Consider the following 115,343-nt stretch of genomic DNA (forward strand, 5'->3'; position numbering starts at 1 on the left):
TCTGGTATGGTGAAAAAGAACAGGAACCGCGAAAGCTCATCAAAATTGATGCGAATCGTGATTAAGAAGGGCACATCATGTATTGAAAGTTGAATAAGTCATTACTAGGTTAAGTGAATACTTTTGATGGTCATAGTCCTGTCATGTAGACAGGACACAGGACTGTCAGACAACATTGAAGCTGCGACGGTTTCCCAGTAGTACTGGGGAACGGTCGTTTATTTATTATCCATTCTGAAACTTTTACTTTGGGAAGAATGTACTCCGGATGAATCAGCAATGCTAAAATAAAGAGGTATAGCCAATTTAACCGTGTAGAATGAGCTGAAATTAGAGTCATTACCCGCCCGGTAAGAGTCACGGAGGATCAGAAAATGAACAACTCGGAATGGGCAGAGTCCTATTTTCCAATATATACAGCAGACAGCATTCAATCATTGTACAGCACATCAACGATGCCGATACATCAAATCCATGAAAATCTGACGGTTCTGATGGCCGTTGCCAGTGGGAAAGGTACACTTCGTATTAACGATGAACTTTACGAACTTGTCGAAGGCATGGTCATTCTTATTCCGGCCAAGAGGGATGCTGTCATACAGACCGATCTGACGCATCCTCTTCATCTGTATACACTCTCCATCAGCACGCAGGAACAGACCAGGTCATTGCCTACGGGAACGATGGGACGGCCAAGTGTGTTAGCGGCAGAACCCTCTGTTCAGATCTTTCCGTCTGAACCAGCAATGGCTGCACAGCTTGAAGAGCTGTATATTCATCGTTTACCTGGTAACGAAGTCAGGCATATGCGCAACCAGATTCTTTTTCATCAGGTGCTTATGAGTTTGTTGGAGCGAATGGAACTAAGATATGCAGCCAGTGAGCAGCCGTCCATGGAACGCAGTATTACATATATGGAGCACCATTATAATGAGAAAATAACAACCGATAGACTTTCCGAAATTGCGGGGGTCAGTCGTTCTCACTATTCCATTCTATTTAAGCAGCTAACCGGATTCACCCCCAATGAATACCTTTCACGCTTGCGTGTTCACCGGGCCAAAGAATTATTAATTAGCGGGACCGCTTCCCTTCGTGAGATTGCGCTGAAGGTCGGATACAAGGATGAATTCTATCTTAGCCGCCGCTTCAAGCAGCAGACGGGAGAGAGCCCTTCAGGTTACATGCGCCGCAGGCCATATCAACGTGTGGCTGTGTGGTGTGCACCTTATGCAAGCCATATGATGTTACTTGGCCTGGAACCAACGATTATCATCTCGGAAAGCAGCGAATATGTGAGTATAGAGGGGATGCCTCCACCTCAAACGATACGTTTTATCCATTCTGACAGCTCACCTGAGCTAGTAAAATCCGTATTGCTGGACAATGATATTGAACTCATTATCGCAGCAAATCTTCATCTATCCCTGAATGGATTAAGCGCTGACCGCCTTCGATCTGTCGCTCCCATTGCCGAAATTGCATGGATGGAGCTCGGTTGGAAAGAGCATCTGCGTTTCATTGCACAAGCGGTCCAGAGAAGTGAGAGGGCAGAGCAATGGCTGGCAGATTTTGAAAAGGAGGAACAGCAGGCACGCGAAGCAATACTGCAGACTGAGCTTGTGAATCAGACGCTGACCATTCTCGTTATCAAACCGGATACCCTGCAGATTTATGGAATCCGGAATGTCGGATATGTGATGTATCAATCACTCGGATTACGTCCTCCGGCCAGGATTGCCCAGGAAATACAGAGGTATGGCGATCAATTTCATTCGGTTTCTATCCAGCTGTCTGAGCTTCAGGATTACGAAGGCACGCGTATGCTCGTCATTGTTTTTCCAGATGAAAAAGGCTCAAAGGCACATTCAGAAAGTATATTTAGCTCGGAATATTGGAATGGACTTGAGGCTGTTCAACAAAATCGGGTCGTTCATCTGGAACAGGAAGAGTGGATACCCTACAATCCGGTTTCCATTCGGCTACAGCTTGGGCGGGCGTTAACCCTATGGACAGGCATCCAATAATCCAAAGGTTTTCTCAAACAAAAAGGCATGGTTAGGTTCTTCCTGCATGCCTATAATTAGCTATTGTAATGAGAATGATTTTCATATTCAAAGAAAAAAGGGAGAGAGTCATCTGATGAGAAAGCTATTTGTTCCATTTATATTGGTTCTGGTTTTATTGCTTAGCGCTTGTGGAAGCAATTCAGCCAAAGATACAACGGAGAATGCAGCTGCATCCAACGAATCCACTTCTTCGAACACGGATGCAGCAGGTTCTTCATCCGAGTCAGATTCGGGCACGTTTACTTATCAATCGGAGACAGGTCCTGTGGAAGTTCCTTCCCACCCGCAACGTGTGGTTGTGCTGACCCGATTCCTGACAGGAAATGTGATGGCACTGGATGTGCCGCTGGTTGGTGTGGATGAAATGTCCAAGGAGAACCCGAATTTCAAAGAAAAACTGGCGAATACAGAGGCCGTTACCGACGAAAGTCTGGAGAAAATTATTGAGTTGAACCCGGATCTGATTATTGGACTGTCTGATATCAAGAATATCGATAAGTTGAAGCAAATTGCTCCAACAGTCACCTATACATATGGTAAGGTGGACTTCCTTAAGCAACAACTGGAGATCGGAAAGCTTGTGAACAAAGAAAAGGAAGCACAGGCCTGGGTGGACGATTTTGATGCCCGAAGTAAAAAAGTAGGGGAAGAAATCAAAGCCAAAATTGGCGCCAATGCAACCGTATCCGTTATTGAAACGTTCAATAAACAACTTTATGTTTATGGTGAAAAATTCGGGCGTGGCACGGAAATACTGTATGATCAATTCGGTTTAGGTATGCCAGATAAGGTCAAGGAAGCTACCAAGAAAGACGGATTCTTTGCTGTATCAAACGAAGTGCTGAAAGACTACATGGGAGACTATGTCATTTTTAGTAAAAATGCCGATGAAGACAACTCGTTCCAGAATACCGAAACATACAAGAACATTGAGGCGGTAAAAAATAATCGGGTATTTGAAGCCGATGCCAAAGCTTTCTACTTCAATGATCCACTGAGCATGGAATACCAGCTGGAATTCTTTATCCAACATTTTCTTGGCAAGTAAACATGGAATACGATGAAAAATAGACGACTTCCTTTTCGGTTTGCAACCAAGCTGCTGGGTAGTGTACTCGTACTTATCGTGTGCTTTATCACCGCTATGATGTTTGGCGCAGAAGAAACGACATTCCGCAATCTGTGGCTGACCCTGACCTCTGCGACCAAGAGCGATAATATTCTTATCCTGCGAGAGATCAGACTTCCGCGGGAACTGGCTGCCATGCTGATCGGTGCAGCTCTTGCCGTCTCCGGAGGCATCATGCAGGGAATTACTCGCAATCCACTGGCCGATCCTGGACTGCTGGGCTTGACTTCAGGCGCAAATATGGCACTAGCCCTGGCGTTTGTATTCATGCCATCGCTCGGATATTTTGGGATTATGGTCGCTTGTTTTGTTGGTGCCGCACTTGGTGCAGTATTGGTTATTGTGCTCGGCTCGATGCGGAGAGGCAGCTTGTCTCCCATCCGTGTGGTGTTGGCGGGGGCTGCGGTATCTGCTTTTATGTATGCCATCTCGGATGGCATCAGTATCTTTTTCAAAATTTCCAAGGATGTGTCCATGTGGACTTCGGGAGGACTCATCGGGACGACATGGGGCCAGATTCAAGCCATAGGGCCTGTCATACTGATTGGTTTAGCCGTAGTTCCGTTCCTCTCCAACCAAATCAATATTCTAAGTCTGAGCGATGAAGTGGCGACTGGATTGGGACAAAGGCTTGTACTCGTTAAAACCGTCCTGTTCCTACTGGTCATCGTGCTTACGGGAGCGTCGGTTGCTTTGATCGGTAATATGGCCTTTGTCGGATTAATGATTCCCCATATTGTCCGCAAAATCGTTGGCACGGACTATCGATATATTATCCCCGTATCCATTTTTGCCGGAGCATCGTTTATGCTGCTTGCCGAAACGCTGGGACGAACGATTAATGCACCTTACGAAACACCAGTGGTCGCTATTGCTGCGATGCTTGGTTTACCGTTCTTCCTGCTCGTAGTGCGTAGAGGGGGCAAAGTGTTCTCATGACGATGTCTGCACGAATTCGCAAGCAACGACTGATTCTTCTGATCTGTTTGTTGCTGATTTCCATTACGGCTGTGGTAGGTATGAGCTGGGGATATTCTTCATTATCCTTCAAAAGGGTCATTCCGGTGTTATTTGGTCAAGGTACATTCAAAGAAGATTTTGTTCTGTTTTCTGTCCGATTGCCCCGCATTTTTATTACGTTATTGTCCGGCATGGCGCTTGCGCTGTCAGGCTCCATTTTGCAGAGTGTTACGCGTAATGACTTGGCCGATCCAGGCATCATCGGGATCAATTCCGGTGCAGGTGTTGCCGTTGCGATCTTCTTTCTGTATTTCCCGATTGAACCTGGTACGTTCGTTTATATGTTGCCGTTAGCTGCTTTTATAGGTGCATTGCTGACTGCGGCGCTGATCTATGTGTTCTCCTATAGCCGATCAAAGGGACTTGATCCCATAAAAATGGTGCTGGTCGGGGTTGGATTTTCGATGGCGCTGTCAGGCATCATGATTGTCATCATATCTTCAGCTGAACGCTCCAAAGTTGATTTTATTGCCAAATGGATATCCGGTAACATATGGGGGGCGGACTGGCCGTTCATATGGGCTTTGCTGCCTTGGCTGATTATCTTGATCCCGCTTACCTTGTTTAGAACCAGACGGCTTGATTTGCTGGGGCTAAATGAAGAAACGGCAATCGGAGTGGGGTTAAAGCTGGAGCGGGAACGTCTGGTACTTATTGTGATTGCTGTTGCCGCCGCTGCTTCTGCTGTATCGGTTACAGGTGGAATCGCCTTTATCGGTCTAATGGCTCCGCATATCGCCAAAGCGCTGGTCGGTCCACGCAACTCGTTATTTATTCCTGTTGCGGTTCTGCTTGGGGGCTGGCTTCTGTTAATCGCCGATACCGTGGGGCGTAATCTGGTTGATCCTGACGGGATTGCCGCAGGAATAATGGTTTCCCTGATCGGTGTGCCTTATTTTGTATATTTGTTATTGAAAAAGTAATCCCAAAAAACGTTAGACTATTTGAATACTTAGCTTATCAGGTTATCTTTTGTCGTTAAGACGAGGGATAGCCTTTTTATTTGAGTTTTGACGGGGTGCTACCTAAACGTACTTATAGATCCATTCTAGTTTACTAACGTGAAGCTCAAACTAACCGGTATGACTTGATTCCTGTGATAAGATAAACTAAGCCCAACTTAAACTGATGCCAAAAGAGAGCAGGTGGAATGTTGATCACAGATGTGGATCATTTAGCTTTAATATTTGCAGAGAACTCTTTGAAAATAGATGGAATCAATCGATTAGTTTTGCAGCCCAATAGCATATTGCGTGAATTCAGAACGTTAAATTATGGATTTCTTTTTGTGATACGGGGAGAAGCCAGCATGTCAGTGAATGGAACGATATACGAGCTACAGCCCGGGTCTGTTTTTCATGCAGCACCAGGCATGCAGTTGGACTCACAAGTAAATGGCCATTCGGAGTATGAATACTATTTGCTGTTTTATAGTTTTGTTCAATTGGAAAAGGTCGACGGTGTGCCAGAATGCAACTCTCATTTCAAATTGGACTCTGGGGCCAATCCAAGGGTGGTAGAATTACTGGTTATGCTGCAAGAACAACTGCACTCGGAAAGGGGGATTGGCAAACTTCGAGTCAAGGAATTATTTATAAGCATCATGGTTTTGGTTTTTACAGGCTGCATTCAACGGAAAAGTATAACTTCGCCGAGTGAAAAGGTGATTGAGCAAGCCATCTCATATATTCATGGACATTACATGAATTTGCTGACACTCGATGAGTTAGCAGAGCTGCATGGTATGAGTTCCAAGCGTTTCTCCTACTTTTTCCATAAATACACGGGGTTCCGTCCCATCGACTATGTCATTCATTATCGCATGGAGAGGGCAGGTGAATTGCTGAAATCAGGTAATTACCTGATTCGAGATGTAGCAATCAGTGTTGGTTATACCAATCCGCTCTATTTCAGTAGAGTCTTTAAAAAGAAATTTGGTATTTCTCCTTCGGAATATGCACACAGTGATAAAGCTTTCATTAGACAATAATACATCTCAAATTGGTGAATTGTGCATTTGCATTTCTAATGATCCTTGCTATAGTAATGAATGATAATGAGAATCATTATTATAAAGGTTTGGAAGGTTAATAGAGGTGAACACATAAAAGATCCATATTCTCTCGAAGTATCCTCGGCCGTTCCAACCATGTAGCAATAAATTGGACAAGATTGTTGGACAAAACCAATTCGGAAATGAGGGTATACCAGTCAGCGAGACATCCGTACCCGGCATTTTTGCTGCGGGAGATATTTTGCACCATGAAGGAAAGCTTCATTTGATCGCAGGAGCGTTCCAGGACGCTGCCAATGCTGTGAACAAAGCCAAATTGTACGTGGCACCCGAAGCCAATACACACGGGATGGTTTCCTTGCACAATGACTTGTTTACACAGAAAAGCCGTGAGCTGATGAAACATCTATACACCAAATAAAATAAACAAACTTCAATGGTCGTCATAAAGTTTTTGATTCAACGATCAAAAAAACCGCTCACCCGTCAATATGACGAGGAGCGGTTTCTAATTCACAAGCCGCCGATTTTTTCGGCCTGCTTAATTAATTGTAAGATTCGTATTTTAGTGTTTGACCGCTTCGCCAGCGAATACTTCCACGTTCATTGGAGCGGCCATGAATGCTGCTGCTTGTTGAACGAAAGCCTGGAAATGGGCGCTTGCATTATGGGAAGCTGTAGCTGCTTCGTCTTTCCACAGCTCAATCATCGTGTACTTTTGTTCTTGTTCAGTACTTTTCGCAAGCTCGTAGCTGATGTTGCCCTCTTCATTGCGTGTTGCTGCAATCAGTTCTTTGGCTGCTGCCAAAAAAGCTTGTTCCTGGTCTGGTTTAACTTGCAAGTGAGCGTGAATGATAATCATAATATTAAAACCTCCATTAGTGTAATTAGAATGTTGTTATTGGTTCTAAACGTATAAGGTGTTTGCACAAGTAAAACTTTGCCTGATATTATGCCCAAGTCGTAATTTTCTCAACAGGCAGACGGTAGGAAGGGTGACCTTCTTTGGCCGATTTACCGATCGAGATTAGCATTACTGGTTGATAACGGTCTTTATCCATACCGAAAGTCTCAGCGATTTGATCTTTCTCATAACCACCGATCGGGTTAGTATCATAGCCATGAGCACGTGCAGCGAGCATCAATTGCATAGAAGCCAAACCTGCGTCAATCAGATTGACATCGCGAAGAGCGGAAGCGGGCATATTATCGTAGTATGGTTTAACAGCTTGCATTTGCATATCTTTGACTTCTTGTGGCATGTAACCAAGCTCAACAGCTTTGCTGAAGATTTCGTCCATGTGTTCCGCATTGTTCATGTCAATGAACACACCAATAACAGCGGCAGAAGTCAGTACTTGATTCTGATTGAATTTGGCAAGAGGAGCAAGCTTTTCTTTCCCTTCAGCCGTATCTACAACCAGAAAACGCCATGGTTGCATATTAACCGAAGAAGGTGCGCGCGAAGCTTCAGCCAAAATTTCGGTCATTTCTTCACGGCTGATTTTGACTTCAGGATCGTATAGTTTTACAGACCGACGGCCGTAAGTAATTTCGTTATAATCATTTATCTTTTGAAAAGTGCTTTGGAATGTACTCATGTATGGTTCTCTCCTCTATATGGGTTTAGAAATTGTTTTGCATACGTTCCAGGAAATTAGCAAGAAGATGAACTTCTTCTTCACTAAAATCCTGTAAAATCTGATGTATAAAATTGGTTTTCTCAATTTTATACCCTTCAATTTGCTTCCTTCCTTCATCCGTAAGGCGAACAAAGGTAACTCGGTTGTCTTCCGGATTTTTACGTCTGGTGACCATCGAATCGGCTTCAAGCTGCTTCAGATGGCGAGTAATCGCCGCACTGTCGATATTAATGATTTTTTGCAACATGGATTGATTAATCTCGTCAACCTGATCCAGCTCATGCAAAATTTCAAAGCGTGATGAGCTGATGCCCGTACAGCGTTCGAACTTGGGACTAATTTTGTTGCCGAGTGCATTCAACAGGTTGATAATTTGCTCTTCCTTGGAAACAATTCGTGTCATGACTAGACCTCCCGGGTGAATCTGGACATGAACAACGGCTTAGGTAATACCATTAGAATGTTGCCTTTGTATAATGCCATTGCTGCATAAAATTGTTGGATACCTCAATCATTGATACCTCAATCATTGATGGCTCAAATAATATATCATGCCTTTTTTGATTTTGCAACCCGAACTTATATGTAAAATCATGCGTTTGAATTCAGAATTATATAGAACTCTAGATAAGTTAATATGCCCGGAGGTGGGGGAGAATATCGAGTCTTATTGTGATTGAGATTTGGTGAACGAACTGAGGGAATCGCTATCCGGAAAAAAGTACGATGATTATTTTATTTTGGCAGACGGCATGTTGTGTAATATGTCTACTGCATTGGATATGTCTTAGCTTAAGGAGAGATAGAAAATAAATTGTACCCCTGTATAGGAAATTTTAAGAGGGATTGCCCTTTTTTTATTTTAGTTATTGATCAATCACTAAATATGCGTTATAGTGATTTCAATAAGTAATTGATCAATAACTAATTGAAAGAGGTTGATAAGAAATGAAAAGAGCAATCGTGGTTGGAGCAACAGGCGGAACAGGTGCAGCAATTACAGAGGAATTGATTCAACGTGGCATTCCTACAATTATATTTGGCCGCTCACGTCAAAAACTGGAGCAGCTTGCTGTGCGGCTGGGATCTCCACATCATCTGCAGATCGCTGTCGGCGATGCGTTTCAATCTGAGGATATTATAGCTGCTTCCCAAGATGTAGACGTGATGTTTCACTGCGCGAACGTCCCGTATAACGAGATGGAAAGCAGATTGATTCCATTGGGGGAATCCGTTATGGAGGCGGCGGAACATTTAGGCTTGAAGGTGGTTGTCATAGATGGAATTTATCCATATGGCAGAAGACAAATGAGAGAAGTAACTGAAGAACATCCGAAGCAGCCGCATACACGAAAAGGAAAGACTCGACTTGCTTATGAACATATGTTGTTTAGCAGCAAATGGCGCACTGCTCAAGTGATGATTGTTCGCTTACCTGATTATTATGGCCCTTCTGGCAATCAGGCTTCTTACCTTGGATCAACGCTTGAAGCAATTGCAGAAGGGAAAATGGCTTTTTTTATTGGGAATATGAAAACGCCGCGAGAATATATCTATTTACCTGATGCAGCGGTCATGATTGTGGAGCTGGCGAGTCGGGATGATGCTTATCGGCAAAACTGGAATATCCCTGGTGCTGGCGTAATATCGGGCAAGGAAATCGTACGTATTGCACAACAGGCGGCAGGTACTGCGAAACCGGTAATAGCACTTGGCAAAACAGGACTTTCGTTGCTTGGATTGGCCGTACCGGTAATGAAAGAAATTGTTGAAATGTTATATTTGACAGAAGAACCTCTGCTTTTGAGTAAGAAGAAATACGAGACCAACATAGGGCCGGTGAAAATGACTTCTTTTGAAGAAGGGATTGCACAGACGATGGGAGAGCTGCAAAAGAAGTAAGTATTTTATGCGGTTGTTTATGATTGATCAATCAATAATAAAGGAGAGAATTAAGGGGGATGATCTAAATCCAAATGGTGAATGTTGACACTTCAATAATGGGCGGTGCGCAAAACCTGTCCCAGACATAGAGTGTAGTACTGCAAAGCGGAAAATAGATACGTTGTACAAGGAGGGGGATTTTCTTGTGAGCTATATATCCAAAAAGGAGCGCAAAATTTCCTCAATCAGTACAGCCAGACGTAAATTAAAGAAAACAGGCACTCGCGTTTCTAAAACATTAGAAGTCAAACGTAAATCCAAAAAGAAGCTTGCCGATAAAAAGAAAAGAGCTGTCAAATCCAGATGTCTTGTGCTTCGTGGACCGAGGGGATTAAGAGGGTTTCGGGGAAAATCAGGAGCAATCGGTGCTACGGGAACCCCAGGGGCTATGGGAATAACAGGCAAGATGGGTAACACGGGAGCTACTGGCTCGATAGGATTAACCGGATCAACCGGAATACAAGGACTCATTGGAGTAACAGGTACAACAGGTTCGACGGGAATTACTGGAGATCCAGGAATGACGGGGGTGACTGGGGCAACAGGAGCCACTGGAGCTACGGGCTCAGCTGGAGTAACAGGAACCACAGGTACGACAGGGATAACCGGGGCCTCGGGAGTAACAGGTGCAACCGGCATTGGAATTACTGGAGTAACAGGAACCACAGGTAGCACTGGAGTGACTGGCACTACAGGTATAACTGGTGCCACGGGTGATCCAGGGGTAACAGGTGCAACCGGAACAACCGGTCCAACAGGTGTGACAGGAACTTCAGGAATCACAGGCAGTACGGGCTCGACAGGGATAACTGGAGCAACCGGTGCGACAGGATCAACGGGAACAGGAACAACAGGAGCTACTGGTGTTACAGGATCTACGGGTTCTACTGGGGTAACTGGTGTGACCGGCTCAACGGGAACCACTGGAGCTACTGGTGGAACGGGATCTACTGGGGTAACCGGTGAGACAGGCGCAACCGGAACAGGAAGCGCAGGGGCCACTGGTTCCACGGGCTCAACGGGTGCAACCGGAGCCACAGGAGAAACAGGCGTAACAGGCGTAACAGGAACAACAGGAGCAACTGGTGCCACCGGCGCGACAGGGACAACTGGGATAACGGGAGTAACAGGTGCCACAGGAATAACCGGAGCCATGGGAGAAACAGGAGTAACAGGTGCAACGGGTATTGGAACCACGGGGTCCACTGGCGTTGCAGGATCTACGGGTGAAACTGGAGTGACAGGAGCAACTGGACCTACTGGTGCAACTGGGGGAACTGGGGGAGTCGGTGCGACAGGTGCCACAGGAACGGGAACAACCGGAGACACTGGAGCTACAGGTTTAACCGGTACAACAGGCGCAACGGGAATTACCGGAGCCACGGGAGTAACAGGAACAACTGGGGCCACCAGCGCGACGGGTTCAACAGGTGTAACTGGTGCAACAGGCGCAACGGGAATAGGAACAACCGGAGCCACGGGTGCAACGGGTTCAACGGGTACGACAGGAGCAACCGGTGCGACAGGTGCCACGGGAACGGGAACAACTGGTGCCACCGGAGCAACGGGGCTTACTGGGATAACCGGTCCGACAGGAGCAACTGGGGTCACTGGAGTAACCGGTCCGACAGGAGCAACCGGAACTACTGGAGCAACGGGGATTAGTGGTGTGACAGGTGCAACGGGATCTACGGGTTTAACTGGCGCAACAGGGCTTACTGGAGTAACTGGCGTAACAGGGGCAACGGGAATAGGAGCTACGGGGGCCACAGGGTCGACGGGATTTACTGGAGTAACCGGCACAACCGGAGCAACCGGAGCTACTGGTGCAACAGGGTTTACTGGAGTAACTGGCGCAACAGGCGTAACGGGAATAGGAGTTACGGGGGCCACAGGGTCGACAGGATTTACTGGAGTAACCGGCACAACCGGAGCAACTGGTGCCACCGGCGTGACAGGAACAACTGGGATAACGGGTGTAACAGGTGCCACAGGAACAACTGGGGTCACTGGTGCTACAGGATCTACGGGTGTAACCGGAGTGACAGGAGCAACCGGAACGGGAACAACTGGAGCCACTGGTGCAACAGGGTCTACTGGAGCAACGGGAATTAGTGGTGTGACAGGTGCAACGGGTATAACAGGTGCCACAGGAACGGGTATTACCGGAGCCACGGGAGTAACAGGAACAACTGGAGTAACAGGCGCAACAGGCGCCACTGGTGCGACAGGATCGACTGGGGTCACTGGAGCTACAGGATCTACGGGTGTAACCGGAGTGACAGGAGCAACCGGAACGGGAACAACTGGAGCCACAGGCTCAACGGGTGTAACTGGAGTAACCGGTCCGACAGGTGCAACGGGGACGGGAACAACTGGTGCCACCGGCGCGACGGGTTCAACTGGAGTAACGGGTGGAACGGGAACAACCGGAGCTACTGGAGCAACGGGGATTAGTGGTGTGACAGGTGCAACGGGAATAGGAACAACTGGGGCCACCGGTGCGACGGGTTCAACGGGTGTAACGGGTACGACAGGCGCAACCGGAACCGGCACAACAGGAGCTACCGGTGTAACAGGAGTAACAGGGGGAACCGGTGCGACAGGTGCAACGGGAACGGGAACAACTGGGGTCACTGGAGTAACCGGTCCGACAGGAGCAACCGGAACTACTGGAGCAACGGGTATAACTGGTGCGACAGGCGTAACTGGAGTAATCGGTCCAACAGGTGCAACGGGGATTAGTGGTGTGACAGGTGCAACGGGAACAACTGGTGCCACTGGTTCGACGGGCTCAACGGGTGTAACTGGCGCAACGGGAATAGGAGCTACCGGAGCCACTGGTGCAACAGGATTTACGGGTGTAACCGGAGTGACAGGCGCAACCGGAACAGGAACAACTGGGGCTACTGGTGCAACAGGGTCTACTGGAGTAACCGGTGTGACAGGAGCAACGGGAACGGGAACAACTGGGGTCACTGGAGCCACAGGCTCAACTGGGGTCACTGGAGCTATAGGCTCAACGGGTGTAACTGGAGTAACCGGTCCGACAGGTGCAACGGGGACGGGAACAACTGGGGCCACCGGCGTGACGGGTTCAACGGGTACGACAGGTGCAACGGCAACAGGAGCCACCGGTGCTACGGGATCTACGGGTGTGACAGGTGCGACCGGTGCGACAGGTGCCACGGGAGCGGGAACAACTGGGGTTACTGGAGCCACAGGCTCAACTGGAGTAACTGGTCCGACAGGTGCAACCGGAACAGGAGCCACTGGAGCCACCGGCGCGACGGGTTCAACGGGTGTAACGGGTGCGACAGGCGCAACCGGAACAGGAACAACCGGGGTCACTGGAGCTACAGGCTCAACTGGAGTAACCGGTGCGACAGGTGCAACGGGAACGGGAATAACTGGGGCCACCGGCGCCACAGGATCTACGGGTGTAACCGGAGTGACAGGCGCAACCGGCACAGGAACAACTGGGGCTACTGGTGCAACAGGGTCTACTGGAGTAACCGGTGTGACCGGTGCAACGGGAACGGGTACAACTGGGGCCACCGGCGCGACGGGATTTACTGGAGTAACCGGTACAACAGGAGCTACTGGTGCAACAGGAGTAACAGGGGTAACCGGTGCGACAGGTGCCACGGGAGCGGGAACAACTGGGGTCACTGGAGCCACAGGCTCAACTGGAGTAACCGGTCCGACAGGTGCGACAGGTGCAACGGGTATAACAGGTGCCACAGGAACGGGTATTACCGGAGCCACGGGAGTAACAGGCGCAACAGGCGCCACCGGCACAGGAACAACTGGAGCCACTGGTGCGACAGGGTCTACTGGGGTCACTGGAGTGACCGGAGCTACTGGAGCAACGGGGATTAGTGGTGTGACAGGTGCAACGGGATCTACGGGTTTAACCGGTGCGATAGGTGCAACGGGAACAGGAACAACTGGGGCCACTGGCGCGACGGGAATAGGAACAACCGGCGCCACGGGTGCAACGGGTGTAACTGGTACCACCGGCGCGACAGGATTAACTGGGGTAACGGGTGTAACAGGTGCGACAGGCGCAACCGGGATCACTGGAGCTACAGGCTCAACGGGTTTAACAGGTACGACAGGCGCAACCGGCACAGGAACAACTGGGGCCACTGGTTCGACGGGCTCAACGGGTGTAACTGGCGCAACGGGAATAGGAGCTACCGGAGCCACTGGTGCAACAGGATTTACGGGTGTAATCGGAGTGACAGGCGCAACCGGCACAGGAACAACTGGGGCCACCGGTGTGACGGGTTCAACGGGTACGACAGGTGGAACGGGAACAACTGGGGCCACTGGTTCGACGGGCTCAACGGGTGTAACTGGTGCAACAGGGTCTACTGGAGTAACCGGTCCGACAGGCGCAACCGGAACGGGAACAACTGGAGCAACGGGTGTAACTGGTGCGACAGGAGCAACTGGTGCGACAGGAGCAACTGGGGTCACTGGAGCTATAGGCTCAACGGGTGTAACGGGTGCGACCGGAACAGGAACAACTGGAGCCACGGGAACGGGAGCAACAGGCGCAACTGGGGCTACCGGTGCGACAGGAGTTACTGGATCCACGGGAGCCACAGGGGTAACAGGAGCATCAGGGCCCATTCTAGCTACACAAGGATTTTCTGCATTTTTGGCTAACCTATCAACAGCAGCCAGTACTCAGTTAACGAACTGGAGCACAGCAACTCCTTACTATGGCAATGCAAATTTTAATGCAACAACTGGCAATTACACGGTGCCCAACACCGGGACCTACTCGATTGTGGCAACAATCAACTTTTCTACAACTGCTGCAATTGCGATTTCGTTGGGAGCTGGGGTTAATCCAGCGTTTCTGGTGCAAAGAACATCCCCCACTACCACGACATTGGTCAATGGACTATTGCCAATCCTGAATATCAGTGTAACGCTGCTCACGTTGCGGGCAGTACTTGGTAGTGGAGAGGTAACGTTAGCTGCGCAGGTTGAGTTGAACGCAGGCGATGTGATTGGGTTGTTCTACGCGGCGAATGGGTTAACCATTACTCTGAACCTGGGGATCGGAACAACAAACGGTATTGTATGGTCGGTACACGAATTGACGTGAGGCATTAATTCTCCAGCACTCCACTTATTTGAAATAAAACAACACGAAGACAGATCCGGGTTGGATCGACCGTAATATCCAACCTGATCTGTCTTTTTTACATACAGGACAACGTCGTTAAAATTTGGTTTCGTTATAGTTAACAAGCATGTTAGTTATTTTTAGGTGTGGTGACAATAAATCTGCCGTGACCTTCAAAAAAATAACCTCAACTCATATAATAACGCTAATCCTATTGAAAATGATGTGAGGAATTGAGACGGAATCGTCGTCCATATCTATATAGCAAAGGAATTAAGCTACTTTCAACTTACGGTTTATCGATTAATTAAATAAATACTCACATAAAACTTACATTGAATAATAAAACCGTATTCTTATATTTACAGTAGACGTTGAAAGGATTGAGGGATGATGAGCCTTGAAGCATTAAACCAACGAGTACAAGATGATCTGGCTTATCTCGCGTATGGAGGTTCGGATTGGATTCACCCGCGAGAACATGACGAAGGTCATATCTATGATGTTGTGATCGTAGGTGGTGGACAGAGCGGCTTGGGTGCCGCTTTTGGATTCCTGCGTGAGCGTATATCGAACATTCTGGTTATTGACGAAAATGCCGCAGGGTTGGAGGGACCATGGGAGACTTACGCCCGTATGGTCACTTTACGTACACCGAAACATCTGACCTCCATTGATCTCGGTATCCCTTCGCTGACTTTTCGAGCATGGTGGGAGGCGCAAGCAGGCCCCTCCGGATGGGAAGAGTTGGATAAAATTCCGCGCAGCGAATGGATGAATTATCTGCGCTGGTACAGACAAGTGCTTCATCTGCCGGTCGTGAATGAAGTGAAGCTTACGCTGATTGAACCTATAGATGGAGGCGTTCACAGACTGCACATCGCAGGCGCAGGGGCTCCAGCCAATATATTGCTGGCACGCAAGGTTGTTTTGGCTACTGGTATCCAGGGAGGTGGGGAGTGGCATGTACCACCCTTGATCGCTGAGCAAGTACCTAAACATCTGTACGCACATACGTCAGAAACGATTGATTTTGAACGGTTACAAGGAAAAAGGATCGCCATACTTGGCGGCGGGGCTTCTGCCTTTGATAATGCCAACTTTGCACTTGCCGCAGGCGTGGCTGAGGCACACGTATTTGTGCGGCGGGAACAATTGCCAAGCATTAACCCGATTCGTCAAATGGAACAATCCGGGATGATCGAACGGTTTCATGTTCTGTCGGACGAGGATAAGTATGCGGCTATTTCCCATTTTTTTAACTATAATCAACCACCAACCAACGATACCTTCAACCGGGCTGCTTCATGGCCAGGCTTTCAATTACATCTTCATGCGCCTTGGCTGGATGTACAGATGAAGGATGGGCAAGCGGTAGTGACTACACCACAGGGCCTGCACAGCTTTGATTTTCTGGTCATAAGTACGGGCATGGTCAGCGATCCGGCACTGCGTCCCGAGCTCAGACTGGTGGAGGCACACATTGCACGCTGGGCAGACCGTTTTCAAGCTCCGAACGCACAAAGGAATGCGCTGCTTGATGCACATCCCTACCTTAGCCCGGGGTTTGCGATGACCAGCAGAGATGAGGAGGGAGAGGATAAGCTGCGTGGACTGTTTGTCTTTAACTATTCTGCACTAGCAAGTTGCGGCCTTTCTGCCTCGGCCATATCGGGGACTCGTAATGCTGTGCCGAAATTGGTTTCAGCTGTAGCAGACCAGCTTTTCCTGGATGACCGTGAACAGATTATGGAGCAATTTTTCAAGTATAATGAACAGGAATTTACTGCTAGTTGGGTGAAAAGTGAAATTGGAATCTGACTATACAAAATGACCGTACAGCAGGGTAAGAGGCTGTGCGGTTTTTGTTTTCCGAAAGTTACATTTACGGGTGCTTATATAATGCTGTAAAATATCGAATTATACAGCGTTAAGGCAGGCGATAGATTATTGTGAGAATCATGGATTATGAGGGGTTCAGAACCCATTTGAAGAAAGTGTCACGCAAACGAAACGAACCCTTGATCAAAATTGTGGCATTTCAGGAAAAGTATATGAAGATTGATGAGATTCAATATTATGATGTAGAGCAGAACTATATGAGTGTCCAGGCGTGTAATACGCTGTGGATGAACTTGAAAGATAAATCTTTCCACAATTTGGTGTCCCATAATCTGAAATTTTTCCAAACCATGGACAATCTCGGGCGTCATTCATTGGAGAATCTAATCAAAGAACTATACGACATGGCTGTTCCAATCCTGCTCGATTACGATCCGGGTGATTATTATAGTTTGCAGCAGTTGTCCGAAATTTTGGTGCTGGATGAGACGAAGCTAATAGAGAAATTGGAGATGGGGCGTTTCAAGGGGGCATTTATTAATGAAGAGGGAAATTGGATCAAACCCAAACCGGACAGGGCTGAGCTATTCCTCTAAATGAAAAAGAGATTCTCGTGTCCATTCCATAATGACCGAATATCCATTCTGCAATGGTACGCCGAATAAGGCACATTGCAGTTTTTTTCATTAACGACTCTGTCAACGATGAAGGCTCAGTCGTTTCGTTTCACGACGAAAGAGTCTCCTCGCGGCCCTGGTGCTGCTCCTGGAATCGAAACAATCTGTTTTTGCTGGATCATGATGCCTTTCTCTTTGGTGACTAGGCCGGGGGAGCAACCGTTCAGGCGACAACATTTGAAGGTGACAGGCGAAATCCTTGCCATCCGGGAGATGGAGCTTCCCACAGATGGTGCTTCGACAATCCACTCCGCTGAAGATTGCTGGCCTGTATATTGCTGGACGGTACGGAAAGTCCAGCTTTGAGTCAGGTTATGAAGCGTGATACACCATCGAGTACGATTGATTCTATAAATGGTAGCCCTGATCCGATCTCCTGGAGAAACAGGAAAAGGGATGACCGTCTCAACGTCCGGAAGGATTTCCCACCAGGCATAATAACTGGCTTTGCCATTAACCCAATCATGGCCTGTTCCAGTCTGAATGAGATTGGAATTCTCGTATCCATCGATTCCGATCCAGGCTGAGGAGTATGAGGACTTGGATGAGGGTAAAACAAAGGGCACGTTCCATTCGGCCGAGATACGTTTGAATTCACCTTTGTAACCCGCCCGTGCATAACCGCTCCAATTGGAGGAAATCCACCCGAAGCTTAGCGGAGAATTTGTTTTGCCTGTATGAGGAATACAGGGTTTACGGCGTTTGTTGCGATTATTCAGCATAAGTCCACCTCCCATGTGAAATACAATACGAAATGATTCGTTCGATATTATCAAATGCATGGAAGAAGAAAGAGGACATGGACAATCTGAAAAGAAATATATATTGAATGAATTTGAACGATTTATAATGCTTTAGAAGCATTGAACGGGATATTTGGAAGCTGAAAAAGTCGAATTTTGATGGTTTTTGAATGTTTTTAAAATATTATGAACGAAAATGATTGTTTTTTACGGATTTTATGTTACTATAAAAGCAGTTGGAGGAATGAATATGCTAACTGAAGAACGATATGCTGTAATTATAGAGCGCTTACAAGAAAGAGGAATTGTGAAACTGCAAGAGCTCGTCGATGTGCTCGGTGCTTCTGAATCAACGATTCGGCGTGATTTAATTGACCTGGAGAGCCGACAGATGCTGAAACGCATACATGGTGGTGCTGCTCTGGTGAATGAAAAGACGCCAGAACCAGGTATGGAAGAAAAAACGTTCAAAAACATCCAACAAAAAACAACCATTGCTCGTTTAGCTGCCCAGGAGATCAATAATGGCGAATGCATCTACCTGGATGCGGGGACAACGACATTAGCCATGATTCCCTATATTGAAGCCAGGGACGTTACGGTAGTAACGAATGGACTTTCTCATGTAGAGGCGCTGGTAAGTAAACGTATCCGCAGCTATCTGCTTGGCGGAATGATGAAAATTCACACGAAAGCCGTGATTGGCAGTATCGCATTACAGAACATGGACAACTTCCGTTTTGACAAATGTTTTATCGGAACCAACGGAGTGGACGCCGAAATGGGGTATACAACTCCTGATCCGGAGGAAGCCTTGATAAAAAGACGCGCACATCAATTGTCCGGGAAATCTTACGTGCTGGCTGATTCCAGCAAACTTGGGGAAATTACGTTTGCCAAACTGTTTGACCTGGAGGAGGCAGACTTGATTACGGAACGGATGCCGGAACACTGGCGTTCTGTAATCGCCCAGAAAACTAAAATAATTGAGGGATAACCATGATATATACCGTAACACTTAATCCTTCCATTGATTACATCGTGGAAGTGGATGATCTGAAGCTTGGTGAATTAAATCGTATGAACCGTGACCTGAAACTTCCAGGGGGTAAAGGCATTAACGTATCGCGAGTGCTTAATCAACTGGGAGCCGAGAACACCGCACTGGGATTTCTGGGGGGGTTCACGGGTCGTTTCATTAATGACAAATTGCAGGATGATAAGATCCGGACGGACTTTGTTACCATTGAGGATGATACCCGGATTAACATCAAGCTGAAACATGGAGACGAGACAGAGATTAACGGACAGGGACCAGCCATTCGTCCAGAGGAAGCAGAGCGTTTACTTAACAAGCTGTCTGCATTGCAAAAAGGAGATATTGTCATTCTTTCCGGAAGTATACCACCTTCTCTGGGAGCTGATTTCTACAATCGTCTGATTAACGTATGCAAGCTCACGAGTGCTGAATTTGTAATCGATACGACGGGACCTGCATTAATGGAAGCTCTGGTACATGAGCCGCTGCTGGTGAAGCCGAATCATCATGAGCTTGCTGAACTCTTCGGAGTAACCATCGACACTCAGGAGGAACTGGTGACGTATGGTCGCAAGCTTTTGGAAGCAGGTGCCAAGCATGTGTTGATCTCCATGGCAGGAGAAGGCGCGCTGTTGATTACCAAAACAGATGTCTATCACGCGAGCGTACCAAAAGGTGTCGTGAAGAACTCGGTTGGTGCTGGAGATTCCATGATTGGTGGATTCGTAGGGACATTTGGATTAAACGAAGACCTGCTTGAAGCATTCCGAACGGGGGTTGCTTCGGGTAGTGCAACAGCTTTCTCGGATGACCTGGCAACTCGGGAATTCATCGAAGAGCTGCGTACCCAAGTCAACATAACCAAAATATAGTTTCGTGCAAATGGATTGAAGAAAGCCCCTTTTTGGAATAGGGGATGAATTGGATCGCGGATAACAGCGTAACTAGCATAATTATAATCCGGTCTGCATCACGCAGGCCGACTGAACTTAAGGGAGTGTACCAAAATGAGAATAACAGACCTGATGATCCAGGAAACGATGATCATGGACCTGCAAGCCACGACGAAAGAAGAGGCTATCGATGAACTCATTGCAAGTTTAAACCGGAGCGGACGTATTAATGACCCGTTACTTTTCAAGGAAATGATTTATAAACGTGAAGCCGAATCCAGCACGGGGATTGGTGGCGGTATTGCCATGCCTCATGCTAAGACAACAGCAGTGAATGAACCTACAGTTGTATTCGCCAAGAGCCGAAAAGGACTTGATTTTGAAGCGCTTGATGACGAGCCGGCTCATATATTCTTCATGATTGCAGCTCCAGAAGGAGCGGCCAATACCCATCTTCGTACGCTCGCGGCTCTTTCCAGGCTGTTGATTGATAGCGATTTCATCTCGCAGCTAATGAGCACGGATACGCCAGCAGAAGTTACTGCATTATTCGATGCCAAACAGGCGGAGGAGGCGGAGAAGAAGGCTGCCAAAGAAAAAGCCGAAGCGGAGAAAGCAGCAAATGCTGCAAATGGAACAAACGTTGTATCCAGCTCGGGCCATACAAAGGGTCAGAAGCAGAGCACATCTGGTGTTATTGTTGGCAATTCGGCATCTGAAGATTTTGTCGTAGCGGTTACCGCTTGCCCAACAGGTATTGCTCATACGTTCATGGCTGAAGACGCTCTCAAAAAGAAAGCGCAGGAAATGGGCATTAATATCCGAGTGGAGACTAATGGTTCCGAAGGAGCACAGAATGTACTGACAGCTGATGAAATCGCTCGTGCTAAAGGGGTAATCATTGCTGCGGATAAAAATGTGGAAATGGCCCGTTTTGATGGCAAACCGGTACTGCAAAGACCAGTGAGTGATGGTATTCGCAAATCCGAAGAGCTGATTCGTAAGGCAGTTAACGGGGACGCTCCGATCTACAGAAGCCAGGGCGGCAGTGCTGACAGGGCTGAAGGAGAAAGCCAAGGCAAAGTGAGCGTGGGCAGCAAGATTTATAAAGATTTGATGAACGGAATCTCGCATATGCTTCCATTTGTCGTGGGTGGCGGTATTCTACTCGCTATATCCTTCTTGTTTGAACAAATTGCCAGTCCGGAAAATCCTATCGTGCAGCTGTTGCAGACGATTGGGGGCGGAACCGGTGCGTTCCATTTCCTGATTCCTGTCCTTGCCGGATTTATCGCGATGAGTATTGGTGATCGTCCGGCCCTCATGCCCGGTATGGTCGGCGGATTGATGGCGGTTAATTCAAACGCCGGTTTCCTTGGTGGTCTGGCTGCCGGTTTCCTGGCAGGTTACGTAGTTATTGGTCTGCGCAAACTATTTAAAGGATTGCCTAAAGCCATTGATGGTTTGAAGCCGATCCTGCTGTATCCCGTGTTCGGATTACTTATCGTAGGTGCCATAAGTTTCTATGTCTTTGATCCAATTTTTGGTTCCCTTAACACATGGCTTGTCGATGCACTTGGCAATTTGGGTACCGGAAATGCCGTATTGCTTGGCCTGCTGCTTGGCGGCATGATGTCCATCGATATGGGTGGACCGTTTAACAAAGCGGCTTATACGTTTGCTATCGGTGTATTCACATCCAGCGGCAATACAGATGGTGCCTGGATGGCCGCTGTTATGGCGGGCGGGATGGTACCACCGCTGGCGATTGCACTAGCTACAACGTTCTTCAAATCCAAGTTTACGGAGCAAGAACGCAAATCAGGTTTGACGAACTATGTGCTCGGATTTTCCTTCATCACGGAAGGTGCCATTCCATTTGCTGCAGCTGACCCGCTGCGTGTCCTGACATCTTGTATTCTCGGTTCTGCTGTTGCAGGTGGACTGACTCAACTGTGGAGCATTAACGTACCTGCTCCGCATGGCGGAATCTTCGTTGCGGCACTGGCGAATCACGCATTACTCTTCCTGCTTGCCGTAGCGATCGGTTCAGTGATCTCCGGTCTGATCCTCGGACTGTGGAAGAAATCGCCGACCGTTCTGAAATAAAGCAAAGCGAAGTTTTTATCCAAGGAAATAAACAAGCTCCATCCCATAACTTTGTAAAAAAGCATCTTCTGAGTGAAATCACTGGGAAGATGCTTTTTTATTTCGCTGCAGGTCATTCTGTGATAAAATAAAGCATATCATTTTAATGAAACTTGGTTTCATACAGCGAAACAAAAAGGAGGATACAGAATGTCTGATGATCAGATTAAAGGGCAGGTACGCAAACAATTTGCTAAAAATGCGGTTAAATATGTGACCAGTGTCGGCCATGCCAAAGGGGACGATCTGGCGTTACTTGTAGCGTCATCTCAAGCGAGTCCTGATATGAAGGTGCTGGATATCGCTACTGGAGGAGGACATGTTGCCAATGCATTAGCTCCACTAGTGGAGCAGGTTATTGCATTGGATTTAACGGAAGAGATGTTACAGGTGGCTGAACGTTTTATCCGAGGAAATGGACACCAGAATGTGGATTTTGTAGCAGGTGATGCTGAACACCTCCCTTTTAAGGATGATTTCTTTGACCTGGTAACCTGTCGGATTGCTGCGCACCATTTTCCAGATGTACCTTCCTTTGTTTCTGAGGCGTTGCGAGTAGTGAAACCTGGTGGAAGGCTGTTATTGATTGATAATGTGGCACCTGAACACGATGAGAATGATCAATTTTACAATGAAATCGAGAAGTGGCGTGATGCAAGTCATGTTCGGGCATGGCGGAAGACAGAATGGGTTCGGATGCTGGAGCTTGCCGGATTCCGTATGGAAACGATGGTTACCTTTGAGAAGCGTTTCATTTTTGAAGACTGGTGTAACCGGGCTGGACTTCCAGAGGGGGAGAGCAGAGAGCTTGAAGCAAGCATGCTGAGTGCCCCATCTGTGATTAAGAAGTATTTCAAGTTTGAAGAGACGGAACAGGGCAGACTCGTCAGCTTCGAGGGAGAAAGTGTATATATTCAGGCGGTAAAAGCAAAATAAATATTGGCTATAGTTAATTGTTTCGTTGGAGTTGGAAATTAAAAAAAGGCAGAGGTCCCCTCAGAGGGACAACTGCCTTTTTGGATTCGTTACACATTTCCATAATTAAGGTTTCAATATAACTTTGGTACATTTGTCTTCATGATCGTGGAAAATCCGGTAAGCCTCTTTTGCATTCTCCAGGGGGATGCGGTGGGAGATGATTTCGGTAGGGTCGAATTCGCCCGCCGTGATTTTGCGGAACAATTCAGGCATATAGTGAATGACAGGGGCTTGTCCCATTTTAAGGTTAATATTACGTTCAAACAGATTGCCGAGGGGGAACAGGTTATAAGATGAACCATATACACCCGTCAGCTGCATCGTTCCGAATTTGCGCACTGCCTTGATGCCAATTTCAATCGCACTTAACGTACCACCTTGTATCTTCAGCTTCTGCCCGATCTCCTCCAGCGTGGATTTCTTGCCATCCATGCCTACGCAGTCGATTACAACATCTGCTCCACCTTGGGTTATTTCACGAATGTGTTCGCCCATATCATCGTAGTCTTCAAAATTAAATACCTCGGAATCATTCATGCGTTTGGCTTTTTCCAGTCGATAGGGAAGGCGATCCACAGCAATGACTCGTTTGGCCCCTTTCATCCAGGCGAATTTCTGTGCCATCAAACCGATGGGGCCACTTCCTAGTACCGTTACGGTATCCCCTGGTTTAACTCTGGCATGCACCACGCTCCAGTAGGCTGTTGGAAGCACATCAGACAGGAAGAGCAGCGCTTCGTCTTCGAGCTCACAGGATTCGGGAATCACAAATTACCGTAAGGAACGCGCAAAAATTCAGCTTGGCCGCATACCCATGGGCTCATGACCAATGACATAATCCTTCTGGGCAGGCAGAGCCCCTTGATATATATGAAGATCTGATCCACATATGGCTGTGGACGTAATACGCACAATAATGTCATCTTTTTGTTGTAGTCTCGGATCTTCCGATGCATAGTATTTCCATTAAACGACAGGCCATTTTTCTTTACGCAATGCATGAAGCAGCTCAGAGGAAGCGTTCAGGTTATCGCGTACAAGCTCTTCGGGGGTTAATGCCATCCATTGATTCAGCGAAATATCCTCAAAGTGGTCACTTCTGAATATCTCCAAAAACCATAACGTGTCATCGCCCGTATTTTGAATATAATGCCCCATAGCTACAGGGACATATCCGACATCCCCAGCGCGATAATCAAATGTGCGTGCGATGCCATTCCCTCCAAACACCGTCATTCTCCCTTGTCCAGTCAAATAGTATTGCCATTCATCCGCATTGGGATGCCAGTGAAGCTCGCGCATGCCTCCAGGCTTGATCTCGACGAGTGCTGCGGCAACCGTTGTGGAGATCGGGAAGTTGGTGGAATCAACGATGCGCACACTCCCTCCCGGTGTAATAATCGGTTTCTGGGCTAATAGTCGGTGCGTAAAGGAGAGAGGGACCGTACCATAAGGGGACTGTACTTCCTGGCTTACGAGGGAACCCGGAACCTGATCCTGAAAAATATAAACCTGTTCCGTTGGCATGGATTGGAATGCAGATTCGGGCACACCAAAATTGACGGACAATACTTCCGGTGGCGTATGTGCAAACCAATCGGAGATGGATAACGTATTCAGATCGGAGAAGGACCCATCATCAAATACAAGTAAGAACTCACACCCATCAGCCAGTCCCTGAATGGAATGGGGCAGACCTTTAGGAAAAAACCACAGATCTCCTGGTCCAACATCCGCGATAAAGTTACGACCCTTCTGATCCACGGACGTAATCCGTGCTGTGCCCCAGATCATATATGCCCATTCAGACTGCTGATGCCAGTGCAGCTCCCGCACACCTCCAGATGTAAGACTCATATTCACACCAGCTAGTGTCGTGGCAATGGGGAGATCCCGTACCGTAATTTCACGGGACCATCCCCCATGATTCAATTGCATATGCGTATCGGAAAAAGACATTCTCAGGTTGGGTAATAACCCATTGTCGGTCACCGGAGGCACCAGCATATCCGGATTTTGTAGATCTCTCATCACATCCCGAGGTCCCAGATCGGGTCCTCCCGCACCGTCTTTTCGCATCGGCTGCGGTATAATTAACGGCTTGCTATAGTTGTTGCTTTGATTTTTCATATGTAGATTCCTCCCAATTTGTAATTTCAAGCCATGGCTGTCGCAGGTATAGTGAAGAGTATGAACCAGAGCCTGGCTATTATGAGGGACGGGAATAATGGGTGTTGACAAAGTGGAAAATAACTTGGATTTCATGGTAAGCAGCAATGCACGGAAGGTCATGAATTCAAGGTAACAGCAAAAAGACGTGACCGAAGATACACTTGGCCGCGTCTTTATTGGATAGGTCGTATTACAAGGGATTCAACTTTTTTATGCTTGTCGGGTCGATCCTGGTATCAGTTGCAAGTATTGCTGCTCATAAATTTCATGGACTCTGTTCAGAATTGCCGAGCCATGCTCCGTAAAACGAAGATTGGTGGGTTTGTTTTTCATCAGGAATGTACCGGATGTAAATCTGGTTTGCGCAAGAGCAGCGTTATAAAGCAGAGAAGCCCCGTGGCTTGGATGTGGGAAGAAGAGCTTCATGATTGGCTTTATATAAAAGGGCAGTCCGGATGTTTTATTGCCTCTAAGTGTATTGTTGCCTCCAGGGTCCACGCTCAGTAACCGAATTCCTTTAGCCGCAGGGGTAAAAGCAGCCTCGCGTGTCCATAAAGATAGTGCGAGCTTCGAAGTCGCATAAGGACCGAACAGTTTTTTGAACTCGGCTGGGTGTTCCAGGATATCCAGGTTAAACTGTTTGACCATATTGAACGCACTGGTGGATGTATTGATTACTGTTTTCATAGTGCTTTTGTGCAGAAGGTCTTGTAGTTCCATGTAAATGATATACGGCACCACGGTCTGTAATTCAAAGTGCATTTCATGCCCCTGATCCGACAGCCGAAGATCGTAACCGCTGCCTCCGGCATTATTAAATAGCACATCGATGGTATCCGTTTCGGATTTAATCTGATTCAGCGCTTTTCTCAGACTGTCGTACTGGGTAAGATTAGCCTGGACCCAACGGAGCTGGCCGGAGCGCAATCCATCCTGAATGTCGTTGTCCTCCTTGGGAAAAGAGGAACGGTTAAGTCCGATGACTTGCCATCCTTCGGCTAACAAGGTGCGGGTCAGTTCAAGACCGATTCCCGAAGTTGAACCTGTAATTAAGGCTGTACGAAGTGTTTGATTAGAATTCATTTAAATACCTCCTGTGTGAATGGGATGACAGAGCCGATCTGTCTAATGCGCTCATTCTATAATTTGGAGTCGACTCCAAGTCAAGCGTATAGTTGGATTAAATTTTATTTTTAGAGGATGCAGCAATCTGTGGATTAATTGCAGTCTTGACTTGGAGCTGACTCCAAATTGTAAGATAGAGATCAATGAAGGCGGAGGAGGTCAATTATGATGAATGATACTGAAGTGTTCTCCATTAAAGAGACATCAGAACAGGCCGGATTATCTGAAGATACCATTCGTTATTATGAGAAGATTGGACTTCTTCCCCGGGCTGAACGCAAGGCCAATCGCCATCGGGTGTACCGTCCAGAGGACATTCAGACGATGAAGCTCATCACATGTCTAAAAAAGACAGGCATGTCATTGGAGGAGATGAAGCCTTACCTGCAGATGTCGAAGGATTCAGATCTGGAAGATTTCCCGGATGAACGTGAAATGTTGTTAAATCATCGGAAGAAGATCGAAGCGCAGATTACGTCCCTGCAGCAAATCGTCGATTTTATTGACGAGAAGATGGAGAAGCGAAGCATGTTTCCGGATGAGTGCCCGATTATCGGGGAGAACCAGATGTCTGTATTTGAAAAAAAGAACATCTTTCCCTGAGCGGTGTGTGCTCAGTCGGGAGATTGAGGAAATAGCGTTTCTGCGATTCGTTAAACCATAGCCTTGTGGAAATTGAAGCGAAATATCACTTTTATACGTTCGTTAGACAGCAATAACGTTAAGAAGGGATGTCCCCGTCATGTTCATGACTTATGGGACATCCCTATTTTGCTTATATTTAGCAATCCATATGAAGTGTTTGGCGAAGGCGTTTGATATCACTTTTGGGAGGAAGGCCATACATACGGGCATACTCCCGACTGAATTGGGAAGGACTCTCGTAACCAACCTGGAATGCAGCATCGGCTGCATCGGTTGACCCTGCAAGCAGCATTCGCCGGGCCTCCTGTAGTCGAATCTGTTTTTGATATTGTAGTGGGCTTATGGCAGTAATGGCTTTGAAATGATGATGCAATGAGGACGTACTCATGTTGATCATGGAGGCCAATTGCTCGATTCGCAGTGGAAGCGCATATTCGGATTGGATCATTTCAATAACCTGGGCGATGTGCTGGGCATGACTGTTCTGCACTGCAAACTGCTTGATGGAATGTCCGTGTTCGTCCTGAATCAGGCGATATAGAATCTCGCGGATCATAAGCGGTGCAAGTACGGGAATGTCTTCAGGTGTATCCAGCAGTCGAACCAATCGGATTACGGATTCCAGAAGCGGGGGCTTGGTTGAGCTTACAAACAGTCCACGGCTTGATGAATTGTCGGGTTTGGTTTGTGAGGCGGGAGAATCCTGAATAAGATTGAAAATCTGCCCTGAGTCAAAATTAAGTCGCAGACAGAGATAGGGATGATCTGGTGTAGCCTGTACAACCTGCCCTGAAATAGGCAGGTTTATGGAAGCGACAAAATACTGTGAATGGTCATAGGTGTAGCTCTCCCGTCCGAGAATAACCAGCTTGGACCCTTGGGCCACAATGCAAAGGGCGGGTTCATGCACGGTATGGATAGGCTCAGAAACCTGGGAAGCACGGATCAAAGCAAGGGAAGGAATGTCTGTTAGATGAATCCCGTCTTCGTGGGTAAAACGTCCGATCAAGCTGGCCAATTCCTGCTGCTGCTGAATAATAGCTGTGTCTGGTTCCATTTTTGAAAGCATGAATTACAGGCCTCCTTTTCTCGTACTTGTGTAACTATTTTAGAATGTGCTGGACGAATAGGCAAGAATACTGTGGGATTCTTCTATCGTACTGAGACGGATCCCTTACATAATGAAAATAAGCAATTGAATCTGTTGGACAACAGAAAGGAGTGTCGTGGAAATATGGTAGACAATACATCAGGAAGCAGACAAGAAGTGGAACACCCGTATGTTGGGATGTGGGTGACGAAGGATGGGTACATCAGGCATGAGCTTCTTCCTGGCGGTCGCTATGATGAAGCGCGGGGGAATAGGCAAAGTGCATATCAAGGTCGCTATGTAGTCGATGGAGATCATATTGAATATGTTGATGATACGGGCTTTACCGCGGATGGGGACTTTAAGGACGGTGTGCTTTACCATGCGGGCATGGTTTTGTGCAGAGAAAAGGCACAATAAAATATTATTAAAAGGGAGAGAAATCAATATGTCCAATGTAAAAGGGAAAGTGGTTGTGATTACCGGTGCAAGCAGCGGAATCGGGGAGGCAACGGCGCGTGTGTTGGCAGAGCAGGGGGCTCATGTTGTCATTGGTGCAAGACGGGAGGATCGGCTAAAGGCGCTGGCGTCGTCTATTCGATCAGAAGGTGGATCGGTGGAGTATCATACACTTGAGGTTACACAGCTGGAAGAAATGCAAACGATCGTTGAGTTGGCGCTCACTCGGTTTGGACGCTTGGATGTGATTATAAATAATGCCGGGGTCATGCCGCTTTCGCCACTAGAAGCATTAAAAGTGGACGAGTGGAACCGGATGATTGATGTTAACATTCGCGGTGTTCTGCACGGCATTGCAGCTGGTCTGCCAGTTATGAGAAAACAGGGCTCCGGTCAGTTTATTAATATCGCCTCTATCGGAGCTTATGCTGTGACACCAACGGCCTCGGTATATTGTGCAACAAAGTATGCAGTCCGTGCGATCTCGGAAGGTCTGCGACTGGAAGTAGGCGGAGATATCCGCGTGACCCTTGTATCGCCGGGTGTGACTGAATCCGAACTTGCCGAATCGATCTCTGATGATGAAGCACGCGAGTTTATGAAGGAATATCGGCGCATTTCCATCCCGGCCACGGCTATTGCTCAGAGCATACTGTATGCGATCAGCCAGCCAGCTGAGGTGGATGTGAATGAAATTGTGGTGAGACCCACAGCAAGCATGTCTTAAACGTCGCTGACGGACTTGAGAGATGTTCCCAACCGTGTATACGGATTGGGGACGTCTTTTTGTGCTCTGAAAGAGAGCTCGTCTGGATTGCAATATGGTATAGTAATGATCAAAGTAACGCACCACAGAGAGGGGAATAATGCATTGACGCTGCAACAGCTAAAATATGTGATTGAAGTCGCCACGCGTGGCTCGATGAATGAAGCCGCCAAGCGGCTGTTTATTTCCCAGCCCAGCCTGTCGAATGCCATTCGGGATCTGGAGCAGGAGCTGCGAATTACTATTTTTGAACGTACAAATAAAGGGATTACCTTGTCCAAAGAAGGCGTGGAATTTCTAAGCTATGCACGTCAGGTGGTAGAGCAGGCCGAATTGCTGGAGAATCGTTATTTGAATGCTAAGCCGTCTCCGCAACATTTCTCCGTCTCCACACAGCACTATGCTTTTGCGGTGAATGCATTCGTGAAGCTGGTACAGCAATATGGGCAGGATGAATATGAACTGGCTCTGCGGGAAACGAAAACGTATGAGATCATCCAGGATGTCAAGAGTTTGCGCAGCGAGATCGGCATTCTTTATCTGAATGAATTCAATTCAAAGGTTATTAACAAGCTGCTCAAGGATGCGGGTCTGGTATTCAACAGTCTGTTTGTTGCCAAGCCGCATATCTTTATCAGTGTACAAAATCCGCTCGCGAAACAGGAGTCGGTTGCCATTGAACAGCTTCAGGATTATCCATACCTGTCCTTTGACCAGGGGGAGTATAACTCCTTCCATTTTTCAGAGGAGATCCTAAGCACACTTTCTCATCCCAAAAGTATACAGGTTAACGACCGGGCCACGCTGTTTAATCTACTAATTGGTTTGAATGGATATACCATCTCGACAGGTGTGCTAAGTGCCGATCTGAATGGGAACGAGATCATCCCTGTCCCGCTGGAGTGTGAAGAGACCATCAATGTCGGTTGGATCAGCCACAAAAATGCTTCGCTTTCCAATCTGGGCATGGAGTATGTTCAGGCTCTGCATGAGGCGATTCAATCCTGAATAGTCAGGAGCAAACCGTTTCCGTTCCATCGGAGCCGGTTTTTTTATTGTTTTTATATCATTCAGGTCTAGGGTACAGTATTATCTTCCCGTATAATATAGGAATATGCTTATTATCATTGCGTAAAGGTACGAAGGGAGAACGGTCAGTGCGAGTTTTATACCGAAATAAGAGTGAACAGCATGAGTTGACGATATATGATACTTCCAGGCTTTATGGGGAAAAGGGCCGGTTTCGTGTGCTGGAGTTCTCAAACGCAGCTGTTCAGGGCGCCATGGATCTGGACGAACCATCCCGAATGGTGCTGGAGTATCCGAGAGCGATGGCTCACCTGATGGAACGAAATAATCCTGATTATGAATCGGTTTTTGTGGTGGGACACGGCATTGGAACCTTATCAACCTACCTGTCTAAGCGTCAGGTAAAAGTTGCCGAACTCGATGCGGAAGTCGTTGAACTCAGCAAAACCTTCTTTGGATATAGTGGAGTTGATGTGCTGGTTGGTGACGGTCGTGAACTATTGGAGCGGGAAGCCTCGGGCTCCTACAATTATATTATTGTGGATGCGTTTACGGCTACAGGAACTCCTGCACAGTTCACTTCAAGCTCATTTTTCACGATGTTAAAAGACAAATTGCATTCGGGTGGTATCGTACTGCTGAATGTATTCGGACGTGCGGGCAATGACAGGTTGGTGAATGCAATTCATACCACGTTACAGGAACACTTCGCTTATACGCGCTCATTTGCATTGCCAGCTGAAACAACTGATGAAGTCCAAAACCGCATCTTGGTGGGTTGTGACGAACCCATCTCATTTCAATCGCGTCATATGGCTGGGTTTGTAGAACAACAGCCTGGAGAGGGATATGTTATTGTAGATTGATATAATCTTAATCTCGAATACAGTCCAGTATGATTGCGAAGAAAGTACGATCATGCTATCCATTTTATGTACTCAATTGTCATTAAATTGTCAATCTTCCTATGTATTTATTCGAATTTCATAAACTATTTATTTCTTCTTAACAACTTTCGTATAAAATAGAGGGAATATGCCTTTTCATGAAAAACCGGGGGAAGCAATAATGATCGCAGAGAATAAAACACCCAGATTAAGAAGAAGAGTAAGGGAGTTCAAAAAAATAAGCCTTACCGCTCTGTTGAGTGGGTTGGTCACCATTGCCGTTTTGATGACATTGACCATTATGTTTATTTCATCTTATACATCCCAGAAGCAGTCGCTGATTAATAATACACTCTCACTGAATTATTCAAGTGCCGTGCAAATGAGCCAAACACTGGACTCGTTGTTTCAATCCATGCAGGGCAGTTTGAAGTATTCAGCCAATTATTTTCCGGAAATGGATTATGCAGACGCCAATAGACTGGATTCCACACTGGATTTGATTCGAAACAGCAGTAATTATTTCAATTCGGTTTCTCTGGTAGATGAATCGGGAATCATTCGGGGTTCATCTCCCTATTTGGAAAAAAGCCTCGGACAGCCTATTACTTCGGATGCAGCCAAAAAAGCGTTCAAATCCAGAGCTTCCTATATCTCTGAAGCGTACCGCGCGCCTTATTCGGAACGAAGAACCGTTTTTGTGAGTGAACCGATCTTCAGTCCATCAGGTGAATTTAAAGGTTTGATTAGCGGGAGCATCTATCTGCAGGAAAACAATATCTTGAACCTGTCATTTGGCAGCCAGCTCAAGACTAGTAATGGTTCTTATTTTTTTATTGTTGATGCCAAAGGAACATTGCTATTTCACCCCGATACGGAAAGAATCGGTGAAAATCTAAGCGAAAATCAAGTTGTGCAGAAATTGCTAAACGGACAGAATGGTAAAGAACAATACAAGAATCTGGCTGGTGTGGATTCACTCGCAGGTTATTATAAGGTGCCGACAACCGATTGGGGAGTTGTTGTTGTATCTCCAACCCAGATGGTATACGATCAGCTGAATCAACATATTCGCATGCTGCTCTTGTACACCTCAGTGCCATTCATCATTCTGACGCTTATCGTTATTCGTGTAGCACGCAAGCTGGCCAGTCCATTTGTATACCTTGCCGATCTGGTTAACCAAGTGGATCAGGGCAAAGTAGATTTGCCTGTAATGAAGCCGCATTGGAACAGGGAAGCTGATCTGTTAACGCGCACCGTGCTGAGTACATTGGCGAATTTTCGAAAGCAGAAGGATCAGCTTACGTATGATGCCAGAACGGATGTATTAACTGGAATGACCAATCGCAGAACATTTGAAGAAGTTATTCAGCACTGGATTGATGAAGAAGTTCCTTTCTCCATTGTGGTCCTGGATATTGACCGCTTCAAATCCATAAACGATACGTATGGGCATCATGCGGGGGATCAGGTTCTGAAGCATATTGCGAATATCATTAAATTGTCTGTTCGGACGCAGGATGTATGTTCCCGGTTTGGCGGCGAGGAGTTTGTTGTGTTATTACGACATACCGAATCCAAAACAGCGTATCAGATTGCCGAGAATATTCGAGTATCCGTGGAACAGATCGTACTGCCTATTGATCGTTCTGTAACGATTTCGGCAGGTATTGCCGAATATCCGTTGCATTCTACAACAGCCACAGAGTTGTTCCATTTGGCGGACAATGCGTTATATCAAGCCAAAGAAGAGGGGCGTAATCGTACCATTACAATCCAAACGGTCATCAAATAAGGTTACGGTTCCTCATATCAAAATAAAAGAAGCTAATCCCATCTGAGAAAGGGATAGCTTCTTTTGTCTTTTGTTTAGACTTCTTGAGATCTGGCCAGGACTTCATTCGTATACTGTTCTCCCCAGTCTCGCATGCTGTAAATAATCGGCTGGAGCGTTTCTCCAAACGGTGTAAGCGAATATTCCACTTTGGGCGGAACTTGAGGATAGATTTCCCTGTGAACAATTCCGCTGCTTTCCAACTCTCTTAACTGGAGAGTTAGCATCCTTTGGGTGATATCTGGAAATAATTTTCGGATCTCGTTGAATCTTAACGAACCAGAGAATAGGTGATATAGAATCGCACCTTTCCATTTGCCTCCGATGACACTAAGCGTGACTTCGACGGCACAGCCATAAGGAGTGGGACACTCATCAATGGTTTTCTTTTTCATTATAATTGCACCTCCATCGTGGTGGTTATTTATGGTATCTATTGGAGTACTACATCACATAAATGTACGTATCATTCATCTATGAGCATATCACTTCTCTCTTGGATTATAAACCCCATGGCTCAGCATGATGTCCAGACAACAAAGAACCCTGGCTTCGTGCTAGCGAAACCAGGGTTAGGGGATGAAAGGCTGATTATATCAAATGGTCCAGGGAGTATGCCCCTGCACCCGCAAGTGCAACACCGATCAACGATCCGAGTATAACCAGATTGTATTCGAATCCTCCGTTCAGATTCCAAAGTCCCTTACCTGCATGAACTTTCGCTATGGCAACAACCATAGGAATCATGAGCAAAATGGCAGCAACACCAGTCCAGAGACCTGCTCCAAACAGAAATCCCCCGATTAATTCAATGAGTCCTCCAAAGACCGCCATAACTCTCGCAGGCTTCAGACCCATCGCTCCGAAAAATTCGGCAGTTCCTGATATGCCCTCTCCACCAAACCAACCAAACAGTTTCTTGCATGCATGACCCATCATAATGAAACCAATAACAAGTCGAATAATAAGTAATCCGGTGTCTAACATGTACTTTTTCCTCTTCTCTGGTCATATAAAACGGATTCGTCTTGTATCGTATAAACGTCAGATAAGTGACGCCAGAATGGTATCACATAACGCCATGGTTTCAATATTATCCTTGCCACTGGAATGTGGAACAGACTTGTTCTGACAGCATTCCATGAAATGAGCCATCTCACCTACAAATCCTCGTAAGTAGAGGTCGCGATAAGCCCCTGACATGGGTGAGCCGGAAGGGGTGAAAACAGTATCCTGCTCCTCAAGGGATTTCCAGGGAAGGTTTTTTCCTGTACGGGATGGATGAACCGTGAGTGTGTTAATTTCATCTGCTAACGCAAATCCGTCGTCAAAGGTGACGAGTACACTTTCGCTCTCGCGTGACCATGCACTCATGCCTGCAAAGTAGACACTGCCCACCACACCCTGATCAAATTTAAGGGAAATGCTCTGGTTAATATGTTCTCCGTCCTTAACCGTCGTGCCTGTAACCTGAACGGCTTCCCCGAACAGAAAACGCATCAGATCAACCATATGAATGGCAGCGAGTTTCATAAATTGTTCCTCATCCTTGCAGAATGGTGTGCTGTCTACAGCGAACTTCATATGGAAAGAACGTGCTCTGCCCAATGATCCGCCATCAATCAGTTCCTTAAGTTTTATGTAGACCGGAGCATAACGTTTCATAAATCCAACCATGACAACCACACCTGCCTTTTGGGCTGCCTCAGCCACAGCAGCGGCCTCCGCAGCGTTCCATCCGAGAGGCTTATCCACATATACATTTTTGCCAGCCCGGATGCATTCAAGGGCAAGAGCTGTCTGATCCTCTGGTTGCGCCACAACTACAACGCCATCACAGTCTTCATTCTGCAACATCAGCTGAGTATTGTCATAAGCTTTCCCGTTGCTCCCAAAACGAAGGAGTGCTGCCTTGGAACGTTCAATACTGCGCGTAGCAATGGCCTGAATCTCTGCTCCTGCTTCAACAGCAGAAGGATATATATTTGTGGATGCATGAAAACCTGCACCGATAAAACAAAGCTTTGCTTTTTTCATATGGGATCTCTCCTTTAAATTCATATCACCATTCACCATGATTAGATCTTGTAGTTTAAATGCTTCAGCATCTGACCGGCGATGGTATGGTTAACGCTGTGAGGAACCGGCTGTGTTCCGAGGATGAGATGTTGGCGTTGCTGTACAAGATATGGCGAAAGGCTGATCTTTGGCAAACTGCCATTTTAATTCGCCGAGCAGGGGCATAAGCATTTTGGTCCAGTGAATGCTGCGTTGTCCTTCTTCAATACTTCGATGCGTTGTGTTCTTGAGATTCGTGCCAACTCCCCTTTTCTGAGCAAGGTATAGCGTGCCCTGCGGGACACCTGATCTGCTAATATCTACGATAGGGAGTTTGCATATGTTAAAAAAGGACATATGTCCTATTTGTTGAAGCTTGGAAAAAAGATGTTGCAAACTTATTTTAAAGTATGTATACTCTTAATTACGGTAAAACAAGCTATTGCTTGACCGGAATGCTTTTCATCCATGATGAGAAGATACATATTATGCGGTCGTGGCGGAATTGGCAGACGCGCACGGTTCAGGTCCGTGTGGGCTAACCCCCGTGGAGGTTCGAGTCCTCTCGACCGCATCAAAGAAAAAACTCGCGAAATTGCTCTAGGCAATTCGCGAGTTTTTTTATTTATTGAATTTCAATTGTTGCACATATAGTCCTGCGATCGCTCCAGCAATACCGAAGAGCGCAACACTGGCCATGACTTCATACGCTTGAAAGCGAAACAGAAAAGCGATGCCGCTGCCAAATGTCGTTCCGGCGAGAAATCCGAGAGAAATCCCTATTTCTTTGGTTAATTTCATAGGTTCACCTGCTTGGGAATGTGAGTTTAGGATTTGCAAATTTTTAAAACAGGAAGTAAAGTGTGATCAGGAAAATACTCACATTTTATTTCCTTTTTTCATTTTGTGGTTTTATCCGTGTGATTATGCATGATATTTCTTAAGGGAGGTAAGAGCGAATGAATATGAACGAGCGAATTGCAGCATGGAACGAAGAAGCGCAGAATTGTACTTGTGGGCATTATCACCGCCTGGTGCAAATGCAGGTTTATTTGGAGCATGGAGCGATCCGGCAATTACCTGGCTATTTATCCGAGCAAGGGTACAGACATGTGACCGTTGTTTATGATCGATATACGGGACCGGCAGCAGGATACCAAGTGCTAAAGAACATTCAAGAAGCGGGCGTTCATGTGGATGAGATATGCATGCCAGAGAACAGATCAGGGGACGTGATCGCCGACGAGGCGGGAATTGTGCAGGTATTGCTGGGTGTGAAAAAGGGAAGTCAGGCGATCATTGCTGTTGGTTCAGGGACCATTCATGATCTGGTACGATTTGTTTGTTCCAAAATGAACAAGCCCTTTCTGTCCGTACCGACAGCAGCTTCGGTTGACGGATTTACCTCGGCAGGTGCACCTCTTATTGTAAGCGGCGTCAAACAGACTTTCCAGACCGTGCCGCCTGAAGCTATATTCGCGGACATCGATATTTTGGAGCAGGCTCCGCAAGAGATGAATGCCGCCGGATTCGGGGATATGCTTGGAAAGTATACATCACTGGCGGACTGGGTGGTTTCCAGGGATCTGGGTGGGGAGCCATTCTGTCCAGTAGCTTATCGCATGACAGAAGAGGCACTAATGACCTGTGTGGAGCATGTACAAGGTATCGCCGAAGGGCGGGCCGATGGTGTGACTGTATTAATGGATGCGCTGATTGCTTCCGGCATTTCCATGCTGATCATTGATCATTCCCGTCCTGCATCTGGTGGTGAACATCACGTGTCCCATCGGTGGGAGATGGATCTGATGGATGCAGGGCACAGGCCTGTTTTGCATGGTGCCAAGGTGGGTGTCGCCTGTGCCCTGCTTGCGGTAAAATACAAAGATCTTGCACAACAATCCGACGAGCCGGTTTTCCGTGTATACAATAATCTGCCTGATTCATCCCAGCTTACTGCTTGGCTAGAGCAGGTGGGCGGCCCTACAACAACTGAACAACTGGGGATATCCATGGAGATGGTGGAACATGCGTTCACCACAGCTCATTTGCTTCGGGATCGTTATACAGGCCTGAAATATATCAACGAGATTCTTAACGTGGGTACGAAATAAGGTTGGAGAGATATAACCAGTGTTGTTTTGCGTTATTAGTTGTACGTACAAATATAGAATAAAAAATGTAATGTATGAGACAAAATAGTGTTGATGTTTATAATAAAGGTAATTATGTTTGATTCGAAAGCAACATATCCTAATGAGTTACTGAGAAAGCTTGGTCAGTCAAGGGATTAAGGAGGTGGAACAAACGTTATACAAGCCGGATTCATGTATGAATTATAGCCTATCTCCTTTGGGGAACAGGCTTTTTTTACTTTTTATAACAACGCTAAAATTAATGTGTTCGTACAAATATAACGTGAATGTAAAGCCGGCCATGAAGTTCTATTCTTTTAAATACGCCATGTTTTAATGGAGTGGTTTGTAAGTGCCTCTAAAGTATACATAGGGAGATGTAGCCGTTCTTGAAGAGATAGAGTTTTGCCTCGTTCAGAGAGCGAGCTGTATGGGCGCAGGGAAGGGAGTGACGAGGGGGCGGAGGATGATGCAACCAAAGGTGGTTAAAGGGCAGGAGGGCCACTTATCGACCTGGAGAGATGATGCTGAGTGCACATGACTAGAGAAATGGTGATCTAATATCACATGTACGATGAAACTTATACCTTAAAAAGGCTCTGTCTTTCCCATGAGGGAGGACAGAGCCTTTTGGTTGTTCGCTAATTTAGTTATTGTGGCGATCTTTCAAGATGACATCTGCGAACAAAATAGTTTTCGGGATGCGGAAAAACTGTTCCGCTTGTTCCTGAAACGCAGCAGAAGGCAGCGTTCCCTGATGCAGCCATTTGCGGAAAGTGCCGGGGTGAACCCCGATCCAGTGGCTGACATCTGTCACCGACAAATCATGGACCATACACAAGCCTGTCAGAATACGGTTGCTAACCGGAGAACGGGTCACCGTACGCTTCATGAAACGGGAAGGCTCGGGCTGACAAATGACAGGGCTTTTGCGTACCACTTCTTCATTAAAAAGAATGTGACGCGGGTAGCCGAGCAATTGACATGCCTTGTCCAAATTGGTACTGCCGGGTATCCGTCCTTCATACACCCACGCGCTGACGCTGCGTGAAGAGATGGATAGATCTTCGGCGAGCTGGGACAACTTGATATCATTGGCCATCAGCACGGCAAGAAGAACACGGTTGCGGATTTGACAGCGTGTCGGTTTTCGGAATCGTTTAACACGGACGCCTTTTCCCAAATATTTACGGTTGATCAGAGACCACGCCTGGATGGAATGTTGTTCTGGTTGATTAGGCATATTTCCTCCGATTTTTTTAACCAAATACTACAATAAGTATGGGGGTACTTTCAAGTGCCGGGTGCACCTGTTTCAAATGAGCGGATGCGTGAATCCGCTCCAAAGGAGGAATTATGAACTAGAACAGACGTAATTCACATCCTAGTATATTCCTAGATTACAATGTTTCACTAAATTTAAGGGCTCAAATAGATAATCAATAAAAATAAAATGAGTCTAATTACCTATTAGTGTGACTATAGTACTTTTATCTATTTTTTGTTGATATGATGCGGTTTATTTCCCTGATTTACCCATAAATATTCGATTTCCGTTAAAGGAACCCATTTCCAATGTGCACAAATCTGAAATTAGAAATCCGCTTGTTCAGCCAGGCGTGTGGCCTGTCAAAATCTCTTACTCTTACATATCTTGTATAGAGATCAAATGAGAGGGAGAGGTGAGAAACGTGAATCCATCCGTAAGTACCTTTGCTGCCATTTCAGGGGCGTTCATGACGTTTGCTTTTGGTGGATGGGATCAGCTGCTTAGCTTGCTGGCGGTTGCAATGGCTGTGGATTATATTACGGGTCTCGCTGCGGCAGTCAGAACGGGTAAAGGATTGAATAGTAATGTTGGATTTTGGGGGCTCGCGCGCAAAGGCCTTATGTTGACGGTTATTCTGCTGGCCCACCGAATTGACATGCTCATGGGAACTGACATTATAAAAGGGGGAGCCATCTACTTTTATCTCGTGAATGAGCTGATATCCATTACCGAAAATTATGCCCGCATCGGGCTTCCGCTGCCTGACAAACTCAGACAAGCTATAGCAGTGCTCAAAAAGCAGGAGAGTTTGTCTGACCGGGAATGGCCCCTACCGCAGCCGAACTTGGAGGATCAGGAGACAAAAGATCAAGCGACGGAAGTTGTCCCCGACAAACAGACAAACCCGAGTGAACAGACAGATAATACACCTCAGGAGAAATCAAAGGCGAATGAAAGCAGCCCCGATTAGATTGTCTTTGAAGAGAACGTTTCCAAGTATCCTTTCGTAATAGAGGACGTTATGATATATTTTGGATACAAGAAAATTCATTCATACCAATTATTATACTCAAATGAGGTGCTTGTCTGATGATTAAACATATTGTTCTGTTTAAAATGAAGGATCGTTCTCCTGAAAGTATTGAAGCGGCTGCTACTGTTCTCCGCAATCTGCAAGGGAAAATTGATGTTCTGGTTTCGCTTGAAGTAGGTGTTGACGTGCTTCGTTCGGACAGATCTTTTGACATCTCACTTACAGCAGAGTTTGCATCACTGGAAGATCTTCAGGCATATCAGGTGCATCCATTGCATCAGGAAGTCATCAAGTATATGAACGAGGTCAGAGAGCAGTCGATTGCAGTAGACTACGAAATCTAATCTGTAATTCATTCTACTTTGGATAAAGGGGACTCTGCATGAGCGATTTAAGAGACGTTATGGAATTTTTATATATTTTTGTCGTGTTTCTGATCGCTTGTCCTGTGATGTTATTTTGGCTGAAGCGAAGAGGAAAAAGGAACCGATAATTCACTGAACGGGAAGTGAACATATTGTATTATGTCAACAGGGAACAGATTGCGCGCAGGCTTGCTGCCGTACCGGAGGTGGCTGAAGGTCTCCGCCGCGCATCACAGGCTTGGGATGGCAGTCTAATGCTGGGTTTGGTACAGGAACGTTGTCTTCATCTGGCCATTGAGATCGTTACGGATGTGGGGAGTTACCTCATTGACGGCTTCATCATGCGTGATGCGAGCAGCTATGACGACATTATTCAGATTAACCACGAAGAGAAGGTTTTTGATCATGCAACCTATGAGGTGCTTAGTCGCCTCGTATCGTTGCGCAAGCCGCTCGTTCAGGACTATTACAGCTGGGAGCGGTCTGAACTGCATCCGCTGAGCAGTGACTTGCCGGGCGTGCTTGAACATTTTTCCCATCAGGTCCATACCTATGTGGAAAAAGAACTTGGACCTTTCCAGACTGTACAGGCCGAGGGACAGAGCAAGGAATGAGGGGAAGCAGCATGACGAACGAATGGAAAGATGATCAAGAAGGAAATCATGAAACGAATGATATACCATCCGGATTTCATCCGGTATATATGATTGAGCTGTTATTTCAGGAACGTCCTGTTATCGATCAGGGGCGTTTGCAGGATGCCATGAGCCGTCATACCGGACAAGTCCGGCTTGACGTGAAGCAGGGCAATGCAGAACATAATCCCGAGATGCTGGTTTTCTACCATCTGGACCATAAGGTTTCTTTTCAGGAAGGTAACATTCCGGCACAGACTTGTGTGCTCCCTGTTACTGAAATTGTAGATCGTGCCCGCTTTGGAGGGGCTTTACAGCAAGCCTGGCACTGGCCAGAAGCAGGACAAGCTATGGAAACGATCCAATATTCCATCCGTCTTCACGATATGTTCACTGCTGCCATGCCGCGCAAACAGCGACTTGAATTGTTCCAAAAGACGATTCAGGCAGTCATGGAAGTGTTGCCTTGCGACGCATTGTACTGGTACGGCAGTGACAAATTGGTTGAACCGGAAGCTTATATGCTGTCACAGGAGCGTGAGGAACATCTATACGCTGCGATGAATGTGCGCATGTATCAGGCTGGAGGTACGGAGGAACAGCGTCAGCTGGTAATGGACACGGTAGGATTGTCGGCACTTGGTGTGCCTGATGTACAGTGTCATTTCATTGGACTAGATCCAGATACGGTAGCCCAGACATTACTGGGTGCCGCCTATTACATATTTGATCAGGGAGATGTTCTGCAAGATGGACAGACGCTGGGATCTTCCGGCGGACGACGCTGGCGTTGTGAGCATCAGGCGGCGATGATTGCACCGGGACGATATGTAATTGATCTGGACCCGGGGGATGAACATGCGGCTGCTCCGCTTGAGCCGGCCCGGCAGACCTGAGGCGTATTACTATAACGTCAGCAGGTGCGGGGACGGTATCCAAAATTTTTTTGGTATCCGAGTGTCAGGTCAAGCCCTTGCTGCTTATACTGCATCAACAGAGTAGGCATTCGCCCGGATTGACGAGCAACAGTCCGTTGCTTGGTTATTCGGTACTTCATTTAAGGTAAAGGGAGAGATGCGACGTGAAGGATTCTAACAAAAGTTTGTTGTGGGGAGCATTAATCGGCTCGGTTGTAGGTTCGGTGACAGCTCTGCTGCTGGCGCCAAAATCAGGACGCGAACTGCGTCAAGATATTTCGGAAGGTGCACGTCAGGTGAGTGAGAAGGGTCAGGAATTGGCTAGCAAGGTAGGCGAACAAAGCGCACAGATCGTATCCAAAGTAAAAGAGACGGCGGATGTCGTAATCCAGGATATTCAATCCTGGCGCAATTGCGCTGAAGGTAAAGAAGTGCGCGTATCCGCAGTTATTACGGATTCCGATTCTTCCATTGATTCAGCTGCGGACAATGCAGTGAATGAGTCGGGTATTGAAGTCATCGCGAAGCTTCCTGCTGATGATTCCAAAGACAACATCTAAAGCTAAGCTTGAACGTGAGCAGGCTTTCCTCCATCTGGAGGGGAGCCTGTTTTGTTGTGCGTGGTCGTGCAGAACCTGTACAATACGGCATTTTGTTTGAACCCTGCGATGAAATCGGGTAAGATGTAGGTACCTTTTTGCCTGAAAATTCATACGGTAGGAAGAAAGCTCTGGGAACCAATTTGTTAACAGAACCAATTCAATGAAGAAGGAAGCGGTGTGTTCGTGCAGCAAGCAATCGCTATATTAGACTCCGGTGTAGGGGGATTGACTGTCGCCAAGGAAGTGATGCGTCAGCTCCCACGGGAAAAGATCATATATTTTGGAGATACCGCCCGAACACCGTACGGACCCCGTTCGTCCGAACAAGTTAAACAATTCACGGAACAAATCGTTGATTTCTTGATCCAGTTCGATCCGAAGGTTATCGTTATCGCCTGCAATACGGCTACGGCAGCAGCGCTCGAATATATTCGAGCCAAGGTGAATGTGCCTGTTATCGGTGTCATTCATCCAGGAGCACGAGCAGCCATCACAGCCACACGCACAGGACGCATCGGTGTCATTGGCACTGTAGGAACGATTGGAAGTGGTGCATATACCTCTGCACTTAAACAATTGTCTCCATACATTGATGTGGTCAGTCAGGCATGTCCGGCACTTGTGCCACTGGTGGAGCAAGGCGAATTCCGTTCCGAGCAAACGACAAGTACGGTGGAGCAATCTTTGGGCCAGATCAAACAACAGCCTATTGATTGTCTTATTCTGGGTTGTACGCACTATCCTTTTCTCATGGAAACCATTCAGGAGGTTATGGGACAGGAAGTGAAGCTGATCAGTTCGGCAGATGAAACGGCGAGGGAAATCAGTACGATTTTGTATGATAAACGAAAGCTGGCCAGTGGGGATGAGACGCCGGTACATCAGTTTTTTTGCACAGGGGACCCACGTATGTTCCAGAATATTACCCGCCAATGGTTGGGAGAGCAAATCTCCAAAACACCAGTTGTGTGGCAGGTTACGCAATTATCATAGCGATTTTTTTTGATTTCTATGGCTTTTAAGAATCCCGGAACCTAAGCGTTCCGGGATTTTTATGTTCGGATAGAAAAGTAGAAGAGCTTCGGAAGATCAGCACGTTTTTCTTATGTTGGCGGGATTTGCGCGATTCATGTCACATGACGGACAACCAGCTCCGCATACATATTACATACAGTATGGAACAGACGAGAAAAGAACAGGAGATTACAACGTTTCCTAAGGGAAAGGAGATCAACATGGAGCTGCAATGGATCATTGTTCATCAGGGAGATACCTTATCGCGTATTGCGGCAGCAAATCATATGACCAAGGAGCTGCTGGCCTCTCTTAACCCGGAAGCAGCTTCCCAGCCCTATTTGCTGACAGGACAGATGCTGCGCATTACGCCGGGAACAGGACGCAGATATGCAGTGCAGCCGGGGGAGAAGGTAGGCGTGATTGCATTACGTTTTGGACTGAATGAAGAAGAATTGCGAAAGGCCAATCCAGAAATAGCGAACATTCCGGACTGGTGCGGACGATGTATTCATATTCCCGATTCAAATGGAAAAACTATCGTAAAGTTGCAGGGAGAGTATGGTTACCGTGAAATGAACCGTGATATCGGTTTGTTGGAAAAGAAGTATCCATTTATCAAAAGTGGCTCGATTGGCAGCAGTGTCATGGGCAAGGCTTTGCCTTATCTGCGTTTGGGTCAAGGACCCAGACATATTCATGTCAACGCCTCTGTTCATGCGAATGAGTGGCTGACAACGGCGGTTCTGATGCGGTTCATTGAAGAATATGCGAAAGCCTACAGCACGAATACGCCATGGCATCAATTTCAGACGGAGCGATGGATGCAGGAAACCACGCTGTGGGCTGTACCCATGGTCAATCCGGATGGAGTTGAATTGGTACAAGAGGGCGTAGTTAATGACCATCCTCATGCAGAAGAATTGCTGGAATGGAATGCCGGTCGCTCCCATTTTACGCATTGGAAGTCCAATATCAGGGGGGTTGACCTTAACGATCAATTCCCGGCTTATTGGGAGGAAGAGGCAGCTAGAAGAGGGATAACGTCCCCAGGGCCAAGAGATTATGCGGGAGTCGCTCCCTTATCGGAACCGGAGGCGTTGGCACTTGCACAGTGGACCGAGCAGCATCCATTCGATGCTGTCGTTTCACTGCACAGTCAGGGGCAGGAAATTTATTGGAACTACCGAGATTTGGAGCCGAAGGAGAGTGCTCCACTTTCACGAAGACTGGCTAGGGCTTCAGGATACAAGGCAGTCAAACTGGGTGGGAGCGATGCAGGATACAAAGACTGGTTCATTCAGAGGTTTCGGAAGCCTGGTTTCACGGTAGAAGTGGGTCTGGGGGTAAACCCGCTCCCCATGGATCAATTTGATGATATCTGCGTGGAGGTTGGTATGCTGTTGGCTGAATTATTATCAGATCGAGAGCACTAACGGGAAAGAGCGAGAATCTATATAACCTGACTTCACATAATTTGGATGGGAAGACATGAAACTTACGGGTTGTCCACTCGTATAACAGGAACGGGCGCTGCTACCGGCGTTCGTTTTTTTATCTGTAAGTTGCATCATTCGTTCCGAATCGTTCTGAGCGGGTAATAATGGGTGTGACGATTACGTGTATTCGTTTTATTTTTTGGTGTAATAATCATACGGAGGGGTTCATATGAAGTGGAGAAGACTGCTGTCGTTCAAACGATGGACACAAGTATTCAAACGGCTGCCGCGTCTGTTGCGGGCTCCGCAAATCCCTTTGGGAGAGAAGCTGCTGTTTATCATCCCGGCGCTGCTCTACTGGGTTCTTCCAGACGTGATGCCGTTTATGCCTATAGATGATATTGGTGTCACGCTGCTGCTGATGAACTGGTTTGTAAGTCGTGCGGAGCGCAAATATCCGGTGCTTACAGCGGATACGTCGTCTTAACTAGAGACGAAATGGGTGGTATTCACATCGATTTTGCATCAATGTTATTGCGGAACGCAGTAACTTTCTTTACAATAGATGCTGGAGTTTAGAAATGCTGAAATTGTTGAAACCAGCAATTACGATATAGGAGATGAATGGAATGAATTGCAAAATTACACGTAATGCCGCAAAAGTATTGAAACTTGAACTGGACAAGCCTGAGAACGAAGGTAAAATGCTGCGCGTTGTAATCACACATGCGCATGGAGATCATGCCCACTACGGACTTGATATTGATACGCCAAAAGAAAATGATACGGTAGTATCAACGGATAAAGAGATTGACGTCATTCTTGAGAATGACCAACCTTTGCTGGATGGCGTTAAAATTGATTACCTCTACTTCCCTGAAGAAGGATTCGTTATTACGAACCCATCCAAGGGCAACCACGGCGACCACTAAGGGAGCGAAGAAGGGGAACTCATGGCTAACGATATCCGCGTATGCGAAAAATGTAATCATATCAGACTAAAATCGATTGTAGCCAAGTTGGAGAAAATGGCTCCGGATACGGAGATCAAGATTGGTTGCAAATCGTATTGCGGTCCTTGCGCGAAGCGTGCTTTTGTCTTCATCAACGGTCGGTATATCAGTGCTCCGTCAGAAGAAGAAGTGCTTGCGAAAGTAGCGAAATTCGTGAAGTAATTGTATGGAAATGCAGTGGGCAGAGCAAACTTGTCTACGAAGGTAAAGAGAGGCTGTGGCCTCTCTTTTTTTAGTTTGTGATGGGAAAAGGCCCGGGATTAAAAGGTGAAGCCCGGCATCATTTCAACAATCTCGAAGGTATCCTCTTGAAATACAATGGCGATGATCGTATCGCTTTTTTTCAAAAAATGAACATGACCCAGGCGCTCTTCCTCCAACTCAACCCATCCCGCTTCGGATAACTTCTCAAAATAATCGGATGGTACATATAACCCCTGTTCTCCTCCGATATGTTTCAATTCATATTTAATGCCTTCTTTATAGTTTGGATTGTCTGAATATGCCGTTAGGCTGAGCTGCTTTGCATTCACGGGAACCGGAATTTCGTTATTAATGGAGGAGCCTGTATATCCCGTAATTTCATACGTCGAAGCTGTTGTACAGCCACTGATCAGTAGCAATAAAGGTACCAGAATGAAAAGAAACCAAGAGTATTTCAAAACCAAACCTCCTTGTAAAAAAGGTACTTATCAAATAAACGCAGCAAACCCGGAAAAGGTTATACATAATTGATATTCATATTTAATTTGGGGAAAAGCGAAGCAATCCGTCATTGTTTCAGCAAAACAAGAATAAGGAAGGCCGATGTCAACCATCCTAAAGGGGTAACAGGAACATGATCCCAAGGAGGAATACTCATGCCGAAGCGTTATGATTCCAGTTTGCAAGCCGATACAACCGTATCCCAGGCGCAGAATGCAGTGAACAAACTTCATTTTGCCGTTTCCCAGGCAATGTCACATCCAACTGAACAGACCATTGAACAGGCAGAACGCCGTTTGGCGCATACCGAGCAGGCCATGCGTCAAGCCGAACTTTCGCTTGGAGGTCAGGGCGTTGAGCTGGCAGAAGAGATGTTCATTGAGGAGAAGAGAAGATTAAACTCGATCCAGAGTCAGAATGGGCAAGGGGATCTATAGGCGTTCCTGTCACACCAGAACCCGCAGAGCAGTAGTGCTTTGCGGGTTATTTATGTCTTTTTTGAATGGTCCAGAGAAAGGATCTCAGCCAAACTGTATGTAACATGCCGCTTAAAATTTTATAAGAAGGTTAATAGACCAAGAGCAGGCAAATTTCACACAGGAGGTACAGAATGACAAAACATATTACAGATTGTACGATTCTGAACAACGGCGTGACGATGCCATGGCTGGGATTTGGGACTTATCGAGCGAAGGGCAAAGAAGTACAGCAAGCAGTGGAGACTGCATTGGAAGTCGGATATCGCAGCATTGATACGGCGTCCGTTTATGGAAATGAAGAGGAAGTTGGACAAGCTATTGCGGGCAGTGGCATTGCCCGGAATGAGCTGTTCGTGACAACCAAGCTATGGAATGAGGATCAGGGGTTTGACTCGACCTTGAGGGCATTTGAGGCCAGTCAGAAGGCGCTTGGATTGAATGTCATTGATCTATACTTAATTCACTGGCCTGGCAGAGACCAGTATAAAGAGACGTGGAGAGCATTCGAACGTCTATATAGCGAAGGAAGCGTACGAGCGATTGGTGTGAGTAATTTCGAAGTGCACCATCTGCGCGATATCATAGAAGAAGGTGGAACCGTGCCTGCGGTGAATCAGGTGGAGCTGCATCCCGGTCTGATTCAACAGGAGCTGCAGGATTTCTGTGGGGAACAGGGCATTCAACTGGAGGCATGGAGCCCGATTATGAGAGGCAAGCTGAACAAGGAATCGGCTTTGAAAAGTCTGGCCCAGAAATATGGAAAAACACCGGCACAGGTTATTCTGCGCTGGGATATTCAGAACCAGATTGTGACGATTCCGAAGTCGGTTACGCCTGAGCGGATTCGTGAGAATGCGGACATCTTTGATTTTGAGTTGACCCCGGATGAATTGAAACTGATTGATGCGCTGGATTCGGATAAACGTACGGGACCGCACCCGGATCAGCTATTTTGGGATTGAGCATGCAGCTCAATTTCGAAATAAGTGGGTAAAAGAAAGAAAAAAGCAGCAGGATCAGGGATAACCCTTGATCCTGCTGCTTTTGTGTTATTTGGATGAGTCAGGTTGCGGAACCTCGCAGCCGTCTTCTGTGCATACTCCGCTGCCATCTGCGTCAGTGGTGCTGGACTCCACCATGGTGAAAGGGGAGCGTTCGTCCCATGCTTTCTGGATAGCGTCAAGGAACACCTCATCCGGTTGAGCGCCAGATACAGCGAACTTGCGGTCAAATACGAAGAACGGTACACCCCGAATGCCTAACTGCTCACCTTCGGCCTGGTCGGCACGAACCTGCTCTGCGAATTGATTACTGGACAACACTTCTGCTGCTGCATTGCGATCCAGACCCACTTCTTCAGCCAACTCGATAAGGACATCGGTATTGCCGACATGTTTACCTTCGATGAAGATTGCTTGAAACAGTCGTTCGCTCAGCTCAAGCATTTTCCCTTGTGTTTCTGCCCAATGGGTCAGGCGGTGAGCAGAGAAGGAGTTGGTAGGGATCATCTCATCAATGTTGTATTCCAGTCCAGCCGTGCGAGCATTGGCATTCATCTGGGCATTCATGCCACGTGCCTGCTCCACACTCATATTGTATTTGGCAGCCAGATATTCTGCGTTGGTTTTGCCGCTGTTCAATTCAGCATTTGGATCGAGTTCAAAACTTTTGAACTGTAATTTCACTTCATCACGGTGTGGGAATTGTGCCAGTACATTCTCCAGGCGACGTTTGCCAATATAACAGAAAGGACACATAAAGTCGGACCATATTTCAATATTCATTCATTAAAACCTCCATCATTTTTAAATGAAACCAATACAGTTACAATTATATAGCGACTTTCTAACATTCGCAAGGTTGTGGTACAGCCAGCTACCCAAAAAAAGAAAGTGCTGAAGCGTGCAACGGATTGCAGCCTCAACACTTATCGTTTAACTTCCTACTTATCCCGGTATGCCTTGGTCCAATGATAAGGCTGGATTTCGTCCAATCTCTTGTATATTATAGCTCCATCCGGATCGTACACGGCAGCCTTTACATCTTCTCCCCAGAAAAACAATCGTTCCTGGCACACACCGCAGGGGGTGAGAACCTTGAATTCCGAGTGCTCATCGTCGCGTGCCACACAGATTGAGTGGGTGACCCGCTCGTTTAATTTGTGGGCTTCCAGATAGGCTCCTGTTTCCATACACAGGTGCGTGGCGTCATTAATTACTTCTGGAGCTACGCTGATTAAGAGCGAACCTGCTTCGGTATATACAGCAGCAGCGCCGCCCCACCCTTGAGGGTAGCGAAGTTTGACAAAGTTAGCAGCTTCTTCGAACAGCTTTTGTTCAATATTGAATGGGACTGGTTGTGCTGTCATGGTCATGCATTAGCTCCATTTCATTGTAGTGTCGGGTTAAATTACGTCAGCGTGCCGCTCCGTATCTGTTAGGTTGCGGAATCAGACGTTTGCTCCTTGCGAAAACGCGAGATCAGGTCAAACGTGTTGACTGTATCTGACACATGCAGTCGCATTGTCGCTTCATCGTAACCAGATCGGCAAGCATTAATATCCGTTTTGGCGCCCGTAGACAGATCGTAACAGGAGCCACTGTCATACAGGTAATCATCTGAAGGGATATAGAACAAGGAGCTATCCGTGAACGCACCAGTGCGCAATACCACCATGCGGGAGGAACCGTCGTACACATCGTTGCCCATATGGTAGTAGGATTGATCTGATATACCGAGCAGATGCAGAACGGAAGGTGTAATATCCAGCTGTCCTGCTGGCTCGTCAATCGTTCCGGCTTTGGCTCCGTCGGGCAGATGCACCAGCAAAGGCACTTCGTTCATAATTTGCTCCATATCCAGATCATTCAGCGAGCGTCCAAGAAATTTCTCATATTGTGGTTGTTCCTTAATGGAATTATCGTGATCCCCATAGAACATGAAGATCGTTTTGTCCCACAAACCCCGGTTTTTCAGGTCTTCCACCATGCTGCCGAGCGCAGAATCGACGTAATGTACGGATTGCAGATAGTCTCCAAACATCGTTCCTTGGAATTCCCCGACATCCAGCTGTTGTTTATCTTGGGGTAACGCGTATGGATGATGACTGGTCAGTGTAATCAGGAATGAATAGAACGGCTCAGTAACCTCATTGCTCATTTTCTCAACCGATTGGCGGAAAAAGGACTCATCCGACAGGGACCAGCCAAGCGGGTCATCCTGTTCATAATCATTTTTACTGTAAAACTTGTCATACTTCATATTCTGATACATCGTATAGCGATTCCAAAATCCGCTCTCATAGGCATGAAATACATTCGTACTGTAACCCTGATCCTTCAAGATCGAAGGCAGGGAATCATAGCTGTGGTCTGCGTAACGGACAAAAGCGGACCCAACCGACAGTGGATGCAGCGAAATATTCGCTCCAAAGTCAGCATCTGACGTGCGGCCCTGACCTGTCTGGTGATAAAAATGACTATAGTACTGGCTTTCTTTCATCAGCTCGTTAAAATGAGGCGTGATTTCCTGACCGCCAATGCTCTGACCAATCATGAAATTCATAAAGGCTTCGCCTTGAACAATGATGACATTGCTGTCTTTGTACTTGCCGAACATCGCATCCTTCAGAGGCTCAGCCTGTTGTCTGTTGGCAAAAAAAGCTTTCGCCTGCTCCAGATCTGTAGGATCGACCTTTGGACCAGAGCCCAGATGGTCTTTGGCGTAGTTGTATAGATCATAGCCATGAAAAGCAAGAAGTCCAGTAACATTATACATGGACACGTTCCACCAGTTGTTATCAAACAAGCCTTTCGCCCAGGTTTTACTATAATAATAAATCGGACCTACCGCGAGCCCAAGACCCAATATTAGAGCGATGCTGCCCGCAGTGAGTCGACGACGCCAGCTTGGTTTGCCAGAGCTTGACGAGTAAGAGTTCAACCCGTTCGAATATGCGCTGGAACGTCCACCACGGCGGTGACGTTTACTGAATAGCAGGATCGCTGCGTATGGGATGATCACAAGCCAATCAACAAAGAACCACAGATCACTGGCGTGGATGAGCGTGGCAATACTGTCACCCAGAGCATCGACCTGTCTGGCTTGCATCAATACAGGAATCGTCAGAAAATCCTGGAAGTAGCGATAATAAACCATATCGGCATAGATCAGTGCAGTAAGCAGCAGATGGATTACAACGAGCGATAGGATCATGCTCCGGCGAGGCAGCCACCAGGTCCAGAAGGACAGAAGCAGCAGCGAACCGATGGCAATTACTTTGTCCAGAAGCCCCATCGTAATGTTGTAGGCATGCAGATTGTGATGGAGCCACATTAATTTGAGTAGCATGAGTACAAGGAAAATAAGGTATAACGTAAGTGGATGATTCAGAAGCCCGCGCGGCGTAAGGCTGCGTGTTGGCTTAGTGACAAACATATATGTCTCCTCCCAGGTGAATGGTTTTGTTAACGGAATGTAAAATAGGGCTCCATCCATTATAGCGTGGTGTCATGGCTTTTCAACTATGCCCAGGGGAGAAATACTTCATGTGGAAGCAGCGTGACCAAGATCAATCATAGCTCTTCCGAAATACATACAAAAAAAGCGCCCCAGCCATGGAGGGCGGGGGCGCTCTATCATTACCATTTTATTATTGTTGAGGTGTTTTATTTCGTGGAGGCAGTGGGCCCAGATATTGATAGTACTGGGTTTCAATACGTCCATTGAACAATTTCCGACGCTTGTCAGCCTTGTGACCGAAATATTCTTCAAAGGCTTTGGTTGACGTGATTGCAAAAAAGGACCATGTCGGCATGTCGAGGTAACTGCGCCCTAATGAGCGGAGCAACTTTTGAACTTCTTTTTCTTCACTTAACCGTTCACCATATGGGGGGTTAGTAATGATAACACCATATTCGCCTTGTGGTCTTGCACGATGAGCGGGCAGAACGCTGACTTCAATGTCTTTGGCGAAGCCTGCACTCTTGATTGCAGCCTGAGCTACTTCAATCGCTTCCGGATCAATGTCGCTGCCTGAAATCTGTAACGGGATATCATCGCGCACAGCATCAAATGCTTCTTCACGCGCTTGTTCCCATAATTCTTCTGGAATGACAGCCCAGTCCTCTGAGTTGAAGGTCCGACGAAGTCCTGGTGCAATGTTCCAGCCGATCATGGCGGCTTCGATCAGCATTGTGCCTGATCCGCAACATGGATCATAGAAGGGGCGGGATACATTCCAGCGACTGAGCTGAATAAGAGCCGCTGCAAGTGTTTCTTTGAGTGGCGCTTCGGTGACGAGTTTACGGTAACCCCGTTTGTGAAGACCTGGTCCGGTCGTATCCAAAGTAAGCAGGGCGCGATCGTTCAGCAAAATGACTTCAATCACATAACGAGACCCATCTTCGGGGAACCACTCGGTATCATAGGTCAACTTCAGTTTCTCCACGATTGCTTTCTTCACGATCCCTTGTGATGCAGGCACACTGCTTAGCTGGGATTTGTGGGAGCGACCCTCTACAGGGAATTCGCCGTCGGCTGGAATCCACTCTTCCCAAGGCAGTGCTTTGGTACCTTCAAACAATTCATCGAATGTTGTAGCAGGGAATTCACCCATTTTGACCAAAACGCGATCCGAACTTCTCAACCACAGATTACACCGGCAAATATCAATATAATCTCCAGTGAAGTAAACCCGTCCATTGTCGATCGTAGCATCCTCATACCCCAGTTGTTTCAGTTCCCGGGCGACAACAGCCTCGAGTCCCATCGCCGAGGTCGCAATCAATTGCAATTGAGCCATGTGATTCATTTCAACTCCATTTCAAGCCGGAGAAGGAAACTCCTTCTCTCCGCTGTATAGTAACGGTGCGGCCTTGCCGCTTTCCGTGAAAAAACTTACAATGAGAAATGCGGTGAGCTTATGCATTCATCTCTTAGAGGTGATGCGGCAGTCAACCGCCTGTGTTTGACAACAAACATTTATTATAGAACATTGGCATCCATATGAAAAGCAGTCCAAGTGTCCAAGGAGGATTATAGCGGTGAATCTGACCCCTGATGAATATGTAAATCAATTATTTCAAGAGGATGATCTCTTGTTAAAGGTAAAAGAAGCCATCCGATCGAACGGCATGCCGGAAGTTTCGGTTGCTGCAGCTTATGGCCGTTTGCTCACTTTTCTCGCGAAAACTTCGAAAGCGGAAGCTGTACTCGAAATCGGTGTGCTGGGCGGATACAGCGGTATCTGTCTCGCTCGCGGTTTAAGTGATGGAGGAACCCTGACTTCGCTGGAACTGAAAGAGGAATACGCAGCGATGGCTCGGGGTCATCTGGAGGAAGGTGGCTTTGGGGATAAGGTCGAATACCGAATTGGCCCCGCAGCCGACAGTCTGGAGCAACTGGCGCAGGAAGGACGTACCTTCGATTTCTTCTTCATTGATGCGGACAAGGAGAATTATCCGGTTTATCTGGATTATGCCATTAAACTCGCGCGGCCAGGGGCGGTCATTGTGGGAGATAACTGTTTCCTGCGCGGTCGTACGCTGAATCCGGATAAGCAAGGCCCGGCTGTGCTTGCCGTTCGTCGCTTCAATGAGCAGATGGCAAGTGATCCGCGCCTTGTAACGACCATGCTGCCGGATTATGATGGTCTGGCTCTGGCCTGGGTGAAGTAAACAAGTTCGGATTAAAAAAACAAGAGACGATCATCCCCTGATTAACAGGGAATGTGTCGTCTCTTGTTTTTTTTCAGAATGAATATAAAGGATGAGATCTTCTTAAACTTCCGGCGTTCCGTAAGTCTCGAACCATTTTTTGATTGTATCGAAATCATCGCTGAAGGATAACCCGAGCATGAGCAAAATGCGTGCTTGCTGAGGACTCAGGTTGTCACCAGCGATAACGCCTTTCCCTCCGCCATATACACTGCCTGAACCTGTCCGAGTGGTCGTTACGAAGATTACGCCATCCTCCACTGCTTTAGTACGGGCTTGTCCCATGGCTTTCGAAATCCCGCCTGCTCCGGTACCGGACGTTACGATTCCTTTGGCTCCGCCACGAACAAATCCTTCAATGGCTTCTCCACCAGCTTCCTGATAGGAAACCGCAATTTCCACTTTGGCGAGATCTGCCTTCGTGATTTTGCTCAGATCAAATGCCGGCTTCAATGTACCTTCAGGCTTCAAGGCGCGTGCAGGAGCACGGTAAATTCGAATATTTTCTTCATCAATATAACCTACTGCACCAAGCATCGGAGTTTCGAACGTATCTGTTCGATAATCATTCGTTTTGGTCACTCCGCGTGCCAGTTGAATGGTATCGTTCAACATCAGCACGGTCCCAAATGAAGTGGTGCGTCCGCTGCCTGCGAGCTTGATGGCGTTGTACAGATTGGCTTGTGCATCCGAGCCGATAACCGTCCAAGGGCGCATGGACCCTGTAATGACAACAGGTTTATCACTTTGAACGGTCATGTCAAGGAAGTAGGCGATCTCCTCCATGGTATCTGTACCGGTGGTAACTACAACGCTGTCATATTGAGCCAGAGCCTTGTCTACTGTCTGTGACAGGTCATAGAGATCAGCCATAGTATAAGATCCTGAACCTGAATTTCCGAATTGGAGTGTGCTAACATCTGCAATCTTCTGTTTGTCCGGTAAGGCGTCGACCATTTCCCCGATCGGGAGTGTACCCGCCTTATAGTTCTGGAAGCTGGTCGCATCCTCGGATTGACCTGCGATCGTACCACCCGTTCCAATGACCAGAACATTAGGCAGAGCGGATTGTTTGAACGAATCCGATAGAGCAGGGATGGTCGTATTGCGAGCCGGAGTGGATGATGTGGTCTGAACTGCACTGGTTGTACCGCTCACTTCTACCGTAGCTGCCTGAGCTGCATAGGTTCCGATTGGGGACAGGGAGATGGTTAGAGCTGTCAAAGCAGCTGTACTCCATACAGCCCAAGGACGAAGATTTGAAGTTTTTTTCATGAAAAGCACTCTCCTTCAGGTTAGTTTCGTGTGATGTTTATTGATGTTTATATGTATATGAATTAAAACGATTGTATTTCATGTTAAATAATATGACAATTATAGATATAGGTAGAGTAATCGGTTACATTGATAGATATGTAGAGTATATAGCTTATTTATAAGGTTTTATGGATAAATATGAGAAGAGGTATAAAGAGGAAGAACTATATAAAAGCATATTAAAAAGAGTTTATATGTCATATTTTATTACATATGAGTCTTTTGTCCTGATAAAATTTAGAAAGGTTTTTGGGGAAAGTATTGCAGGAGCGTCCATAGCAGAAGTGATCTTATACAAAACGGATATCGGACCGAATATGTTAGCAAAACTTGACGATTTTTGTAATGCGTTCTAGGAAAAGAGGCTCAATTATTGCCAAATATTTGTATGGACTTCGCGTTGAGTCTATAATATATGGTGATTTCAATATGTAAATAAATATATATTAATGATTGGAGGAGAAACGATGAACCGAGCACCGAGAAAGTATGCCAATTACATTCCGATCCGGGAACTGGAAGGGGTGGAACAACAATTATCTCCCTTCCAGGTGTACGCTGAGCTTCGTGACAACACTCCAGTCCGCTATGACAACCATCGAGAATGCTGGGATGTTTTCGGTTATGATGATGTGCAATATGTGTTGAAAAATCCAAAACTGTTTTCTTCTGAACGTGATCGTGCTAACGCCAGTATGCTCACTACCGATCCGCCGAAGCACAAGCAACTGCGGGATCTGGTTAATCAGGCGTTTACACCAAAAGCAATCGAAGCATTGGCTCCGCGTATTCAGGAAATTGCGGATGAGTTACTGACTCCACATATTTCAGAAGGTCGTATGCGGCTTATCGACGATCTTGCCACTCCGCTTCCGGTCATTGTGATCGCTGAATTGATTGGAGTCCCTGCCGCAGATCGCCAGAAGTTCAAAGACTGGTCTGATGCACTGGTAAAGGGTGCGCGGGATGACAGTGATGAAGCTTTCCAGGAGTTGATGGAAGAAAAGAGACGTAATCAACAGGAACTGGCGAGCTACTTCACGGCCATTATGGAAGAAAGACGTCAGCGGCCAAAGGATGATCTGATCTCTTTGCTGCTGGCTGCGGAGATTGAAGGGGAGAAGCTGACCGCAGAGGAAGTGGTCGGATTTTGCATATTATTACTTGCTGCCGGCAATGAAACGACGACCAATCTGATTACCAATGCCGTACGTATTCTGTCAGAAAAGCCTGAGCTTCAGCAGCAGCTGCGAGAGCAACCTGAACTTATTCCCTCTGCGGTAGAGGAAACATTACGCTATTATCCGCCGATTGTGGCTATTGGGCGTATTGCCAAAGAAACTGTAGAATTGAACGGTCAAACGATCCAGGCAGGGGAGCAGGTGATTTCCTGGGTAGGATCGGCCAACCGGGACAGTGCTAAATTTGAACAGGCAGAGGAGTTTGTGCCTGACCGCAAACCGAACAGACATATGGGTTTTGGGTTTGGTATTCACTTTTGTCTTGGTGCGCCGCTTGCACGGCTTGAAGCAAGGGTTGTACTTCAGACGATGCTTCGGCAAATGGAAGACATTCAGCTTGAACCGGGAACCGTTCTGCAGCCGATTCAAAGTGCCTTTGTATTTGGTGTGAAAGAATACCCGATTCAATTCGCAAGCCATCAGAATCAATGAATCAACGTTGAGGGTTAGTCCAATTGAATATAAAAAATACCAAAAGCCGCTTTCAATGCCCAATGGGCGCTGAAAGCGGCTTTTTAAGAACAATTTTTAAGAACAAATATCCTCTTTATAGTTCGAAGCTTCAGGATTCTCTGATCAGAGGAGGTTTTTTGTACAGTTTGAGTCTCACCCACACCATGTTGAGCAACAACAGTCCACCGGAAACGATGAACAGTCCTTCGATGCCAATAAACCCGGCCATAAAGCCGCCGATTACAGCTCCAAGCATGTTACCCAGCGCAAGTGTGCTTGTATTAAAGCTGAACGCCCGGCTAATCATGCTATCTGGCGTATAGGAGCGAATGAGCGCGTTGACACTTGGAAGCAGCCCGCCCATGAACACACCCATCATGAACCGGACGATGATGAGCTGCCATACCGTCTGCACGAATGCTTGAGGGATAAGCATAAGCCCGGTCCCTATAAGAGAGAATGTAAGTACCTTGTGTGAACCTATCCTGTCACTGAGCTTCCCGAGAATTGGGGACATGGCCATGTTGGATAGTCCCGTGACTGCGCCGACAAGCCCTGCCCAGAAGGCCACATTGACATCCGAAGCATGTAATTTCTGTACATACAACGGCAAGAGTGACATCGGGCTGATCATGGCAAATTGCAACAGGAACGTTACAGCGAACAACGCAGGCAACTGGGGTGACTTGTTCAGTTCCTTCAAACCGGACAATACGGATTGTTCCGGCAGTTTGGCCGCTTCTTTGCGGTCGAACTTCTCCCTGACGAGGAACATGGCGAGCATTGAAGCCACGAAGATCAGTCCGCCTGTAATATAGAAGATAGGGCGGAAGCCCACTGCATCAGCGAGCAAACCACCGATCAGCGGACCCAGAATCGTACCGGCCACCTGACCGGACTGACTGATGCCCATGGCGAAACCCATACGATCCTTCGGGGTTGTGCCCGAGATCAGAGCAACGGCAGCCGGGTTGAAGCCGGAGATCGTGCCGTTGAGCAGCCGTAACAAAAGAAGCTGCCACGGGTTCTGTGCAAAACCCATCAAGGCGATAACAATTGCCATCCCGAATCCGGAACGCAGCAACATAATTTTTCGGCCGTATTTGTCGGACAGTTTGCCCCACAAGGGTTGGAACAAAAATGAGGTGAGGAAGTTGGCAGCAAATATAAATCCCGCCCATATGCCAATTTCATGCTCACCAACCACGCCAAGATCCCTGGCAAGATAAAGGGCCAAAAAAGGGGTTATCATGGTCATGCCCGCATTGACCAGGAATTGTCCAAACCAAAGCACAATGAGGTTTACTTTCCACGTTTTCAAAGTGCTTTCACTTCCTTTCCAATCGTTTCTGAAACGTTTCAAAAAAACACGATTCTTTCATTATAACATAATTGGCATATGAATGAGGGGATGTAAGGAATGTCATAGTATTGTCATCGGAACAGATCGACACGTGGTTGTTACCGCTCTTCAAAAAGGGCATAATGTTATTTATGAGTCCAAAAACTATTGGAGGCTTCTTACATGAGCTATAATGATCGTCTGATTCAGGCCAGCTTCAAACAGCAGGTGGACCGTGTTCCCGTGTGGTACATGCGTCAGGCTGGGCGTTATGATCCCGAATATCGCAAGATTAAGGAAAAGTATTCTTTGCTCGAAATTTGCCGTCAACCTGAGCTTGCAGCTGAAGTTACACTCATGCCGGTACGTAAACTTGGTGTGGATGCGGCTATTTTGTACTCCGATATTATGAATCCGGTTGCTTCCCTCGGTATAGATTTTGATATTGTTAAAAATATTGGACCTGTTATAGACAATCCAATCCGCACAGCGGCAGATGTGGATCGTTTGCGTCCCATTGATGTGGAAGGAGATCTGTCTCATATTCTGGAGACGATTCGAATTCTGGACAAGGAACTCGATGTACCACTGATTACGTTTGCAGGTGCTCCTTTTACTATCGCCAGCTATTTGATTGAAGGTCGACCGTCCAAAGGGTACATACGGACCAAAACGATGATGTACAGTGAACCGGAAGTGTGGCATAAATTGATGCAAAAACTGGGCGATATGGTGATTACATATGTCCGTGCACACATTGCGAACGGCGGCAAGGCATTCCAACTGTTCGACAGCTGGGTAGGCGCGCTTTCGCCAAACGACTTTAGAACGTATGTGTTGCCGACGATTACTCGTATCTTTACCGAATTATCGGATTTGAATGTACCGAAAATTTATTTCCCGGGTGTCGCTTCTGGTGAATTGCTGCCAACCCTGCATGATCTGCAAGCTGATGTGATTGGGTTGGATTGGAGAGTATCGATCTCGGAGGGACGTAAACGACTGGGCGGAAAATTTGCTGTGCAAGGCAATTTGGACCCTTATGTGCTGACTGCACCGATGGATCTGATCAAGCAGCATGCCAAATTGATTATTGACGAAGGCATCAAAGAGCCAGGGTATATTTTTAACCTGGGGCATGGACTATTTCCTGAAGCATCTTTGGATAAATTAAAAGAACTCACGGCGTATATTCATGAATATTCTGCTGAAGCATTGAAGACTGGGGTGACGGTTACTAATGACTAATACGGTTGGTGTACTTGTGATGTCGTATGGCACACCTGAGAATATGGAAAGTATTGAAGCGTATTACACACATATCCGGAGAGGACGTCCGCCTGAACCGGAACAACTGAAAGAACTGACCGACCGTTATGAAGCGATCGTTGGGGGTGTATTCCCTCTTCGAGAAAACACGGATAATCAGGTTAAGGCCCTTCAGGAGACGTTAAACAAGGATGATCGTTCCAATGTAGTTGAATTCCGTTGTTATCAAGGGTTAAAGCATGCGTATCCGTTCATTGAGGATGGCGTGGAACAGATGGCGAAGGATGGAATTCAGACTGCAATAGGCATCGTACTGGCACCGCATTTCTCCACGATGAGTGTAGGGAGCTACATCAAGCGCGCTCGTGAGAAAGCGGAAGAACTAGGAATCCAGATGTCCTTTATTGAGAGTTACCACCTGCATCCGAAATTAATTCAAGCTCTCTCCACACGTGTTAGCGCCAAATTGGATGCTTTTGAGGAAGCGGGAGCCAAACGTGGGGATGTACGAGTGTTGTTCAGCGCGCACAGTCTGCCTGCGCGAATTGTGGATATCGGTGATCCATATCCGCAGCAACTGCTGGAGACTTCGGAAGTTATTGCTTCGCGTTTAGGAATTACCAACTGGCAGTTTACGTGGCAAAGTGCCGGGCGGACGGCGGAGCCATGGCTGGGCCCTGATATTCTGGACACGCTTCAGGATCTTGCTCGTGAACAGGTAGAAGATGTGCTTGTAGCACCAATTGGATTCGTATCGGATCATCTGGAAGTGCTCTATGATCTTGATATTGAGGCCAAAGCGATTGCCAAAGAGATCGACATGCGCCTCATGCGTATCGATTCTCTTAATAGCGACCCACTTTACATGGAAACGTTAAGTGACGTCATTATTAACCAATGGCAGCAAGGAACGGATGTGTAATGGAAGACCATAAACGTCGTGTTGTTGTTGTCGGCGGAGGTCTGACCGGCCTAAGCGCGGCATTTTATATCCGGAAGCATTACCGGGAAGCAGGGGTTGAACCCGTAATTACCCTGGTGGAGAAGAGTTCTTCCATGGGTGGCATGATTGAGACGCTGCACCGGGATGGTTTTGTCATTGAGAAGGGGCCGGATTCTTTCCTTGCCCGCAAAACGGCGATGATTGACTTGGCTAAAGAGCTGGAGATTGATCATGAGCTGGTCAGTCAAAATCCGGAATCCAAAAAAACGTACATCATGCAGCGTGGCAAGTTACATCCTATGCCGGCAGGACTCGTACTCGGTATTCCGACGGAGTTGAGACCGTTTCTGAGAAGCGGTCTTGTATCTCCGGCAGGCAAGCTGCGGGCACTAATGGATTTTATCATCCCTCCCCGTCGCACCACGGAGGATGAATCGCTTGGTTATATGATTGAGCGCCGCCTTGGAGCGGAAGTGCTGGAAAACCTCACTGAGCCGTTGCTTGCAGGCATTTATGCAGGTGATATGCGACGATTGAGTCTTCAGGCAACCTTTCCGCAATTCGGCGAGGTGGAGCGGGATTATGGTAGTTTGATTCGGGGAATGATGACAGGCCGTAAACCGGCAGAGACCCATACGGGAACGAAGAGAAGTGCTTTTTTGAACTTCCGTCAAGGATTGCAGAGCCTCGTTCACGCGCTTGTTCATGAATTGCAGGATGTGGATCAACGTCTGAATACTTCCGTGCAATCGCTGGAGGTTCTGTCTGGAGATCAGGCCAGATACAGCATTCAACTGGATAACGGAGAGCAACTTGAGGCGGATGATGTTGTCATTACCGTGCCTACGTATGTTGCATCCGAACTGCTACAGCCCCACGTGGATACAACGGCTCTGGATGCGATTAACTACGTATCGGTAGCGAATGTGGTGCTAGCTTTTGAGAAAAAAGATATCGAACACGTATTTGATGGGTCCGGTTTCCTCGTTCCGCGCAAGGAAGGCCGCAATATTACAGCGTGTACTTGGACATCAACCAAGTGGCTGCATACCAGCCCGGATGATAAAGTACTGCTTCGTTGCTATGTTGGCCGTTCGGGAGACGAGCAGAACGTGGAACTCCCGGATGATGCGCTGACGGATCTGGTACTCAAGGATTTGCGTGAAACGATGGGCGTAGAGGCTGTTCCGATCTTCTCGGAAATTACTCGGCTTCGCAAATCCATGCCGCAATATCCGGTAGGTCATCTGCAGCAGATTGCAGCACTCCGGGAGGAGCTTGGCAGCAAATTGCCGGGGGTATACATTGCGGGTGCAGGTTATGAAGGTGTAGGGTTGCCTGACTGCATTAGACAGGCGAAAGAAATGTCAGTTCAAGCTACGCAATTACTTGCTGCACAATAATTAACGTACATGGCTGTCTCAAACGTAGAGATATTCTACAGCGGAGACAGCCTTTTTTTTAAGCCAAAACGTGAAAAGCAGAGAGAAGTGAATTCTTTCTATGCTTACAGTTCCAAGGAATTATGGAAATCCAGAATATGCCTGATATAATATGATAAGGATTGCTGTGAAGAAGAGGAGTTGCCTATGTATCCCCCAAGATCAAAACGAAGTGTACAGAAGAAAAAAGTAAAACGTGCCCGCAAACGGTTGGTCTGGATCATTAATCTGGTATTGATCGTGGCCATTGGACTCGTCTGCCTCTATTACGCAGTAGGCATGAAGGAACAGCAAGTTGACCCGGAAGGGAAAGAAACGGTTGTGAATCAGGAGCCTGTGAATGAAGAGGGTGCTAAGGGCGGTGATCAGGTAAGTTCACCTGATACGGATTCGCAGGCAGGTAATACTCCAACTGAAGGATCGGATGGTTCTGATGAACAGGTAGCTGAAAATTCCGACGATAAGTCGGGTGAGGAAAAAACGGATGCTACAGGCTCCGAGGCAAATGGAAAGACGGATACAGGAACGACTAAACCGAAGGATACTCCCGCTTCTTCCGGCTCAAAGGGGAGCAAAGGTACAGGAACTGGGGCGACTCAGCCATCTAATTCGGCGAACGATGTAACCATCAACTTTGTTGGGGACATCCAGTTCTCGGGAAAAGTTGCTGAATTGTTGGATAAGAACGGGTATGATTATCCCTTCGCGAAGCTTGGTAACCTGTTCAAGAACGATGATCTGACGATCGGCAACCTTGAAACGCCTGTAACCCTTAATGGGACTGATGCATTGGATAAAACGTATGTATACAAATCTTCGCCAAAAGCACTCGCAGCCATGGCTTCAGCTGGTTTTGATGCGGTGAATCTGGCCAATAATCATATCCTTGATCAGGGCGTTGAGGGTCTGGTCGATACGCTGGCGTATCTGAAGGAATATGGTATTGCACATGCTGGTGCGGGAATGAACCAGGATGAGGCATATACACCTGCTTATCTGGAACGCAAGGGCATGAAAATTGCATTTCTGGGTTTTAGCCGGGTAGTACCGAAAGCGAGTTGGAAAGCGGAAGGTAATCGAGCAGGTGTTGCCGAAACCTACGATTCTACAGGTGCAGTCAAGGCGATTCAGGAGGCCCGTCAAAAGGCTGACCTGGTCATCGTTGTTGCACATTGGGGAGAGGAACGGGTCAGCACACCGAATAATGATCAGACTCGACTGGCACATGAATTTGTAGATGCCGGTGCTGATCTGGTTATAGGCGGGCATCCCCATGTCTTGCAAGGGGTGGAGTATTACAAAGGCAAGTGGATTGCATATAGTACAGGCAACTTTATTTTCTCGAAATCAACAACAGAGGAAACGTGGAAAACAGCGGTTTTTCAGGCGAACTGTAGTAAGGAAGCCAAATGCAGCATGAAGGTTATTCCTTATGAGGCTGGGCTGGGTCAGGCAATTCCGATGTTGGATGAAGCTAACAAACTGCTGCTGGAGCAGATGACGCAGCTTTCGCCAGGTATTCGTTTTGATGCGAATGGAGTTGCATCACCAAGTTGAAGTCTATTTTTGGAGGAGGGATGGAATGAACAACCTTTGTGTAGCACACCGCGGATTTTCGTTCACTGCACCGGAAAATACGATGGCTGCATTTCTGCTTGCCATGGAACAACCTGAAGTTCAGTGGATGGAGCTGGATGTACAGTTGTCGCGTGATGGTGTTCCGGTTGTTATTCATGACTTTACGTTGAATCGGACGACTAACGGTAAAGGACTCGTTCGAGAGACGGACTGGTCAGATATACAACAGCTGGATGCGGGATCATGGAAAGGAAAAGCCTATAAAGGGGAACGGGTTCCCGCTCTTACTGAAGTGCTGGATCGTTGCTGTGGCAAAGTTCGCTTGAATATCGAACTGAAAACTCAAGGAAACATGTATCCTGGTCTGCCGACAGCCGTTATTCATGAGGTAAGGAAGAGACATATGCAGCATGACGTGGTCATCACTTCGTTTGAACCTACGGCTCTGGTTGAAGTTAAGAAACTGGCCCCGGAATTCAAAACAGGGTTGATTATTGATGCACGGCCAGGTGATCTGGCAGCAGTGCTGCGCCAAATGAATTGTAGTTTTCTTTCGATCGGGTACACAAATGTAGACAAATCGCTGATGCGGGAAATGCGTAATGAGGGTATTCAGGTGATGGCATGGACGGTGGATGACAAAACTATCATGAAGCGGCTCGCGGCAATTGACTCGGATCTAATGTTATGTACGAACCGACCTGATGTATGGGAACAGGCTTTTCAGGAAACGAGCAGCCGATTCTTCAGACCGTAATAAAAAGATGAACATGCTCCAACTACGCTAATGAATCCGATAAAGGTGGTCGTAAACCGATGCTGACAAACATTCGCAATGTATACTGTGTAGGACGAAATTATAAACTTCATGCAGAAGAATTGGGCAACGCGGTTCCGGATGAACCGATGATCTTTATGAAGCCTTCCCATGCGGTCGTGCCTTTGAATGGTGATACGCTTCAATTGCCTGCTACAAAGGGTGAAGTACATTATGAGGCTGAACTTGTCGTTCAGATTGGCCGGGATTTTGAGCCGGGTATGGCTGTGGATGAATTGATTGACGCGTATGCGTTTGGCATTGATTTTACGTTACGTGACGTACAGACGATTATCAAGAAAAAGGGGCATCCGTGGACAGCGGCCAAAGGGTTCAAGAACTCCGCTCCGATTACTGCATTCCAGGCATTTCCCGGCGCTCAGGCACTTCTTGAGAAAGACTTTACACTCACCAAGAACGGTGCCGAAGTCCAACGGGGCAATATTCGTAACATGATCTTCAGCCTACAGGACATTGTGGATTATGTAGGTCATCATTACGGCTTGGGGCCTGGAGATGTCATCTTCACAGGCACACCAGAAGGTGTTGGACCAACGGCAGCAGGAGATGTGCTTGAACTGGCCTGGGACGGCGAGTCCTTGGGCAAATGCACGATTTCAGCAGCAATTCAGTAAGCACCGTACATCATAATCCTGCCTACTTAGAGTGAATATGAAATAGGTGAGGGGCGTCTCGACGCTCCTTTTTGGCATGCCCGCATTCTCTGCCTTAGCCTATGGGACTTTTCATTTACGCCAAGTTGTAGGCGGCATGGGCACTCGCCGTTACCAACTCTTCCAGTTCACCGCTTTGCACGGCGTGCTGCTCCGAGCTAATACTTCCATTTGCGAGTCGTTGATCTAATTGCTCCTTAAGCTGCCTTATTTGCAATGCGATAACCTCGTTGAGGTCACCCTCATTTTCATCCGCAATCATTCTCAGCGATTTACCCGCATACAGATTCTGAAACAAATCGTCTTCCGATTGTTGATTCAGAGCACTCAGCAATTCATCTTTGCTCTCGTCTTTGGTATCTATGTTAACGATGGACCATTTCGCCAAGGGGATAGGGGATATAGCTGATCTGCCCCAGGCTGTTCCGGCGAAGGACATGGTGACAACCATTGTTCCTACAATTATTACGCGCTTGATGTTCATATGTGTCATCCTCATTTCGATAGTTAAGTACAAGTTGAATCGTAACGGGTCTTGATGTAACGTTCTGAAGATATTGTAACCGGGAAAGCTGAAGTGAAACTTAAAACCGGATAAGTAAATTCAAATAGGATAGATACCGGGCTAGCGAAAAATTTTAAATTCATACTTGACAGGTTGGGTTAGTGGGTTATATGATGAACTCAATTATTTTAACACTCATTAAATGAACAGTGAAATAAATTGAATAAAAGCGAGCTGATTGGATCACCAAAGGCTCCCGGGACTACTCCACTATGGAATGTCCGCGGGAGCCTTTTTTCGTATTTGCTGCCGTTTCAGCTGGAAAGGGAGGATGGAATGAGCGATAGGGATTGGGAAGCGTTGGAAAAGACAGATTGGTTGTTTCGTAAAATGGTCAGACGATTCGTGAAAGAACGAGATCGTATATCGGTAGAGGGGGTCAGTTTACCGGGTATGCTCATCCTGCACAAAATCATTCGAGAAGGGGAACAGCGGTTGGGCGATTTGGCCGAACAACTGGATTTTACTTCAGGTGCCATCACCGCGTTAACAGACAAGTTGGAGAAAAAGGGGCTTACGATCCGCAGACGCAAGGAAGATGACCGCCGGACGGTTTTGCTGGACATTACTGCCTGTGGACGGGAAATGTTTGCTCGGAATAGCAATATCGGTGCCCGATGTATCACGCTTCTGTTTGAGGGCTTTACGACGGAGGAACTGGAGCAGCAAAGCCAATTTTATGAGCGGGTGTTAGCGAATCTGGAGGGGTTCTCGGATACGCTGCTGGAATTGGCAGAGAACAACGGGAAGCAGGAGCATGATCCGTTCACCAAAAGTGACCCTGAACAGAAGCAGAGCGAGCATAACAGGAAGAGTAATTATCTCAGTTATTAACGTTTGATCAGATAGTGAAACCAAACAATCCAAGGGAGAGATGATCAATGGGGCACTCAACAATATATCCAACCGGAGCAACCGTATATAACCCTGATAAAGCTTGGGGCGGTTATACCGTCTATCAGGCAGGCGAGGAAGGGGTTGTACTGATTGATATGAATGGTAAGGAGGTTCACCTGTGGAAAGGGCTGCTGGGCTTTCCGGCCAAGGTCTTTCCTGGCGGCTTCGTATTGGGCAGCACAGGCCGAAGAGATCCGAAGTTCGGTATCCAGGACAACGTCGATTTGGTTCAGGTGGATTGGGAAGGCAATATTGTGTGGAAGTACAACAGCTATGAACACATTGAAGATCCGGGATATGAACCGCTGTGGTACGCTCGTCAGCATCATGATTTCCAGCGCGAAGGCAATCCGGTCGGCTATTACGCTCCCGGGCTTGCACCAAAGACACAGAGCGGGAGGACACTGATTCTTGCACATAAAAATGTGATCAACCCGTCCATCTCGGATAAGCCTTTGCTCGATGATGCGATTATAGAAGTGGATTGGGAGGGAAATATTTTATGGGAATGGCTGCCGAACGAGCACTTTGAGGAGTTGGGATTCGATGAAGCGGCCCGTAACGTTCTGTTCCGTGATCCGAACACACGCTCATTTGGACATCTCGGTGGTGGTGTGGGCGATTGGCTTCATATCAATTCAGCTTCTTATGTGGGTCCAAACCATTTCTATGAAAATGGAGACGAACGGTTTCATCCGGATAACATTATCTGGGATGCCAGAGAAGCAAATATTATCGCAATTACGGACAGACAGAGTGGAAGGATCGTATGGAAACTGGGACCGGATTATTCTTTGCCTGAAGTGAAGCATATCGGCACCATTATAGGACAGCATCATGCACATATCATTCCTAAAGGCTTGCCTGGAGAGGGGAATCTGCTGGTGTTCGACAATGGGGGCTGGGCCGGTTATGGCCTACCTAATCCGGCTTCACCATATGGCTTGAAACACGCCGTTCGCGATCATTCACGAGTGCTGGAGATCCATCCGCTGACTCTGGAGATTGTTTGGCAATATACATCGGCAGAAGCCGGATTTTCTGTTCCGACGGATTCCTATAAATTTTATAGTCCGTATATCAGCTCCGCTCAGCGCTTGCCTAATGGAAACACACTAATTACCGAAGGCTCCAATGGCAGACTGTTCGAAGTTACATCCGAATATGAGCTGGTTTGGGAATATATATCCCCTTATAAGGATGGACGGAACACCAATATGGTCTATCGTTCGTATCGCGTGCCTTATCACTGGGTGCCACAGCTGGAGAAGCCGCAGGAGGTTGCCATTGAAGCGATTGATGTGTCCGCCTACAGAGTGCCGGGAGCAGCGCCCAAAGGTTCTGCATCCGTTGTAAGTGTTGAGGTAACACTGCCGTTTGTTGAAGGTGCGGCCTGTGTGGCAACGTCAGATGAAGGCAAGTAAGGTGGCGAAGAGCGACGAACAATGATTAGAACGAATGGGGTGCATATTGTGAAAAAACCTTCCACCTTAACTGGTGCATTATTGATGCTCTTATCCATGTTATTGATATTATCGGGATGTTCTGCAAACGAATCGGTATCCGAAGCAAAAGGCGCATCCGGCACTGAGGCCAAAAAAGTAAAAATCCGGATCGCAGATACAAGTACTAATCCAACGTTCAGGGTAGCCATTGCCAAAGGTTTCTTTGCAGCTCGTGGCATTGAAGCAGACAGCATTACGTTTGGTTCACCGGCGGAAGGTGTAAATGCACTATTTATCCAGCAGGTGGATATTGCTTACGGAGCTGACTTTCCTGTATTGAATGCTTTGGCGAAAGGGGAGTATTCCATCATTGCTTCCGCAGGTCAGGCTACGAATGAAGCAGCAGGTGCGTGGAAGCTTTATGCCAAGAACGAAATTCAAAATGGAGCGGATCTGAAGGGTAAGAAAGTAAGTTTCATCCGCGGTACATTTATTCCTTATCTATGGGATGAATATTTGAAGGATCAGGGGTTGGAACTTAGTGATGTAACCCAGGTGGGTCAGGGAGCATTTGACGAATCCTACATTGCACTAAAGCAGGGCGACCTAGATGCAACATGGGTCATTGGTTCTGCCTTGACCGATAAATTTGATGCGCTTGAGGGGGTGCATCAACTCACCGATATGTCCCAAACTCCTGTACGCCTTGGTATGGGGCTCGTAGCAAGCAATGAGTTCATCCAGGCGAACCCTGAGACGGTGAGTGGTTTTCTCGCTGCACTGAATGAAGCTTCCTTGTATGCCCAGGCTCATCCTGAAGAGGTTGCGGACCTGATGTATAAGGAAACCAAGCAACCTAAGGAGGCCACATTGAAGGATTTGCCGATCAATCCATGGGAAGTTGGATTTACTCAGGCAGCCTATGACAGTCTGGCAGGACAGAAGCAATATATGGTGGACAATGGAATCATCGCACAGGATTTTTATCTCGATAGCAAATTAAATCTGGAGCTTCTGAAGCAAGCACTGCCAGATAAAGTGACTTACAGCAAATAACTCGCAAATTGCGTTGGAGGTGTTCTCATGTCCTTACCTGCAGATCAGCATACGATTCGTATCGAGCAGCTTCGAAAAACATACAATGCCCCCACCCATGGGGATGTACACTATATTATCAAGGATGTCGATCTGGTCATCAAGGGTGGGGAATTCTTTGTCCTGCTTGGTCCCAGCGGATGTGGCAAGTCCACGCTTCTAAATATGATTGCAGGCTTTATCTCCAAGTCGGGCGGACAGCTTAAGGTGGATAATAAGGAGATTGACAGGCCGGGCAAGGATCGGGCCATGGTATTTCAGCAGGCTGATTCTTCTCTCTTCCCGTGGCTTACCGTAAGAGAGAATGTTGAGTTTGGACTTCGGATGTCCAAGGTGCCCAAGTCTCAGCGACGTACGATATCAGACCGATACATCGACCTTGTTGGACTGGGCAGTCATGAAGCCAAATTTCCGAAGGAACTGTCAGGTGGCATGAAGCAGCGGGTGCAATTAGCCCGGGTGCTTGCCAACGATTCGGCCATCCTGTTGATGGATGAACCCTTTGGAGCGTTGGATGCAATGACTCGGCGTACGATGCAGAAAGAGCTGGTGAATATTTGGCAGGAAACCCACAAGACTGTTATTTTTGTCACCCATGATATTCAGGAGGCGCTCTTGTTGGGGCAGCGGATCGGAATCATGTCAGTCGGGCCTTCCTCCAAGATCACGGACATTTACGACAACGCTCTGTCTTATCCGAGGAACATGGCCTCAACGGAGTTCAACACCCTATATGACCGGATTCAAAGCCATTTTGAAGAATAATTGAGGTGAATATAACTAAATGAGATGGTTGGAGAAAAAGTGGGTGTCTATCCCTCTATTATGGGTGACGGTTATTCTGATCTGGCAGCTTGGTGCCATGGTCTATGGACCAGACGTGATTCCTGGTCCGTGGGATACGATCCTTGGTGCTCGCGAACTGATTGCTGACGGTACACTGATGCAGTATATCGGCATTAGTTTTACACGTGTGCTTGCAGGTTGGGTACTTGGAAGCGTGATAGCTATCCCGGTAGGGCTTATTATCGGCAAGGTTCATATGATTCGGCTGTTTGCCGAACCTTTCCTTAACTTTATCCGTTTTATTCCGCCGATTGCGTTTATTACCTTATTCCTAGTCTGGTTCGGCATCGGGGAGCAATCGAAGATTGCACTCATCATGTATGCAACGTTCTTCATCGTTGTGCTGAACACGCTGACAGGTGTACTCTCGATTGAAGAAGACAAGATCCGGTCAGCCCGCAGTATGGGAGCGAACGAATGGCAGATTTTGCTGCATGTCGTTGTGCCAGCGACGACTCCGTATATCTTCACGGGAGTGCGACTAGCGATGGGAACGTCCTATATGGCCATTATCGGCGCAGAGATGATCGCAGCGAATGAAGGTGTGGGTTATCTAATCTGGAATTCCCGATTATTCTTTCGCACCGATTGGATCTTTGTCGGCCTGATTTCCCTAGGCTTTATGGGCTTTCTCACCGATCGGTTGTTCAATTGGTTTGGCCGCAGCGTGCTCTACCGTTATGGTGTAATTGGCGGGACGAAGCGGGTCTGAACTGGAACTTGAGGTGAGGTAATCTAATCCTTGGTCAAACGGAACTAGGATCACGCATATCCGTTTTGTCGCAGTATCAGTACACCTGATTTGGTAGCTTTCAAAGTTGCCGATCAGGTTTTTTGTATGCTGTCATAGGCAGTTTCGGCATTGGCATCAAACCGTGGTATAATTGAATTTCAAAAATATAAAACGTCATGTGGGCCATATATTTGCCACATACAGGAGAACTTATGGACTGGATTATTGGCGCCGTGTGCGCTTTTGTTGTTGCGGGTGCTGCCTACGCGAAGAAGTCGCTAACCCTGTCCGGCTGCCTGGCGGCTGTGCTGATGGGTACGATATATTACGGAGCGGGCAACCTGTTCTGGTTTGGAACGCTGCTGTTGTTTTTCATTACCTCAACGCTGTTCTCCAAATTTCGCAAGGATCGCAAACAGGAGCTTGAGAAATCGTATGCCAAGACAGGCAATCGTGACGCGGGGCAAGTCATGGCTAATGGTGGAATCGGCATGTTTCTGGTTCTGGGGAACTGGATCCTTCCACACCCGGCCTGGATGTATGCTTTTATTGGTGTCATGGCTACCGTTACTTCAGATACATGGGCAACCGAGTGGGGAAGTCTTAGCCGTAAACCGCCACGTTCTGTCGTGACGTGGAAGGTGCTGACCCCAGGTACCTCTGGAGGTGTTTCATTACTTGGAACACTCGCTGCTGCCATAGGGGGAGCTTTGATCGGCGCGGGGGCGTTCTTCTTTTCCTGGATTGCCGGGATTGAAGGCTTGAGTTTGCTCAGCTGGACGTTTGTCGGCCTTGTAGGTGGATTGGCAGGAGCTTTTGCTGATTCCTATCTGGGCGCAACAGTTCAGTATATGTATCGTTGTACCGTGTGCGGCCGTGAGGTCGAGGTAAATGAACATTGTGGACACAAAACGGTTCGAGCACGTGGCTGGTCCTGGATGAGTAATGATCTGGTGAACGTGCTCAGCTCGGTGATTGGTGGAGGTTTGGCGATCGGTTTGGGTATTATTTTGGCGTTGTAGGGAGGGAGTGCATTTGAGCACTGTGCAGGGAGACAAATCGGAGGCAATTCTGGATGCAGCTTACGGTATTTTCGGTTCAAAAGGATTCTATGAGACGAAAATGTCCGATATTGCGGACGAAGCGGGCATCGCGAAAGGCACCATTTATTTATATTTCAAAAACAAGGAACAATTATTTATTGCCGTATCCAAGCGGGACTGCAACGGTTTTATCAGCCGCCTTGATCAGGCGTTGAACTCACATCAGGGTACTGGGGATAAGCTTGGTGCGATCGCCAAGACTCATCTTACGTATTATTATGAGCGTCGCAATCATACCAAGCTGTTTTTTATGGCACCGAATAATGATCCCGACCTGATGAAATTCATGAAGGCTTTTATGAATGAATATATGAGCATGGTCCGTGAGGTATTAGAGAAGGCTGGCGTACCTGAGCCTGCTCTGCTCGCTGAAGCTTATATCGGGATTCTCGACCGGCTAAAGATGGACATCATGCTCAATCCGGAGTTTAACGAGGAACATCTGAACAAACGAATTGCCTTTGCAGCAGCTCTGTTTCTGGACGGATGTCGTTCTTTTTTACAAGTATAAAGAGAGTGTGCGGGATGGCTATTAGATATTGAATATTAATTTACAGAGAAGTAGGTAACGTGCAATGAACATAATGACGGTAGAGCAAGTTGCGAAAAGCTATGGCGAGAAAATTTTGTTTAAAGACGCCTCATTTGGTATGGGCGACCAGGACAAGATTGGTGTCGTTGGTGTCAATGGAACCGGGAAGTCTACATTTTTGCGTGTCATTGCAGGCATGGAGCCAGCGGATGAGGGGCAGATCTCGATTGGGAATAACGTGCGTATACAGTTCCTTGCACAGAACCCCCAGTTTAACCCGGATAATACGGTACTGCAACAAGTATTCGAGGGTGACAGCCCGGAAATGAAAACGGTACGTGAGTATACAGAAACGATGGAGCTGCTGGAACTTAATCCTTCTGATCCGGCACTGCAAGAGCGTTTGTTGCGCTTGAACCAGCAGATGGAGCAGCTTCAGCTCTGGCAGATGGAAAGTGAAGCGAAAAGCATTTTGTCCAAACTGGGAATTCGTCAATTCGATGCGCTGGTGGGCACCTTGTCTGGTGGACAACGCAAACGGGTAGCGCTTGCCTCTGCACTGATTCATCCTTGTGATTTGCTCATTCTGGATGAGCCTACCAACCATATTGATAATGATTCTGTAGTTTGGCTGGAACAGTATTTGCAAAAACGGCGCGGTGCACTGCTTATGATCACGCATGATCGTTATTTCTTGGATCGTGTAGCGAATGTGATGCTGGAGCTGGATCATGGACGTTTATTCCGGTATGAGGCCAACTATACCCGCTTCCTGGAGCTGAAGGCAGAGCGTGAAGAGCGTGAATCGGCCTCGGAACAGAAGCGGCAAAACTTGCTGCGGACGGAGCTGGCCTGGATTCGTCGTGGCGCGAAGGCCCGGACTACAAAACAAAAAGCGAGAATTGACCGCTTCGAACAGTTGAAGGATCAACAAGGACCTAATCGGTCAGGCTCATTGGAGGTATCCGTGGGCTCCACTCGTTTGGGTAAAAAAATACTGGAGATCGAGCATCTGTCCAAATCGGCAGATGGCCGCAAATTGATTGACGATCTGAGTTATATTGCTGTGCCTGGTGACCGGGTAGGCATCGTGGGCCCGAATGGTAGCGGTAAATCAACCTTGCTGCAAATGATCTCCGGCAAGCTGGAACCTGATGCCGGGGAGGTTGTTGTAGGCTCTACAGTTAATTTGGGCTACTTCACACAGGAGCATCAGGAGATGAATGAAGCTCTTCGGGTGATTGAGTACATCAAGGAAGTGGCCGAGAATGTAAAAACGGCTGATGGATCTATCATTACAGCAGCTCAGATGCTGGAACGTTTCCTGTTCACCCCTGCATCACAGTGGACACCTATCTCCCGTTTGTCGGGTGGAGAAAAGCGTCGTCTGTACCTGCTGCGTGTGCTGATGGCTGCACCGAATGTCCTGCTGCTGGATGAGCCGACGAATGACTTGGATATTCAGACACTCGCTGTACTCGAAGATTACCTGGATGATTTCCCAGGGGTTGTATTTGTCGTATCCCATGACCGGTACTTCCTGGATCGGACAGTGGATAAAGTGCTGTCTTTTGAAGGTGGCGGTGTTGTACGCGTGCATGTTGGGGACTACAGTGAATATGCGGAATGGATGCTGAAAAATGCTCCTGCATCTTCTCAGGAAAGTACGACGGGAACAGCAGCTAAAGTGAAACCGGCAACGGAGGAAAGTAAATCTGCTGCCTCGGCGGTTAAACCTAGGCTGAAGTTCAGCTTCAAGGAACAGCGTGAATATGACCAGATCGATGAGAATATTGAGAAAGCTGAAGCTAATCTCGCCCGTATTAATAAAGAGATGGAAGAATCATTCAGCGATTCAGCCCGGCTGCAGGAGTTGATGGCAGAGCAGGCTGAGGCGGAGCGTCATCTGGATGAACTGATGGAACGATGGACGGTCCTGAATGAGCTTGCAGAACAGATTGAAAACAGCAAATCTTAAGCATATTCCAGAGCTATATTTTAATGAATCGTCCTCTCTTTAAAAAGTGACTTGCAGTCGCCTTTGAAGGGAGGGCGATTTTTTTGGCTGTAAATGAATTTATATGAAACGTTAGCCATATTCAAACCGTTAATTAAATAAAGAATTCCATAGAAGGGGGAGAACACCACATCCATGTCCAGAGATCTGAATGAACAATTGGCAGTGCTCAAGGAAAAGGGAAGAATGTATGAGAAATGGAATGATCGGCTGGAAAAGCTGAATCAGGAGGAAGCAGAGTGGAAGACGAAAGTACAGCAGCGTCTGGAACACCTGCAGAAGGAACAAAACGATGTGGATCGGTTGAACAGTATGACGTTATCTGCATTTTTTTATCATTTAATTGGCAAAAAAGAGGATCGACTGGAGAAAGAAGAATTAGAGTTAATGGAAAGTAAGGCAGCGTATGATACGGCTTGCCAGATGTTAACGGATATCCAGGAGCAACGCTCGCAGGTGCAGCAGGAGCTGGACAGACAGCGACAATATCAGTTTTGGCAGAGTGATTACAAGGTGTTATGGGGCCAGAAGGAAAACGATCTACTCGAGAAAGATGCAGAATTGCAGCAAATGGCTGAGGATCGGGAACACCTCTCAGGTGAGATTCAGGAGCTGAATGAGGCGGACAGAGAGGGGCAGTATCTACTCCTTGCACTTGAACGTGCTGAAAAGGCGTTGTCCTCTGCGGGAAATTGGGGAGTATATGACATGATGGGTGGTGGTGTAATCTCCACCCATATCAAGCGCAGTCGAATGGATGATGCCCAGGATGCCATTATGGATGCAGGAAGACGTCTTCGCCGTTTTCAGAAGGAGCTGGAGGATGTGAGGATGGCCGTAAACACGGAATTACATCTTGGAGGCCTGCTTTCATTTGCAGACTATTTCTTCGACAATCTCTTTGTGGACTGGATGGTTCAGGACAAAATCCGCAAAGCTGAAACCCAGGTGAAGGATGGACTACGTGCGGTGCGGAGCACGTTGCTTCTGCTGAAGAGTGAGATTCGGGAGCACAGGGAGAAGCTGGAGGTTCTGGAACGCAGATATCGCGAGCATGTTGAACAAGCGGATTAGACATGCTAAAGAAGAAGGACACGTTCAGCGCGCCTAAACGGCATCGCTTACGTGTCCTTTTACATGATAAAGGTGGATCATAGATGATCAAGTTGTCTTGCCTGACAAGATTGACATCACGACTCTGAGCATTCATTAAATGATGTCCTGTTTTCCACCCGTCCATAATTCAATTTACTTGGTCGTAATATATGCGGCGAGCAGTCTCGCTGTATTCAGGACGGCGTCTTTATGCGTACGCTCCATGGAATGGGAAGCATGAACTCCCGGACCAATCAACGCAGCGCGGATGTTATTTCCTCCACGTAATGCTGCGCTGCCATCGGAGCCGTAGTGAGGATAAATATCGACGACATAGTCAAGGTTCGCCTGCTTGGCTAATTCGATCAAACGGGTCGTCATATCATAATCATATGGGCCGGACGAATCTTTGGCACAGATGGATACATCCGTCTCCTTACAGCTAAGGTCGTCGCCCATTGCGCCCATATCTACAGCAATCAATTCGCTGATTTCTGCAGGAATATAAGATGCGCCGTGTCCAACTTCTTCATAGTTCGAGATGAGCAGCGAAACGTTATGTAGTGGTTTCCAGTTTTCGCGATGTGCTGATTCCAGGATACCGAATAAAGCAGCTACGCTGGCTTTATCATCAAGGTGACGTGATTTGATATATCCGCTTGGCGTGATGACCGCACGAGCATCGAAGGAAATAAAGTCTCCGACAGAGATACCCAGTGCCAAAACATCTTCCTTGGAGGAGACCACTTCATCAATACGCACTTCCATATGGCTCTCGCTTCGCTCAAACGTACGTGCATCTGGATAGACGTGTACAGAAGGGTGCAGCGAGAGGATGGTACCCGTGTAGATCTTCCCTTCGCGTGTGTGAATGGTGCAATACTCGTTCTCAATACTGTTCATGGTAAATCCGCCGACCGAGGTGAGCTTTAGTGTACCGTATGAAGTGATTGAACGCACCATCGCTCCCAATGTATCCACATGTGCACTAAGTCCAATCGTTCTGGAAGAATCTTGCCCGGGTAAAGTGAGCACAGCTCCGCCCTTGTTGTTCAATTCAAAAGCGACATTGAGTGATTCGGCTTCCTTGCGGATCATCTCGATAATATCGTGGGTATAGCCGCTCGGGCTGGGAGTATCCAGTAATTTTTTCAGAAAAGACAGAACATAGGATTCGTCAATGGTAAAACTCATATGGGAATTTCCTCCTCGTTAATGAATATGTAGAAAGTTGTTCTTAAAACAGAATACAGCCTGTCTGGCAGAATGTACAATCCCATTCTTGATGGCCAGCAGGCTGCCTCTGATGTGATGTGTTACAGCTTACCCGAAGGATTTCCTTTTCGTTGGCTATGAATGGAATCGGACTCCGCAGAAGCGTTGTCCGAATCGTTCGTTCCGAAGGTATCCATCGTTTTAAACGAGTCCAGAGAGGAGGAAGAGCTGCTTGCTGCGGAGCTCTCCAATTCGGATACACGTAACTTCAATTGCTTGTTCTCGCGTTGCAGTCGATATTGGCGGAAGATGCCATAAGACCCTACAATGATTCCACCGATTAGGGTACAGCCAAGAATGAGCAGAATCAGTGGGATTTGAACCGTGTTAAATAGCAGGTTGACTTGTACGGAATCCACATTAATGACTGCAAAAATTCCGGTAAGCAGTGCAAAAACGAGACCTGCGATGAGCGCCCATTGCATTTTCATGGTGGTGCCTCCTTGTTGAACAATTCAGGACTATGTACGCAATTACCCTAATTCATGAGTCTTGCATCTTGCTTGATTATAAAATCCCTTGCCCCAATGGGCAAGGGATACAGGTCACATGGACGAGAAGCAACCTTATTTGGTTAGTTGTTCCATTTGCTCAATTAATTCCTTAAACACGCTCATAGCTTCACGAATCGGTTCTGGCGTTGACATATCCACTCCTGCTTTTTTCAGGATGTTGATGGAATAGTCACTGCCGCCGCTCTTGAGGAATCCAAGATAACGGTCCACAGCAGGTTGACCTTCTTCCAGAATTTGCTTGGAGAAACTGGTCGCTGCTGAGAAGCCGGTCGCATATTTGTACACGTAGAAGCTGTTATAGAAGTGGGGAATACGTGCCCATTCCATTTCAATCTCTTTGTCCACAACCATGCTGTCTCCATGGTATTTGACATTAAGGTCATAATAGATTTCGGAAAGCAGCTGAGGTGTGAGAGCCTCACCCTGTTCAGCGCGCTCGTGAATCATTTTTTCGAATTCTGCAAACATGGTTTGACGGAATACAGTGGTACGGAACTGATCTGCATAATACGTCAGCAAGTACAGCTTTTCCTTTGGATCCGTCGATTTATTAAGTAAATAATCCATCAGCAAGGCTTCATTCGTTGTGGATGCAACCTCTGCCAGGAAAATGGTGTACTGTGCATCCCGATACGGAAGCGTAGTGTCCGAATAGTGGGAATGTAGAGCGTGACCCATTTCATGTGCCAGTGTAAACATGCTATTCAGATTATCTTTGTGATTCAACAACACGTAAGGGTGAGTGCCGTAGGCTCCCCAACTGTATGCGCCTGAACGTTTATTCTCATTTTCGTATACATCAATCCAGCGGTCATCATAGCCGGCCTGCAATGCGTCTGCATAATCCTTACCAAGCGGCTTCAAGCCATCTTTAACCGTTTGTTTCGCTTCCTCGTAGGTAATGTCCATTTTGTATTCATCCACCAGTGGAGCGAAAAGGTCATACATATGCAGCTTATCTACGCCGAGCAGTTTTTTGCGCAGGTCCATGTAACGGTGTAACAACGGAAGACTTTCGTGAATCGTATCCACAAGATTGGTGTAGACATCCTTCGGAATGTTGTCGCCGTAGAGGGACATATCCATGACGGAAGGATATTTCCGAACATCGGCATAAAACATGTTTTTGGTTACGTTGGCGTTCAGTGCTGCAGCAATCGTGTTCTTTTGCTTGGCATAGGTTTCATACACCGCTTTGAAGGCACGCTCGCGAACTTCCCGATTCGGATTTTCCAAGAACTGAATATAGCTGCCGTGGGTGAGTTCCACTTCTTTTCCATGCTCATCCTTGATTTTCGGGAACTTAAGATCGGCATTGTTCAACATGCTAAAGATGGTCTGTGGTGCCTGGGACAGGTTGCCCACCTGTGCAAGCAGTGCTTCCTCAGCTTGGCTCAGTACATGAGCCTTTTCACGTTTCATCTCTTCCAATGTGAACTTATAGGCAGAGAGTTTCTCGTTGGAGATGAGGGCATCCAATTGATCATCCGGAAGGGACAAGATTTCGGGTGTAACATAAGATAGTGCTTCACCAACCTGCACGCTTAACTTCTGTGCTTTTTGGGAGAGGTTTTGATATGTAGGGTTAGCTGTGTCTTCATCTTGATGCATCCGGGCATATACAAAGAGACGTTCAGTTTTGAGACCGATCTCATCTTCGAGTTCAAAACAGTTTTTGAGTGCCTCAGGTTTGTTCAGTTTGCCCTGAAATTCGGAGGCTTTCTTGGTCAAAGACGATACTTCTTCATATTCCTGATCCCAAGCTTTCTGATCGGCAAATAGATCTTCCAGTTTCCAGGTTTGTTCAGTAGGTACCTCGGAACGTTTCAATAGTTGACTCATGGGAATCCTCCTTTGATGAAGTGATGAATATATAGACGAAGCTGCCTTCGTCCCACTCGCTTGTGCGGAGAGAGACGAAGGAATCAGACTAAGTACCAGCAGAATAAACAGCGATTTGCGGTATTTCAACGGCCTTCCTCCTCACTATACGAATAATCCCGTATAGTATGACCTGAGGGGCAATGAAATATTTGAAAAAGCTAGGCTCCCATGTTGACCAGGAAGTAAACGATCAGGAAAAATGCGAAACAAATCAGCAGGGTAGCAATCAGAGCCATGCCCCGTCTTAGACGATCCGGGATGGAGTTGCGTCCCAGAATCAGCACAATTCCCAGGGAAAAAGCAAGAATAATAAAGATGACAACATTGCTTGAGTCAAGCTGCATAGGCTAGACCCCTTTGAAGGCAGCCATCAATTGACGCCATTCGTCCTCGCGGTTCTCAAAATCTTCTTTCGGGAAGCGGCGTTCAGCCCAGTGCATCAACGCAGGTCGGCTGAGGAATGTATGGCATTCTTCGCCCCACTCTTCCGATATTTCACGAAGCACCAGATATTTGCCTTGAACTTCTACGGTCATCATATTCCACTTGTCTGTTTTGTATATTTCATGTTTTTTTATCATAGGTAGTCTCCAAACTAACGGTTTTGGTAAAATGATACCGTACCCTTGGATTCAAAGCAAATTTTTTCGACTTTTATGGAAAAGATAAATTGCAATGTAGAAGGTCCTACAGTATAATAAGGGTATTCGCCATAGATGGCGATATTTTTAGGAGGTTGTTCATTTGAAAGGTACAGTTAAATGGTTTAACGCAGAAAAAGGCTATGGCTTTATTTCAGTTGAAGGCGGCGAGGACGTATTCGTACATTTCTCCGCAATCCAAGGCGACGGCTTTAAAACATTGGAAGAAGGTCAAGCGGTAGAATTCGAAATCACTGATGGAAACCGTGGTCCTCAAGCAGCTAACGTAAACAAATTGTAAGAATATTTCCGGTTAAACGGATTTCTTATAAATGATTGGCTTCTAGCTGAATATAAGAACCCAAGCACAGTCCCCCCATGGGAGGCTGTGCTTTTTTTGATATGTTGAGTTCCATAAGGGAAGTTCTCATTGCTGCTTATGCGCGGCTAGTCATGCTTGACCAAAGCTTCATGGAAAATCCAATAAGTGCGGCCAGGGAGAATGCCATCGCCGTGAGATAGAAAGTGTTTCTGCCGGTATGCTCCAGCAGCAATCCACCCAGTGTTCCGCTGAGCAGACCGGAAGCGCTGGACCATACAATGGTGAACAAGGCCATGCCAGTCGCCCGATAATCATCGGGAACAAGGCGGGTAATGTAACGGACCGCAGTTACGTAGAAGATGCCAAAGGTCACGCTGTGCATCGTTTGAATGGCAACGACTGCCGCAGGTGTATCTGAGATGGACATCAGAAATAAACGAATCGTATACATCAGCGCAGCAATCGTGAGCAAAGGAAGTTCCTTGTAGCGATTGCCGTATCTGCTTAACAGCAGAAACACCGGAATTTCGCTTACGGAAGAGATCAACAGTGACCAGCCGATCAGCCCTTCACTGGCACCTAAATCTTTTAGCGTAATGGTAAGAAAAGCTTCGTTCATCCGGTGACCCAGAGCGAGCAGAAAAACGCAGCCGAAAAAGGTAAGAACATCCCTTCGCTTCAAGATGGACCATAGTCCTGAGAGATCCATTTTAGTGCTGCTGCCCGAAGGCTGATCTTTTAATCGGAAACCGATCAGGAGGGTAGTGGCTGCCAGCGCAATACATACCCACATCGTCCATCCCGGCCCGAAAGAGCCGAGAAAGTATCCGATGCTTAACGCAAAGAATGCATATCCGATCGAGCCAAAAACACGAATGGAAGTAAAATTCCGGCCATATTTGCTTGCGGTTGTAATTGCCATCGTATCGGAAAGCGGATAGACGGGATAGTAGAAAAAGTAAAACAGGGTCACCAGTACAAATACCTCACCAAAGGTTGTAGCATTGGCGAGCATGACACCTGTGATCAGCTGCCCGGCAAGCAAGATGATCATCACTTTACGTACGGTTTTGTAGCGGTCACTGGCCATGCTCCAGAACATGTTGGAGAATACGGAGACGAGAGGACCAATTCCGTACAGGTAACCAATCTCAGCCCGACTGAACCCCAGATGGCTGAAATAAAGCTGAAAATACGATACCACCAGTACGGTGGAACCGAAGATGGTGAACATGAGTGCCCGCAGCCAGGTTTGATCTGGCCGGGCGGTATGACTTGATTTCATGATGAAAGGCTCCATTCTTGATTACAGTTCAATTTTATTATCCTTTGAGGGAAGAAGATTTCCCGGATGAGGGAACAGACATCGTAGGTTCCTTTTGCGTACGCCGGATGACCAGCCAGACAATGATAAGCTCGGCAAGCAAACCGAGGGATTGAGCCACTGCACCGATCATGCCGTTCCACGCCGGGAATATGCTGACCAGAATGAGCAGGACGATAACCGTACATATGGCATTGGCCGTCTGGGAGCGAAACATCGTTTTGGTCTGTCCGCGCAGCAGAATCAAACCATTGCTGAAGTCAAGAAAAGGTGAAATCAGCGGAAACAATACAAACGCTCGCAGCGTCCACAAACTTTGCTGTAGCAGATTACCCTGTACGCTCATTACATTTTCCAATACCCACGGTCCAAGTGGGGTGTAGGCAATGGAGACGGTCATCGCAAAAGGAACGAATCCGGTGACGAGTGCGAACTTCTTCACAAGTTTGGCATCAACAAGATAGAAATTCAGCACGATCTGGTGGATGTATGTAAAAAAGCTTAGCATCAGCTGCATCAGGCTACTCGCAACGGCAAAGGAAGAAATGGCCAGAGCAATTCCGGTCGTTTTGCCAAGTACGATGTTAATGACGGGTCCGATAAACAAAGCCACGAAACTGGATAATAACAGCGGCTTGTAGAAGCGAAAGACGTCGCCCTTGTTTTCAACGGGATGATCCTCCAGCTTGGCTGGCATCTTTCGCTTGATGCTGTTTCCTTCGAGGAAACTGACCAAAGCCTCAATCATCATGCCAGCAGCAAAAATGATAGCGCCTACACGACCGCTGTCAATACTGTCTGTATATATGAAATACAAGGACAGGCCGTACATGCCAGCAAGACGGAATAACATGCCGATCGTCAGCCATTTTGTACGGTTATTCGTAATAATGATGCCCTGATAGATGTTACGGATGACCGAAAAGATGCTGACATACATGAGAATCTCATAAACGTCGATTACTTTGGATAACAGATCCGGGCTTACGCCAAACAGATATTTGAATACACCTGTACCAATGGGCGAATATGCGATGAGGAATCCGATCAGAAGTACACAAGCGAGAAATATTTTGGTCACAAACGTGAGGGCCTGAAAGGAAAGGCGATCCCTTACCAGCGCCGAACAGGTCTGACGCAGCAGGGTTGAGGGGCGCTCGGTGAGAGTCAGCAGGCTACCGGCGATGGCGTAGCTGGCAATGACCGTCTCGGGATGAGCGGAACGTGCGAGTGTGCTGTTAATGATTACGTGAGAAATGGTAACGAGAGACGCGGATATGCCCAGCGGCACAAAAAATGCAAATAACCGTCTCCACGAAAGTGGTTCACTTGACGTCATGTCAACGACTCCTTTGATGGATGAAATATGCCTAGTATTCAGATAAGGCTTACAGAAAAGAGATGCCCGCCAGCTATGGAATGCCAGCGGGTCAAGAATATTCCGATACTTTAAAAGATTAAAGACATTATAGTCTTGTAGGGATGGGATGTAAATAGATGGGATTCGGTTGTTTACGTTTAGAACGAGACATTCGGTCTGGGTTTATGTATGTATTTGCCAAAAGGGGCGGTTTCAGCTTCTCAGGCGATAGTGGATCATCAGATAGCTTCCATTTAACAGGAAAAATAGAAAAATGCTTGGAAGAATCGCGTAATCTCCCCAGTATACAGGCAGGGTGGTCCACTCCCTCAACCAAGCCACTAACGCTGAAATTACTATCACGACCATGAAATGCAAAGTCAGACTGCTGATGCGAACACCTTTCAGCAATTTTCTTAATCCGATCAGATTTCCAGACATGATGATAAATTCCATCAGTATGACACCCGCCACTCCACCTTTAAGATGGACTCCATTTAGAGGGATCAGGAAGTAGTGGGAGAGGGTAGCTGCAGTAATACCGATAGCCGTTCCGATCAGACTGACTTTTTTGTTATCCTGTGCCCACAATATACTGGTGGATACCTCGCGAAGTCCAACAAGCAGGGGGATGATGCTTAACCAACGAATCAGCTCTGCAGTTTGTCCGGAATGGAATAAGAGCTGTGCCAGGTCGCGGTTGAAAATCCACAAAAAGCAGCTGGAGGTGATCCCCCAAATCCAGACGATCTCCATCGTTTGCCTGCTTTTCTTTGCAAAATAATCATAACGAAGCTCCTGCCAGGAGAGAGCGAGCTTCATGGTCAGGGTATGTGATATGGCCGCGGTTACAATCGTTGGCATATATACAACCAGCATGGCCATACCCATAAGCAGACCGTACATTGCAGTGGCTTGTGCGGAGGTGTAGCCTGCGATTTGCAGTCTTAAGGGGATAATGACCGCATCTAGCATATCGGAAAAGGGAATAAGTAGCCGTGTGACGGAAATGACCAAGGAGCTCTTAATAAACCAAAAGCCGTCTGATCTCCCTGTGGAAACATAAGGAGGTATTTCATTCTTTTGACCGGTATATCGCAAAAAAAGAAGCAGCATCACAAAAGCGGCAATTCCGCCCATTGCTGTTCCGATCAAACTTCTCCCGACCGCATACATTACACCCTGAGGAAGCCACAGCCAAGTCATACCCAGCATCAGCCCGATACGAACAGCTTGCTCTATTACCTCCGAGACGGCAATGGCACTGTAATATTCAAGACCTTGTAAGTACCCCCGCAACAGGCTTAAAAGAGGTACGACGAATATCGCAATGGACAAAGAGCGTATAAACGGCTCCAGAACAGGATTACCCAACCACGTGGAAATGGTTGAAGCGTAGGCGAGTGTAAGTAAACAGAAAGTTGCGCCAATCATTGACAGCAAGGTGGATAATCGCTTGAACCAGAACCAGCCAAGTGCAGGCTGCTTGGCTGTGTACATTCCCAAGGAGGTAGGAAGCCCCCCTGTTATCAGCATAAGCATGAAACCAAAATAGGAATAAGCGATTTGGAATAATCCTATACCTTCAGGACCCGCCATGCGGGTGAGGATGATACGTCCAGTGAGACCCATTACTTTGACCAGAGAGACAGCACCGATACGGATACCCGTCTGCTTGAGACTGGGAGGGATGTTCATCTATTTCACTCCATCCAATACAAAACACTTCTTGTCCACCATTAATATGAGCAAAAGGAGGCAAGTATGTGTGTTATGAAGCGATCAGTCTCGAATGTGAATGAGGATATACGTCGTTTTGTTATCCCAGCCCAAGTCAAACGGTGCTTGAAATCGATCGGCGGTGTGGGAATTGACGAGGGGATAGCCGCGCTGATCGAATCCGGTAACAACAGAAAAATGGTCTACATCATGATTCATTACATGAGCGATCAGATCGCCAGCGGCTAGCTCGCCTATCAAACCGTACGGGTGAGCCTCCGTTTTTTCGACCAGCTTCGAAAAGGATCCCGTCGCGATTTTTTTCCCATACCCGGAGTAAAGAATGAAATCCTTGAATGCATCCGTTTGTACCCAGGTTTTGGTACCACCCTTGGGAAAATGGTATCTCCATGCTCCCATCATCGGTAACCCGCCGCCTTCCTTCTGATCTCCAAGAGCTTGGGAAGCAAAATTGGTACAGTCGCCCCCTAAATTATTGTAATTTTTATATTTGGAATTATACTTGACCTTGTCGTTTGTTCTCCATGCGATCCCCGCGTATTTATTTGCATAGTCCACCGCTTGTTTTCGTTTGTAGTTCTTGCCGTCCTTTAGTTCAGGACGATGAGGGGGTGAAGAAGGCATCCCAGCTGCAATTAGTCGAGGGTTCTCCTCCAGCGGATCGAGGTACCATTCCTTCCAGACGATCCATTGATCATTGATTTTTTTCAGTGTGACAGCATGCCAGGTTCCCAGTCCAAACGAATGGGTTGAAGATAATTGGTCTTTATAGGCATATGTGATTTGCTGCGAATGGCCCAAAGAAATCGTCGCTGTGTTATCTCTGACACGAATTTTGGAGATATGGATTTTGGACTGGCAATCGGTAATCTTCATGTTACGATGTTCGCTCCATGCATGAAGATAGGTTTTACGATTGATTTCCATTGTGTAAGCGTGACGGCTCAAGGGAGATTGTATATCATAATAGCGAACCATATTATTAGTTTGTCCGGCTAAGTACTTGGATCTTTGGGCAAAAAGAGATTCAAGATTTTGACTAATCTCAATCTCAAGTTGTGATGTAGTGGAAGAAGCCTCGGCAGGCCTCAAGTGTGGCACAGTCATAAACAAACAGCTAATCAGGAGTACGGTTATCCACTTATGCATGGTTATCTCCTCTTGAATGTTATTCAACTAATCGGGTATACACGACAAGGCGCTTATTGTGCTCCTTTTTTTTGCGATCGTACGTTCCTGTACATGTGATCAGATTCAACTGCTTTTCAGCGGTGTCGCCAAATATTTTATCCAAAGGTGCTTCCTGCGTGTAATAGGATTCGACCTCCAAAACCTCATATTTAAGATAGTGGTTGTTCTGGTCAAATAAAAAAACAAAAGTACCCGGTTTCAGATGTTTAAGCGGGTAAAATATGGCTGGACCTGTATAGTTGTCTACATGACCGGCAACAATTGCATTTCCGTTTTCTCCAGGCAAAACTCCATCTACATATAATCCAGCGATCTCACTGGACTTGGGTACTTGGAGTTGTCCATTCTCTGACAGGTGAATAGGAGTGATTGAAGTACTCAAATGCACCGATGGAATGCACAAACGAACAGGCTTACTCATGACTATGGATTGCGGAATCCTTGTCTTTATCTCGGGATCAGTACTCGTCTGATCTTTAGGAGCGGATGTTTGGAAAGCGGTCTGTTCCTTCATGCTATTGGCCGGAGATAGGATAAGGCATGCAATGATTAAGAAAATTACAATAGCGGCGAATGAAGTGTTGTTTTTCATACGTTTCTCATCCTTATAAATAAATTGAAGAATAAGAGAAAAGAAAAATCGTTTTCTTTTCTCTTTTCTCTTATCCCTTTTTACTCGCTTACGCCGCCATATCCTGTTTTAGGAAGGGCTTTTGGTGTAACGCTTTTTGCATGGATTTTATGCTCTTTGTTGACGGATTCTTGATGCATTTTGTGTTCTTTGCCTTTATGCGATTTCATGTGCATTTTGTGCTCCGCTTTGTGCTCTGCTTTGTGCATGGATTTCTCCATTTTGTGCATCGGTTCAGTTGCAGCGGATGCAGATGCAGAAGCACCGGATACAGCCAGCATTAGGCAAGCAGACAGAGAAACAATAGTTGCTTTATTCATACTTGAATTCCTCCCAGTGGGTAATTTGTATTACAGAATTTAATATCCCCAGGTCTTACATTATTATTGATTGTATTTATTTACAGCGATTATGGAAGTCATCCAGGTTTATTGTTGATTTGGTAAAATAGAATGAATGTGATGTGAATGGAAGGGGTATTTTGCAACAAGTCGTTCGTAGATGTGATTTTTTGCCGTGATTATGCGGGAGATCATTTGTACAATTAAGGGGATCATATTATAATAGGATTGGTTAAAAATCGCTCTAATACGTATTCAACCAAGTGGAGGCACATTTATTTTGAGCCAATCAAATCGAAATCGTCATCAATATCCGCGTGGACCGTTGGCATTGATGAGAGGGGTGTACAAATACACCATTCCGGAAACGCGGAAGGAATTGGATGGGTGGCGTGCCAAGGCGGAGAAAATTCCGAATGAGGAATTGCGCAATCAGGCACTGGCCAGTCTCAGGGACAAGCAGTTCCACTGTGAAGGCGGGACCGTTTATGCTTTACCTGATTTGCCAAACAGGCACATTCTGATTCCACTGATCGTTTCATATCAGACTATTAGTGATTATTTGGACAATCTGTGTGATCGCAGTACATCGATGGACCCGAATGACTTTCGGCTTCTCCATCAATCTATGCTTGATGCGGTAGATCCCGAAGCAACACCTGTCAATTATTATGCGCTTCGCGAGGAGCAGGATGACGGTGGCTACCTAAGGAATCTAGTGACCTCATGTCAGGAGCTGACCCGTCAGCTGCCAGGCTATGCATCCGCCAAGCCTCAAATTCAGGATCTGGCAGGCCTATACACGGACCTGCAGGTATATAAGCACATCAAGCCGGAACTGAGAGAAACGGCATTGCTGGAATGGTGGTCAGAGCATCGCCACCGCACACCTCAGTTCCGTTGGAACGAATTTGCCGCTGCTACTGGCTCTACGCTGGGCGTGTTCATGCTGTTTCTGGCTGCGAGTGACGATCAGCTGACAGAAGAGCAGGCGGCTTCGATCCACACTGCCTATTTTCCTCATGTATGCGCATTGCATATTATGCTCGATTATTTAATCGATCAGGATGAAGATCGGATCGGGGGAGATCTCAACTTCTGCAATTATTATGAGAATGTGGAGACAATGCTGGACCGAATTGCTTTTATTGTGGAGATGGCCCGCAGTGATGTGGAGAAGATTCCGGGAAGTTCGTTCCACCGGATGATTATCGAAGGACTGCTTGCCATTTACCTGTCTGATCCCAAAGTCAGCGAACAACAGGAAGTTCGCGTCGTTTCCAAGCGTTTGATGAAGAATAGTCCGATGACAAGAGTATTTTTCTTTATCTTTAGCCGCTGGATTCGTAAGCATATGTAAGTCAGGCGTATTGTGTTGGGAGCCTGAAGTGAAACTAGAGGAGGAAGAAACATCATGACAGCAGTAAAGAAAATCGCAGTTTTAACGAGCGGTGGTGATTCGCAGGGGATGAACGCGGCTGTTCGTGCGGTTGTTCGCAGCGGACTGTTTTACGGTCTCGAAGTGTACGGAGTTCAACGTGGATACCAGGGTCTTTTGAATAACGATATTTTCCCAATGGACTTGCGGAGTGTAGGGGATATCATCCAGCGTGGGGGAACGGTTCTGCAATCGGCACGCTGCAAGGAATTCTACACCGCTGAAGGTCAGCAAAAGGGCGCAGACATTCTGCGTGCACGCGGCATTGACGGCCTGGTTGTCATTGGTGGGGACGGTTCATACAACGGCGCCAACAAACTGAGCAAGCTGGGCATCAACACCATGGGTCTTCCCGGAACGATTGATAATGACGTTTCTTTCACCGATTACACGATCGGATTCGATACAGCAGTAAGCGTAGTGGTAGATGCAGTTAACAAACTGCGCGATACGATGTCTTCACACGAACGTTCTTCCATCGTTGAAGTTATGGGTCGTCACTGTGGCGATATCGCATTGCATGCAGGACTTGCATCGGGCGCAGAAACGATTCTGGTGCCTGAAGTTCCGTTTGACATGGATGAAGTGGCAGACCGTATGAAAGCCAACTTCGCACATGGTAAACGTCACAGTATCATTATCGTTGCTGAAGGCGTAGGCAAAGGTGAGGATGTAGCAAAAGAACTGATGGAGCGCTGCCCAACATATGAGCCGCGTGTAACCGTATTAGGTCACATTCAGCGTGGTGGTACGCCAACTCCGTTTGACCGTAACCTCGCCAGTCGTCTGGGAGATTTCGCCGTACGCAGTCTAATTGCGGGTGAAACAGACAAAGGATGCGGTATTATCAAGGGAGAACTGACCCTGACGGATATTGATAAAGTGGTTAATACGAAAAAAGACTTCGATATGGAAACATACGAGCTGGCACAGCGTTTGTCCCAATAACCAAACCATAACCAAAAGAGCACAGTCCCTTCTTGAAGAGGGCTGTGCTCTTTATTTTTTTATTTATTTTCCACCATATATACTGAGGCTTGCTTCTGCACAAGGAACAATCTCCAGAGAAGTGCCGTTGCCCCAACCGCGAGGCCGGCAATGAGTCCAACCCAGTATCCAAAGGCGCCGAGGGAAGTATACGTAGCTGTGATGTAACCGACAGGCAGACCGATGATCCAATACGCGACAAACGTTATGATCAATGCAGGATTCACGTCCTTGTAGCCCCGAAGCGCTCCCTGCGTTGGGGTGGCAATGGCATCAGAGATCTGAAAGAAGATGGCGTAGATCAGGAAATGCTGTGTCAATCCAATGACCTCGCGATCATTAGAGTACACGCCTGCAATCTGTTCCCCAAATACAATCAGTACTACAGCGGTGAGGAGAGATAGTGCAATGGCACCTCCGATGCCAAGCAGACTGTATTGCTTTGCATCTCTCACACGCCCTGCACCCGCCTCGTAGCCCACAAGAATCGTGAGAGCCATACATATACTCACAGGCAGCATATACAGCGTAGAAGCGAAATTCAGGGCCGCCTGATGGGCAGCAATTGTGATGGTATCGAAGCGGCTCATCAGTAATGTGACTGCAGCAAAGATCGAGGTTTCAAAAAAAGTAGCAAATCCGATAGGAACACCAATCTTAAGCAGCTCTTTCCATTTGGCTAGTGAGACTTTGGGCATCTGCCGAAAGATGCCGTATTGGGCAAATGGCTCTATCCGATGTACAAAAAAGAGACTGATAAGGAAGATGAGCCAATATGTACTTGCAGTAGCCACACCTGCTCCGACACCTCCCAGTTGGGGGAAGCCCCAGCGCCCGAAGATAAGTAAATAGTTCAGGAGGATGTTTACAGGGAGCGAGACCAGCGTAATCATCATGGTAATACGCGTCTGGCCGAGTGCGTCCATAAAGCTTCGCAACACCGTGTAGCCGAACAGGGGGATGACTCCAAAAGCCAAAGCACACAGGAAATAGAAGGCGACCTGGCCAACCCGAGGCTCCAAAGGCATTCCATTCAGGATAGGTTTAAGCAGCAATGCACCTGCTGCCAGGACGACGAATCCGACTGCCACGCCGAGATACAAGGCTTGAACGACGCTATGACCAATCTTGTCATTGCGCTTCGAACCAAGCAGGTGGGAGACGACAGGTGTGATCCCGATCAGTATACCGCTCAGTCCAGTTTGTACCGGCAGCCAAAGACTTGTACCAATAGCAACACCCGCGAGATCTGCAGGGGAGAACTTGCCTGACATATTGGTATCAAAAAACGACATAGCAGAGAGGGCAATTTGTGTGGTGAAGATAGGCAAAAATATAATCAGGAATTGCTTCACTTTCTGAGAAAAGCTGGTGGTGGTCATATTCACTGGCAATGCCTCGCTATTCTAAAGAGTTATCACTAAACTGTCATGTACGGACAGCTATTTATTGTAGTGGATTTTGCCCCGTTTGAACAGGGAGGGGATCATGGCTGGTGCGGAAAGTAAGGGTGAGAACACAGCGAAAAACCTCGCTCCGTACGGGACGGAACGAGGTCATTAGAATAAATTAATCAAGAATAAGAGTGCATTATTTATAGTTTACGTCTGGCGTATACCGGTTGGAAGCATTCCAGAGCAGGTACTCATCTACATCCATGTCTTTCATGGCGCGAATCTGGTCTTCGACTTGTTTTTTGCCGTATTTAATGTAATGTCCGCTGCCTAGCCAGCTTGCTGTAAAGTCCTGAATCCAGGGGCGGATAACGGGTTTGAGCTCCTTGGTTGGATCAAGTTTCTTATGTGTATCTTCCATGGAGCCTTTGATGGTCGCATATGGATTTTTGTCAGGGTCCTTCACCCCGTACCAGCCGGTGGAGTAGTGACTTGGATAAACCATGGGCGAGATGACATCCACGTTTTCAGATATTTTCACAAAATCCTGTCCAATACCCTCAGCTGCGGGTACAGAGGCCGCGTAACCGAATATATCAACCGAGACTCGGACCCCCAGCGGTGCAAGCTCTTTGCGTGCATACTGCACGAATTCGGATACGATGTCGACCCGGGACTGGTCGGATTTGGTGTATTTCAATGCGTCTGCACGCGTTTCAAAGCCTTCCGGGAACCGAACATAGTCGAACTGTATTTCCTTAAATCCCAATTTGGCAGCTTCCTTCGCAATCTCTATATTGTAATCCCATACTTCTTTACTGTAGGGATTTACGAAGCTGTCGCCTTTGCCGTTGGCCCATATGGAACCGTCCTTGTTGCGGAAAGAGAGCTCCGGATTTTTCTTGGCCAGAATCGTATCCTTGAATACGACAACTCGTGCAATTGGATAAACCTCATGTTTTTGCAGGCGTTTCATCAGCGCATCCATATCACGGATAAAAGGTTGGGATTTGCCCATTTCCTGTAACGTCTTGTTTTCCGTAGGGTAGGTTATGTATCCGAGATCGTCCTTGATATCAATGACCATGGAATTGAGCTCCGTGTTATCCATCAGATCGAGCAATGATGTCATGCGTGCACCTCCAGCGCTGTAGGCCGTTACATAGATGCCTTTGACGACGGGTGCATCGGGTTGTGGGTCAATTTTGGCAGGCGGGTTATCCGCATCAATAACGACCTGATTTTTTTGAGATTGGATAATGGCGGTGTTGAAACTGTTCGTTAATGATTGAAAAGGTTGATTCCCTTGATCTGCTGTAGCTGGTGTACCACCGAGGGTTCCCAAGGCCATAGCCAGTAAAGCCCAAAACATATTCATTCATTTCCACTCCCCTATGTGCATTCCATGTTTGAATTATAAATAAAGCCTCTGGGCTTTTAACCATATTAATCAAGTAATGAAACAGATGGGAAAAATGAAAACCGCTTCCTGTTGAGGGTAACCCCACAAGAAGCGGCATGATCATTCTAAAAAAATTATTGAATGTAAATCTCATTTTGATGCTCACAAATACTGTACTGAATGATTTCCATTGCGTCTCCCTGTTCCAGGATGCCCAGCCCATCCCGGAGAACAATCAGTGAGTCGAGCTCATTCGGTTTCAAGAAAGGGAGCATTTCCGGGCACCATCTGTTGACGATTTCAAACAGTTTTACCGTTTCCATATCCACAATAATCACCCTTTCCTACTCGAATTCCAAAATGGTAAGTCATTCGGGGCGAATCGGAAAAGCACATGGTGCTGTGAAATTGAAGGGCACATCCTGCTATACAACATATTTAAGAGCCGTACACCGTTATTATACCACAATGTTTTGAATTGTTAACCGTACATCTGTCTCAACTTCGGCGGAAGGAGCCCATGACCCCAACGGTTTCCACAATATTAACAAAGGCCTTCGGATCGGTTTCCTTGATAATTCGTTTGATTTCAACGAGCTCGTAGCGAGTAGTCACTGTCATTAACATGTCCTTTTCGATGTCTGTGTATGCTCCCTGGGTCTTGATTTTGGTGACCCCGCGAGGGCGAACAAGCAATTTTTTCAACATCGCTTCGGTTTCATTGGTAATAATGTACAATGTGACCTTCACATGGCTGATGTGAATCAGATCCAGCACTTTGCCTGTAATATAGATCGACACCATGGAGGCAAGTGCAATGTTCCAGTCATCATTCAGATAGCCTGCGAGCATAATAATGGAACCGTTCATACCAGCCATCACCGTACCGATGGGGAAATCGCGATTACGGGTGAAAATGGAACCGACGATGTCGAGTCCGCCTGTAGAGCCGCCGACCCGGAAGGAAACTCCGGTACCCAGTCCCACCAACACGCCGCCAAATACACAGCTCAGAAGAGGATCTGTTGCCACAACAAAAACTGGCAGAAGCGCGATGAGCCAGGAAGTGGCTGCTACCGAGACAATACTTAATGTAATGAAGCGTCGTCCAAGAATAAACCAACCCGCAATGAGCAGGGGGATGTTCAGAACAAAATACATTATACTAAGATTCAAATTTGTGAAATAGCCGAGAAGCATGGAAATACCCGATACCCCACCGCTAAGAAGCTGATGGGGAACCAAAAACCAGTTAAAGCCGCAGGCAATAGCTGCAGCACCCAATATAATCACTAAAAAGTGCCAAATCATTTTGGGCAATTTAATCACCTCATTTATATTTAAAACCAGATTGCTGGTAATCTTGATTTGTTTTGTGATATAATGATTTGTGGATATTCTTGAGTAGGAAACTTTTCCCCAAATGGAACGATAAAATTTGAAATGTTTCAAAACGCATGTATGTAGTTTTAGTCTTATGTTGGGGACCCATTCACGAATTATGATGGTTTATGAAAATAAATTCGACCTGATGGGATAACCTATAAATATTAACGCTACTTAAGAATACAGACAACAAAGTGGATTGTCCACCATGTCCACTATATAAAAGGAGTATGAATAATTTTGACAAATTTAAATTTCACAGATTTCAATCTTGAACCACTGGTGCTGCAAGCCATCACTGAGCTCGGGTTTGAAGAAGCAACACCGATCCAATCCCAAGCGATTCCTTTGGCACTCGAAGGCAGAGACTTGATTGGTCAAGCTCAAACAGGTACGGGTAAAACAGCTGCATTCGGTATTCCGTTGATCAGCAAAATCACCAAAAGTGATGAGAAAATCCGCGCCCTCATTATGGCACCTACACGTGAACTTGCAATTCAAGTTGCTGAAGAGATCGAAAAACTTACTCGCTTCAAAGGTCTGCGCTCCCTGCCAATCTATGGCGGACAAGATATCGTTCGTCAGATTCGTGCACTGAAAAGAAAACCACAAATTATCATTGGTACACCTGGACGTCTCCTTGACCACATCAACCGCAAAACAATCAAGCTTGATGATGTACAAACTGTTGTATTGGATGAAGCAGATGAAATGCTCGACATGGGTTTCATGGAGGATATTCAATCTATCCTGAAACAAGTACCAGACGAGCGTCAAACAATGCTGTTCTCAGCAACAATGCCTCCTAACATTCAAAAATTGGCTCAACAATTCTTGAACAATCCTGAGCACATTTCTGTCATTCCGAAACATGTTAGTGCACCATTGATTGACCAATCCTATATCGAAGTACCTGAGCGTCAAAAATTCGAAGCATTGAGCCGTTTGTTGGATATGGAATCTCCTGAACTGGCGATCGTATTCGGACGTACAAAGCGTCGTGTTGACGAATTGGCTGAAGCTTTGCAAAAACGTGGATATTCTGCAGACGGTCTTCATGGTGACTTGTCCCAGAATCAACGTGATGCGGTAATGCGTAAGTTTCGTGACGGCAGCATTGACGTACTCGTTGCAACTGACGTAGCTGCACGTGGACTTGACGTATCCGGCGTAACTCACGTTGTGAACTTTGACCTTCCGCAAGATCCGGAGAGCTATGTTCACCGTATCGGCCGTACAGGTCGTGCCGGTAAAGAGGGTGCTGCATGGTCTTTCGTTACTCCGCGTGAGATCGACCACCTGCACTTTATCGAGCGTGTAACACGTCACCGTATTCCGCGCAAACCACTGCCAACAATGGCTGAGGCTGTAGAAGGAAAACAACGTTTGACAGCTGAGCGTTTGCTCGAAATCGTACAATCTGGCGAACTGAACGAATACAAAGGTATCGCGATCCAAATGCTTGAGCAATATGATTCTGTTCAACTGTTGTCGGCTGCTCTGAAGCTCCTGACAGGTGACAAAAAAGATGCTCAGGTTGATCTGACTCCTGAAGATCCGATCCGTGCAAAACGTCGTAAACCGGATGTTCGCTCTGGCGGACGCAAACCATCGGGTTACAGCGGCAACCGCAGCAGTGGTGGTGGCGGTGGTTACAACCGTGATCGCAACAGCAGTGGCAGCAGCAGCAGCGGACGTGGTGGATACAACCGCGATCGTAACAGCAGTGGTAGTGCAACTGGAAGCAGAGAAGGTGGTTACAACCGTGACCGCAAACCGCGTCCAAGCAACAACGAAGGACGTCGTCCTGCCAAAGATTCTTCTTTCGAATAAAATATAAGCTTGAACTGGAAAATGGGGCAGGGCGACTGCTCCATTTTTTTATGTGCAGAATATGCCAAACCAGTGTATGGTCGATCTCTTTTCGGGAAGTACTGGCTTTTCCTATCTATAATAAGGTATATTAATATTATTAGACTTCAGGTTAGACGCAAGGCTGCGGAGGAGGAGAATTGTTTGGAATTTAAAGGAGCTATGGGTGGGATCTACCGGCTTACAGAGTGGATTACGAGACTGGCCGCAACCAATCTGTTGTGGGCTATTTGTTCGTCTCCGTTCTTGTTTTTCTTGATTATGAAACTGCTCGTGATGCAGCAGAACCTCGCCAATGAATCACTACAAATGAACTGGGCTATAGCCATTGTGGCACCGCTTACACTATTCCCGGCAACTTCGGCTCTATTTACGGTCGTACGTAAATGGAATATGGGTGATACGGACGTGCCGATCTTCCGTACTTTCTTTGTAGGTTACAAAGAGAACTACAAACAGAGTTTAATTGGAGGTATCTTCTATACCTTGCTGTTTGCCATCATGTATCTGGATTACACAGTATATATGACACAATTCAAGAATTTGCAGCTGGTCGGAATTATTATGCTCGTACTGTTGCTGCTGTTGTTTGTTTCTCTCTTTAACTTCTTCTCAATGGTTGTGCATTACCACATGTCCATCGGATTGATTATCAAAAATGCGGTTCTGTTGACGCTGATTAGACCATTCCGTGTATTTTCCACGTTGCTGGGAAGTGGATTGTTGTTCTATATCGGTTTTCGTTATCCGGTCTTGTTCGTCTTTTTTATCATTAGCATTGTTGCTTGGTTTGCTTTCTTCAACTTCTACGCAACCTTTAATAAGATGCAGGAGCAGATGGAGAAGATGCAGCTGAAGAAAGAAGAAGAGGAAGCTGCGCAAGCCGCTGAACAGGCAGGAGACTCGGTTGAGACAATAGAGGCGGTTGAACCATCTGAACCTAAGCGATCTGACGAAAAACACGATAATCTCCAAAAATAAAACATGAGCTGTCACCATTTACTTTTTACACAGTTAGGGATATAATAATTGTACATCCTGCGATGTACGTTTCGGTTATTCGTTGTTTTGAACCAATGATGATGTCTTCGGGAGATCAATACAGAATGTTGCTGAAACGCCCTGTCTATATGACATGGGGACTTCAAAAAACATTTTTGCGGCCACCCACCTGCCAAGCAGGTTCATAAGACAATGTAGCCGGACGGCATAGGCGGGTTTCTTTCTTTATCATGTACAGCACCCTGACTCTTTCCTCTAATCCAGGAATTACAGGGTGCTTTTTATTTGAATTTTTTTGTTGAATCGGCTGTATTTTGTTAAAAGTGTTGCTTGCCCTTTTGTTACTACATGAACAATGTTACACTAGTATACATAAATGGAACGGTTACATTCAAAGGAGGAAGGGTCTTGACCTTAAAGAGAACGCTCGTCGGTATCATCCGCAGCATGGAGGGAACCAGCGATCGAGCCAAGGATCCCAAATTAAAAACACGGTATTATAACTTATCCAAAGACAGAGCCTGGGAAGAAGTTTCTTCGACACTCAAAAAAATTCCGGGTTATAAAGTACTGCATGAAGTGCCTTCTGTGGGAGAGGTCATACTGGAGAAGCGGACTACCTTTGGACGGACGATGGATATTACGGTTTCCATTATATCGGTAAGTCCTGTACGCAGTGCGGTCGATATGTATTCGGCTTCACGTGGTTCACTCGGAGACCTGGGTTCTAATTATCGCACAATCATGAATTTGTTCTCCGTATTGGATAAGAAGCTGAGTAAGTATAAGTCAAATGATTGAAATAGATGGGTGAATAACAAAAAGCGAGAGAAGGTTAACCTTCCTCGCTTTTGTTCTGAACGTGAGTTACCTTTTACAGCAAGGCTTTTACAGCGGAAATTGCTTGCTCGAAGTTAGGGGAGTCTGTCATTTCAGGCAGATATTCCACATATGTAATTCGGTCTTCAGCATCCACCACGAAGATGGAGCGCATGTCCAATTGGAATTCTTTGATCAGAACACCATAGTCTTCACCGAATGAACGTGTTTTGTAATCAGACAGTGTTACGACGCGGTCGACTCCGGCTGCTCCACACCAGCGTGCTTGGGCGAATGGAAGGTCAACGCTTACTGTCAATACAACAACGCTGTCTCCGAGATCTCCAGCTTCAACATTGAAGCGGCGGGTTTGGGCATCGCATACGCCAGTATCCAGTGAAGGAACAACGCTGATTAATTTGATTTTACCTGCGAAGTCTTTCAGTGATGCATCTTCAACCAGGTTTTTGCTCAGTGTAAAATTGGGTGCTTGATCGCCCACTTTCAACTCGGGTCCGATCAATGTAATAGGGTTGCCTTTAAAGGTGGCTGCGCCTGTACGTTCTTGTGCCATAATAATGTTCCTCCTTATAAGTTGGTGATCCGTGCCAAAATCCATTATAATCTTTTATGAAAGGCATTGTCCAATTCGGACGAAAGATCATTAGAATGGATCAGACTTGCAGGCCGATCTGAACAGGGTGGAGTGAAAGCAGAAACTTATGATATTTATAAGGTATGAGAACTGGAAAAGTTATTTGAAATTTTTCCCTTTGACGTCGATTATTTTAATTGCCAATGTTGTGATGTTTATTGTGTTAAGCCTGAACGGTGGTTCGACGAATAGCATGACGCTCCTTAAATTTGGGGCGCTCTCAAATCATGAGCTATTCGCTGAATGGTGGCGTTACATTACGTCAATGTTTCTGCATGCGGGTTTCAGTCATTTGTTGTTTAACAGCTTTGCTCTCATCGTATTTGCACCACCAATGGAACGACTGCTTGGGTCGGTGAGATATGGTGTGCTGTACTTGGGTGGAGGCATTCTGGGCAACATTCTGGCTGTGGCATGGTATAACTCGGTAGGAGCGACAACAATCTCGGTAGGAGCTTCAGGCGCGATCTATGCAATCTATGGTGCGTTTCTGTATGTAGCCTTGTTCCAGCGAACGATGATGGACGAAGCCTCACGTAAAACGTTGTATACACTGCTAGTATTCGGGATTATTTTTTCCTTTGCCATGTCAGGCATTAACTGGATGGCTCATTTGGGTGGGTTGTTAGGTGGATTCTTCATTTATGGACTTCTCATCCGCTTGTGGAAACCCCGGAGCTTTAAGCAGTAGTCGGATTGATCTGAAGACGGAATGCGATCAAGGATAAGTAGGGTATAGCAGATTGGAGAGATCAGGGGCAGTGGAATTAAGACAGTTGCATTACTTTTTGAAAGTGGCACAGAAGGAGCATGTTACGCAGGCTGCGGAGGAATTACATGTGGCGCAGTCTGCGGTGAGTCGTCAGATTCATCAGCTGGAGGAAGAACTGGGAGTAGACCTCTTTATGCAAAAAGGGCGAAATCTGCAGTTGACCGCAGTCGGGCAGCTCTTTTGCAAACGAGTTGAAGGTATATTGAAAGATCTGGACAAAGCGGTCGGGGAGGTTCATGAGTTTCTCGACCCGGAGCATGGTGAAATTCGTATCGGTTTTCCTCACAGTCTCGGTATTCACTTGATTCCTTCGGTTGTAGCAGCGTTCCGTCAGCGTTATCCTAACGTCAAATTCAGATTCAAGCAAGGCATGTACCCGACGCTCATTCGTGATGTGTTATCGGCTGAAGTGGATTTGGCATTTATATCTCCATTTCCGGAAAAGCACGACCAGGTGGATGGTGACATTGTGCTTACGGAAGAACTGCATGCGATCCTTCCGCCGAATCATCCATTGGCCGGTGAAGAGAGCATTGCGTTAGAGCAGCTCAAAGATGATAAGTTTGTGTTATTCAGTAAAGGATATTCTCTGCGTCCGATTGTCTGGCATGCTTGTCTTGAAGCTGGGTTTACGCCCAAGATTGCTTTTGAGGGTGAAGAGACGGATACCATTCGCGGACTGGTTGCGGCTGGCATGGGTGTGAGTTTACTGCCGGAAATGGCGCTTTTCCAGACGAATCCGCTGCAGCCGGCGCATGTAGCCATTTCCCATCCCAAAGTGACGCGTACGATTGGGTTAATCCACCGTGCAGATGACAAGCTTCCACTGGTTGCGCAGTCATTTCGTTCATTCTTGCTTAATTATTTCGGTTTACAGCAAAACAATACCCCATCCGATTGACGGTGGGGTATTGTTTTTTTGTTATTGTATTCAATTAGTCACGGCTATTGAAAATCCCGATGTACCGAATCAGTTCAAGCAATGAGATTAGCGCTGCAGCAACGTAGGTCAATGCTGCGGCATTCAATACTTTGGCGACGCCTCTCTCTTCTTCATTCCGGATATAACCTTCCGATACCATAATCTCTCTTGCGCGGTTACTTGCATTGAATTCGACCGGCAAAGTAATAAGTTGGAACGCAACGGTTACCGAGAAGAAGATGATACCAATTCCGACAAGGTTCATTGCGTTAAAGATGAAACCGGCAATGAGCAGGAAAGGTGCAAGTCCGGATGCAAAGTTGACGATTGGAAAGATCCGGTGACGCAGTGCCAACATCGGATAATTTTCCTTATGCTGGATCGCATGGCCTACTTCGTGACAAGCAACGGAGACAGCCGAGATAGAGTTTTCATAATATACAGGCTCAGACAACCTCACGACTCGATTAATCGGATCGTAGTGGTCGGAGAGTGCTCCACGCACAGGCTCAATGGGAACGTCGTGCAGGCCATTGGAGTCCAGCATGTGACGGGCAGCATCGTACCCGGTCATTCCATTCAGGTTTTTAACATCAGACCAACGGTTGAATGTACTCTTAACGCGAAATTGCGCCCATAAGGAGAGCAAAAAGGCGATAATGATCAAAACGAACATACCGTTATTAAAACTCATATTCATTCCTCCGCTTTCTAATAATAAGCTACATCATGGTGTTCTCAAGCAAGATTTTCAAGGCTTCCATCGTACCAGCACTTTTGGCGAGCAGCCCAGTCATCATTTTGCGTGCTTGTACAGGTTTCATCTCGCCAAGCAGTGGTTTAAGTTCATTCACCTCTCGCTCAAGCTGTTGCACGTGGAGCTCCAAGGTTGTCAATTTGCTGGCAACCTGTTCTTCCGTGCTCACCAGACTCCACTTCTCAAGAGATTGCTTAATCTCGTCGAGACTATATTTCTCTTGTTTCATCTGTACAATACGTTCAAGCCTGGTTAAAGTTTCATTACTATAGAGACGATAGTTTTTTTCTGTGCGCTCTTCAGGAGCGATGAGACCGAGCTTCGTGTAATAATCAATCGTCCGTTCGCTCACACCTGCAGTTTTGGCAAGTTCGCCTATCCGAAACAATTTCATATCCCCAATGATATTCACCTCGCTTGCAGTTCAAATGTAGGGAATTGTAGATTCCAGTTGCGGCTTTGCATAACCCGCCCAATTTTTTTCTTACTATTAGTTATGATACATGATCTTTAACCATACAGTCAAACGTTACGCTTTAGTTGCTGTCAGGCTGCGTTTCTATATCTATGTGCTCATGGGACATGATTATGTACTTAAGTGCAAGAAAAAGACGTATGACTTTATTCCCAGAAATATTTTTCAGTTTTGATGAAAATACTCTTGTCAACTTTCCTGTCTTCTGCTTATAATGGCATTAAGAGTTTCACGATATGTGAAGAAACTTAACACAAGAGGGAGTGGGGTATATGAGAAAGAAATGGTTGGTGTCGGTGTTAATAATGCTCACGTTATTGGCTTTCCCGGTCAGCGCATTTGCAGCTGCGGAGGGGCCGACTAACATCGAACTTCAAAGCGGTCTGAACTCAGCCTTTACGTTTCTGGCTGTTGTGCTGGTTTTCCTGATGCAAGGGGGATTTGCTCTACTTGAAGCAGGGTCGACTCGAATGAAAAACGCAGGACACATTGCGGGTAAAACAATCCTGACATTGGGAATTTCGGTTATCGCCTTCTGGGCTCTGGGCTTCGGTCTTGGTTTCGGTAATGGTAACAGTTTCTTCGGAACAACCGGATTTTTCCTGAGTGGGGACGGAATGGCTGCTTCGTTCGAATCACTGGCCTTCTCTGATGTTCCGCTAACAATCAAATTTGTATTCCACCTTGCCTTTGCAGCGGTATCCCTGGCCATTGCCTGCGGTGGTATGGCAGAACGTGCAAAGATGAGTGTATATATCGTTTTCGGTACGCTGTATACCATTATCATGTATCCGGTTGTTGCTCACTGGGTATGGGGCGGCGGCTGGTTGGCTGAGCTTGGTATGCAAGACTTTGCAGGTTCGACGGTTGTTCACTTGACGGGTGCAACGGCTGCACTGGTAGCAACGATCCTGTTGAAACCGCGTATTGGCAAATATAACAAAGATGGTAAACCTAACATCATTCCAGGTCATAACCAAGTTTACTCCGTACTCGGTGTAATTATCCTTTGGATTGGTTGGTTCGGTTTCAACCCAGGTAGTACATTATCTGCTATGGGCGATGGATTCTTCGGTTATGTTGCATTGACTACAAACGTAGCTGCGGCTGCCGGTGGTGTTGCTGCACTGTTAATCTCATGGGCTGTATTGGGTAAATCCGATATCCCTAGTATGCTGAACGGTGTGCTTGCAGCACTCGTAGCGATCACAGGTGCTTGTGCGTTCGTTGAACCGTGGGCAGCTCTGGTCATTGGTGCTCTTGCCGGTATTATCACATTCTTCACCGCTCAATACTTTGAGCGCAAAGGAATTGACGATCCAATCTATGCTTTCTCTGTACACGGTATCGCTGGTATGTGGGGAGCGATCTCCACAGGTTTGTTCGCAACACCGGAACTTGCTGAGAATGCAGGTGTAGGTCAAGCAGGTCTGTTCTACGGTGGCGGTTTCCACCAACTGGGTGTTCAACTCCTGGGTCTGGCAGGCGCATTTGCCTTCGTACTGATCATGTCCTTCATTATTCTCGGTGGCATGAAAGCTATCATGGGAATCCGTGTAACGGAAGAAGAAGAAACGATGGGTCTGGATTTAAGTGAGCATGGTACTTACGGGTACCCTGAACAAATGAAAAATGGTGAAACGAAATCCAATGGCGGTACGTTCAGCTCCTAAGAGGAATGATTGCTGAATCATGCTTCAAGGAGGCTGGACATGATGGAACCCATCCCGTATATAAATCAATCCTGGTCCTATCAAGGAATAGATGGTGCGGCATCTTCTCAAGAACTGCGCCAGGCACGTGTGATATTGCAGAATGAGCTCCAGGAACTGTTGTCCGCTTCCTTGTCGCCGATTGAATGGTACCAGACGGTAAATGAACTGCATGATCGGGTTGCTCGGCGAGCAGTAGAATTATGCATCCAGGGGATGGTAGAGGAAGGCCTAGGCCGACCTCCCGTCCCCTATGCCTTTATCGTTTTTGGCAGTTCCGGCAGGCAAGAAGCGACGTTATGGAGTGATCAGGACAATGGTATGATCATCAGCGATACTCCGCATGAGGGTAAAGAAGCATATTTTGCCAAACTCGGGCTTCGAATGACCGATTTGCTGGAGGAAGTTGGCTATGCCAAATGTGAAGGCAAAGTGATGTGTTCTGAGCCTTTATGGAGGAAAACACTGGATTCATGGAAGGAACAACTGAAAGCATGGGGATCGGACCTGTCATGGGAGCCGGTTCGCAATCTGATTATCGCTTCCGACATGCGTTTTGTTGCGGGTGAGCCTCATCTGGCCGAGGAATGGATCTCTGCGTTTTATGAAGGGTTCAGGTCCATTCCTGAGCTTTCCGATGCGGTGCTGCGCAATACCGTTAAGCACAAGGCGACACTCAACATCCTCGGACGGGTAGTGACCGAACGATTCGGTGAACATGCAGGTGGATTTGATGTGAAATACGGCTTGTATATTCCGCTGGTGAACAGTGCACGTTTTCTGGCATTGCAGCATGGTATTAAAGAAACCTCCACGCTCAAGCGGATTCAGCGGTTGGTTTCGCTTGAAGCAGTTCCGCTTACTTTGCTGGATGCAGCTCACCGTGCATTTATGACAGCTTTGAGGCTGCGACGCAGTACACCCGTTGTGCTCAAACAAGGATTGCAGCATAGCGGTGGTTTCCTGATTGAGAAACAGTTGAAGGAAAAACAAATGCTTTATGAACTCCGGGATACGTTAGGGTTGGTGCGGCGAGTACATCGTGCGCTGCAAAGACAACTTCGTTTTGCAGAAAGGAGACGTCCATGAGAGAGCCGGCAAGGGGCAATACAGGATTCTGGAATTCGCTGCGCCAGGGAGGGGTTCCTTCCGCCATCGCTTCCATAATGGGAGCCCCTACGGCGCAACATATGGCGTTTATCCGTTCGATGATGAGAGAACAGCGCAGACCCGAGGTGCTGCACACGCCCTTGAACGAGTTGAATGCGGTCGTATTTGATCTGGAAACGACAGGTTTCTCTCCCCAGCATGGGGATGAGATCCTTTCCTTTGGGGCGGTACGGATCAGTGGCGGTGTTGTGCTGGAGAAGGAGCAATTCTATACGTTGGTTCAGTCGAAGGTTGCCGTTCCGGAACACATTACCGAACTAACGGGAATTACACAGGAAATGACGCTGGATGCTCCGTCGCTGCTGGAAGGCTTGCATGATTTCATGTCTTTTGTTGGCGGGAGTGTACTGGTTGCTCATGCAAGCGCGCATGACCGGGCTTTTCTGAATGCGGCCTTATGGCGAACGTCCAAAGTAAGGCTCACGCACCGGCTCATCGATACGATGATGCTGGCGCGTTGGCTCGAACCGAGCAGACTGGGCTATGGACTGGATGAATTGCTGGAATCCAGAGGCATTCCAATCTATGGACGCCACCACGCTTTGGAGGATGCCAAAATGACTGCGCAATTATGGTCCTGTTATCTGGAGGATATGACTCGTAAAAATGTAAACACGTTGGGCGATCTGTATACCCAGTTAAGTCACGCGTAGTTGGGCGGACAGTAAGCTGTAAGATTGAACATGGTTCATTCCAATGAATGAATCAACATCTGTATGAACCTGATAACCCTTCAGAAGCATCTGTGGTTGTGATTCAGGTGAAAGATCAGGCGAGCCGATAAGATATACCTGGAGTAATCCGGCGAAAATCGGTAGGTTACGCAGATCCTCGTTGGAAGGTATAGGCGTGGTTCGAGGGTGGGAGTGAAAGAGTCCGATTAATTGTGGCTCATTGAACACACACCGAATCCATTCTGCATCATCTAGTGAGAAATGGTGCAGCGGGTCAGGCGCTACGTTACGAATGGGCTGAAACCGACTGATTCGTATGCCGCCCGCTGCGGCTTCACCCAGCACAACCCCGCAGGCTTCCATTGGCAGCGAAGCGAACATATGCTTAGACATCTCTTGCTCTACGGAGTGGGGGATGTAGAGGCTGTTCTGCTGCCCGTGAAGTGCTGCCATTTGTATTCACCCCTCTCTCTTTGGCTCCTGCTTCGGCAGGAGTCCTTTTTTATTTTATTTTGTGTGACCCGGATTGTAAAATTTTAAAGGAACAGGGTACAATATGAAAGAAAGGCTTTTGATTAAATCCAAAAAGCGTTACCATCTGCTGCATTTGTGTTCGATATGCTGATCAAATAAAAGGGTGGCTGGCCATGAAACGAAACATATACATACTGCTGGGTGTTGTATTGCTGGTGGGCATTGCTTTGGCTCAAAATGCAGACAACGGAATCGCAGCCGTGTTTAAGCAAGAGGAGCCGATGCCCACGGAGACGGGGCCAAAGGCGGGTCTGCTGGCACCAGCCTTCTCTTTGCACGCCATGGATGGAAAAACTTACTCTGTAGGTGGAGCCAAGGAAAAGGCCATCTTCGTCAGTTTCTGGGCATCCTGGTGTGAACCGTGCAAGCAGGAGGCTCCTGAGCTTAATACATTGGCAGCAAAATACAAAGATAAACTGGATCTGTACGGTGTGAATGTAACCACGTACGATAAAATCAGGGATGCCAAAGCCTTTGTGGATGAATACAAACTGACGTTCCCTATTTTGCTTGATGAAGACGGAACAGCGTATGCCAAATATAACGGTATAGCCTTTCCGACGAATGTACTGATTGATTCCAGAGGTGTCGTTCAGGAAATTATCCTGGGGATTCTGCCAGAAAAAGAGCTGGAGCGCAAAATTAAGAAATTAATTGCGGATTAGCCAAGCGAGAAGCAAAAGCGCCCGTCTTCCAATGTTTATTGGAGACAGGCGCTTCTTTTATTTTCCGGGAAATATGCATTAATGGTTGCTTAGTCCGTGAGCAGGTATGTTGACTACATCAGGCTCGTCCTGCAATTTTTCCTGAAGAAGGGCATAACGGAAACTGTGTACAAGTGCTTCCCAGCTCGCTTCAATCACGTTCTCGGATACACCGACCGTATTCCACGTGTTTTCGGTGTTTTTGGATTCAATTAATACACGAACCTTTGCTGCGGTAGCGTCTTTTTCATCCAAAACACGTACTTTATAGTCGGAGAGATGCATGTTGGCAAGGGAAGGGAAGTATTGCACAAGGGCTTTACGAAGCGCGTTATCCAGTGCATTGACTGGACCATTGCCTTCAGCCGCAGTATAAGCACTTGTCCCGCCTACGTTAAGTTTAACAAAGGCTTCCGAAACAACAGACTTGCCAGCCACTTTTTCAACAAGCATCTTGAACGATTCAAAGGTAAACAATTCTTTCATGTCACCGTTGGCTTCACGAATCAACAATTCAAGCGAGGCATCGGCGCCTTCGAACTGATAACCCTGATGTTCCAGATCTTTGATCTTCTCAATGATCTGACGTGAGTTGGCACTGCTCGGATCGAATTCAAGACCCAGTTCCTGTGCTTTGGACACGATGTTGCTTTGTCCTGCCAGTTCGGAGACGAGTACACGTTGTTTGTTCCCTACAAGCTCGGGCGCGATGTGTTCGTAGGTTCGCGAATCACGCAATATTGCTGAGACGTGGATGCCACCCTTGTGGGCGAAAGCTGCATTTCCGACATATGGCTGATTGATCGGCATATTTACATTGGCAATCTCGCTAACGTAACGGGCCACATTTGTGAGCTGTCGCATCGAATCCTCAGACACGCATTCATATCCAAGCTTCAGTTGCAAATTAGGGATAATGGAAGCGAGGTTGGCGTTACCGCATCTCTCTCCATAACCGTTCATTGTACCCTGGACCTGTCTGGCCCCAGCTTGTACAGCGCTTAACGTATTGGCGACAGCAAGTTCACAATCATTATGTGTATGAATACCCAATTGAGCCTGTGGAAGGCGCCCAGCCAGTGTGGATACGATCTCATACACTTCATGTGGCATCGTTCCGCCATTGGTATCGCACATCACAAGCCAGTCCGCTCCGGCTTCATGGGCTTTGGTCAGCACGGCCTGTGCATATTCCGGGTTGTGCTTGAATCCGTCGAAGAAATGCTCTGCATCAAAGATGACTTCCATGCCGTTTTGTTTTAGGTAGGAAATGGAATCGTAGATCATGGACAGGTTTTCTTCCAAAGTGGTTTGCAAAGCCGTGTGCACGTGAAAATCCCATGATTTACCAACCAGCGTCGCTGCCTGAGCACCTGATTCAATCATGCGCTTCAAATTGGCGTCTTCACTCGCAATGCTGCCTTTACGGCGCGTGCTGCCAAAAGCGACAATTTTGGCATTCAGGTTCAATTCCTTGACTCTTTTGAAAAACTCAATGTCCTTGGTGTTACTGCCGGGAATTCCGCCTTCAATATAATGAGCACCGAGGTCATCAAGCTTCTTGGCAATTTTGAGCTTGTCATCTGCCGATAAGCTGACTCCCTCCCCTTGTGTGCCGTCACGTAAAGTCGTATCGAAGATGGAGATGGCCTTTGACATGAAGATCCTCCTTTAAGATGAAGCGCTTTTTTTTAGAAAGTTTAATGGTGTGTTTAAAAAACGGTTGATCATATTGGTGACGAATCCTTCGATTCTGTAACGCTACACTGTATTAAATTCAAAGTGTAGATTTGTCCTAAAATCGTGAATTTGTATAATTAATTATTATAGCACCATTATCGCCAAATGCTACATCGAATTCACCATTTGGTGTAACAAATGATGGATTGTAGAGTAGAGTGTGTTGTAAACAGTAGTCTTGTAATATGTTATGCTTCATCTATATGCAGCTATTCCGGGATTGAATATGGATTCTAAATTTGCTCTGCATAAATGGAGGGAAGAGGATGACTATTGTCTGGGAGAATATAATCATTTCTTTCATTTTGATCGCTATTATGGTCGTTGCCGTGTGGGGTGACATTCGAATGATCGTTAAATCTCTTCGAAAATAAGGGGATATGAATGATATTTACATAAGGGATTTTGATATAATAGATAAGAGAATGCTTTTCGAGGAATAGTGTATATGAAAGGGCGGTAGTAGATCATGTCTTCAGACCAAACGAATAATAACATGAACGTAGATCGATATTATCCTGCCGCCGGACGAGTGATTCTGCATGTCGATATGAATGCTTTTTATTGCTCTGTACATGAAGCCGAGGAACCGGAATTATATAGAGGAAAAGCGACGGCCGTTGCTGGCAGTAGTGAAGTGCGCAAAGGCGTCATTGTAACTTGTTCGTACACAGCTCGCAGAAGGGGCATCTCCACAGGCATGGTCGTTCATCAAGCGATGAAGAAGTGTCCTGACTTAATTGTCATTCGACCGGATTTTCATTTGTATCGAAGGTATTCGAGAGAATTCATGAAAATAGCTTACAGTTATACGCCGCTGCTCGAAGCGACCTCCATCGATGAATGTTACCTCGATATTACAGGGTCCAGACAGTTCGGTACACCGCTGGAAATTGCAGAGAGTATTCAGAACCGAATCCGGGATGAGTTGGGGATGCCTTGTTCGATCGGAATTGCACCCAACAAGCTGCTTGCCAAGATGGCCTCTGATTTGAAAAAGCCTAATGGCATTTCGATTTTGCGGATGAGAGATGTACCTCAGATTTTGTGGCATAGACCGTGTAACGAGATGTTTGGCATTGGTAAAAAAACAGCCGAAAAGCTGAAGAAGCTGGGCATTGAAACGATAGGACAGCTGGCCAAATCAGACGAGCGGATGTTAACCGATGTGTTTGGAATCAATGGCTCTTGGTTAAAAAATTCAGCAAACGGTATTAATCATTCAGCAGTTCAGGCTGAACGTGAAGCGAACAAATCGATTGGACACACGACAACGTTACCTGCGGATATATCTGAGATGGATGAGGTGCATCGGGTGTTACTGAATATAAGTGACCAGGTTGCCAGACGGTTGCGCAAGCACGAAATGTTCAGTCAGGGCATTCAGATTACGATTCGTACACCGGATATGAAGACCATTACTCGATCGCGGATGATGGAAGTGCCTACTGAGGATGCATCGGTCATATACCGGGAGGCCTGTGCTTTGTTTGCGAAACATTGGGGCGGGGGGAAGCCTGTTCGTATGCTGGGTGTGACCCTCCAAACGCTGATTCCACGTGAGGAGTCGGCGATACAGCTTGACCTGTTTGAATATGAGCAGAAGCCGAAGAAGGAAAATCTGATTCGCATTATGGATCAGTTACGTGACAAATTTGGCGAGAATGCTGTCGTTACAGCTGGTATGCTGGGGGATGATCCTTCCGTATTACTGCGTAATCATAAAGTGCGGGGAACTTCGCTGCAAAAAGATAATTTGCAAAGTCTCGATTAAATAGGGCATAATGGAGTCTTGAGGCTATTAAAATGATTTGTAATAACTCTTACTTTGTATTAATATGTTTCTAGATAAACATACTGTACGTTTTTGAATAATAGGAGGAGAGATTGGTAATGAGCAAATTTACTTGGGTTGAAAAAGATACATGTATTGCGTGCGGAGCATGCGGAGCAACGGCGCCTGACATTTATGACTATGATGATGAAGGTTTGGCAGAAGTAATCTTTGATGGGGATGCCAACAAAGGGATCAAAGCAATTCCAGATGACTTGTTCGACGACATGCAGGATGCTTGCGACGGCTGCCCAACGGACTCCATTAAAGTAGCGGATGAACCTTTCAATAAAGAAGGCTAATTCCTTTCATATGAAACACATAAAAGCACATTCTTCTGTCTTTGGGACGGGAGGACGTGCTTTTTTGTCGAATGTTGAGGCTTCGATCCGGGTACTCAAGTCCTATGGATTTCCTGTCATCCTTTGCCGATATATAAAGAAACGGAAAAAGGCGAAATGATGGAGGATCGGATGCAAAATACTCATCTACGAACATATGTAAAGAAACATCCTGATAATAAAATGGCCTGGTATTTGCTTGGCAAAGAGTATTTGGGCGAGGGGCAGGAGGCCAAGGCCAACTATTGTTTTCAACAGGCGGGTGAAGTATACGAGGCATTTGAGCGAAGCAAGGCACCGGCAGATATATGGGTGGATTATCAGGAGAAGCTGGTCGAAATAGCTGAGCAAAAGGAGAAAAAGCATCGTGTTCGCAAGATGTGGCTCACCCTGCTGATGCTGCTTGTACTGGCGGGATTGCCGCCTGCAGACGCTCCTGGTTTCAGCCGCGATGCGGCAGATGCCTTGGCCTCCGCGTTGGAATCGACGGATGATTCTTCTGATAACGAATCAGGGAATAGCCTGGCAGATGAAACGGCTTCTGTAGCGAATTCCAATGTGTTTATAGCTGCGGCATTCGGTGGAGGCAATCAGGGTGAAGCTGCATTGGCAGCAGCGTGGTCGGGCTCTGGTCCGAAAGTGCAGACATCCGCTGTGCTTGGAATGCAGGTCGCTGGTAACTGGACAATATGGAAGCGAAATATGTCGGTAAAATACATTGTTCAGACGAACAGCGGTGGCAAATTAATCGCACAGAGTTATGATGCCAAGCAGTGTAACTGTGAACCACCGGAAGTATCGCAGGAGATCAAGCGACTGGCACAAGCCTGGACAGCGAAACAGGAATCCGCGGCAGCGCTGTCGAGTGCAATGATTACATATAAAAAACAAAATGGAACCTGGCCAAAAAGTGTGGCGCAGCTTGCACAGCCCTTTCCCAATAATATTCTGGGGGAGACTGCACCAGGTATGACCCGGATGTTCCCGGCACTACTGGCCATGCATCAGCAAGGGGAAAAGGGAAAAGGAAAGAACACCGCTGGAGGAACAGGTGTAATTTCAGATTCGCCGCAAGGCAAAAACGCTGCATTTGTGGATACGTTAGGTGGAAAGCCTTTTTTGCAGGATCGGCTTGAGATTATCGTGGACAAGAGCAGGCATAAACTTGCACTGATTAGCGGTAACACGATTATTCGTAATTACGAGGTGGGCCTTGGGGGAGATCGCACGCCAGAGGGTTCATTTGTGATTTCAGACAAGGTGGTTAATCCAAATGGTCGCTCCAACGGCGAATTTGGGAGTAGAGGAATGCAGTTATCTGACACGAATTATGCCATCCATGGGACCAACGAGCCAAACAGTATCGGGCTGGATGAATCCCTTGGATGTGTAAGGATGAGTACTGAAGATGTGGAAGAGCTGTTTGCGCTTGCTCCTCAGGGAACTCCGGTACGCATTGGGAAAGATTTGCTGCCAGAGACAGCTGTTATTCCAGAAGCAAAGGATCGCTACCGGTACACACTTGTTCCCAAGCAAAGTAATCCGAATAAGACGTATCATTGGTTGAATTAAACGGAAAACAAGTGATTCAGACCGAAGAAAACGTAAAATCCATGCTGGATTGGTATGTAGATGCAAAAAACAGTCGGTTGGAGCATTTACAGGTTGGCGATAATAATAAGCGCACCAATGATAATGATCAGTCCACCGACGCTGGCTGCCGTCCAAATAATGGCTTTCCGGTTGACCTCATCTTTCTTTTGCTGCAAAGTAGGTGGTTTGCGTTTGGGAGCCATGGGCTGTTCCTCCTTCATGGAATAAGGCTAATATCGATGTAGCCATGCTCCCATTGTAAAGAATTCAACTCGTCATTTCCAGTAGGCGGGTGGATTTCTTGTGAGCTCTTAGGGCTTAGGCAAAAAGCTTCTGTCTATGCTCAAACTACTTTCCTTTTGCAGAAGAAACGGATAGACTTGTGTATAGAGTGTTTTTTTACATATGAAAAAGACGGAAAGCAGTTTTTTCAGCGTACCGGACCAGAACGGAGTGAGTGATTTGTTATACAGAAGTCTTGCTAAACCCTTGTTGTTCAAAATGGACCCTGAGCAGGCCCATCATTTAATTATCGGCGGTCTCAGCGGAATGGGGAGTATTCGCCCGGTTCCTTCCGGCTTGCGTGTCATGTATGGCGTGCGTGAAACAGCGGATCTGGCTGTAGATATGTTTGGCTGCCATTTTCCTACACCTGTAGGCCTTGCTGCCGGTTTGGACAAAAACGGACAGGCTGTAACGGGCTTTTCTTCCATCGGGTTTGGCTTCATGGAAGTGGGCACAGTCACACCGCTCGCACAGCCTGGCAACGACCAGCCGCGTTTATTCCGCTTGCCTCCCGATGAGGCATTGGTGAACCGGATGGGCTTCAATAACCTCGGAGCCGAAGCGATGGCGGGTGAATTGGCACGTCTCACGGAGCGCCGAATTCCAGTGGCCGTAAATATAGGTAAAAATAAGGCGACACCCAATGAAGAAGCGCATTTGGATTATGAAAAATGCATCCGGGCGCTGTACGATTATGCGGACCTGTTTGTGGTGAATATAAGTTCACCAAATACACCGGATTTGCGTAATCTGCAACATGGGAATGAATTGAAGGAATTGCTTGCTGCTGTCATGAATGAGATGGAGACACAGCGCAAAAGAGCGGGCGGTGCCGTTAAATCGGTGCTGGTCAAAATTGCACCAGATGTGAATGACCAGGAGCTTGAATATATGGTGAGTACTATTGCAGATAGTGGGGTCGCCGGTATTATCGCAACGAATACCACGATCAGCCGAGACGGTCTTTCTCATCAGCATGCCAAAGAGACGGGTGGACTAAGTGGAAAGCCGCTGCGTGACCGTTCCACGGAAATCATTCGCCAAATCTATCGCCAGACTGAAGGCAAACTGCCGATCATCGGATCGGGTGGCATTTTCACAAGCGAAGATGCTTACGAAAAGATTAAAGCTGGAGCCAGCCTGGTGGAAATATATACAGCATTGATCTATGAAGGACCTGAAGTGAATCGGCGCATTCATGCCGGACTGCGTGAGCTGCTGCGCAAAGACGGTTACAGTCATATTTCGGAAGCTGTCGGTGCAGCGCATCGTTAAGTAATGTTTCGGAGTTCCCCGAATTTGAAAATTAGAAGCGTGGAAGAGGGTAATGTCGTACGGGACTCTTCCCCCCGCTTAACATCATGTATAATGGATAAGAACAGGGGAAGCTATAGAGACAGGAGGCATAAGCATGGACGGTAGAGACTGGGGTACATTTTTACTTCCTTATGAACAAGCGGTAGAGGAATTGAAAGTTAAGTTTAAAACGATGCGGGCGGAGCTTAAGAAAAGGGAAGAATACGCCCCGATCGAATTCGTTACCGGGCGTGTCAAAAAAATATCCAGCATTCTGGAGAAATCCAGACGCCTGAATGTGCCGCTTGATCAGGTGGAAACGGGCATTGAGGATATTGCAGGTATCCGCATTATGTGTCAGTTTGTGGATGATATTCGGCGGGTAGCCGAGTATATTCGCGGTCGTAAGGATTTGACGGTATTAATCGAGAAAGATTATATCACCAATTTCAAAGAGAGCGGCTACCGCAGTTTCCATATGATTATTGAGTATCCTGTTCAAACAGCCCTTGGACAGAAGAACGTGCTGGCCGAGATTCAGATTCGGACGCTGGCGATGAACTTCTGGGCTACGATTGAACACTCCTTGAGTTATAAGTTTCGGGAGAGTCTGCCCGATGATATGCGGGCAAGGTTGAAAAAAACGGCTGAAGCTGCTTTTGTACTCGATAATGAAATGTCGGCGATCCGTCTGCAAATTCTGGAGGCGCAAAAGGCTTTTGAGGATGATTCCAATATCGTATCTAGAACGCTGAACATCATACATCAGTTGTATTTCTACCACCTCGTGAACGAAGCGATAGAGGCACAAAAGCGCTTCAATGACTGCTGGGAGCGTCATGATATGGAAGGGTTGAAAGACCTTTTGGATGATGTAAAAGCACTTCTGAACGCGGCTAGAAAGGGCGAAAACCCGGATGAGCAGCTATGAGCCGCTGTATGTTGACTATCTGATCTATTTCAATCGTGATCAGGACTACTTTGAATGCCATGAGGTATTGGAAGAGTTGTGGCTTGAACGGGATCGGGATTCACTGTACAAAGGATTACTGCAAATCGCAGTCGGGCTGTATCATTTCAGGAATGCTAATTTTCGCGGAGGGCGCATGATGTTACAGAGTTCGGTAGATCTGCTGAAGTCCTATCCGGAAACTTCGCGAGGCATTGCCCTTGGGCCGTTAGTGCAAGAAGTACAGGAACTAGTGGAAGGACTTTCGGGTGCTGAGCCTCAGAAATTTCCTTACAGAGACCTGCACATTCAGATTCAGGATGAGGTGCTGATCCGGGAGATTCAGGAACGAGCTCTTGAACTGAAGCCCAATATTCCCCAACGTCGAAGTCCTACACGTGGACGAATCTATGAAGAGAAGATGAAAGCATTGCAGCAGGAACAGGACCTGCAGAGCGAGTAAGCTTGTCATGGAAAGTCATCATCACTGGATCATTAACATAGTGTCAAACATATGATCTGATAAAAAACACCCCGACCGCTCCTCTAGAGGAATTGGCCGGGGTGTTCGATATTGTAGGGATATACGATTAACTTGCCGATGGAGTGGCACTGCCTTTATATTTTTCGAAAAATTGCTTGTAATCATCCAAAGTATAACCGTTGTCACTGCCATTTTCCTGAAGTCCGCCAACCATGCGGTCTTTCTCCACACCATCCTGATAATATACCAGAGTTGGCGTGTACTCAATGTTATAATCAGTCCAGCCGGAATCGAATTCGCGCAAATTGAACTGAGGAAGCTTGATACCTTCACTGTCCACCAGTGGCATCAGCTGAGGTGTTGTCGCACGACAGTGTGAGCAGTCGGAGGCAAAGAAATAGACAAAGAAGCTGTCTTTGTTATCCATTTTGGCTTTCAGATCATCAGGCAAAATAATTTGTTGGTAGTTCGGATCGTCCAGCAATTCGCGTGTTGCGGGATTAAGCTTGGATGCGGCGATGCCATAGGCATTCTGCACGCTATCCATCTGTTTCTTGGATTGCTGATTCACCAGAACGAGTACGGCAATCATTACGATGAAAACACCCAGGAAAATAAGGATCGCAGCACTTTTCTTTTTCTTCTTGGATTTCATTAAGACATCCCCCATCGATCATATCGAAATATAGTTTTGGCAAAAATACAGGATGGGATAATATGCATAAACACCCGAATTTTTGCACATCAATCAATCTACTTGCCATTATACTACATTACACGCTGTAGTGGAATACGATGAATCAATAGGAAAGCCATGCCCGGATATGATAACATAGAACTATATGCAATTTTAACAAGACAGGATGAGTGGGATTATGGCTGTACAGCTGCCTTCGATATTTGCCGAGCGAATGAAAAGCTTGTTAGGCGATGAATTTGAACAATTTATGAAATCTTATGAGCAGTCGCCACATGCGGGGCTGAGAGTGAATACGCTGAAAATATCGCTGGAACAATTCAAGGAAATTGCTCCATTTGATATGCGACCCATTCCGTGGTGCGGAACGGGTTTTTATGTGCCTCACGGGGTTAAGCCGGGGTTACATCCTTATTATCATGCAGGCTTGTATTATATTCAGGAACCAAGCGCCATGGCCCCGGTTGAATTGTTGGATGTGCAGCCTGGGGAACGTGTGCTTGATTTGTGCGCGGCTCCTGGCGGGAAAACAACCCAAATCGCAGCCAAGCTTCAGGGGAAAGGTGTACTTGTTACGAATGATATCCATGGGGAACGAACGAAGGCACTCGCCAAAAACGTGGAATTGTATGGGGTACGTAATGCCGTTGTATTGAACGAGTCACCTGAGCGAATTGCGAAGGCATTCCCTCATTATTTTGATAAAGTGTTAATCGATGCTCCTTGCTCGGGTGAAGGCATGTTCCGCAAAGATGAGGACATGGTGAAATCCTGGGAACATCATTCGGTGGAAAAATGTGTGCTGATGCAGCGCGATATTTTGGAGACGGCAGCCAAGCTTCTTGCTCCAGGAGGAACGATCGTATATTCCACATGTACTTTTGCACCAGAGGAAAATGAAGCGATGATTGCGGAGTTTCTGAACATCAATCCTGATTTTGTGGTGAATGACATCCCTGCTACTGCAGGATTTGCTCCAGGGCGCCCGGATTGGGTGCGTCAGATGCTGCCTGAGACAGCAGAAGAGACAGAATCTGTGCTGGACCAAACACGCGGCACTGCGAGGTTATGGCCTCATCTGTTGGAGGGGGAAGGACATTATGTTGCTGTATTGCAGCATCGTGCGCAATCTCTGGCCGAAGAAG

110 protein-coding genes, 1 tRNA gene, 1 other RNA gene and 3 pseudogenes (2 of these 115 running past the window's edge) are annotated in these 115,343 nt (G+C 46.9%); 72 read left to right on the plus strand and 43 right to left on the minus strand.

Going from position 1 to position 115,343, the window contains the following annotated elements:
• From P5G61_RS06335 to P5G61_RS06365, 7 genes and pseudogenes are all read left to right on the plus strand, one after another.
• Window positions 1–65 carry the 3' portion of a MarR family winged helix-turn-helix transcriptional regulator gene (locus tag P5G61_RS06335; RefSeq protein WP_301245554.1) on the plus strand. The gene continues 457 nt to the left of window position 1, outside the view, so the window shows 65 of its 522 coding nt (coding positions 458–522); its start codon lies beyond the left edge, outside the window; the stop codon is at window positions 63–65.
• Between the two features lie 309 nt (window positions 66–374).
• Window positions 375–2,027, plus strand: a complete 1,653-nt coding sequence (locus P5G61_RS06340; RefSeq protein ID WP_301245556.1) for a helix-turn-helix domain-containing protein — start codon at window positions 375–377, stop codon at window positions 2,025–2,027.
• 115 nt (window positions 2,028–2,142) lie between these two features.
• Window positions 2,143–3,117: an iron-hydroxamate ABC transporter substrate-binding protein gene (locus P5G61_RS06345; protein WP_301245558.1), complete on the plus strand. Its 975-nt coding sequence runs from the start codon at window positions 2,143–2,145 to the stop codon at window positions 3,115–3,117.
• Window positions 3,118–3,129: 12 nt separating this feature from the next.
• The gene (locus P5G61_RS06350; RefSeq protein ID WP_301245560.1) at window positions 3,130–4,137 is read left to right on the plus strand and encodes a FecCD family ABC transporter permease; all 1,008 of its coding nucleotides are present in this window, start codon (window positions 3,130–3,132) and stop codon (window positions 4,135–4,137) included.
• Complete coding sequence (locus P5G61_RS06355; protein ID WP_301245562.1) at window positions 4,134–5,141, plus strand: FecCD family ABC transporter permease; 1,008 nt, start codon at window positions 4,134–4,136, stop codon at window positions 5,139–5,141. The genes P5G61_RS06350 and P5G61_RS06355 overlap by 4 nt, the downstream gene beginning before the upstream one ends.
• Before the next feature lie 227 nt (window positions 5,142–5,368).
• The gene (locus tag P5G61_RS06360) at window positions 5,369–6,208 is read left to right on the plus strand and encodes a helix-turn-helix domain-containing protein (RefSeq protein WP_363325728.1); all 840 of its coding nucleotides are present in this window, start codon (window positions 5,369–5,371) and stop codon (window positions 6,206–6,208) included.
• A 211-nt stretch (window positions 6,209–6,419) separates the two neighbouring features.
• A pseudogene (locus P5G61_RS06365) lies at window positions 6,420–6,653 on the plus strand (thioredoxin reductase); the annotation flags it as partial.
• Window positions 6,654–6,797: 144 nt separating this feature from the next.
• Here P5G61_RS06365 and P5G61_RS06370 read toward each other — a convergent pair.
• The 3 genes from P5G61_RS06370 to P5G61_RS06380 all read right to left on the minus strand — a co-directional run bounded on the left by P5G61_RS06370 (window position 6,798) and on the right by P5G61_RS06380 (window position 8,278).
• The gene (locus P5G61_RS06370) at window positions 6,798–7,094 is read right to left on the minus strand and encodes a putative quinol monooxygenase (RefSeq protein ID WP_301245563.1); all 297 of its coding nucleotides are present in this window, start codon (window positions 7,092–7,094) and stop codon (window positions 6,798–6,800) included.
• Between the two features lie 88 nt (window positions 7,095–7,182).
• Window positions 7,183–7,833 carry a nitroreductase family protein gene (locus P5G61_RS06375; protein ID WP_301245565.1) on the minus strand — a complete coding sequence of 217 codons (651 nt, stop codon included), beginning with the start codon at window positions 7,831–7,833 and terminating at the stop codon, window positions 7,183–7,185.
• 25 nt (window positions 7,834–7,858) lie between these two features.
• Complete coding sequence (locus P5G61_RS06380; RefSeq protein ID WP_301245567.1) at window positions 7,859–8,278, minus strand: MarR family winged helix-turn-helix transcriptional regulator; 420 nt, start codon at window positions 8,276–8,278, stop codon at window positions 7,859–7,861.
• A 545-nt stretch (window positions 8,279–8,823) separates the two neighbouring features.
• On the opposite strand from P5G61_RS06380, the gene P5G61_RS06385 reads away from it, so the two are divergent.
• From P5G61_RS06385 to P5G61_RS06400, 4 genes are all read left to right on the plus strand, one after another.
• Window positions 8,824–9,777 carry an NAD-dependent epimerase/dehydratase family protein gene (locus tag P5G61_RS06385; RefSeq protein ID WP_301245569.1) on the plus strand — a complete coding sequence of 318 codons (954 nt, stop codon included), beginning with the start codon at window positions 8,824–8,826 and terminating at the stop codon, window positions 9,775–9,777.
• A 187-nt stretch (window positions 9,778–9,964) separates the two neighbouring features.
• Window positions 9,965–14,944 carry a hypothetical protein gene (locus P5G61_RS06390; RefSeq protein ID WP_435874061.1) on the plus strand — a complete coding sequence of 1,660 codons (4,980 nt, stop codon included), beginning with the start codon at window positions 9,965–9,967 and terminating at the stop codon, window positions 14,942–14,944.
• Between the two features lie 414 nt (window positions 14,945–15,358).
• Window positions 15,359–16,786 (plus strand): FAD/NAD(P)-binding protein, encoded by a 1,428-nt coding sequence (locus P5G61_RS06395; protein ID WP_301245571.1) that lies wholly within the window; start codon window positions 15,359–15,361, stop codon window positions 16,784–16,786.
• Between the two features lie 140 nt (window positions 16,787–16,926).
• Window positions 16,927–17,403 (plus strand): hypothetical protein, encoded by a 477-nt coding sequence (locus tag P5G61_RS06400; RefSeq protein WP_152532887.1) that lies wholly within the window; start codon window positions 16,927–16,929, stop codon window positions 17,401–17,403.
• A 116-nt stretch (window positions 17,404–17,519) separates the two neighbouring features.
• Here P5G61_RS06400 and P5G61_RS06405 read toward each other — a convergent pair whose 3' ends face one another.
• Entirely contained in the window at window positions 17,520–18,206 is a 687-nt protein-coding gene (locus tag P5G61_RS06405; RefSeq protein ID WP_301245574.1) for a G1 family glutamic endopeptidase, read from the minus strand.
• A 271-nt stretch (window positions 18,207–18,477) separates the two neighbouring features.
• On the opposite strand from P5G61_RS06405, the gene P5G61_RS06410 reads away from it, so the two are divergent.
• From P5G61_RS06410 to P5G61_RS06425, 4 genes are all read left to right on the plus strand, one after another.
• Window positions 18,478–19,224 (plus strand): DeoR/GlpR family DNA-binding transcription regulator, encoded by a 747-nt coding sequence (locus P5G61_RS06410; protein ID WP_301245576.1) that lies wholly within the window; start codon window positions 18,478–18,480, stop codon window positions 19,222–19,224.
• Window positions 19,225–19,226: 2 nt separating this feature from the next.
• Window positions 19,227–20,138: a 1-phosphofructokinase gene (gene pfkB, locus P5G61_RS06415; RefSeq protein WP_301245578.1), complete on the plus strand. Its 912-nt coding sequence runs from the start codon at window positions 19,227–19,229 to the stop codon at window positions 20,136–20,138.
• A 135-nt stretch (window positions 20,139–20,273) separates the two neighbouring features.
• Entirely contained in the window at window positions 20,274–22,268 is a 1,995-nt protein-coding gene (locus P5G61_RS06420; RefSeq protein ID WP_301245580.1) for a PTS fructose transporter subunit IIABC, read from the plus strand.
• Window positions 22,269–22,457: 189 nt separating this feature from the next.
• The gene (locus tag P5G61_RS06425; RefSeq protein WP_301245582.1) at window positions 22,458–23,243 is read left to right on the plus strand and encodes a class I SAM-dependent methyltransferase; all 786 of its coding nucleotides are present in this window, start codon (window positions 22,458–22,460) and stop codon (window positions 23,241–23,243) included.
• A 105-nt stretch (window positions 23,244–23,348) separates the two neighbouring features.
• Here the strand turns inward: P5G61_RS06425 and P5G61_RS06430 are convergent.
• From P5G61_RS06430 to P5G61_RS06440, 3 genes and pseudogenes are all read right to left on the minus strand, one after another.
• Window positions 23,349–24,233 (minus strand): annotated as a pseudogene (locus P5G61_RS06430) (zinc-binding dehydrogenase); the annotation flags it as partial.
• An 18-nt stretch (window positions 24,234–24,251) separates the two neighbouring features.
• Window positions 24,252–25,415: an oxalate decarboxylase family bicupin gene (locus P5G61_RS06435; RefSeq protein ID WP_301245584.1), complete on the minus strand. Its 1,164-nt coding sequence runs from the start codon at window positions 25,413–25,415 to the stop codon at window positions 24,252–24,254.
• Window positions 25,416–25,667: 252 nt separating this feature from the next.
• On the minus strand, window positions 25,668–26,540 hold the full coding sequence (locus tag P5G61_RS06440; RefSeq protein ID WP_301245586.1) for an SDR family NAD(P)-dependent oxidoreductase: 873 nt from the start codon (window positions 26,538–26,540) through the stop codon (window positions 25,668–25,670).
• Between the two features lie 207 nt (window positions 26,541–26,747).
• On the opposite strand from P5G61_RS06440, the gene P5G61_RS06445 reads away from it, so the two are divergent.
• Complete coding sequence (locus P5G61_RS06445; RefSeq protein WP_301245588.1) at window positions 26,748–27,185, plus strand: MerR family transcriptional regulator; 438 nt, start codon at window positions 26,748–26,750, stop codon at window positions 27,183–27,185.
• Window positions 27,186–27,363: 178 nt separating this feature from the next.
• Here P5G61_RS06445 and P5G61_RS06450 read toward each other — a convergent pair whose 3' ends face one another.
• The gene (locus tag P5G61_RS06450; protein ID WP_301245590.1) at window positions 27,364–28,296 is read right to left on the minus strand and encodes an AraC family transcriptional regulator; all 933 of its coding nucleotides are present in this window, start codon (window positions 28,294–28,296) and stop codon (window positions 27,364–27,366) included.
• A gap of 165 nt (window positions 28,297–28,461) precedes the next feature.
• On the opposite strand from P5G61_RS06450, the gene P5G61_RS06455 reads away from it, so the two are divergent.
• From P5G61_RS06455 to P5G61_RS06475, 5 genes are all read left to right on the plus strand, one after another.
• Complete coding sequence (locus P5G61_RS06455; RefSeq protein ID WP_301245591.1) at window positions 28,462–28,737, plus strand: Atu4866 domain-containing protein; 276 nt, start codon at window positions 28,462–28,464, stop codon at window positions 28,735–28,737.
• 28 nt (window positions 28,738–28,765) lie between these two features.
• Entirely contained in the window at window positions 28,766–29,503 is a 738-nt protein-coding gene (locus P5G61_RS06460) for an SDR family oxidoreductase (RefSeq protein WP_301245593.1), read from the plus strand.
• 144 nt (window positions 29,504–29,647) lie between these two features.
• Entirely contained in the window at window positions 29,648–30,550 is a 903-nt protein-coding gene (locus tag P5G61_RS06465; protein ID WP_079694876.1) for a LysR family transcriptional regulator, read from the plus strand.
• A 149-nt stretch (window positions 30,551–30,699) separates the two neighbouring features.
• Window positions 30,700–31,437 (plus strand): spermidine synthase, encoded by a 738-nt coding sequence (locus P5G61_RS06470; protein ID WP_285074533.1) that lies wholly within the window; start codon window positions 30,700–30,702, stop codon window positions 31,435–31,437.
• A gap of 202 nt (window positions 31,438–31,639) precedes the next feature.
• Window positions 31,640–33,256: a sensor domain-containing diguanylate cyclase gene (locus P5G61_RS06475; protein ID WP_301245597.1), complete on the plus strand. Its 1,617-nt coding sequence runs from the start codon at window positions 31,640–31,642 to the stop codon at window positions 33,254–33,256.
• A gap of 74 nt (window positions 33,257–33,330) precedes the next feature.
• Here P5G61_RS06475 and P5G61_RS06480 read toward each other — a convergent pair whose 3' ends face one another.
• From P5G61_RS06480 to P5G61_RS06490, 3 genes are all read right to left on the minus strand, one after another.
• Window positions 33,331–33,690 (minus strand): winged helix-turn-helix transcriptional regulator, encoded by a 360-nt coding sequence (locus P5G61_RS06480; protein ID WP_301245599.1) that lies wholly within the window; start codon window positions 33,688–33,690, stop codon window positions 33,331–33,333.
• 196 nt (window positions 33,691–33,886) lie between these two features.
• Complete coding sequence (locus P5G61_RS06485; RefSeq protein ID WP_301245601.1) at window positions 33,887–34,282, minus strand: DoxX family protein; 396 nt, start codon at window positions 34,280–34,282, stop codon at window positions 33,887–33,889.
• Window positions 34,283–34,339: 57 nt separating this feature from the next.
• A complete protein-coding gene (locus P5G61_RS06490) occupies window positions 34,340–35,332 on the minus strand; it encodes a Gfo/Idh/MocA family protein (RefSeq protein WP_301245603.1) in 993 nt (330 codons plus the stop codon).
• A gap of 511 nt (window positions 35,333–35,843) precedes the next feature.
• Between P5G61_RS06490 and P5G61_RS06495 the strand changes: the two genes are divergently transcribed.
• A tRNA-Leu gene (locus P5G61_RS06495) sits at window positions 35,844–35,927 on the plus strand.
• A gap of 47 nt (window positions 35,928–35,974) precedes the next feature.
• Here the strand turns inward: P5G61_RS06495 and P5G61_RS06500 are convergent.
• Window positions 35,975–36,154 (minus strand): hypothetical protein, encoded by a 180-nt coding sequence (locus tag P5G61_RS06500; RefSeq protein ID WP_079345684.1) that lies wholly within the window; start codon window positions 36,152–36,154, stop codon window positions 35,975–35,977.
• Window positions 36,155–36,312: 158 nt separating this feature from the next.
• On the opposite strand from P5G61_RS06500, the gene P5G61_RS06505 reads away from it, so the two are divergent.
• Complete coding sequence (locus tag P5G61_RS06505; RefSeq protein ID WP_301245606.1) at window positions 36,313–37,467, plus strand: sn-glycerol-1-phosphate dehydrogenase; 1,155 nt, start codon at window positions 36,313–36,315, stop codon at window positions 37,465–37,467.
• 667 nt (window positions 37,468–38,134) lie between these two features.
• Here the strand turns inward: P5G61_RS06505 and P5G61_RS06510 are convergent.
• Entirely contained in the window at window positions 38,135–38,731 is a 597-nt protein-coding gene (locus P5G61_RS06510; protein WP_024629188.1) for a helix-turn-helix domain-containing protein, read from the minus strand.
• Between the two features lie 493 nt (window positions 38,732–39,224).
• Here P5G61_RS06510 and P5G61_RS06515 point away from each other — a divergent pair.
• From P5G61_RS06515 to P5G61_RS06560, 10 genes and pseudogenes are all read left to right on the plus strand, one after another.
• Window positions 39,225–39,566: pseudogene (locus P5G61_RS06515) on the plus strand (phage holin family protein); the annotation flags it as partial.
• Between the two features lie 281 nt (window positions 39,567–39,847).
• The gene (locus tag P5G61_RS06520; protein ID WP_024629190.1) at window positions 39,848–40,135 is read left to right on the plus strand and encodes a Dabb family protein; all 288 of its coding nucleotides are present in this window, start codon (window positions 39,848–39,850) and stop codon (window positions 40,133–40,135) included.
• 173 nt (window positions 40,136–40,308) lie between these two features.
• A complete protein-coding gene (locus P5G61_RS06525) occupies window positions 40,309–40,770 on the plus strand; it encodes a DUF86 domain-containing protein (protein WP_285075183.1) in 462 nt (153 codons plus the stop codon).
• An 11-nt stretch (window positions 40,771–40,781) separates the two neighbouring features.
• Window positions 40,782–41,687 (plus strand): DUF4261 domain-containing protein, encoded by a 906-nt coding sequence (locus P5G61_RS06530; protein WP_301245612.1) that lies wholly within the window; start codon window positions 40,782–40,784, stop codon window positions 41,685–41,687.
• 185 nt (window positions 41,688–41,872) lie between these two features.
• Window positions 41,873–42,268, plus strand: a complete 396-nt coding sequence (locus tag P5G61_RS06535) for a YtxH domain-containing protein (protein ID WP_301245614.1) — start codon at window positions 41,873–41,875, stop codon at window positions 42,266–42,268.
• Between the two features lie 225 nt (window positions 42,269–42,493).
• Window positions 42,494–43,303, plus strand: coding sequence for a glutamate racemase (racE, locus tag P5G61_RS06540; protein WP_301245616.1), 810 nt, complete (start codon window positions 42,494–42,496; stop codon window positions 43,301–43,303).
• 242 nt (window positions 43,304–43,545) lie between these two features.
• Window positions 43,546–44,760 carry a M14 family metallopeptidase gene (locus P5G61_RS06545; protein ID WP_435874080.1) on the plus strand — a complete coding sequence of 405 codons (1,215 nt, stop codon included), beginning with the start codon at window positions 43,546–43,548 and terminating at the stop codon, window positions 44,758–44,760.
• Between the two features lie 232 nt (window positions 44,761–44,992).
• Window positions 44,993–45,250 (plus strand): hypothetical protein, encoded by a 258-nt coding sequence (locus tag P5G61_RS06550; protein WP_285074524.1) that lies wholly within the window; start codon window positions 44,993–44,995, stop codon window positions 45,248–45,250.
• Between the two features lie 142 nt (window positions 45,251–45,392).
• Window positions 45,393–45,695 (plus strand): iron-sulfur cluster assembly accessory protein, encoded by a 303-nt coding sequence (locus tag P5G61_RS06555; RefSeq protein ID WP_301245619.1) that lies wholly within the window; start codon window positions 45,393–45,395, stop codon window positions 45,693–45,695.
• A 21-nt stretch (window positions 45,696–45,716) separates the two neighbouring features.
• Window positions 45,717–45,938, plus strand: a complete 222-nt coding sequence (locus P5G61_RS06560) for a YuzB family protein (RefSeq protein ID WP_024629198.1) — start codon at window positions 45,717–45,719, stop codon at window positions 45,936–45,938.
• Between the two features lie 98 nt (window positions 45,939–46,036).
• Here P5G61_RS06560 and P5G61_RS06565 read toward each other — a convergent pair whose 3' ends face one another.
• On the minus strand, window positions 46,037–46,438 hold the full coding sequence (locus tag P5G61_RS06565; RefSeq protein WP_301245621.1) for a hypothetical protein: 402 nt from the start codon (window positions 46,436–46,438) through the stop codon (window positions 46,037–46,039).
• Between the two features lie 198 nt (window positions 46,439–46,636).
• On the opposite strand from P5G61_RS06565, the gene P5G61_RS06570 reads away from it, so the two are divergent.
• The gene (locus tag P5G61_RS06570; protein WP_024629200.1) at window positions 46,637–46,918 is read left to right on the plus strand and encodes a hypothetical protein; all 282 of its coding nucleotides are present in this window, start codon (window positions 46,637–46,639) and stop codon (window positions 46,916–46,918) included.
• Window positions 46,919–47,091: 173 nt separating this feature from the next.
• The gene (locus P5G61_RS06575; RefSeq protein WP_301245623.1) at window positions 47,092–47,922 is read left to right on the plus strand and encodes an aldo/keto reductase; all 831 of its coding nucleotides are present in this window, start codon (window positions 47,092–47,094) and stop codon (window positions 47,920–47,922) included.
• 87 nt (window positions 47,923–48,009) lie between these two features.
• Here P5G61_RS06575 and P5G61_RS06580 read toward each other — a convergent pair whose 3' ends face one another.
• The 4 genes from P5G61_RS06580 to P5G61_RS06595 form a co-directional block, all read right to left on the minus strand.
• Complete coding sequence (locus tag P5G61_RS06580) at window positions 48,010–48,744, minus strand: DsbA family oxidoreductase (protein ID WP_301245625.1); 735 nt, start codon at window positions 48,742–48,744, stop codon at window positions 48,010–48,012.
• A gap of 158 nt (window positions 48,745–48,902) precedes the next feature.
• Window positions 48,903–49,328 (minus strand): cytidine deaminase, encoded by a 426-nt coding sequence (locus tag P5G61_RS06585; protein WP_301245627.1) that lies wholly within the window; start codon window positions 49,326–49,328, stop codon window positions 48,903–48,905.
• A gap of 68 nt (window positions 49,329–49,396) precedes the next feature.
• Window positions 49,397–51,397 carry an LTA synthase family protein gene (locus P5G61_RS06590; RefSeq protein WP_301245629.1) on the minus strand — a complete coding sequence of 667 codons (2,001 nt, stop codon included), beginning with the start codon at window positions 51,395–51,397 and terminating at the stop codon, window positions 49,397–49,399.
• A 214-nt stretch (window positions 51,398–51,611) separates the two neighbouring features.
• Entirely contained in the window at window positions 51,612–52,763 is a 1,152-nt protein-coding gene (locus tag P5G61_RS06595) for a THUMP domain-containing class I SAM-dependent RNA methyltransferase (RefSeq protein ID WP_301245994.1), read from the minus strand.
• Between the two features lie 241 nt (window positions 52,764–53,004).
• On the opposite strand from P5G61_RS06595, the gene P5G61_RS06600 reads away from it, so the two are divergent.
• The gene (locus P5G61_RS06600) at window positions 53,005–53,637 is read left to right on the plus strand and encodes an O-methyltransferase (protein WP_099853576.1); all 633 of its coding nucleotides are present in this window, start codon (window positions 53,005–53,007) and stop codon (window positions 53,635–53,637) included.
• A gap of 102 nt (window positions 53,638–53,739) precedes the next feature.
• Here P5G61_RS06600 and P5G61_RS06605 read toward each other — a convergent pair whose 3' ends face one another.
• Entirely contained in the window at window positions 53,740–54,951 is a 1,212-nt protein-coding gene (locus P5G61_RS06605) for an asparaginase (protein WP_024629207.1), read from the minus strand.
• 509 nt (window positions 54,952–55,460) lie between these two features.
• Between P5G61_RS06605 and P5G61_RS06610 the strand changes: the two genes are divergently transcribed.
• Entirely contained in the window at window positions 55,461–56,666 is a 1,206-nt protein-coding gene (locus P5G61_RS06610) for a cytochrome P450 (RefSeq protein WP_301245633.1), read from the plus strand.
• A 130-nt stretch (window positions 56,667–56,796) separates the two neighbouring features.
• Here the strand turns inward: P5G61_RS06610 and P5G61_RS06615 are convergent, their stop codons facing one another.
• A complete protein-coding gene (locus P5G61_RS06615) occupies window positions 56,797–58,008 on the minus strand; it encodes an MFS transporter (protein ID WP_301245635.1) in 1,212 nt (403 codons plus the stop codon).
• A gap of 204 nt (window positions 58,009–58,212) precedes the next feature.
• Here P5G61_RS06615 and hemE point away from each other — a divergent pair, with 204 nt between their 5' ends.
• The 6 genes from hemE to P5G61_RS06645 all read left to right on the plus strand — a co-directional run bounded on the left by hemE (window position 58,213) and on the right by P5G61_RS06645 (window position 64,713).
• A complete protein-coding gene (hemE, locus tag P5G61_RS06620) occupies window positions 58,213–59,277 on the plus strand; it encodes a uroporphyrinogen decarboxylase (RefSeq protein WP_079345654.1) in 1,065 nt (354 codons plus the stop codon).
• On the plus strand, window positions 59,270–60,220 hold the full coding sequence (gene hemH, locus P5G61_RS06625) for a ferrochelatase (protein WP_301245638.1): 951 nt from the start codon (window positions 59,270–59,272) through the stop codon (window positions 60,218–60,220). Before hemE ends, hemH begins: the two co-directional genes overlap by 8 nt.
• Window positions 60,220–61,644 carry a protoporphyrinogen oxidase gene (gene hemY / locus P5G61_RS06630; RefSeq protein WP_301245640.1) on the plus strand — a complete coding sequence of 475 codons (1,425 nt, stop codon included), beginning with the start codon at window positions 60,220–60,222 and terminating at the stop codon, window positions 61,642–61,644. The genes hemH and hemY overlap by 1 nt, the downstream gene beginning before the upstream one ends.
• Window positions 61,645–61,830: 186 nt before the next feature.
• A complete protein-coding gene (locus P5G61_RS06635; RefSeq protein WP_301245642.1) occupies window positions 61,831–63,240 on the plus strand; it encodes a CapA family protein in 1,410 nt (469 codons plus the stop codon).
• A gap of 25 nt (window positions 63,241–63,265) precedes the next feature.
• Window positions 63,266–64,018: a glycerophosphodiester phosphodiesterase gene (locus P5G61_RS06640; protein ID WP_301245644.1), complete on the plus strand. Its 753-nt coding sequence runs from the start codon at window positions 63,266–63,268 to the stop codon at window positions 64,016–64,018.
• 59 nt (window positions 64,019–64,077) lie between these two features.
• Window positions 64,078–64,713, plus strand: coding sequence for a fumarylacetoacetate hydrolase family protein (locus P5G61_RS06645; RefSeq protein WP_301245646.1), 636 nt, complete (start codon window positions 64,078–64,080; stop codon window positions 64,711–64,713).
• Window positions 64,714–64,828: 115 nt separating this feature from the next.
• On the opposite strand, the gene P5G61_RS06650 is transcribed toward P5G61_RS06645, so the two are convergent.
• A complete protein-coding gene (locus P5G61_RS06650) occupies window positions 64,829–65,236 on the minus strand; it encodes a hypothetical protein (protein WP_301245648.1) in 408 nt (135 codons plus the stop codon).
• Window positions 65,237–65,593: 357 nt separating this feature from the next.
• Between P5G61_RS06650 and P5G61_RS06655 the strand changes: the two genes are divergently transcribed.
• From P5G61_RS06655 to P5G61_RS06695, 9 genes are all read left to right on the plus strand, one after another.
• Entirely contained in the window at window positions 65,594–66,151 is a 558-nt protein-coding gene (locus P5G61_RS06655) for a MarR family winged helix-turn-helix transcriptional regulator (protein WP_301245650.1), read from the plus strand.
• Window positions 66,152–66,198: 47 nt separating this feature from the next.
• A complete protein-coding gene (locus tag P5G61_RS06660) occupies window positions 66,199–67,638 on the plus strand; it encodes an aryl-sulfate sulfotransferase (RefSeq protein ID WP_301245651.1) in 1,440 nt (479 codons plus the stop codon).
• Between the two features lie 21 nt (window positions 67,639–67,659).
• Entirely contained in the window at window positions 67,660–68,715 is a 1,056-nt protein-coding gene (locus tag P5G61_RS06665) for an ABC transporter substrate-binding protein (RefSeq protein ID WP_301245654.1), read from the plus strand.
• 27 nt (window positions 68,716–68,742) lie between these two features.
• A complete protein-coding gene (locus P5G61_RS06670; RefSeq protein ID WP_301245656.1) occupies window positions 68,743–69,519 on the plus strand; it encodes an ABC transporter ATP-binding protein in 777 nt (258 codons plus the stop codon).
• Window positions 69,520–69,538: 19 nt separating this feature from the next.
• The gene (locus P5G61_RS06675) at window positions 69,539–70,312 is read left to right on the plus strand and encodes an ABC transporter permease (protein ID WP_301245658.1); all 774 of its coding nucleotides are present in this window, start codon (window positions 69,539–69,541) and stop codon (window positions 70,310–70,312) included.
• A gap of 233 nt (window positions 70,313–70,545) precedes the next feature.
• The gene (locus P5G61_RS06680; RefSeq protein WP_301245660.1) at window positions 70,546–71,355 is read left to right on the plus strand and encodes a DUF92 domain-containing protein; all 810 of its coding nucleotides are present in this window, start codon (window positions 70,546–70,548) and stop codon (window positions 71,353–71,355) included.
• Window positions 71,356–71,368: 13 nt separating this feature from the next.
• Window positions 71,369–71,947, plus strand: coding sequence for a TetR/AcrR family transcriptional regulator (locus P5G61_RS06685; protein WP_301245662.1), 579 nt, complete (start codon window positions 71,369–71,371; stop codon window positions 71,945–71,947).
• A gap of 64 nt (window positions 71,948–72,011) precedes the next feature.
• The gene (locus P5G61_RS06690; RefSeq protein WP_301245664.1) at window positions 72,012–73,946 is read left to right on the plus strand and encodes an ABC-F family ATP-binding cassette domain-containing protein; all 1,935 of its coding nucleotides are present in this window, start codon (window positions 72,012–72,014) and stop codon (window positions 73,944–73,946) included.
• A gap of 174 nt (window positions 73,947–74,120) precedes the next feature.
• Window positions 74,121–75,059, plus strand: a complete 939-nt coding sequence (locus P5G61_RS06695; protein WP_301245666.1) for a hypothetical protein — start codon at window positions 74,121–74,123, stop codon at window positions 75,057–75,059.
• 174 nt (window positions 75,060–75,233) lie between these two features.
• Here P5G61_RS06695 and P5G61_RS06700 read toward each other — a convergent pair whose 3' ends face one another.
• From P5G61_RS06700 to P5G61_RS06720, 5 genes are all read right to left on the minus strand, one after another.
• The gene (locus P5G61_RS06700) at window positions 75,234–76,274 is read right to left on the minus strand and encodes a M42 family metallopeptidase (protein ID WP_024629221.1); all 1,041 of its coding nucleotides are present in this window, start codon (window positions 76,272–76,274) and stop codon (window positions 75,234–75,236) included.
• A 122-nt stretch (window positions 76,275–76,396) separates the two neighbouring features.
• A complete protein-coding gene (locus P5G61_RS06705) occupies window positions 76,397–76,786 on the minus strand; it encodes a LapA family protein (protein WP_301245668.1) in 390 nt (129 codons plus the stop codon).
• Window positions 76,787–76,921: 135 nt separating this feature from the next.
• On the minus strand, window positions 76,922–78,712 hold the full coding sequence (gene pepF / locus P5G61_RS06710; protein ID WP_301245995.1) for an oligoendopeptidase F: 1,791 nt from the start codon (window positions 78,710–78,712) through the stop codon (window positions 76,922–76,924).
• A gap of 200 nt (window positions 78,713–78,912) precedes the next feature.
• Complete coding sequence (locus P5G61_RS06715) at window positions 78,913–79,098, minus strand: hypothetical protein (protein ID WP_024629224.1); 186 nt, start codon at window positions 79,096–79,098, stop codon at window positions 78,913–78,915.
• A 3-nt stretch (window positions 79,099–79,101) separates the two neighbouring features.
• Window positions 79,102–79,335 carry a hypothetical protein gene (locus tag P5G61_RS06720; RefSeq protein WP_024629225.1) on the minus strand — a complete coding sequence of 78 codons (234 nt, stop codon included), beginning with the start codon at window positions 79,333–79,335 and terminating at the stop codon, window positions 79,102–79,104.
• A gap of 163 nt (window positions 79,336–79,498) precedes the next feature.
• On the opposite strand from P5G61_RS06720, the gene P5G61_RS06725 reads away from it, so the two are divergent.
• Window positions 79,499–79,696: a cold shock domain-containing protein gene (locus P5G61_RS06725; RefSeq protein WP_017689394.1), complete on the plus strand. Its 198-nt coding sequence runs from the start codon at window positions 79,499–79,501 to the stop codon at window positions 79,694–79,696.
• A gap of 136 nt (window positions 79,697–79,832) precedes the next feature.
• Here P5G61_RS06725 and P5G61_RS06730 read toward each other — a convergent pair whose 3' ends face one another.
• The 6 genes from P5G61_RS06730 to P5G61_RS06755 all read right to left on the minus strand — a co-directional run bounded on the left by P5G61_RS06730 (window position 79,833) and on the right by P5G61_RS06755 (window position 86,283).
• Entirely contained in the window at window positions 79,833–81,002 is a 1,170-nt protein-coding gene (locus P5G61_RS06730; RefSeq protein ID WP_301245674.1) for an MFS transporter, read from the minus strand.
• Window positions 81,003–81,039: 37 nt separating this feature from the next.
• Window positions 81,040–82,380: a multi antimicrobial extrusion protein MatE gene (locus P5G61_RS06735; RefSeq protein WP_301245676.1), complete on the minus strand. Its 1,341-nt coding sequence runs from the start codon at window positions 82,378–82,380 to the stop codon at window positions 81,040–81,042.
• Between the two features lie 234 nt (window positions 82,381–82,614).
• Entirely contained in the window at window positions 82,615–84,099 is a 1,485-nt protein-coding gene (locus P5G61_RS06740; protein WP_301245678.1) for an oligosaccharide flippase family protein, read from the minus strand.
• An 84-nt stretch (window positions 84,100–84,183) separates the two neighbouring features.
• Window positions 84,184–85,290 (minus strand): amidase domain-containing protein, encoded by a 1,107-nt coding sequence (locus tag P5G61_RS06745; RefSeq protein ID WP_301245680.1) that lies wholly within the window; start codon window positions 85,288–85,290, stop codon window positions 84,184–84,186.
• A 19-nt stretch (window positions 85,291–85,309) separates the two neighbouring features.
• On the minus strand, window positions 85,310–85,924 hold the full coding sequence (locus tag P5G61_RS06750; protein WP_079345620.1) for a class F sortase: 615 nt from the start codon (window positions 85,922–85,924) through the stop codon (window positions 85,310–85,312).
• 80 nt (window positions 85,925–86,004) lie between these two features.
• Window positions 86,005–86,283 carry a hypothetical protein gene (locus P5G61_RS06755; protein ID WP_079345618.1) on the minus strand — a complete coding sequence of 93 codons (279 nt, stop codon included), beginning with the start codon at window positions 86,281–86,283 and terminating at the stop codon, window positions 86,005–86,007.
• 301 nt (window positions 86,284–86,584) lie between these two features.
• Between P5G61_RS06755 and P5G61_RS06760 the strand changes: the two genes are divergently transcribed.
• On the plus strand, window positions 86,585–87,664 hold the full coding sequence (locus tag P5G61_RS06760; protein WP_285074502.1) for a tetraprenyl-beta-curcumene synthase family protein: 1,080 nt from the start codon (window positions 86,585–86,587) through the stop codon (window positions 87,662–87,664).
• Window positions 87,665–87,718: 54 nt separating this feature from the next.
• Window positions 87,719–88,690 (plus strand): 6-phosphofructokinase, encoded by a 972-nt coding sequence (gene pfkA, locus P5G61_RS06765; RefSeq protein WP_301245683.1) that lies wholly within the window; start codon window positions 87,719–87,721, stop codon window positions 88,688–88,690.
• A gap of 59 nt (window positions 88,691–88,749) precedes the next feature.
• On the opposite strand, the gene P5G61_RS06770 is transcribed toward pfkA, so the two are convergent.
• The 4 genes from P5G61_RS06770 to P5G61_RS06785 all read right to left on the minus strand — a co-directional run bounded on the left by P5G61_RS06770 (window position 88,750) and on the right by P5G61_RS06785 (window position 92,836).
• Window positions 88,750–90,111: an MATE family efflux transporter gene (locus P5G61_RS06770; RefSeq protein WP_301245996.1), complete on the minus strand. Its 1,362-nt coding sequence runs from the start codon at window positions 90,109–90,111 to the stop codon at window positions 88,750–88,752.
• A gap of 208 nt (window positions 90,112–90,319) precedes the next feature.
• Window positions 90,320–91,501, minus strand: coding sequence for a putative glycoside hydrolase (locus P5G61_RS06775; protein ID WP_301245685.1), 1,182 nt, complete (start codon window positions 91,499–91,501; stop codon window positions 90,320–90,322).
• 158 nt (window positions 91,502–91,659) lie between these two features.
• Window positions 91,660–91,848, minus strand: coding sequence for a hypothetical protein (locus tag P5G61_RS06780; protein ID WP_029880762.1), 189 nt, complete (start codon window positions 91,846–91,848; stop codon window positions 91,660–91,662).
• Between the two features lie 175 nt (window positions 91,849–92,023).
• Window positions 92,024–92,836, minus strand: coding sequence for a YitT family protein (locus P5G61_RS06785; RefSeq protein ID WP_435874082.1), 813 nt, complete (start codon window positions 92,834–92,836; stop codon window positions 92,024–92,026).
• Between the two features lie 315 nt (window positions 92,837–93,151).
• On the opposite strand from P5G61_RS06785, the gene cshA reads away from it, so the two are divergent.
• From cshA to P5G61_RS06805, 4 genes are all read left to right on the plus strand, one after another.
• The gene (gene cshA, locus P5G61_RS06790) at window positions 93,152–94,744 is read left to right on the plus strand and encodes a degradosome RNA helicase CshA (RefSeq protein WP_053783634.1); all 1,593 of its coding nucleotides are present in this window, start codon (window positions 93,152–93,154) and stop codon (window positions 94,742–94,744) included.
• Between the two features lie 183 nt (window positions 94,745–94,927).
• Window positions 94,928–95,764, plus strand: coding sequence for a YesL family protein (locus P5G61_RS06795; RefSeq protein ID WP_301245692.1), 837 nt, complete (start codon window positions 94,928–94,930; stop codon window positions 95,762–95,764).
• A 51-nt stretch (window positions 95,765–95,815) separates the two neighbouring features.
• Window positions 95,816–96,007, plus strand: a non-coding RNA gene (gene ssrS / locus P5G61_RS06800) — 6S RNA.
• A 186-nt stretch (window positions 96,008–96,193) separates the two neighbouring features.
• On the plus strand, window positions 96,194–96,586 hold the full coding sequence (locus P5G61_RS06805; protein WP_024629239.1) for a DUF1499 domain-containing protein: 393 nt from the start codon (window positions 96,194–96,196) through the stop codon (window positions 96,584–96,586).
• Window positions 96,587–96,659: 73 nt separating this feature from the next.
• Here P5G61_RS06805 and tpx read toward each other — a convergent pair whose 3' ends face one another.
• The gene (gene tpx / locus P5G61_RS06810) at window positions 96,660–97,178 is read right to left on the minus strand and encodes a thiol peroxidase (protein WP_301245694.1); all 519 of its coding nucleotides are present in this window, start codon (window positions 97,176–97,178) and stop codon (window positions 96,660–96,662) included.
• A gap of 148 nt (window positions 97,179–97,326) precedes the next feature.
• On the opposite strand from tpx, the gene P5G61_RS06815 reads away from it, so the two are divergent.
• Window positions 97,327–97,950, plus strand: a complete 624-nt coding sequence (locus P5G61_RS06815) for a rhomboid family intramembrane serine protease (protein ID WP_285074498.1) — start codon at window positions 97,327–97,329, stop codon at window positions 97,948–97,950.
• 70 nt (window positions 97,951–98,020) lie between these two features.
• The gene (gene gltC, locus P5G61_RS06820) at window positions 98,021–98,932 is read left to right on the plus strand and encodes a glutamate biosynthesis transcriptional regulator GltC (protein ID WP_301245697.1); all 912 of its coding nucleotides are present in this window, start codon (window positions 98,021–98,023) and stop codon (window positions 98,930–98,932) included.
• A 34-nt stretch (window positions 98,933–98,966) separates the two neighbouring features.
• On the opposite strand, the gene P5G61_RS06825 is transcribed toward gltC, so the two are convergent.
• Together P5G61_RS06825 and P5G61_RS06830 are read right to left on the minus strand one after the other, a co-directional pair.
• Entirely contained in the window at window positions 98,967–99,647 is a 681-nt protein-coding gene (locus P5G61_RS06825) for a zinc metallopeptidase (protein ID WP_024629243.1), read from the minus strand.
• 28 nt (window positions 99,648–99,675) lie between these two features.
• Window positions 99,676–100,104 carry a MerR family transcriptional regulator gene (locus P5G61_RS06830; RefSeq protein ID WP_301245700.1) on the minus strand — a complete coding sequence of 143 codons (429 nt, stop codon included), beginning with the start codon at window positions 100,102–100,104 and terminating at the stop codon, window positions 99,676–99,678.
• A gap of 353 nt (window positions 100,105–100,457) precedes the next feature.
• On the opposite strand from P5G61_RS06830, the gene P5G61_RS06835 reads away from it, so the two are divergent.
• From P5G61_RS06835 to P5G61_RS06845, 3 genes are read left to right on the plus strand one after another with little or no spacing between them, the layout of a single operon-like run.
• Window positions 100,458–101,858 carry an ammonium transporter gene (locus P5G61_RS06835; protein WP_301245702.1) on the plus strand — a complete coding sequence of 467 codons (1,401 nt, stop codon included), beginning with the start codon at window positions 100,458–100,460 and terminating at the stop codon, window positions 101,856–101,858.
• A 33-nt stretch (window positions 101,859–101,891) separates the two neighbouring features.
• Window positions 101,892–102,986 (plus strand): DUF294 nucleotidyltransferase-like domain-containing protein, encoded by a 1,095-nt coding sequence (locus P5G61_RS06840; protein WP_435874083.1) that lies wholly within the window; start codon window positions 101,892–101,894, stop codon window positions 102,984–102,986.
• Window positions 102,983–103,720, plus strand: coding sequence for an exonuclease domain-containing protein (locus tag P5G61_RS06845; RefSeq protein ID WP_301245704.1), 738 nt, complete (start codon window positions 102,983–102,985; stop codon window positions 103,718–103,720). The genes P5G61_RS06840 and P5G61_RS06845 overlap by 4 nt, the downstream gene beginning before the upstream one ends.
• Here P5G61_RS06845 and P5G61_RS06850 read toward each other — a convergent pair.
• Window positions 103,706–104,194: a M67 family metallopeptidase gene (locus tag P5G61_RS06850; protein WP_301245706.1), complete on the minus strand. Its 489-nt coding sequence runs from the start codon at window positions 104,192–104,194 to the stop codon at window positions 103,706–103,708. The genes P5G61_RS06845 and P5G61_RS06850 overlap by 15 nt on opposite strands.
• A gap of 194 nt (window positions 104,195–104,388) precedes the next feature.
• Here P5G61_RS06850 and P5G61_RS06855 point away from each other — a divergent pair, with 194 nt between their 5' ends.
• The gene (locus P5G61_RS06855) at window positions 104,389–104,940 is read left to right on the plus strand and encodes a TlpA family protein disulfide reductase (protein ID WP_301245708.1); all 552 of its coding nucleotides are present in this window, start codon (window positions 104,389–104,391) and stop codon (window positions 104,938–104,940) included.
• Window positions 104,941–105,018: 78 nt separating this feature from the next.
• On the opposite strand, the gene cimA is transcribed toward P5G61_RS06855, so the two are convergent.
• Window positions 105,019–106,638, minus strand: a complete 1,620-nt coding sequence (gene cimA, locus P5G61_RS06860; RefSeq protein ID WP_301245710.1) for a citramalate synthase — start codon at window positions 106,636–106,638, stop codon at window positions 105,019–105,021.
• A 550-nt stretch (window positions 106,639–107,188) separates the two neighbouring features.
• Between cimA and P5G61_RS06865 the strand changes: the two genes are divergently transcribed.
• The 3 genes from P5G61_RS06865 to P5G61_RS06875 all read left to right on the plus strand — a co-directional run bounded on the left by P5G61_RS06865 (window position 107,189) and on the right by P5G61_RS06875 (window position 110,466).
• Window positions 107,189–108,493 (plus strand): DNA polymerase IV, encoded by a 1,305-nt coding sequence (locus P5G61_RS06865; protein WP_301245712.1) that lies wholly within the window; start codon window positions 107,189–107,191, stop codon window positions 108,491–108,493.
• 119 nt (window positions 108,494–108,612) lie between these two features.
• On the plus strand, window positions 108,613–108,855 hold the full coding sequence (locus tag P5G61_RS06870) for a ferredoxin (protein WP_024629252.1): 243 nt from the start codon (window positions 108,613–108,615) through the stop codon (window positions 108,853–108,855).
• A gap of 171 nt (window positions 108,856–109,026) precedes the next feature.
• Window positions 109,027–110,466, plus strand: a complete 1,440-nt coding sequence (locus P5G61_RS06875) for a L,D-transpeptidase family protein (RefSeq protein WP_301245715.1) — start codon at window positions 109,027–109,029, stop codon at window positions 110,464–110,466.
• A gap of 86 nt (window positions 110,467–110,552) precedes the next feature.
• On the opposite strand, the gene P5G61_RS06880 is transcribed toward P5G61_RS06875, so the two are convergent.
• Window positions 110,553–110,690: a hypothetical protein gene (locus P5G61_RS06880; protein ID WP_162842436.1), complete on the minus strand. Its 138-nt coding sequence runs from the start codon at window positions 110,688–110,690 to the stop codon at window positions 110,553–110,555.
• 259 nt (window positions 110,691–110,949) lie between these two features.
• Here P5G61_RS06880 and P5G61_RS06885 point away from each other — a divergent pair, with 259 nt between their 5' ends.
• The 3 genes from P5G61_RS06885 (at window position 110,950) to P5G61_RS06895 (ending at window position 113,480) form a co-directional block, all read left to right on the plus strand.
• On the plus strand, window positions 110,950–112,047 hold the full coding sequence (locus P5G61_RS06885; RefSeq protein WP_301245998.1) for a quinone-dependent dihydroorotate dehydrogenase: 1,098 nt from the start codon (window positions 110,950–110,952) through the stop codon (window positions 112,045–112,047).
• A 136-nt stretch (window positions 112,048–112,183) separates the two neighbouring features.
• Window positions 112,184–112,999 (plus strand): GTP diphosphokinase, encoded by an 816-nt coding sequence (gene yjbM / locus P5G61_RS06890; RefSeq protein ID WP_053783647.1) that lies wholly within the window; start codon window positions 112,184–112,186, stop codon window positions 112,997–112,999.
• Window positions 112,986–113,480: a DUF309 domain-containing protein gene (locus tag P5G61_RS06895; protein ID WP_301245719.1), complete on the plus strand. Its 495-nt coding sequence runs from the start codon at window positions 112,986–112,988 to the stop codon at window positions 113,478–113,480. The genes yjbM and P5G61_RS06895 overlap by 14 nt, the downstream gene beginning before the upstream one ends.
• A 127-nt stretch (window positions 113,481–113,607) precedes the next feature.
• On the opposite strand, the gene P5G61_RS06900 is transcribed toward P5G61_RS06895, so the two are convergent.
• Entirely contained in the window at window positions 113,608–114,156 is a 549-nt protein-coding gene (locus P5G61_RS06900) for a thioredoxin family protein (protein WP_301245722.1), read from the minus strand.
• 220 nt (window positions 114,157–114,376) lie between these two features.
• Between P5G61_RS06900 and P5G61_RS06905 the strand changes: the two genes are divergently transcribed.
• Window positions 114,377–115,343 carry the 5' portion of an RsmF rRNA methyltransferase first C-terminal domain-containing protein gene (locus P5G61_RS06905; protein ID WP_301245999.1) on the plus strand. Its footprint extends 734 nt past the window's final position, so the window shows 967 of its 1,701 coding nt (coding positions 1–967); its start codon is at window positions 114,377–114,379; its stop codon lies beyond the right edge, outside the window.

The organism is Paenibacillus vandeheii (genome assembly GCF_030433635.1).
GTDB lineage: Bacteria > Bacillota > Bacilli > Paenibacillales > Paenibacillaceae > Paenibacillus > Paenibacillus vandeheii.

What these genes read in the sequence shown, in the direction of transcription:
- P5G61_RS06550 (WP_285074524.1), top strand. Translation starts at nt 44,993, where the DNA reads ATGAAGTGGAGAAGACTGCTGTCGTTCAAACGATGGACACAAGTATTC.
- P5G61_RS06635 (WP_301245642.1), top strand. Translation starts at nt 61,831, where the DNA reads ATGTATCCCCCAAGATCAAAACGAAGTGTACAGAAGAAAAAAGTAAAA.
- P5G61_RS06675 (WP_301245658.1), top strand. Translation starts at nt 69,539, where the DNA reads ATGAGATGGTTGGAGAAAAAGTGGGTGTCTATCCCTCTATTATGGGTG.
- P5G61_RS06665 (WP_301245654.1), top strand. Translation starts at nt 67,660, where the DNA reads ATGATTAGAACGAATGGGGTGCATATTGTGAAAAAACCTTCCACCTTA.
- P5G61_RS06610 (WP_301245633.1), top strand. Translation starts at nt 55,461, where the DNA reads ATGAACCGAGCACCGAGAAAGTATGCCAATTACATTCCGATCCGGGAA.
- P5G61_RS06855 (WP_301245708.1), top strand. Translation starts at nt 104,389, where the DNA reads ATGAAACGAAACATATACATACTGCTGGGTGTTGTATTGCTGGTGGGC.
- P5G61_RS06880 (WP_162842436.1), bottom strand. Translation starts at nt 110,690, where the DNA reads ATGGCTCCCAAACGCAAACCACCTACTTTGCAGCAAAAGAAAGATGAG.
- P5G61_RS06580 (WP_301245625.1), bottom strand. Translation starts at nt 48,744, where the DNA reads ATGAATATTGAAATATGGTCCGACTTTATGTGTCCTTTCTGTTATATT.
- P5G61_RS06740 (WP_301245678.1), bottom strand. Translation starts at nt 84,099, where the DNA reads ATGAACATCCCTCCCAGTCTCAAGCAGACGGGTATCCGTATCGGTGCT.
- P5G61_RS06355 (WP_301245562.1), top strand. Translation starts at nt 4,134, where the DNA reads ATGACGATGTCTGCACGAATTCGCAAGCAACGACTGATTCTTCTGATC.
- P5G61_RS06575 (WP_301245623.1), top strand. Translation starts at nt 47,092, where the DNA reads ATGACAAAACATATTACAGATTGTACGATTCTGAACAACGGCGTGACG.
- P5G61_RS06780 (WP_029880762.1), bottom strand. Translation starts at nt 91,848, where the DNA reads ATGGAAACGGTAAAACTGTTTGAAATCGTCAACAGATGGTGCCCGGAA.
- P5G61_RS06785 (WP_435874082.1), bottom strand. Translation starts at nt 92,836, where the DNA reads ATGATTTGGCACTTTTTAGTGATTATATTGGGTGCTGCAGCTATTGCC.
- P5G61_RS06660 (WP_301245651.1), top strand. Translation starts at nt 66,199, where the DNA reads ATGGGGCACTCAACAATATATCCAACCGGAGCAACCGTATATAACCCT.
- hemY (WP_301245640.1), top strand. Translation starts at nt 60,220, where the DNA reads ATGGAAGACCATAAACGTCGTGTTGTTGTTGTCGGCGGAGGTCTGACC.
- P5G61_RS06445 (WP_301245588.1), top strand. Translation starts at nt 26,748, where the DNA reads ATGATGAATGATACTGAAGTGTTCTCCATTAAAGAGACATCAGAACAG.
- P5G61_RS06750 (WP_079345620.1), bottom strand. Translation starts at nt 85,924, where the DNA reads ATGAAAAACAACACTTCATTCGCCGCTATTGTAATTTTCTTAATCATT.
- P5G61_RS06695 (WP_301245666.1), top strand. Translation starts at nt 74,121, where the DNA reads ATGTCCAGAGATCTGAATGAACAATTGGCAGTGCTCAAGGAAAAGGGA.
- P5G61_RS06490 (WP_301245603.1), bottom strand. Translation starts at nt 35,332, where the DNA reads ATGAAAAAAGCAAAGCTTTGTTTTATCGGTGCAGGTTTTCATGCATCC.
- P5G61_RS06385 (WP_301245569.1), top strand. Translation starts at nt 8,824, where the DNA reads ATGAAAAGAGCAATCGTGGTTGGAGCAACAGGCGGAACAGGTGCAGCA.
- P5G61_RS06870 (WP_024629252.1), top strand. Translation starts at nt 108,613, where the DNA reads ATGAGCAAATTTACTTGGGTTGAAAAAGATACATGTATTGCGTGCGGA.
- P5G61_RS06505 (WP_301245606.1), top strand. Translation starts at nt 36,313, where the DNA reads ATGAATATGAACGAGCGAATTGCAGCATGGAACGAAGAAGCGCAGAAT.
- P5G61_RS06830 (WP_301245700.1), bottom strand. Translation starts at nt 100,104, where the DNA reads ATGAAATTGTTTCGGATAGGCGAACTTGCCAAAACTGCAGGTGTGAGC.
- P5G61_RS06425 (WP_301245582.1), top strand. Translation starts at nt 22,458, where the DNA reads ATGTCTGATGATCAGATTAAAGGGCAGGTACGCAAACAATTTGCTAAA.
- hemE (WP_079345654.1), top strand. Translation starts at nt 58,213, where the DNA reads ATGAGCTATAATGATCGTCTGATTCAGGCCAGCTTCAAACAGCAGGTG.
- P5G61_RS06475 (WP_301245597.1), top strand. Translation starts at nt 31,640, where the DNA reads ATGATCGCAGAGAATAAAACACCCAGATTAAGAAGAAGAGTAAGGGAG.
- P5G61_RS06585 (WP_301245627.1), bottom strand. Translation starts at nt 49,328, where the DNA reads ATGACAGCACAACCAGTCCCATTCAATATTGAACAAAAGCTGTTCGAA.
- P5G61_RS06340 (WP_301245556.1), top strand. Translation starts at nt 375, where the DNA reads ATGAACAACTCGGAATGGGCAGAGTCCTATTTTCCAATATATACAGCA.
- P5G61_RS06850 (WP_301245706.1), bottom strand. Translation starts at nt 104,194, where the DNA reads ATGGCAGCACTTCACGGGCAGCAGAACAGCCTCTACATCCCCCACTCC.
- P5G61_RS06875 (WP_301245715.1), top strand. Translation starts at nt 109,027, where the DNA reads ATGCAAAATACTCATCTACGAACATATGTAAAGAAACATCCTGATAAT.
- P5G61_RS06650 (WP_301245648.1), bottom strand. Translation starts at nt 65,236, where the DNA reads ATGAACATCAAGCGCGTAATAATTGTAGGAACAATGGTTGTCACCATG.
- P5G61_RS06480 (WP_301245599.1), bottom strand. Translation starts at nt 33,690, where the DNA reads ATGAAAAAGAAAACCATTGATGAGTGTCCCACTCCTTATGGCTGTGCC.
- P5G61_RS06815 (WP_285074498.1), top strand. Translation starts at nt 97,327, where the DNA reads ATGATATTTATAAGGTATGAGAACTGGAAAAGTTATTTGAAATTTTTC.
- P5G61_RS06900 (WP_301245722.1), bottom strand. Translation starts at nt 114,156, where the DNA reads ATGAAATCCAAGAAGAAAAAGAAAAGTGCTGCGATCCTTATTTTCCTG.
- P5G61_RS06680 (WP_301245660.1), top strand. Translation starts at nt 70,546, where the DNA reads ATGGACTGGATTATTGGCGCCGTGTGCGCTTTTGTTGTTGCGGGTGCT.
- hemH (WP_301245638.1), top strand. Translation starts at nt 59,270, where the DNA reads ATGACTAATACGGTTGGTGTACTTGTGATGTCGTATGGCACACCTGAG.
- pfkA (WP_301245683.1), top strand. Translation starts at nt 87,719, where the DNA reads ATGACAGCAGTAAAGAAAATCGCAGTTTTAACGAGCGGTGGTGATTCG.
- P5G61_RS06670 (WP_301245656.1), top strand. Translation starts at nt 68,743, where the DNA reads ATGTCCTTACCTGCAGATCAGCATACGATTCGTATCGAGCAGCTTCGA.
- P5G61_RS06420 (WP_301245580.1), top strand. Translation starts at nt 20,274, where the DNA reads ATGAGAATAACAGACCTGATGATCCAGGAAACGATGATCATGGACCTG.
- P5G61_RS06435 (WP_301245584.1), bottom strand. Translation starts at nt 25,415, where the DNA reads ATGAAAAATCAAAGCAACAACTATAGCAAGCCGTTAATTATACCGCAG.
- P5G61_RS06380 (WP_301245567.1), bottom strand. Translation starts at nt 8,278, where the DNA reads ATGACACGAATTGTTTCCAAGGAAGAGCAAATTATCAACCTGTTGAAT.
- P5G61_RS06545 (WP_435874080.1), top strand. Translation starts at nt 43,546, where the DNA reads ATGGAGCTGCAATGGATCATTGTTCATCAGGGAGATACCTTATCGCGT.
- P5G61_RS06440 (WP_301245586.1), bottom strand. Translation starts at nt 26,540, where the DNA reads ATGAATTCTAATCAAACACTTCGTACAGCCTTAATTACAGGTTCAACT.
- pepF (WP_301245995.1), bottom strand. Translation starts at nt 78,712, where the DNA reads ATGAGTCAACTATTGAAACGTTCCGAGGTACCTACTGAACAAACCTGG.
- P5G61_RS06640 (WP_301245644.1), top strand. Translation starts at nt 63,266, where the DNA reads ATGAACAACCTTTGTGTAGCACACCGCGGATTTTCGTTCACTGCACCG.
- P5G61_RS06835 (WP_301245702.1), top strand. Translation starts at nt 100,458, where the DNA reads ATGAGAAAGAAATGGTTGGTGTCGGTGTTAATAATGCTCACGTTATTG.
- P5G61_RS06715 (WP_024629224.1), bottom strand. Translation starts at nt 79,098, where the DNA reads ATGCAGCTTGACTCAAGCAATGTTGTCATCTTTATTATTCTTGCTTTT.
- P5G61_RS06370 (WP_301245563.1), bottom strand. Translation starts at nt 7,094, where the DNA reads ATGATTATCATTCACGCTCACTTGCAAGTTAAACCAGACCAGGAACAA.
- P5G61_RS06405 (WP_301245574.1), bottom strand. Translation starts at nt 18,206, where the DNA reads ATGCTGAATAATCGCAACAAACGCCGTAAACCCTGTATTCCTCATACA.
- P5G61_RS06500 (WP_079345684.1), bottom strand. Translation starts at nt 36,154, where the DNA reads ATGAAATTAACCAAAGAAATAGGGATTTCTCTCGGATTTCTCGCCGGA.
- P5G61_RS06770 (WP_301245996.1), bottom strand. Translation starts at nt 90,111, where the DNA reads ATGACCACCACCAGCTTTTCTCAGAAAGTGAAGCAATTCCTGATTATA.
- P5G61_RS06570 (WP_024629200.1), top strand. Translation starts at nt 46,637, where the DNA reads ATGCCGAAGCGTTATGATTCCAGTTTGCAAGCCGATACAACCGTATCC.
- P5G61_RS06410 (WP_301245576.1), top strand. Translation starts at nt 18,478, where the DNA reads ATGCTAACTGAAGAACGATATGCTGTAATTATAGAGCGCTTACAAGAA.
- P5G61_RS06595 (WP_301245994.1), bottom strand. Translation starts at nt 52,763, where the DNA reads ATGGCTCAATTGCAATTGATTGCGACCTCGGCGATGGGACTCGAGGCT.
- P5G61_RS06510 (WP_024629188.1), bottom strand. Translation starts at nt 38,731, where the DNA reads ATGCCTAATCAACCAGAACAACATTCCATCCAGGCGTGGTCTCTGATC.
- P5G61_RS06520 (WP_024629190.1), top strand. Translation starts at nt 39,848, where the DNA reads ATGATTAAACATATTGTTCTGTTTAAAATGAAGGATCGTTCTCCTGAA.
- P5G61_RS06825 (WP_024629243.1), bottom strand. Translation starts at nt 99,647, where the DNA reads ATGAGTTTTAATAACGGTATGTTCGTTTTGATCATTATCGCCTTTTTG.
- P5G61_RS06375 (WP_301245565.1), bottom strand. Translation starts at nt 7,833, where the DNA reads ATGAGTACATTCCAAAGCACTTTTCAAAAGATAAATGATTATAACGAA.
- P5G61_RS06720 (WP_024629225.1), bottom strand. Translation starts at nt 79,335, where the DNA reads ATGATAAAAAAACATGAAATATACAAAACAGACAAGTGGAATATGATG.
- P5G61_RS06735 (WP_301245676.1), bottom strand. Translation starts at nt 82,380, where the DNA reads ATGACGTCAAGTGAACCACTTTCGTGGAGACGGTTATTTGCATTTTTT.
- P5G61_RS06400 (WP_152532887.1), top strand. Translation starts at nt 16,927, where the DNA reads ATGGATTATGAGGGGTTCAGAACCCATTTGAAGAAAGTGTCACGCAAA.
- P5G61_RS06865 (WP_301245712.1), top strand. Translation starts at nt 107,189, where the DNA reads ATGTCTTCAGACCAAACGAATAATAACATGAACGTAGATCGATATTAT.
- P5G61_RS06455 (WP_301245591.1), top strand. Translation starts at nt 28,462, where the DNA reads ATGGTAGACAATACATCAGGAAGCAGACAAGAAGTGGAACACCCGTAT.
- P5G61_RS06845 (WP_301245704.1), top strand. Translation starts at nt 102,983, where the DNA reads ATGAGAGAGCCGGCAAGGGGCAATACAGGATTCTGGAATTCGCTGCGC.
- P5G61_RS06395 (WP_301245571.1), top strand. Translation starts at nt 15,359, where the DNA reads ATGAGCCTTGAAGCATTAAACCAACGAGTACAAGATGATCTGGCTTAT.
- yjbM (WP_053783647.1), top strand. Translation starts at nt 112,184, where the DNA reads ATGGACGGTAGAGACTGGGGTACATTTTTACTTCCTTATGAACAAGCG.
- P5G61_RS06555 (WP_301245619.1), top strand. Translation starts at nt 45,393, where the DNA reads ATGAATTGCAAAATTACACGTAATGCCGCAAAAGTATTGAAACTTGAA.
- P5G61_RS06450 (WP_301245590.1), bottom strand. Translation starts at nt 28,296, where the DNA reads ATGCTTTCAAAAATGGAACCAGACACAGCTATTATTCAGCAGCAGCAG.
- P5G61_RS06645 (WP_301245646.1), top strand. Translation starts at nt 64,078, where the DNA reads ATGCTGACAAACATTCGCAATGTATACTGTGTAGGACGAAATTATAAA.
- P5G61_RS06605 (WP_024629207.1), bottom strand. Translation starts at nt 54,951, where the DNA reads ATGAAAAAAACTTCAAATCTTCGTCCTTGGGCTGTATGGAGTACAGCT.
- P5G61_RS06590 (WP_301245629.1), bottom strand. Translation starts at nt 51,397, where the DNA reads ATGTTTGTCACTAAGCCAACACGCAGCCTTACGCCGCGCGGGCTTCTG.
- cimA (WP_301245710.1), bottom strand. Translation starts at nt 106,638, where the DNA reads ATGTCAAAGGCCATCTCCATCTTCGATACGACTTTACGTGACGGCACA.
- P5G61_RS06345 (WP_301245558.1), top strand. Translation starts at nt 2,143, where the DNA reads ATGAGAAAGCTATTTGTTCCATTTATATTGGTTCTGGTTTTATTGCTT.
- P5G61_RS06730 (WP_301245674.1), bottom strand. Translation starts at nt 81,002, where the DNA reads ATGAAATCAAGTCATACCGCCCGGCCAGATCAAACCTGGCTGCGGGCA.
- P5G61_RS06745 (WP_301245680.1), bottom strand. Translation starts at nt 85,290, where the DNA reads ATGCATAAGTGGATAACCGTACTCCTGATTAGCTGTTTGTTTATGACT.
- P5G61_RS06755 (WP_079345618.1), bottom strand. Translation starts at nt 86,283, where the DNA reads ATGAATAAAGCAACTATTGTTTCTCTGTCTGCTTGCCTAATGCTGGCT.
- P5G61_RS06895 (WP_301245719.1), top strand. Translation starts at nt 112,986, where the DNA reads ATGAGCAGCTATGAGCCGCTGTATGTTGACTATCTGATCTATTTCAAT.
- P5G61_RS06690 (WP_301245664.1), top strand. Translation starts at nt 72,012, where the DNA reads ATGAACATAATGACGGTAGAGCAAGTTGCGAAAAGCTATGGCGAGAAA.
- P5G61_RS06705 (WP_301245668.1), bottom strand. Translation starts at nt 76,786, where the DNA reads ATGAAAATGCAATGGGCGCTCATCGCAGGTCTCGTTTTTGCACTGCTT.
- P5G61_RS06360 (WP_363325728.1), top strand. Translation starts at nt 5,369, where the DNA reads ATGTTGATCACAGATGTGGATCATTTAGCTTTAATATTTGCAGAGAAC.
- tpx (WP_301245694.1), bottom strand. Translation starts at nt 97,178, where the DNA reads ATGGCACAAGAACGTACAGGCGCAGCCACCTTTAAAGGCAACCCTATT.
- P5G61_RS06560 (WP_024629198.1), top strand. Translation starts at nt 45,717, where the DNA reads ATGGCTAACGATATCCGCGTATGCGAAAAATGTAATCATATCAGACTA.
- P5G61_RS06775 (WP_301245685.1), bottom strand. Translation starts at nt 91,501, where the DNA reads ATGAATATGTTTTGGGCTTTACTGGCTATGGCCTTGGGAACCCTCGGT.
- P5G61_RS06350 (WP_301245560.1), top strand. Translation starts at nt 3,130, where the DNA reads ATGAAAAATAGACGACTTCCTTTTCGGTTTGCAACCAAGCTGCTGGGT.
- P5G61_RS06460 (WP_301245593.1), top strand. Translation starts at nt 28,766, where the DNA reads ATGTCCAATGTAAAAGGGAAAGTGGTTGTGATTACCGGTGCAAGCAGC.
- P5G61_RS06700 (WP_024629221.1), bottom strand. Translation starts at nt 76,274, where the DNA reads ATGAGTTTTACCATTGACGAATCCTATGTTCTGTCTTTTCTGAAAAAA.
- P5G61_RS06655 (WP_301245650.1), top strand. Translation starts at nt 65,594, where the DNA reads ATGAGCGATAGGGATTGGGAAGCGTTGGAAAAGACAGATTGGTTGTTT.
- pfkB (WP_301245578.1), top strand. Translation starts at nt 19,227, where the DNA reads ATGATATATACCGTAACACTTAATCCTTCCATTGATTACATCGTGGAA.
- P5G61_RS06530 (WP_301245612.1), top strand. Translation starts at nt 40,782, where the DNA reads ATGACGAACGAATGGAAAGATGATCAAGAAGGAAATCATGAAACGAAT.
- P5G61_RS06485 (WP_301245601.1), bottom strand. Translation starts at nt 34,282, where the DNA reads ATGTTAGACACCGGATTACTTATTATTCGACTTGTTATTGGTTTCATT.